The organism is Pseudomonas sp. LRP2-20, assembly GCF_024349685.1.
Classification (GTDB): domain Bacteria; phylum Pseudomonadota; class Gammaproteobacteria; order Pseudomonadales; family Pseudomonadaceae; genus Aquipseudomonas.
Genome location: NZ_AP025944.1, coordinates 2,704,657 through 2,817,004, shown reverse-complemented (window position 1 = coordinate 2,817,004; position 112,348 = coordinate 2,704,657). Strand labels below are relative to the sequence as shown.

The window sequence follows — 112,348 nt, the reverse complement described above, 5'->3', positions numbered from 1 at the left end:
ATCAGCTGCACGCTGGCGACCAGGCGCCCTTCCAACAACGTCAGTGCACTGCGCTCGTTACTCAGCGCGGTGGTCTGCACATTGACCACATCCAGGTAGCCGATCAGACCGGCGCGGTACTGGTTTTCAGTCAGGCGCAACGACTCGCGTGCCGCTTCCAGCGCTTCCTGGCGCACCACCGCCTCGTCGGCGTACACCTTCAACTGCACCAGAAAGTTCTCCACTTCCTTGAAGCCGTCGAGCACGGTCTGGCGGTACTGCGCCACAGTCTGGTCATACACCGCCCGGGTGCGGTCAACCTCGGCGCTGCGCTTGCCGGCGTCGAACAAGGTCAGCGCCAGTTGCGGCCCCACCGACCAGTAGCGGTTGGGCAGCTCGATCCAGTTGCTGAAGCTGCTGCTGGAGTAACCGCCACTCATGCTCAGGCTCAAGTCCGGGAAGTAAGCGGCACGCGCCACGCCGATGTTGGCGTTGGCGGCGATCACGTTGCGCTCGGCCGAGGCGATGTCCGGGCGCCGCTCGAGCAGTTGCGACGGCAACGCCACCGGGATTTGCGGTAGCGCCGGAATGCGCCCGCTGTCGGCCAGGGAAAACTCCGCCGGGGCCTTGCCCAGCAACACCGCGATGGCGTTCTCGAACTGCGCACGCTGCCAGATCAGGTCGATCAGGTCGGCCTGGGTGGACTTGAGCTGGGTACGCGCCTGGGCCACCGCATCCGGGCCGGCGACACCGGCGCGGTACTGGTTTTCGTTCATCCGCAGCGATCGCTCATAGGTCGCGACGGTCGCCTCCAGCAAGCGCTTCTGCTCGTCGATTACCCGCAGCTGCAGGTAGTTCTGCACAAGCTCCGACTGCTGGCTGAGGCGAATCGCGGCCAGGTCGGCGAAGCTGGCTTCGGCACTGGCTTCGTTGGCGTTCAGGGTCTCGCGCAGCTTGCCCCACAGGTCGACTTCCCAGCTGACGCCGAGCTGCGCGTTGTAGGTGTTGCGGATACCGCTGCTGTTGTTGGACAGGCTCGAACTGGAACTGCCGGTGCCTTGTGCCGAGCGGTTCTTGCTGGCGCTCAAGTCCAGGCTGGGGAACAGCGACGCCCGGCTGCTGCGTACCAAGGCCTGGGCCTGGCGGTACTGGGCTTCCGATTGCGCAACGGTCTGGTTGCTGCGGTTGAGTTCCTCGACCAGCGCATTCAACCCGGCATCGCCGTAGATTTCCCACCAGGCACCACGGGCGATGGCATCGGACGGGTTGGCCTGGGTCCAGCCCTCGGCCTGCTTGTACTGCGCCGGTGTACTCAGCGCCGGGCGGTGGTAGTCCGGGCTCAGGGTACAGGCACTGAGCATGGCCACGCACAGCCCGGCGCCGGCCAGGCGCGAGCCACGGCCACGGGTCAGCAGCTGCAAGGCACGGTGAAGCGGAGTCTGGGCGAAGTTCATAGCGGCGTGTCCAGGGCGGCGTCGGTGCGTACACCGCGCCAATGGTTGAATCGGTGGCGCAGGCGGTCCAGGTACAGGTACACCACCGGCGTCGTGTAAAGGGTCAGCAGCTGGCTGACGACCAGGCCGCCAATGATGGTCAGGCCCAGCGGCTGGCGCATTTCGGCACCTTCGGCGCGGCTGATCAGCAGCGGCAAGGCACCCAGGATGGCGGCCAGGGTGGTCATCAGGATCGGCCGCAGGCGCAGCAGGCAGGCGCGGCGGATCGACTCCTCCGGGCTCAGGCCCTGGTGGCGCTCCAGCTGCAGGGCCAGGTCGATCATCAGGATGGCGTTCTTCTTCACCACGCCGATCAGCAGGAACAGGCCCAGCAACGAGATCAGGCTGAACTCGCCGCCAGTGGCATACAACGCCAGCAAGGCGCCGACACCGGCCGAGGGCAAGGTCGACAGGATGGTCAGCGGGTGGATGTAGCTTTCGTAGAGGATGCCCAGCACCAGGTACACCAGCACCAGGGCACCGAGGATCATGAACGGCTGCCCTTCCTGGGTCTTGGCGAACGCACTGGCCGTACCACCGAGCTTGGCGATCACTTCCTCGGGCAGGCCAAGCTTGGCCACTTCCCGCTCGACCGCGGCCATGGCCTGGTCGGGGCTGTAGCCTTCGGCAACGTCGAAGGCGATGTCTTCGGAGGCGAACTGGCCTTCGTGGCTGACCCGGTCATTGGCCAGGCTGTTCTCATAGTGGGCGATGGTCGACAGCGGCACCCGCGCACCGTCACTGGTGATCACCTGCACCTGCTCCAGGGTGCTTGGGTCCCAGGCGTATTTCGGGTTGATCTCCAGCACCACCTGGTACTGGTTGAGGCTGTCGTAGATGGTCGAGATCTGCCGCTGGCTGTAGGCGTTGTTCAGCACGGCGGTGATCATGTCCATGTCGATGCCCAGGCGCTTGGCCTGGTCACGGTCGACCACCAGCGTCACCTGCTGGGTGCCGGAGCCGTCACGGGCGTCGATGGCCGTCAGCTCGGGGAGCGCGCGCAACGCCGCGACCACTTTGGGGAACCACTGGCGCAGGGCCGCCAGGTCACCACTTTGCAGGGTATACAGGTACTGCGAGGTGGTCTGGTCACGGCCACCGCCGCCCAGTTGCAGGTCCTGGTCGGCCATCAGGAACAGCCGCCCGCCCGGCACCTTGGGCATTTCCTTGCGCAGGCGCTCGATGACTTTCTGCGCATCGAGCTTGCGCTCGGCGATGGGCTTCAGGCGTACCAGCACAAAAGCGTTGTTGGTGCCGCTGTTGCCGCCGATGAAGCCGGCCACGCTCTCAACTGCCGGGTCGGCCAGCAGCGCGCGACGGTAGATTTCCATCTTTGGCTGCATGACGCTGAATGACAAGCCATCGTCGCCGCGGATGAAACCTTGCAACTGGCCGGTGTCCTGTTGCGGCATCAAGGTCTTGGGCACCACCACGTACAGGGCGATGTTCAGGCCGATGGTCGCCAGCAGGCTGATCAGCGTCAGGCGCTTGTGGCGCAGGGCCCAGCCAAGGCTGCGGTCGTAGGCATCGATCATGCGCTGGTGAGCCTTGTCGCTCCAGCGTTGCAGGCGTGTCTGCTCGGCGCGATGGGGCCTGAGCCAGCGCGCGCAGAGCATCGGCGTGAGGGTCAGCGACACCACCAGCGAGACGATGATCGCCGCCGCCAGGGTGATCGAGAACTCCTGGAACAGGTTGCGCACGATGCCGCCCATGAACAGAATCGAGACGAACACCGCCACCAGCGATACGTTCATCGACAGCAAGGTGAATCCGACCTCCTTGGCGCCGAGAAACGCCGCGCGCATCGGCGGCTGGCCGTCCTCGATGTGCCGCGAGATGTTCTCCAGCACCACGATGGCATCGTCCACCACCAGGCCGGTGGCCAGGATCAACGCCATCAGCGACAGGTTGTTCAGCGAGAAGCCGCACAGGTACATCACCGCGAAGGTGCCCACCAGCGACACCGGTACCGCCAGGCTGGGGATCAGCGAGGCGCGCAGGCTGCCGAGGAACAGGTAGACCACCAGGATCACCAGCACCACGGCGATCAGCAGGGTGTGTTCGGCCTCCTTGAGGGTGGCCTTGATCACCGGCGAGCGGTCCATGGCCACGTTCAGTTGCACGTTGGCCGGCAGCAGCGACTGCAGGGCCGGGAGCTGGGCCTTGATCTGGTCGACGGTCTGGATGATGTTGGCGCCGGTCTGGCGGTTGACCACCAGCAACACGGCGCTCTGGTCGTTGAAAAAGCCGCTGTTGTAGCGGTTTTCGACACCATCGGTGACGGTGGCCACGTCCGACAGGCGCAGGATCGTGCCGTTCGACTGGCGGATCACGATCGGCTCGTAGTCCTTGGCGGTTTCCAGCTGGTCGTTGGCGCGCACCTGCCAGTTGCGCTGGGCGTCCTCGACAAAGCCCATGGGGCGGCGCTGGTTGGCGTTGGCCACCGCCGTGCGCACCTCGTCCAGCGACAGGCTGTAGTGGTTGAGCAGCTGCGGCTCGACGGCGATGCGCACCGCCGGCAGCGAGCTGCCACCGATCTGCACTTCCCCTACCCCGCTGACCTGGGCCAGGCTCTGCGACAGGATGGTGTCGGCCAGGTCGTACAACTGGCCCTTCTGCAACACGCTGGACGTCAGCGAGAGCACCATGATCGGCGCCTGCGACGGGTTGATCTTCTTGTAGGTGGGCATGCTGCGCATGCCGCTGGGCAGCAGGTTACGCGTGGCGTTGATCGCCGCCTGCACCTCGCGCGCGGCGCCGTCGATGTCACGGCCCATCTCGAAGCCGATGATCACCCGCGTCGAGCCCTGGTTGGAGCTGCTGGTCAGGGTGGTGACACCGGCGATGCTGCCGAGCTTGCGCTCCAGCGGCGTGGCCACGGTAGCGGCCATGACCTCGGGGCTGGCCCCGGACAGGTTGGCTTGCACGACGATCACCGGGAAGTCCATCTGCGGCAACGGCGACACCGGCAGCAGGCCGAAGCTGACGCCGCCGAGCAGCATGATCGCCAGGCTCAGCAGCATGGTCGCCACGGGCCGGCGAATGAAAGGTCCGGACAGGTTCATGCCTCGGCCTGCTGCGCGTCAGCGGCCGGGCGCCAGCGGCGCGCCAGGCGGTCGAAGTACAGGTAGATGACCGGCGTGGTAAACAGCGTCAGCACCTGGCTGACCAGCAGGCCGCCGACCATCACCAGGCCCAGCGGCTGACGCAGCTCGGCACCGGAGCCGGTAGCCAGCATCAACGGCACGGCGCCGAACAGCGCGGCCAAGGTGGTCATCAGGATCGGCCGGAAGCGCAGCAGCGCTGCCTGGTAGATCGCATCCTGCGGGCTCATGCCCTGATTACGCTCGGCCTCGAGGGCGAAGTCGATCATCATGATCGCATTCTTCTTGACGATGCCGATCAGCAGGATGATGCCGATGATGGCGATCATGCCCAGGTCGTTGCCGCTGAGGATCAACGCCAGCAAGGCGCCGACCGCCGCCGACGGCAAGGTCGAGAGGATGGTCACCGGGTGGATGTAGCTCTCGTAGAGCACGCCCAGCACGATATACATGGTCACCACCGCCGCCAGGATCAGCAGCAAGGTGCTCGACAGCGAGGCCTGGAAGGCTTCGGCGGCGCCCTGGAAGCGGGTCTGCACGCCAAGCGGCATGCCGATGTCCTGCTGCACCTGCTCGATCACCTTGACCGCCTCGCCCAGCGACGCGCCATGGGCCAGGTTGAACGACAAGGTTACCGCCGGGAACTGACCGATGTGGGAAATGGCCAGCTGCGCCTGGCGCTGCTCGATGCGCGCCAGCGCCGACAGCCGCACCTGGCCGCCGTCGGTGGCCTTGACGTGGATCGACTCCAGCGCCTGCGGGCCGATCACTGCCGCGTCCTGCGACTGCAGCACCACGCGGTACTGGCTGGCTTGGGTGTAGATGGTGGAAATCTGCCGCTGGCCGAAGGCGTCGTACAGGGCGTTGGTGATCTGCGACACACTGATGCCCAGGCGGCTGGCCATGTCACGGTCGATCACCAGGTACACCTGCAGGCCCTTGTCCTGCAGGTCGCTGGCCACGTCCTGCAACTCCGGGCGCTGCTGCAGGGCATGCACCAGCTTGCCGCTCCACTGCGCCAGCAGGTCGGCATCGGGCGACGACAGGCTGAACTGGTATTGGGTGCGGCTGACCCGGTCCTCGATGCTCAGGTCCTGCACCGGCTGCATGAACAGGCGGATGCCGACCAGCTTGTCGAGTTGCGGCTGCAGGCGGCTGATCACCTCACCGGCGGTGACATCCCGCTCGCCATGGGGCTTGAGGTTGATCAGCAGGCGGCCGCTGTTGAGCGTGGCGTTGTCGCCATCGACACCGATGTAGGACGACAGGCTCTGCACCGCCGGGTCCTGCAGGATGACCTTGCTCAGGGCCTGCTGGCGCTCGCTCATGGCGGCGAACGAGGTGGACTGCGGCGCCTCGGAAATACCCTGGATCACCCCGGTGTCCTGCACCGGGAAGAAGCCCTTGGGCACCACCAGGTACAGCAGCACGGTGAGCGCCAGGGTGGCCACGGCCACCAGCAAGGTCAGCGGCTGGTGCTTGAGCACCCACTGCAGGCCGCGGCCGTAGTGCTCGATCATCCAGTCGATCCAGGCACCGCTGGCGCGGTAGAAGCGGCCCTGCTCGTCTTCCTTGGGCTCACGCTTGAGCAGGCGCGCGCACATCATCGGCGTCAGGGTCAGCGACACCACCAGGGAAATCAGGATCGCCACCGCCAGGGTGATGGCGAATTCGCGGAACAACCGGCCAACCACGTCGGCCATGAACAGCAACGGGATCAGTACGGCGATCAGCGAGAACGTCAGCGAGATCAGGGTGAAGCCGATCTGCTTGGCGCCCTTGAGTGCCGCCTGCAGCGGCGTCTCGCCTTCCTCGATGTGGCGCGAGATGTTCTCGAGCATGACGATGGCGTCGTCGACCACGAAGCCGGTGGCGATGGTCAGGGCCATCAGCGTCAGGTTGTTGACCGAGAAGCCGGCCAGGTACATCACGCCGAAGGTGCCGATCAGCGACAGCGGTACGGCGATCGAGGGGATGATGGTGGCGCTGAAGCGGCGCAGGAACACGAACGTGACCATCACCACCAGCACGATGGCGATCAGCAGCTCATGCTGCACGTCCTTGACCGCAGCGCGGATGGTCTGGGTGCGGTCGGTGAGCACCGACACATCGAGGCCAGCCGGCAGGTTGTCGGTGATCGATGGCAGCAACTGCTTGATGCGGTCGACCACCTCGATGACGTTGGCACCGGGCTGGCGCTGGATGTTCAGCAGCACGGCCTGGTTCTGGTTGGCCCAGGCGGCCAGGCGTTCGTTTTCGGCACCGTCGACGATTTCGGCGACGTCCTTCAGGCGTAGCGGCGCGCCATTGTTGTAGGCGAGGATGAGGTTGGCGTATTCCTCGGGCGAGCGCAGCTGGTCGTTGGCGTCGAGCATCGACACCCGGGTCGGGCCATCGAAGTTGCCCTTCGGCTGGTTGACGTTGGACGCGCCGATCAGGGTGCGCACGTCCTCCAGGTTGAGGCCGTTGGCGGCCAGCGCATCGACGTTGACCTTGATCCGCACTGCCTGGCGCTGGCCGCCGGCGATGCTGACCATGCCCACGCCGCTGATCTGCGCGAGCTTCTGCGCCACGCGGGTGTCGACCAGGTCGTTGAGCTTGGGCAGCGGCAGGGTCTTGCTGGAAATGGCCAGGGTCAGCACCGGGGTGTCGGCCGGGTTGACCTTGTTGTACACCGGCGGCGCCGGCAAGTCGCTGGGCAGCAGGTTGCTGGCGGCGTTGATCGCGGCCTGCACCTGTTGCTCGGCGACGTCCATGTTCATGTCCAGGCTGAAGCGCAGGGTCAGTACCGAGGCGCCGCCGGAGCTGGTCGAGGCCATCTGTTCCAGGCCCGGCATCTGGCCGAACTGGCGCTCCAGCGGGGCGGTCACCGCGCTGGTCATCACCTGCGGGCTGGCGCCTGGGTACAAGGTCATGACGCGGATGGTCGGGTAGTCGACCTGGGGCAAGGCCGACACCGGCAGCAGCTTGTAGGCGATCAGGCCGGCCAGAACGATGGCCAGCATGGTCAGCGTGGTAGCGACCGGGCGGAGGATGAACAGGCGCGACAGGTTCATGCGCCCGCCTTGGCTGCCGTTTTGCCGGAAGGCGCTTCATCGGCCTGGGCCGAACCCTTGGCGTCCTGGCCCTGCAGGTGCTGGCCTGGGGTGGTCGGCACTTGCGAGCTGTCTTCGACCACTTCGACCTTGGTGCCTTCGCGCAGGCGGTCGGTGCCTTCCAGCACCAGGCGTTCGCCTGCCTTGAGCCCGTCGAGGATGACGCTGTTCTGGCCATCGCTGGCGCCGACCTTGAGCTTGCGGATATTGACCGTGCTCTGCTCGTTGACCACATAGGCGAAGGTGCCGTCGTTCCCGAACTGCACGGCCGCTGCCGGAGCCATCACCACCTGCTTGAGGGTGTCGGCCAGCAGGCGCACGTTGACGAACTGGTTGGGGAACAGCGCCTGGTCCTTGTTCTCGAAGCGGCCCTTGAACTTGAGGGTGCCGGTGGTGGTGTCGATCTGGTTGTCGATGCTGCCCAGCACGCCGGTGGACTGCAGCTTGCTGTCGGTGCGGTCCCAGGCCTCGACGGGCAGGCTGGCGCCGCTGCGGTAACGGTCGAGCACGGTGTTCAGCTCGGTTTCGGGCAAGGTGAAGGCAACACTGATCGGCTCGGTCTGGGTGATCACCACCAGGGCGGTAGTGTCGTTGGCCGCCACCAGGTTACCCAGGTCGAGCTGGCGCAGGCCTACGCGGCCGCTGATCGGCGCACGGATCTGAGTGAAGTCGAGGTTCAGGCGGGCATCGTTGACCTGGGCCTGGTTGGTCTTGACCAGCCCCTGGAACTGCGCGACCTGGGCTTCTGCGGTGTCGAGGGTCTGTTTGGCGATGCTGTCCTGGGCGTACAGGCCCTTGTAACGCGCCAGGTCGACCTGGGCGTTCTTCAATTGCGCCTGGTTCTGCGCCAGGGTGCCTTCGGCCTGCTGCAGGGCGATCCGGTAAGGTCGTGGGTCGATTTCGGCGAGCAGGTCGCCGGCCTTGACCTGCTGGCCCTCCTTGAAGAGGATCTTCACCAGCTCGCCTGCCACACGGCTGCGCACATTCACCGTGTTGGTCGCAGTGACCGTGCCCAGCGCCTTGTAGTAGAGGGGGAAGTCACCCACGCGCACCGGCTCGACGCGTACCGGCACCGGGTCGGTGGAGCCGCCGAAACCAGGCCGGCCGCCCATCCCCATGCCCATGCCTTTGCCGCCACGCCCTCCACCGGCCGCTTTGTGGGCAGGCGTTGCCGCGGGCCACAGCCACCAGGCCAGCAGGGCCACCAGCAGCAGGATCAGCAGGCCGACGAGCCAGCGACGAGGGGATCGGGAATTGGACACTTGCATGGGTTGAACGAACCTTGTTCAGAAATGGCGGCTTGGGAGGTTGAACGATAAGCACTGGCATCGTTATAGCAAAGGCTCTTTACCAGAGGTTTACCTTTGCCTGACGTTGCCAAAAGGTTGAACTTTAAATGAAAACGGCCCGGAAAGCGTTCCGGGCCGTTACAGGGTGTTGCTTGGAGAGGAGCCAGGCAGAAGAGTTCCTTTACCTGCCCCGGACCTATCGTGGGTAAACCCGCTTCTACAGGAATATCACAGCTTTCAAGGGCTGCGCCGTACCTGTGGGAGCGGGTTTACCCGCGAAAGGGCCGGAACAGGCTGAAACAGCCGCCCCTGCCCCACGCAATCCTTACTTCAGTACAGCCAGGGCTGCATCGTAGTTCGGCTCGTCAGCGATTTCGCCAACCAGCTCGCTGTGCAGCACCTTGTCGTTCTCGTCCAGCACCACCACGGCACGGGCAGCCAGGCCGGCCAGCGGGCCGTCGGCGATGGCGACGCCGTAGTTCTCGAGGAACTCGCGGCCACGCAGGGTCGACAGGTTCTTCACGTTATCCAGGCCTTCGGCACCGCAGAAGCGCGCCTGGGCGAATGGCAGGTCGGCCGAGATGCACAGCACCACGGTGTTGGCCACGTCGTTGGCCTGGGCGTTGAACTTGCGCACGGACGTGGCGCAGGTCGGGGTGTCGACGCTTGGGAAGATGTTCAGCACCTTGCGCTTGCCGGCGTAGTCCTTCAGCGACTTGTCAGCCAGGCCTTCACCGACCAGGGAGAAAGCCGGAGCCTGGGCGCCGGCCTGTGGCAGGTTGCCTTTGACCTGAACCGGGTTGCCTTTGAGAGTCACTTGAGCCATGACGAAATCCTTATGCGGGGTTTTGAAAAGGACACTGAGTTAATCATGAAGGCGGCCGGGTGCCTATGGGTACATGCAAATTGTTCTATTGCCTGACAATTCCTGTGGACAAAAAAAAGCCCGGATGGAGACAAACGCTCCGGGCTTTTCCTGTTGCAGGCAATGAATCAGCCGATCAGGCCGTACACCACCGAGGTCAGCGCAACCAGGCCGATCACCACCACGAACACGTTCGACAGTGCACCGCTGTACTTGCGCATCGATGGCACGCGACGGATGGCGTACATCGGCATCAAGAACAGCAGCACGGCGAGGATCGGGCCACCGAGCGATTCGATCATGCCGAGGATGCTTGGGTTGAGGGTGGCGACGATCCAGCAGACCACCAGCATCAGTGCGGCGACCAGGCGGTCCAGGGCTTTGGCACCCGGGCGTGCGCCGGTCTTGGCAATGATGCCCTTGAGGCCTTCACTGGCGCCGATGTAGTGGCCGAGGAACGACTTGGCAATGGCGACGAAGGCGATCAGCGGCGCGGCAAAGGCAATGGTCGGGTTGCTGAAGTGGTTGGCCAGGTACGACAGGATCGACAGGTTCTGCGCCTTGGCTTCGGCCAGCTGGGCGCTGCTCAGGGTGAGCACGCAGCTGAACACGAAGAACAGCACCATCACCACCATCAACAGGTGGGCACGGCGCAGGATCTGGCCACTGCGCTCGTCGGCGTGCTCGCCATAGCTGCGCTTCTGGTCGACGGCGAAGGCAGAAATGATCGGCGAATGGTTGAACGAGAACACCATTACCGGGATGGCCAGCCACAGGGTGTGCAGGAAGGCCGTGCCCGACGGCACCTGTGTGGCGCTGTCGAGGATGCCACCGGTCCAGTGCGGGATCAGGTACAGGCCGAGCAGGCCCAAGGCAACGATGAACGGGTACACCAGCAAGCTCATGACCTTGACCGTGGCCTGCTCGCCGCAGCGCACGATCGCCAGCAGGCCGAGGATCAGCACGAACGACAGGATCGCGCGGGGTGGAGGCACCATGTGCAGCTGGTGCTCCATGAAGCTGCTGACGGTGTTGGTCAGGGCCACGCTATAGATAAGCAGGATCGGGAAGATCGCAAAGAAGTACAGCACGGTGATCAACGCACCGGCCTTGATGCCGAAATGCTCTTCGACCACTTCGGTGATGTCACCGCCACTGCGCCCGGACAGCACGAAGCGAGTCAGGCCACGGTGGGAGAAATAGGTCATCGGGAACGCCAGCGCGGCCAGGATCAGCAGCGGCCAGAAGCCGCCGAGGCCGGCGTTGATCGGCAGGAACAAGGTGCCTGCGCCGATGGCTGTGCCGAACAGGCCCAGCATCCAGGTAGTGTCGTTACGCGACCAGCTGCCGAGGGTGGCGGGGGTCGATTCTACAAAGCGTTGTTCAACGCTTGGGGCCTGCTCATTCATTCCGGGTGAAGCTCCACTCGCAAGACTGCAACAGGCTGAGAATGGCGAAATAGACGTTTCGCCCAACTCAACCGGGGAAGAGGGGCGCGATTGTGCACGGAAAGGTTGCACTTGCGAAGCCCCTTTCCGAGGAGCGGTTGCACTTGTCTTTACAAGCAGGTTGTGCCCAGGGGCGTTGCAGCCCATTGGCCGGCAAGCCGGCTCCCACACCCACTGAGCAGAACTTGAGGCGTGCGCTGTACCTGTGTGGGAGCCACGCTTGTCGTGGCGACGAACCGCGGCGATGGGCCGCAAAGCGGCCCCGTGCGGCCTTACTTCTGTACGGCAGCGAAGGCTTCGGCAACCCGTTGCAGGTTGGCCGGACGCAAGCCGGACATGCACACCCGGCCGCTGTCGATCAGGTACACGCCGAACTCGTCACGCAGGCGGCGGACCTGCTCGACGCTGAAACCGGTGTAGCTGAACATGCCGCGCTGGCGCAGGAAGAACTGGAAGTCCTGGCCTGGCAGCAGTACCGCCAATGCATCGACCAGCGCCTGGCGCATGTCGAGGATACGCTTGCGCATCACTTCCACTTCTGCCGCCCACTGGGCGTTGAGTTCGGCATCGCCGAGCACGCCAGCCACCAGCTGGGCCCCGAAGTTGGGTGGGCTGGAGTAGTTGCGACGCACGGTGGCCTTGAGCTGGCCGAGCACGCTCTGGGTGGTGGCTTCGTCGTCACAGACCACCGACAGGCCCCCTACCCGCTCGCCGTACAGCGAGAAGATCTTGGAGAACGAGTTGCTGACCAGGCACGGCACGCCGGCACGGGCCATTTCGCGGATGGCGTAGGCGTCTTCCACCAGGCCTTCGCCGAAGCCCTGGTAGGCGATGTCGAGGAACGGAATCAGTTGGCGTGCCTTGACCACTTCCACCACTTGTTGCCATTGGCCCTGCTCGAGGTCGGCACCGGTGGGGTTGTGGCAGCACGGGTGCAGCAGCACGATGCTGTTGGCTGGCAGGGCCTGCAGGGCCTGCAACATGCCGTCGAAGTCGACGCCACGGCTGGCCTGGTCGAAGTACGGGTAGGTGTGCACCTTGAACCCGGCACCTTCGAAGATGGCGCGGTGGTTGTCCCAGGTCGGGTTGCTGACCCAGACTTCCGACTGCGGGAAGTAGCGCTTGAGGAAGTCGGCGCCGACTTTCAGCGCACCGGAACCGCCAACGGTCTGCACGGTGGCCACGCGCTTGCCGGTCACGGCCGGGTGGTCGGCACCGAACAGCAGCGCCTGGATCGCCTGGCGGTAGCTGGCCAGGCCTTCCATCGGCAGGTACAGCGAGGCTTCATGGGCCTGGCCCGCGATGCGTTTTTCCACCGCATCGACCGCTGCCAGCTGCGGCACCACACCGGCCTCATCGTAATACAGGCCGATACTCAGGTTGACCTTGTCGGCGCGCGGGTCGGCCTTGAAGGTTTCCATCAACGAGAGGATCGGGTCGCCGGCATAGGCATCGACATGTTTGAACACAGCGTGCAGCTCCTTGGATCAGGACAGTTCGGAAAGACTGCCCTGAGGATACCCGGAGTCGGGCCCAAGGAACATCACATAAGTGCAAGGTTGTCTATGCAACTTTGCACAGGGAGGATTTGCACTGGATGCTTCGCGGGTAAACCCGCTCCCACAGGGACCGCACCCACCTTGAGCCCTGCGCTGCAGCTGTGGGAGCGGGTTTACCCGCGAAAGGGCCGGTTCAGCCGAGCAATGCCTTCAGGCCTTGCAACTCTTGTTCGGTCACCGCCACCCCTTCCCGCTCGGCCTGCTCCCGCTCGCGGTAGCGCCGCTCGCCCGGCATCCGCGATAGCCCTGCGCCTTGCATGTGCTCGACCAGCTCGCGGCTGCGCTGGGCAAACCGCTCACCCTCGGCCTTGCTCGGGTCAATGACGATGATCAATTGCCCGGTCCACGGCGTCTTCGCCCCTGGGTGCCCCGACCAGTCGAACTCCCAGGAGAAATGCCCGCCGGTCAGCGCCGCCGCCAGCAGCTCGACCATCATCGACAGCGCCGAGCCCTTGTGCCCGCCAAACGGCAACAGCGCGCCGCCTTCGAGAATGGCCTTTGGGTCGGTGGTCGGCTGGCCCTGGGCATCCACGCCCATGCCTTCGGGCAATGCCTGGCCGGCACGCGCAGCGATCTGCACGTCGCCGTGGGCCATGGCGCTGGTGGCCATGTCGAAGACGATCGGATCATGCCCCGCGCACGGCGCGGCGAAGGCGATCGGGTTGGTGCCGAACAACGGTTTGCGTGCACCGTGCGGCACCACGCAGGTCATGCTGTTGACCACGCTCAACGCCACCAGGCCTTCATCTGCAAACGGCTCGACATCGGGCCACAGTGCGGCGAAATGGTGCGAATTGTGGATCGCCAGCACGGCAATGCCGGCACTGCGGGCCTTTTCCACCAGCAACCCACGCGCCGCAGCCAGGGCAGGCTGGGCGAAGCCACCGGCGGCATCCACGCGCACGTAGCCGGGCGCTACATCGGTCACCTGCGGCGTGGCACGGCCATCGACCCAGCCGCTGGCCAGGGTCGAAACGTAACCGGGGATACGAAACACGCCGTGGCTGTGGGCGCCATCGCGCTGGGCACTGGTGCAGTTGTGGGCAAGCACGGCGGCCACTGCCTCGCTGCAGCCGTGGCGCTGGAAGATCGCTTGCAACAGCCCCTGCAGTTCGGCGAAGGGCACGCGCACGAGCGGGCTGGTGGAAGGTGCGGACATCTGTAGCTCCTTTCTTGGAATTGGAATGGCAACAGCGTGTGCAACGACAAAAACTTTCCGATAAGTGACAGCTATCTGTCAAATATTGACGAGATGACAGAAAACAGCCATTTTCTATTCCACGCCTCGCCTGGAGCAGCAGCATGAGCCAACCGATCAAGCAACGCCTGGAAAACAGCCTGCAAGGGGCCGCTGCCTCGGGCCGCAAGATCGCCAGCTACATGCTTGCCAACCTGCACGAACTGCCGTTCCAGACCTCGGCCAGCATTGCCGCCAAGCTGGGCGTCAGCGAATCCAGTGTCGGGCGCTTCTGCCGATCCCTCGGTTATGCCCATCTCAAGGCGCTCAAGCAAGACCTGCAGAGCGACCTCGGCGACGGGCCGTGGCTGATGGGGGATCGCCTGCAAGAATATCGCCAGAATGAGGACGTCAGCGACAACGCCGGCAGCCTGGAGCTGGAAATGGCAGCCCTGGTCCGCGTCCACGAATACCGCCAGAGCGACGCCTGGCACGCCGTGGCACAGCGCCTGGCAGAAAAGCCGCGGGTATGCATCGCCGGCTTCCAGACCGAGCGTGGCATCGCCATGTGCATGAGCCACCTGTTGCAATACCTGCGCGACGGCGTGCAACTGGTCGATGGCAGCGCCGGGCACTTCGGCGACGTGCTGCTCGGCCGCAGCGAGGCCACCACGCTGGTGGTGTTCGAGGCCCGCCGCTATTCGCGCCATGCCCTGCTGCTGTGCCAGAAGGCACGCGCCGCCGGCATCCCGGTCACGCTGGTGACCGATACCTTCTGCGACTGGGCCGATGCTCATGCCGACGAAGTGTTCCGCATCCCCACCGAATTCAATCTGTTCTGGGAATCCACCGCAACCATGCTGTCGTGGGTGCACCTGATGGTCAACGAGGTCTGCAAGAAGCTCGGGCCTGATGTTGAAAAACGCTTGGAAGCAACTGCCGCTCTACATAACGAGTTCGTCGGCTACACCTCGTGGCCGGCCAACAAACAACAATAGCAAGAGTGCAAGAGGTGCGAGATGAACAAGACCATGGCTTTGCTGGGTGCGTGTGCCCTGCTGCTGGCAGGTAACGCCAGTGCCGAGACCCTGCGCTTCGCCACCGAAGGTGCCTACCCGCCCTTCAATTATGTCGATGCCGATAACCAGCTGCACGGCTTCGACATCGACATCACCCACGCCCTGTGCGAACAGATGAAGGTCGAGTGCACCCTGGTCGCCCAGGACTGGGAGGGCATCATCCCGGCGCTGATGGCGCGCAAGTACGATGCCGTGGTGGCGTCGATGATCGACACCGAGGAACGGCGCAAGAAGATCGCCTTCACCGACCACTACTACCGCACCCCGCTGACTGTCGCGGTGGCCAAGGACAGCAAGATCAGCGACGCCCAGACCCGCTTCGACGGCTATACCGTCGGCGCCCAGTCGTCCTCGACCCAGGCCATCTATGCCGAAGACGTGTACGCCAAGGCTGGCGCCGACGTGAAGCTGTACCCGACCATGGACGAGGCCAACGCCGACCTCGCCGCCGGCCGCCTGGACGGGGTGATTGCCGACAAGTTCCCGCTGCATGAGTGGATGAACAAGAACGGTCAGGACTGCTGCAAGATCCTCGGTGACGTTGCCAACACCAAGGCCGACGCTGCCATTGCCGTGCGCAAGGACGACGATGCCCTGCGCCAGCGGCTGAACACCGCACTGGCCGAGATCGTTGCCAACGGCACCTACCAGAAGATCGCCAGCAAGTACTTTGCCTTCGATATCTACAACTGATCTTCGGAAAACTGCGCTATCGCTGTAGGAGCGGTCTCGCCGACACCTCGGCAAGGCCGCTCCTACACCGAGACCGCGCAGCCCATCCAAGGGGTTCGTCATGCTCGATCAATTGTCCTTGCTGTCCTTCGCCAGCGGAGGCTGGGGCCAGGCGTTGCTGGCCGGCGCGCTGGTTACCGTTTCCCTGGCCCTCGCCTGCCTGCCTGTCGGCCTGCCGTTGGGCCTGGCCGTGGCCCTGGCGGCGCGTTCGCGCAAACGCCTGCCACGGGCCTGGGCCACGACCTTCTCCACGGTGTTCCGCGGCCTGCCCGAGCTGCTGACCTTGCTGATCATCTATTACGGCTGCCAGATCGCCGCGCAGAAGCTGCTGGCGGCGATGGGTTATGAAGGCGAGTTCCTGATCAACACCTTCCTCGCCGCAATGATCGCCTTCAGCCTGGTATTCGCAGCGTTCTCCAGCGAAATCTGGCTGGCCGCGTTCAAGACCCTGCCCAAAGGGCAACTGGAGGCCTGCTCGGCACTGGGCCTGAGCAAGCGCACCGGGTTCTTCAAGGTGGTGTTGCCGCAACTGACCCGCATCGCCCTGCCGGGCCTGTCGAACAACTGGCTGTCCCTGCTCAAGGACACCTCGCTGGTGTCGACCATCTCGCTGGTCGACCTGATGCGCCAGACCAACCTGGCGGTCAGCGTGACCAAGGAGCCGATGTTCTTCTATGGCGTGGCCTGCCTGGGTTACCTGCTGTTCTCGGCCGCCTCGGGACGGGTATTCGCCTTTATCGAGCGGCGCAGCAACCGCCACCTGCAAGGAGCACGCGCATGAGTGCCGAACAACTGCTGGGCCTGGTGCTGGACCCGGACCTGCTGGAACGCTACGGCCCGCGTTTCGTCGATGGCCTGCTGGTGACCGCCAAGCTGGTGGCGATCTCCTTCAGCCTGGGCGCCGTGCTCGGCCTGCTGCTGGCCCTGGCGCGCATGTCGCGGCACCTGCTGCTGCAGCGTATGGCGGCGGGCTACATCTACTTCTTCCGCGGCTCGCCGCTGCTGGCACAGCTGTTTCTGCTGTATTACGGCCTGGGTTCGCTCAAGGGCTTCTGGCAGGACGTCGGCCTCTGGTGGTTCTTCCGCGAAGCCTGGTTCTGCACCTTGCTGGCGTTCACCCTGAACACCGCCGCCTACCAGGCCGAGATCTTCCGCGGCAGCCTGATGGCAGTGGCGCCAGGCCAGTACGAAGCGGCACACGCGCTGAACCTGAAGCGCTCGACCACCTTCTTCAAGGTGATCCTGCCGCAATCGTTGCTGGTGGCCATCGGCCCGCTGGGCAACGAGCTGATCCTGATGATCAAGGCCAGCGCCATCGCTTCGCTGGTGACCATCTACGACCTGATGGGCGTGACCAAACTGGCGTTCTCGCGCAGTTTCGACTTCCAGATCTACCTGTGGGCCGCAGTGCTCTACCTGGTGATCGTCGAACTGGTCCGGCGCTTGCTCAAACACCTGGAAGCCCGCCTGGGCCGCCACCTGAACTGACCGAAGGATACATCCATGCATTGCCAGACCCTTGTTCTCGGCGCCGGCATCGTCGGCGTCAGTACCGCACTGCACCTGCAGGCCCGAGGGCGCCAGGTGATCCTGATCGACCGTGACGACCCCGGCAACGGCACCAGCCATGGCAACGCCGGGCTGATCGAGCGCTCCAGCGTGATCCCCTATGCCTTCCCCCGGCAGCTTGGCGCCTTGCTGCGTTATGGCCTGAACCGCCAGCCAGACGTGCGCTACAGCCTGCTGCACCTGCCCAAGGCGGCACCGTGGCTGCTGCGCTACTGGCAGCAGTCGGCGCCTGGGCGCCTGGCCGGGGCGGCGGCCGACATGCTGCCGCTGGTGCAGCGCAGCGTCGAGGAACACGACGCGCTGATCCACGCAGCCGGCCTTGAAGGGCTGGTCCAGGCCAAAGGCTGGATCGAGGTCTATCGCGACCCGGCGCTGTTCGAACAGGCCAAGGCCGAGCTCAAGGGCCTGGCCCGCTATGGCCTGCAATACGAAATCCTCGAGCGTGGGCAACTGCAGGCACGCGAGCATCAGCTCGACAGTGCGGTGGTCGGCGGCATCCACTGGCTCGACCCGAAGACCGTCAACAACCCAGGCGCCCTCACCCGTGGCTACGCCGCGCTGTTCGTGCAGCGAGGCGGGCAGTTCCTGCATGGCGATGCGCGCAGCCTGCGCCAGGCTGGCAGCCAATGGCAGGTCGACAGCCAGCGTGGGCCGATTACCGCGGACGAAGTGGTGGCCTGCCTGGGCCCGCAGTCGGGCGACCTCTTCGAGCGCCTGGGCTACCGGATTCCGCTGGGCATCAAGCGTGGTTACCACATGCACTACGGCACCCGCGACGGCGCACAGCTGCAGCATTCGATCTGCGACACCCAGGGCGGCTATGTACTGGCGCCCATGGCCCGCGGCGTGCGCCTGACCACCGGCATCGAGTTTGCGGCCAGCGGCGCGCCGGGCAACGAAATCCAGCTCAAACGCTGCGAAGCCCTGGCCCGCAAGCTGTTCCCGGCCCTGGGCGAGCGCCTTGATGAGAAACCGTGGCTCGGCCGCCGCCCGTGCCTGCCCGACATGCGCCCGGTGATCGGCCCGGCGCCCCGGCACAAAGGCCTGTGGTTCAACTTCGGCCACGCCCACCACGGCCTCACCCTCGGCCCGGTCAGCGGCCGCCTGGTGGCCGAGATGCTCACCGGCGAACACCCTTTCACCGACCCTGCGCCCTACAGCGCGGCACGTTTCGACTGACATCCAGCGGGAGAACAACAACATGACCGCCCCCATGAGCGTTGCCAGCCTTGCCCCCGAACCTGACCCTCGCCCGGAGCTGATCCGCATCGAGGGCCTGAACAAGCACTATGGCGCCTTCCATGTGCTGCGCGACATCGACCTGCAGGTGCGCGAGGGCGAACGCATTGTCCTCTGCGGCCCGTCCGGCTCGGGCAAATCGACGCTGATCCGCTGCATCAACCGCCTGGAGATCGCCCAGCAAGGCAGCATCCGGGTCGCCGGCACCGACCTGGCCGCCAACACCCGCCAGGCAGCCCAGGTGCGCAGCGAGATCGGCATGGTGTTCCAGCACTTCAACCTGTTCCCGCACATGAGCGTGCTCGACAACTGCCTGCTCGCCCCCACCAGCGTGCGCGGCCTGTCGCGCAAGGACGCCGAGGAACGGGCGCGCCTGTACCTGAGCAAGGTCGGCATCGAGAGCCAGGCACACAAGTACCCCAGCCAGTTGTCCGGCGGCCAGCAGCAGCGCGTGGCGATCGCCCGGGCGCTGTGCATGAAGCCGCGCATCATGCTGTTCGACGAGCCGACCTCGGCGCTCGACCCGGAGATGGTCGCCGAAGTGCTGGACGTACTGGTGCAACTGGCCGGCACTGGCATGACCATGCTCTGTGTCACCCATGAGATGGGCTTTGCCCGGCAGGTGGCGGAACGGGTGCTGTTCCTCGAAGGCGGGCAGATCATCGAGGACAGCCCGCCCCAGGTGTTCTTCAACCAGCCGCGCACAGCGCGGGCCAAGGCCTTCCTGGCGCAGATACTGCACTGAGCGGTCGATCATTGCAGCGCTGCAATGATCCAACTGCGTCGTTAAATATAATTGACCTTACCCCCCGCCAAACCCTTGCCGGCTCAGGCTCGCAAGGGTTCAGGCCCCGTAATTCGGCGCCTTAACCGCCTTTTGCTCGTTTGACATATCGAACGGCTCTGGCAAGCTATCTACAAGCCCCGACCGGAATCGTCCAGTGATGAGCCGGCAGTGCTCGGGACTTCAGGTAGCACATCCAGGCCACGTGCCGTGCACCTGCACAACAACGACAGGCAGAGCCCTGTCATAAGGTGACATATGTCCAACAGCAACATTGGCAACAAGCAACCTTCCCTGCGCAAACCCGTCGTCCTGATGACCATGGGCAGCCAAGAGCGCAAAGGCCATGACTATCAGGTCATGACCCACAAATACATCACCCCGCTGGTCGACTTCGCCGATTGCGTTCCGGTACTGGTGCCTACCTGCTGTGGCATCGAAGACCTCGAGACCTATCTGGACATGGCCGACGGCGTGTACCTGACCGGTGCCGGCAGCAACATCGACCCGACCCTGTACGGCCAGGAAAACGAGACTCCCGGCAAGGGCCAGGACAAGAACCGCGACCTGTTCGACATCCCGCTGGTCAAGGCAGCGCTCAAGCGCGGCCTGCCGATCTTCGGCATTTGCCGTGGCATGCAGGAAATCAACGTTGCCCTGGGCGGCGACATCTACCAGAAGGTCTACGCCGAGCCTGGCTTCAACGACCACCGGGAAAACCCGGAAGATCCGGTCGATGTGCAGTACGCCCAGGTGCATGGCGTGAAGATCAAGCCAGGCAGCTGGCTGCGTGAAACCCTGGGCACCGACGAGATCCGTGTGAACTCGCTGCACGGCCAGGGCCTGCGCAACCTCGGCGCTGGCATCGAGCCGATCGCCCACGCCGAAGACGGCCTGGTCGAGGCGATCCACGCCCCAAGCATCTCGCCGTTCCTGTTTGCCGTGCAGTGGCACCCGGAATGGCAAGCGGCGAAGAACCCTGATTCGATCAAGATTTTCCAGGCCTTCGGCGATGCCTGCCGCGCCCAGGTGCGCAAAAGCCAGATCAAGCGCCAACAGGCCGCCTGACACTCGGTTTCAGCTTCGTTAGCTTTGATCGCGGGGCGGCGCAAGGCCGCCCCCGCTTCCCCGGTCACCCTCTGCTGGTCCCAGAACACTTCCCGTGGAAGCGGGCGGCGGGCTTGTGCCTGTCTCCGCGATCGTTTTTTTCCTCTTTCCTGTTAAGAGATACGATGACTGCCAAGTGGTTGTCGTAGGATCTTCTGCGCCTGTGAGATCGAGCGCCGCCCGCGCGGCGCATCGCGAGCTTTGCTCGCTCCTACGTTTGTTTCGGGCCAATCAGTCCTGGGGGATTGGCGCGCGAACGCCTTGGCGCATGGCGCGATATGGCGTCGTACCCACAAGGCGGTCGCGCGCGCCTGTCACAGACTTTACTGGCCCGAAACAGACGTAGGAGCGAGCAAAGCTCGCGATGCGCCGCGCGGGCGGCGCTGGGGGATTGGCGCGCGAACGCCTTGGCGCATGGCGCGATATCGCGTCGTACCCACAAGGCGGTCGCGCGCGCCTGTCACAGACTTTACTGGCCCGAAACAGACGTAGGAGCGAGCAAAGCTCGCGATGCGCCGCGCGGGCGGCGCTGGGGGATTGGCGCGCGAACGCCTTGGCGCATGGCGCGAAATCGCGTCGTACCCACAAGGCGGTCGCGCGCGCCTGTCACAGACTTTACTGGCCCGAAACAGACGTAGGAGCGAGCAAAGCTCGCGATGCGCCGCGCGGGCGGCGCTGGGGGATTGGCGCGCGAACGCCTTGGCGCATGGCGCGATATCGCGTCGTACCCACAAGGCGGTCGCGCGCGCCTGTCACAGACTTTACTGGCCCGAAACAGACGTAGGAGCGAGCAAAGCTCGCGATGCGCCGCGCGGGCGGCGCGATATGCGCACCCACACACATCCCGAACCGTACCCCATGGCATCCCGCAAAAATTTCTGCAAAGGGGACTAGTCATCGCACATGTTGTACGATAACTTACCTCCAACGCAGAACAACACCCTTCACCCAAGCGCCACAGGATGCCTACAACAATGACTCCACAAGAACTGAAATCCATCCTCTCCCACGGCCTGCTGTCTTTCCCGGTCACCGACTTCAACGCCCAGGGCGACTTCAACCAGGCTGGCTACATCAAGCGCCTGGAATGGCTCGCCCCCTACGGCGCCAGCGCCCTGTTCGCCGCCGGTGGCACCGGTGAATTCTTCTCCCTGGCCGCCAGCGAGTACAGCCAGGTGATCAAGACCGCAGTCGACACCTGCGCCAGGTCGGTGCCAATCCTTGCCGGCGTCGGTGGTTCCACCCGCCAGGCCATCGAATACGCACAAGAAGCCGAGCGCCTGGGTGCCAAGGGCCTGCTGCTGCTGCCCCACTACCTCACCGAAGCCAGCCAGGACGGCGTCGCCGCCCACGTCGAAGCCGTGTGCAAGTCGGTCAACATCGGTGTCGTGGTGTACAACCGCAACGTCTGCCGCCTGAACGCCAACCTGCTCGAGCAGCTGGCCGAGCGCTGCCCGAACCTGATCGGCTACAAGGACGGCCTGGGTGACATCGAGCTGATGGTGTCGATCCGTCGCCGCCTGGGTGACCGTTTCAGCTACCTGGGTGGCCTGCCGACCGCCGAGGTGTATGCTGCGGCCTACAAGGCACTGGGTGTACCGGTTTACTCGTCGGCGGTGTTCAACTTCATTCCGAAGACCGCGATGGACTTCTACCACGCCATCGCCCGTGACGATCACGCCACCGTGGCCAAGCTGATCGACGATTTCTTCCTGCCGTACCTGGACATCCGCAACCGCAAGGCCGGTTACGCCGTGAGTATCGTCAAGGCCGGCGCCAAGATCGCCGGTTACGACGCAGGCCCGGTGCGTACCCCGCTGACCGACCTGACCGCTGAAGAGTACGAAATGCTCGCAGCGCTGATGGACAAGATGGGTCCGCAATAAGCGCACTCCGCGGCCTGCCATTGCCGCATCCGGAGTGGGCCTGCCCACTCCGGCTACAACTCGTGAGCCCGCACAAAAATAACTAGTGGGAGTATTACCAGCATGCAAGCGACTAAAAAGACGCATGTGCGCTACCTGATCCTGTTCATGCTGTTTCTGGTGACCACGATCAACTACGCAGACCGAGCCACCATCGCCATCGCAGGCTCCAGCCTGCAGAAAGACCTCGGCATCGACGCCGTTACCCTTGGTTATATTTTCTCCGCCTTCGGATGGGCTTACGTGGCCGGGCAGATCCCCGGCGGCTGGCTGCTGGACCGCTTCGGTTCGAAGAATGTCTACGCCTTCAGCATCTTCACCTGGTCGCTGTTCACCCTGCTGCAGGGCTTTGTCGGCGGCCTGCCGGTGGCCTGGGCGGTGGTGACCTTGTTCACCCTGCGCTTCCTCGTCGGCTTCGCCGAAGCCCCGTCGTTCCCGGGCAACGCCCGTATCGTCGCAGCCTGGTTCCCGACCCAGGAACGCGGTACCGCCTCGGCGATCTTCAACTCGGCGCAGTACTTCGCCACCGCGCTGTTCGCCCCGATCATGGGCTGGATCGTGTTCAGCTTCGGCTGGGAGCATGTGTTCGTGGTCATGGGCGCACTGGGCATCGTGTTCTCCGTGGTGTGGCTCAAGACCATCTACAACCCGCGCCAGCACCCGCGCATCAGCCAGAGCGAGCTCGAACATATCGAGCAGAACGGCGGCCTGGTCGACATGGACCAGAAGCGTGGCAACGACGGCCCGAAATGGGGCTACATCAAGCAACTGCTGACCAGCCGCATGCTGCTGGGCGTGTACCTGGGCCAGTACTGCATCAACGCCATCACCTACTTCTTCCTCACCTGGTTCCCGGTGTACCTGGTGCAGGAACGGGGCATGACCATCCTCAAGGCCGGTTTCATCGCTTCGCTGCCGGCAGTGTGCGGCTTCATCGGTGGCGTGCTCGGTGGGGTGATCTCGGACTGGCTGCTGCGCCGCGGCAACTCGCTGACCTTCTCGCGCAAGCTGCCGATCGTCTGCGGCCTGTTGCTGTCGACCACCATGGTCTTCTGCAACTACGTGGATGCCGAGTGGATGGTGGTCGGTTTCATGACCCTGGCCTTCTTCGGCAAAGGCATCGGCGCGCTGGGCTGGGCCGTGGTGGCAGACACCTCGCCCAAGCAGATCGCCGGGCTGTCCGGTGGCCTGTTCAACACCTTCGGCAACATCGCCTCGATCACCACACCGATCGTCATCGGCTACATCATCAGCGCCACCGGCTCGTTCAAGTGGGCCCTGGTGTATGTGGGTGCCAACGCCTTGGTGGCGGTGTTCAGCTACCTGGTGATCGTCGGCCCGATCAAGCGTATCGAGCTGCGCGACGATGCCCCAAAGCCACAGCCTGAGCCAGCCGCCAATGGCGAACTGGCCAGCGCGCGGCACTGAGTGAACACGCCCGCGCCGGCCGCTGCCGACGCGGGCGGATGTACAAAAAGCCTGAGAACCTGACAAGTAGGGCCCAAACATGCAGTTGATCGAACATTCCGACTCGCCCCGCTACGTCCGCCTGCACGACGACGATAACGTCGTGGTGGTGGTCAACGACGGCGGCCTGGGCGAAGGCGCCCGCTTCGCCGACGGCCTGACCCTGGTCGAAGGCGTGCCACAGAGCCACAAGGTTGCCACCGTGCTGATAGCCAAGGGCGAGCCAGTGCGCCGCTACGGGCAGATCATCGGTTATGCGCTGGAAGACCTGCGCCAGGGCAGCTGGGTGCAGGAAAGCCAGCTGGCCATGCCGGCCGCCCCGGAACTGGACAGCCTGCCACGCTGCGACGCGGTACCGAATGCCCTGCCCCCGCTGGACGGCTTCACCTTCGAAGGTTACCGCAACGCCGACGGCACCGTCGGCACCCGCAACATCCTCGGCATCACCACCACCGTGCAATGCGTGACCGGCGTGCTGGAGCACGCGGTCAAGCGTATCCGCAGCGAACTGCTGCCCAAATACCCCAACGTCGATGACGTGGTCGCCCTCACCCACAGCTACGGCTGTGGCGTGGCCATCAACGCCCGCGACGCCTACATCCCGATCCGCACCGTGCGCAACCTGGCGCGCAACCCCAACCTTGGAGGCGAGGCACTGGTGATCAGCCTGGGTTGCGAAAAGCTCCAGGCCGGCCAGGTGATGCACGACAATGACCCGTCGGTGGACCTCAGCGAGCCTTGGCTGTATCGCCTGCAGGACGCCAGCCTCGGTTTTGCCGAAATGATCGAGCAGATCATGGGCCTGGCCGAAACCCGCCTGAAAAAGCTCGACCAGCGCCGCCGCGAGACCGTGCCAGCCAGCGAGCTGATCCTCGGCATGCAGTGCGGCGGCAGTGACGCGTTCTCCGGCATCACCGCCAACCCGGCGCTGGGTTATGCCGCCGACCTGCTGGTGCGCGCTGGCGCCACCGTGCTGTTCTCGGAAGTGACCGAAGTACGCGACGCCATCTACATGCTCACCTCGCGCGCCGAGAACCAGGAAGTCGCCGATGCCCTGGTGCGCGAGATGGACTGGTACGACCGTTACCTGCAGCAAGGCGCGGCAGACCGCAGCGCCAACACCACGCCGGGCAACAAGAAAGGCGGCCTGTCGAACATCGTCGAGAAGTCCCTCGGTTCGATCGTCAAGTCCGGCAGCGGCGCCATCCAGGGCGTGCTCGGCCCGGGCGAGCGGGTCAACCGCAAGGGCCTGATCTTCTGCGCCACCCCGGCCAGCGATTTCGTCTGCGGCACCCTGCAACTGGCCGCCGGCATGAACCTGCACGTGTTCACCACCGGCCGTGGCACGCCGTATGGCCTGGCCATGGCCCCGGTGGTCAAGGTCTGCACCCGTACCGAACTGGCCCAGCGCTGGCCCGACCTGATCGACATCGACGCCGGGCGCATCGCCAGCGGCCGCGCGACCATCGAAGAACTGGGCTGGGAGCTGTTCCACTACTACCTGGACGTGGCCAGCGGCCGCAAGCAGACCTGGGCCGAACAGCACCGCCTGCACAACGACATCACCCTGTTCAATCCGGCACCGATTACCTGATGAGTCGGGCTGGCTCGCTAGCCCATTTATCGCGGTCCTTGTGGGAGCGGGTTTACCCGCGAACACCGGCGAAGCCGGTGCCATGCACCGAGTCGCCTGATTCGCGGGTAAACCCGCTCCCACAGGGGCCAGTCCAGCCGGCCTGAATAGCATTCTTCCTTCAGCTACTCCTACAGGAGCACCCCATGCCTGAGATCCTCGGCCACAACTTCATCGCCGGCCAGCGCAGCGCCGCTGGCTCGCAACGCCTGCAGAGCCTGGACGCCACCACCGGCGAGGCCCTGCCCTACAGCTTCGTCCAGGCCACCGAAGCCGAAGTGGACCAGGCAGCCAAGGCTGCCGCCGCCGCCTTCGTCGAATTCCGCAACCTCAAACCGGCCCGCCGCGCCGAGTTCCTCGACGCCATCGCCGCCGAGCTGGACGAGCTGGATGACGCCTTCGTCGCCATCGTCTGCCGCGAGACCGCCCTGCCTGCCGCCCGCATCCAGGGTGAGCGTGGCCGCACCAGCGGCCAGATGCGCCTGTTCGCCCAGGTGCTGCGCCGTGGCGATTTCCTTGGTGCCCGCATCGACCTGGCCCTGCCTGAGCGTCAACCGCTGCCGCGGGTCGACCTGCGCCAGATGCGTATTGGCGTCGGCCCGGTCGCCGTGTTCGGTGCCAGCAACTTCCCGCTGGCCTTCTCCACCGCAGGTGGTGATACCGCAGCGGCCCTGGCTGCCGGTTGCCCGGTGGTGTTCAAGGCGCACAGCGGCCACATGGCCACTGCCGACCTGGTCGGCTGCGCCATCCAGCGCGCCGCCGAGCGCACTGGCATGCCCAAGGGCGTGTTCAACATGGTCTTCGGCGCTGGCGTCGGCGAACCGCTGGTCAAGCACCCAGCCATCCAGGCCGTCGGCTTCACCGGTTCGCTCAAGGGCGGCGACGCGCTGTGCCGCATGGCCGCCGAGCGCCCGCAACCGATCCCGGTGTTCGCCGAGATGTCCAGCATCAATCCGGTGATCATCCTGCCAGGTGCCCTGGCCAAGCGTGGCGAGGCCATCGCCCGCGAGCTGGCCGGTTCGGTGTGCATGGGGGCCGGGCAGTTCTGCACCAACCCGGGCCTGGTGATCGGCCTGCAATCGGCACACTACAGCCAGTTGCTCGCCGACCTCGGCCAGCACCTGGACCAGCAGGCCGGGCAGACCATGCTCAACGCCGGCGGCCTGCGCAGCTACGTCGGTGGCCTGGAGCACCTGCACGCCCATGCCGGTATCGAGCACCTGGCCGGCCAGGCCCAGGAAGGTAGCCAGGCCCGTGCCCAGCTGTTCAAGGCCGAGGCCCGCCTGCTGGTGGAGGCCGACCCGCTGCTGCAGGAAGAAGTGTTCGGCCCGACCACCGTGGCGGTCGAGGTCAAGGACAACGACCAACTGCGCGCCGCCCTGCTTGGCCTGCGTGGCCAGCTGACCGCGACGCTGATCGGTGAGCCGGAGGACTTCGAAGCCTTCGCCTGGCTGGTACCGCTGCTGGAGGAAAAAGTCGGCCGTATCCTGGTCAACGGCTACCCGACCGGCGTGGAAGTGTGCGAAGCAATGGTCCATGGCGGGCCATACCCGGCCACCTCCGATGCCCGTGGTACCTCGGTCGGTACCCTGGCCATCGACCGCTTCCTGCGCCCGGTGTGCTACCAGAACTACCCGCAGGCGCTGCTGCCGGAGGCACTGCGCGACAGCAACCCGCTGGGGCTGCGTCGCCTGGTGAACGGGCAATGGAGCGAAGGCGCGCTTTGAGTACGAAAAAGGCCCTGCTAGCAGGGCCTTTCTTTGCCTGTCTCGAGGCGAGCGTCGCCTGTGAAATCGAGCGCCGCCCGCGCGGCGCATCGCGAGCTCTGCTCGCTCCTACGTTTGTTTCGGGCCAATTATTCCAGGGGCATCGGCGCGCGAACGCTTTTGCGCATGCCACAATATAGCGTCGTACCAACAAGACGGTCGCGAGCGCCTGTCACAGGCGTTACTGGCCAGAAACAAACGTAGGAGCGAGCAGAGCTCGCGATGCGCCGCGCGGGCGGCGCTCGATTCATGCCCCACCGCAATAACCACGGCAAACGCCCCTCAGCCCAACCTCAGCCCCCCTGCGCCTCGGCTTCTTCATGGGCCTGGCGCAAGCGCTCGCGGCTGTTGCTCAGGTGCATGCGCATGGCCATCTTCGCCCCTTCGCTGTCACGCCGGGCGATGGCTTCATAAATGGCTTCATGTTCGTGCATCAGGCGACTCATGTAATGTGCCTGGTCATCATGGGCCAACCGCGCCGAATTCAACCGGGTACGTGGAATGATGCTGGTACCCAGGTGGTTGATGATATCGGCGAAGTAGTGGTTGCCGCTGGCCTGGGCGATACGCAGGTGGAACTGGAAGTCCGCCGACACCGCGTCAGTGGCGTGCGCAGCACCCTCGTTGAGCTCGTCCAGCGCCGCGCGCATGCCAGCCAGCTCTTCGTCGCTGCGCCGTTGCGCCGCCAGGCCCGCCGACTCGATTTCCAGGGCGATGCGCAGCTCCAGCACCGCCAGCACCTCGCGCAAGGTGACCACGGTCGCCGGGTCGATACGAAAGCCACCGGTAGCTGGCGCATCGAGCACGAAGGTGCCGATGCCATGGCGCGTCTCGACCTGCCCGGCCGCCTGCAGCCGGGAGATCGCCTCACGCACCACGGTGCGGCTGACGCCCTCCTCGGCCATGATCTGCGACTCGGTCGGCAGCTTGTCGCCGCGCTTGAGCTGGCCGCTGCGAATGCGCTCGGTCAGCACCGTGACCAGTTCCTGGGCCAGACTGCGCGGCTTGCGCCGGGTCCTTGCCTGTACCTGCTGCTCTGTCATGCCCTGTATTTCACCTTGAAAGACAGCCGTCATGATAGCGCAAGCAGTTGTACGATCACATACACCCGACGCGGTATTTAATCAAAGCGCTGCGGTCGCAGTACGCCTCAGGGTGAACGCACCCGCATACTGCGCCACCACGACCGTCCTCGCACTGTTGCCGATGGCGCTGACTTGCACTGATACACTGTCAACCGGTGGATTTGACGGGACTGATCGAAGGCATGAACGAAACGCGATACGCCGTGGTGGCCAAGGACTTGATGGCCGGCATCGCCAGCGGCCGTTACCCGGTGGGCAGCCTGCTGCCGACCGAATTCGAACTGTGTGACCTGTACGAGGTGAGCCGACACACGGTGCGGGCGGCGATCAACCAGCTGCTCAACCAGGGGCTGGTGTCACGCCGCAAGCGGGTCGGTACCCGGGTCGAGGCCAGCAGCCCGCGCGGTGGCTATTCGCAGTCGCTGGCGACGGTGGCCGACCTGGCGCACCTGGCTGAAACCCAGCAACGGGAAATCCAGCACGTGCGCCACTTCGTCGCCGACCTGAGCGAAGCGGCGCGCCTGGGGCTGGTGCCGGGGGAGCATTACTTCTGCGTGTCGAGCATCCGCGTCGATCGCCAGCACAATGCCGCGCCCCTGTGCTGGACCGATGTCTATGCCCAACGCGACTACGCCGCAGTCATCGAACTGGCCCACGAGCACCCAGACCAGCTGATTGCAGGGTTGATCGAGCAGCACTATGGCCGCTCGATCGCAGTCGTCGACCAGCAGGTACGCGCCGTGTTGCTGACGGCAGAGATGGCGCGTGAACTGAAGGCCGAGGCAGGCGCTCCGGGGTTGAAGATCATCCGCCATTACCGCGAGGAAAACGGCGACCTGATGGCGGTTTCCGAGACTGTACACCCGGATGATCGGTTCACCCTGGTGACCCAGATGCGCCGCGATAAGGCACCGGCCTGAACGTTGTGTCGCCACCGACGCTGAAGCCTGCGCAATACCCGCAATAAGGCCGGGACAGGCAGTACATTCTCCAACTGCTGTATGCGCTTTCCATGGAAGGAAGTCCCGCATGAAACCGCTCGACCGTGCCCTGCTCACCTGTGGCCTGCTGATCCCGTTATGGCTGCTGATCGGCGTCTGGCTCACCGCCCGGGCCTACCCCGGTTATGACCACCTGCAACAGGCCATGAGCCAGCTCGGCGCCCAAGGTTCCCCGACCCAGCACTGGTCGCCGCTGGCCAACAACTTCCCCCTCGCCCTGCTGTTCGCCCTGTTTGCCTGGGGCCTTGCCCGGCGCTGGCGTGCCTCGAAACTGGCGCTGCTCAGCGCGGCCCTGGTCCTGCTGCATGGCCTGGGAAGTCTGGGTACTGGCCTGTTTCCGTGTGATCAGGGCTGCGCACCCGCCGAGCCGTCCAGCTCGCAGCAACTGCACAACTTCTGCGGCTTGCTGATGTTTGTCTCATTGACCATGGCCAGTGCGCTATGGGTCCGGCTTGGCAAGCGCCTCGCCGGTTCAAGGGCCTTGGGCTGGTTTTCGCTGGCGTGCCTGGTTGCAGCGCTGGTCACCGTTGTACTCATGGCCCAGGCCGCCCGGAGCGGCCAGTGGTTCGGGCTGTACCAACGGCTGAACTATGGCCTGTCGGTGGTATGGATCGCCGGCCTGGCGCTGAGCAGCCTAAGCTCGGCACTGGCAAATCGCTTTCGCATCGCCACTACCTGATTCGAAAATACTGGCCCCCAGGCATCTGAAGCGAAGGCAAACTCCTTTCATCTTCAGATGCTTAGGACAGCAACATGCGAACAATTCTAGCAACGATGGCCGGCTGCCTGCTGGCCGCTGCCGCCTTCGGCGCCCAAGCCAAAGCGCTTAGCCAGAATGACCGCCAAACCTGTGGATGGGGCTCGCAGATCGCCGCCGAAGCGCAGCAGGCCAAGCTTTCCGGCGTTACCCTGTACGCCACCCGCAAGAAGCTGCAGGTGCGCCGGTTCGCCAAACCCTGGATGCGCATGACCGCCATGGGCATTACCGAACAGACTTACAACAGCCGTTCACGGCTCAAGCCATCGGCGATCAAGCAGACTTACTATGAGCAGTGTGTTCAACACTCGCTCGCGAGGCGATAATCAATTAAATCAATAAGTTATCAAACAGACTTAATCTGATTTATTTAAGAGTTCAGCTGAGATAGACCGGCTCGCAACGCACCTCGGTCTTCACCGAATTGGCGATGAAGCATTCCTCGTGGGCGAGATGGTGCAAGTGCTCAAGCTGCTCTGCCGTGGGCTGGCGCTCGCCGGAGAACTCGACCCGTGGTCGCAGGGTAACCACGGTCATGGCCATGCGCCCTGCCTCATTGCGCGCCATCACCCCCTCTGCGTCGTCGGCATAGTGCTCGACGCAAAAGCGCTGCTTGGCCGCCAGCGACAGGAACCACAGCATGTGGCAGCTCGACAGCGCGGCGATGAAGGCCTCTTCAGGGTCCACCGCCGAGGCATCGGACATCGGCAGAGGCACCACATGGGGCGACGACGACCCCGGCACCTCGATGCCACCGTCGAAGCGCCACAGGTGACGGCGGCTGTACTGGTTGCCGAGAAAATCCTGGCCTTCGCGTGCCCAGGCCACGTGGGCGGTGTATTGCGCCATGCGAACCTCCTTGTTCAATTGATCGGGTGATATCAGCAGCCGCTGAGCGCCACCGGGCGGCGTTCGCCTGCAAAGAACAGCGGGCGCAGGCGCACACCGATCAGGTTGCCGGTGTAGGCCGCGATCAGCCACAGCCAGCCGTGCACGCTACCTGAAGCGATGCCGCTGAAGTAGGCGCCGATATTACAGCCATACGCCAGGCGCGAACCATAGCCCAGCAGCAGGCCACCGATCACCGCAGCAATCAGCGACGGCAGCGGGATCTTCAGGCTGGGCGCGAAGCGGCCCGCCAGGCCTGCCGCCAACAGCGCACCGAGCACGATGCCGATGTCCATCACCGTGGTGATGTCCTGCCACAGCGGCGCGGCCAGTGCCTTGGCATTGGCCGGGGCCTGCCAGAACACCCAGCTGCCGACGTCGACTCCGAAGCTGGACAAGGTTTTCGCGCCCCACAGGGCGAACGCCGAGGTGATTCCCCACGGGCGGCCGGCCAGGGCCAGGGTGGCGTAATTGAGCAAGGCCAGGGCAATCGCCCCCCACAGCAACGGCCACGGGCCACGCAGGAAGCGGCGCAGGCCCTGGTGCTCGCTGCTCACAGGGGCTTCCAGGTCCCCATGTCGACGTCTTTCCAGCACCACCGTGGCCCAGGCGATCAGTGCGAACACCGCAACACTGGCCAGCAGCGCTGGTGCCACGCCCCAGGCCTGGACGATCGAGGTGGCCGGGAACGCAGGCAGCGCGAACCACCAGTCGGCATGGTGGGTAGCGGTGACCGAGCCGATGATGAAGAACAGCAGGGTCACCAGCATCCGCGCATTGCCGCCGCCCACGGTGAACAGTGTGCCCGAGGCGCAGCCGCCGCCCAGTTGCATGCCGATGCCGAAGATGAACGCACCGAATACCACCGACACGCCCGCCGGCGCGACCAGGCCGGTGACCGGGGTGCCAAACAGGCTACCGGCAGACAACGCCGGGAAGAACAGCAGCACGGCCAGGGTCAGCATGACCATCTGCGCACGCAGGCCGGCGCCGCGGCGCTCGTTGATGAACACCCGCCAGGCCGAGGTGAAGCCGAAAGCGGCGTGATAGAGCGTCAGGCCCAGGGCAGCGCCGACCAACAGCAGCAGCACCTGCTTGAAGCCGGCGTTGAGGTTGAGGAACCAGGCGCCGGCCAGCAGCAGGGCCAGGGCGATCAAGGGCGCACCGAGGCGGCGCGGTTCGGGTGTGGCGGTTGCGGAAAGACCCATCGGAATACTCGGATTACAGTGAAACGGGGGGCGAGTATAACCCCCAAAGCTGGAATGTGTTGCCTGAGCCGGCCTCTTCGCGGGTAAACCCGCTCCCACAGGATTACCTTTTCCTCAGGGCCTATGGGGTACCTGCGGGAGCGGGTTCACCCGCGAAGAGGTCGGCACATCTGTTAGGCTGATAATCACCTGCCAAAACCAACCGAAGCATTCGCTCCATGGATGAACTGCGCAAGATCGACCTCAACCTGCTGCTCGCCCTGCATGCGCTGCTCAGCGAAAAGCACGTGACCCGCGCCGCCCTGCGCCTGCACCGCAGCCAACCTGCCGTCAGTCATGCCCTGGCGCAGCTACGTGCACACTTCGACGACCCGTTGCTGATCCGCCAACACGGCCAGATGAACCTGACTGCCCGCGCCCAATCCCTGGCCAAACCGCTGCAAGACGCCCTAGGCAGCCTCAACGGTTTGCTGGCCGCGCCCCAGTTCGACCCTGCCCACGCCCAGCGCCGCTTCAGGCTGTCGCTGTCCGACTATTCCTCGCGGATCATCTTGCCGCCACTGGTCCGCCACCTGCGCCAGGTCGCCCCCGGCGTCGACCTGGCCATCAGCCAGGCCAGCCGCGAAACCATGCTCGCGCAGTTGCTCGATGGCGAACTCGACCTGGCCTTGGGCATTTTCCCGGAACTGCCCGCCGACATCACCACCCAGACCTTGTTCGAAGACAGCTTCATCAGCGTCGCCGATCGGCAGGTGCTGCCAGCCAAGGGCGGGCTCACCCTGGAAGACTGGCTGACGCGCCCCCACGTGCTGATGGCCATGCACCCCGATGCCCACGACGAGATCGAGCGCGCCTTGGCTGCACAAGGCCTGCGCCGGCATATCGCGCTGGCGCTGCCGCACTGGAGCGCGGCTGTCGAGGTACTCGCGGGCACCGACCTGATCCTCACCGTGGCCAGACGCGCGGTAGGCCCGATGCGCCAGCACCCGTCACTGCGCCAGTTCAGCCCACCGCTGGCAATCCCCGCCCTCGCCTATCAGCAGGCCTGGCACGCGCGCAAGGGCAGCGACCCTGGCCATCGCTGGCTGCGTGAAGCGGTCTGGGCGTGCAGCCAGCCCGGGCATTGATCAGCGCTCGATCGCAGCCTGGCCGGAAGACGGCGTCGAGGTCCAGCCGCCCTGGACCAGCAACACCCCGCCAAGGATCAACAGCACGCCGGCAACCCTGGCCAGGTTCACCGGTTTGCTGGCAACGCCCATCAGCCCGAAGTGATCGACGATCACTGAGGTCAGGATCTGCCCGGCCACCACCAGCACCAGGAAACCCGCCGTGCCCAACTTGGGTGTCAACGCCGCAGCACCTGCCACATAGAGGGCGCCCAGCACGCCACCGATCCACAGCCACCAGGGGCCTTGCAGCGCCTTGCCCAGGTCGGGCATGGGTACCCGCAGGATCAGCAACGCCGCGATCACCACCACCGAACTCACCGTCAATGAGGTGAAGGCACCCCACAACCAGTGCCCCAGCGCACGGCCGACGGCAGCGTTGCTGGCAGCCTGATAAGGCAACACGAAACCCGCAACCAGGGCCATCGCCACGGGAAGGCATGCGAGCAGAAGGGTCTTGTAGGGCATGGCGGCACTCATCTGAAGACTGGATGAGCCCATGATGGGTAGATCGACGGTGTTTATGGAAATCGAAAAGGTGCACGCAAGGTATTCGTCACATGCATGATGAAGAATGGCCTGTGCTGGCCATTTCGCGGCCAAGGCCGCTCCCACAGGCAGCGGTGGGAACGGCTTCAGGCGCGAACAGGCCAGTGCCGACAACCTGGCCTGCTAGCCAGCATCAGCGCCAGGTATCGACCCGCAGCACTTCGGTATAGATCGCATCGACGGTCTGGCCGACCTTGAGGTTCTTCATGCGCTTCTGCAGGTCCGGGTTCTCGACCTTGACCACCTGCACCTTGCCCTCTGGCGGCAGCAGGGTGACTTCATGTTTCTTCAAGTCGATCTTCTTGATCTGCGAGGTCACGCGGACCTGGCGGAAGGCTTCGCCGCCCGGGTTGGGGTTGTCCTTGGTGGCGCGGATCTCGCCGGATTCTTCAGTGGCCTTTGGCGCCCCACCCACGTCGCTGTTGAGCACATAGGCGATGGCCCGGGTGACATAGATATCAACATTGTCACCAACCTTCAGATTAGGCAGCGCCTTGGCCTTTTCCGTCAGTTGCAGGGTCACATCCTTGTCGTTCGGCCCCTTTACCGTGACTTGGCGGTTGGCCAGGTCGATGGCGGTGACCTGGGTCTTGACATGACTTTCCAGTGCCTGGCTGCCAATCGGAATCTCGGCAGCCTGCACCGCGAAGGTGGCAGCCGACATCAGGGTGGCGAGGGCAACAGCGCGAGCGAGGGTGCAAATAGGATTCATAGGCCTGCTTCCATGTGATCGAGACCGGTTATGTGCGTGAACGGTTTACACGCAAGCAAGCATAGCCATTGCCCGCCACTCTGCAGGAAAACGCCACGCTGGCGTGCTGTCTGGTCGCGGATTTTCTGGTGAACGTGCGCGGCCCCCTGCAGGAGCAAGTGTCTTGTTCAAAATCCAAAGGCCAGCCCAGTCCCTGTGGGAGCGGGCTTGACCCGCGAACACGGGCGTAGCCCGTGCCAGGCAGCGGGGTACCTTCTTCGCGGGTGAACCCGCTCCCACAGGCGTTGCGCAAGATGTCAGATTTCGAGCAAGGCTGTTATTCCCACAAGCTGCAGCGCTGCGACGATCAGTTACGCGTCACCCGCCACACTGTGTTGGCCAGGTCATCGGCAATGATCAACGCGCCGCGCGGGTCGACCGTCACCCCCACCGGCCGGCCTCGGGTCTTGCCGTCTTCGCCGCGGAACCCGGTGGCAAAGTCGATCGGTTCCCCGGCCGGTTTGCCTTCCTTGAACGGCACGAAGATCACCTTGTAGCCCACCGGATTGGGGCGGTTCCAGCTACCGTGCTCACCCACGAACACCCCGTCGGCAAAGCGTTCGCCCATGGCTGAAGTGGAGAAGTCCACCCCCAGCGCGGCAACGTGGGAACCCAGGCTGTAATCCGGCTTGAGCGCGGCGGCCACCTTGTCGGGGTTCTGCGGCTTGACCCGCTCATCGACGTTCTGCCCCCAGTAGCTGTAGGGCCAGCCATAGAAGCCGCCCTCACGCACCGAGGTGAGGTAGTCCGGCACCAGGTCCGGCCCCAGTTCGTCACGCTCGTTCACCACCGTCCACAGCTGCCCGGTGTCCGGTTGAATGGTCAGTGCCGTCGGGTTGCGCAAGCCGGTGGCGTAAGGCCTGTGCGCGCCGGTCACGGCATCGATCTGCCAGACCATGGCGCGGTCGATCTCGACCTCCATGCCGCGCTCGGTGATGTTGCTGTTCGAGCCGATGCCTACATACAGGTAGCGGCCATCGGGGCTGATGGTGAGCGCCTTGGTCCAGTGGTGGTTGATCTCGGCCGGCAGGTCAGTGACCTTGGTCGGCGGGCCACCCGCCTTGGTCTGACCGTCCTGGTAATCGAAACGCACCAGCGCATCCTGGTTGGCCACGTACAGCTTGCCGTCGGCGAAGGCCAGGCCGTAGGGCGCGTTAAGGCCTTCGGCGAACACCGTCTGCACCTCATAGGTGCCATCGCCATCGGCATCGCGCAGCAGGGTCAGGCGGTTGCCGCCCTTGACCTGGGTGTTGCGCTTGGCCTTGATCTGGCTGGCGATCACGTCCTTGGGCTTGAGCTTGGCGGCACTGCCGCCCCGCCCTTCGGCGACCAGGATATCGCCATTGGGCAGTACCAGGCTCTGGCGCGGAATCTTCAGGTCAGTGGCAATTGCCGTGATGCTATAGCCCTCGGGTACGGTGGGCTTCTGTTCGCCCCATTGCGCCGGTTGGGCGATCTTCATGCTCGGCAACAGCCCACGCTCCGGGGCCGGCAGTTTCGGGTCAGGGCCCAGAGCCTGGTTCGGCTCGCCTTCGCCGCCACACGCGGCCAGCAGCAGCGCCACGCTCAACAACGACCATCCATGCAACGGCTTCATGCCTCACCTCCCGAACGCAGGTTGCTCATGCCCAGCCATGCGGCCACGCAGGCCAGCACGGTGACGACCACAGACAGCACGAGGCCCGCCGGCATCACCGCCCAGGCGTCCTTGGCATGTTCGAAGGCGTTGATCAGCCCCAGCACCCAGGTCACCAGCAACAGCAGGAAGTACAGGGTCGGCCGCCCGCCCTTGCGCGGGGCGCGGATCAGGTTGGCCAGGGCGAACAACAACGCCAGCCCGCAAAACAGCAAGCCACCGGCAATCAGCCAGGCGGCGAAGTTGCTCCACTGGATCTGGTAGCTCTTGAAGTAGGCAATGTCGCTCAGCAACGCGCCGAGAAACAGCGGGACGGTGCCGGCCAGCAGGATCGCGTGCAGCGGGCTGGGCGTGCATCGGTAGAGGGTGTGCTCTGTAGCGCTCACGGCGCCTCCTTATCAGTCGGTGACCCGGGGCTGACAGACGGGCGCGGGGCCTGTTCCGTCAGGCATGCGCAGGGTGCGCTCAAGTAGGGATCACCTTGACGTTCGGATAGTTCACCGCTTGGCTTGATAGAAATATCCTGAAAGACTTTGCGCGTCGCTACGAGGGATACCATGAACACCAACCGCACACGACCTTATGCGTACTGGACCGCGCATGCCTTTCTGGCCATCAGCCTGGTACTCAATGCCGGCTGTTCGAGCAAAACCAGCAAGGCGCGCCACTACGCCGCCGCGCCGGGCTCCAATTGTTACGCCAAGGCGCTGCCGAGCACCGGCGAAGGCGGCCTGGCCTGGGGCAACACCCTGGGCATTGCCAAGCAGAAGTCGCTGAACAATTGCATCCGCTATGCCGGCCGCTCCGGTGGCACACCAGACACCTGCCAGGTGGTGCTGGCCAAGTGCAAGAACTGACCGTTACATCGGGTCGGCGCTGTTGAGCAGCGCGTCAAGAACGCCTTCGAGCTCCACCAGCTCGACTTCCACCCGCGAGCCCGCTTGCGCGTGGCGCTGGTCACAGTCGATGACTACCTGCAGGCTGCGACGTGGCTGGTTTCCCGGGTATTTGCGCAACGTCAGCTCGACTTGCCCGGCACTGAGCCAGGTGCTGCTGTCCGCCGACCAGCGACTGTCATCGAATGCCAGCAGGCAGGTCCCCTGCCCTGTATCGATAATTTGCGGCCGGTAGACCCAGTGCGTGTTACCTGCCTCCCAAGGGGTGACCAGCAGCCGGTAGCGGTCATCTGCCGAGCGCGATTGAATCTCCCTCTCGTCTGCGGGCAGGCCGTTGGCGGCAACGTAGCGTTCGAACGCCTCGACCTGGGCACCGACGCGCCCCATCCCCCGGTAGTAATCGACATGTTTTCTGTACCCCGCGAATGCCGCAGACTGCGGGCCGTCGGCATGCAGCGAGACAATGGCCGCACACTGCACCAGCCAGTAGATTTCATCGGACAGTTCGTGGGCCATGCTACTGCCCAGGTCGGTTGCCTTTGACAGCAGTTCACTGGCCAGTTGCTGGCCGAGCTCACGCAACCCTGCCTCATTCACCGGCAGCCGTGTTTTTACAGCCTGTACGATAAATGCTGCATAGCGTTGTTGCAGTGATTCGCTGGCCAGCCCCAGCACCGGGCACTGCGGCGGTGGCAGGTCAAGTGGTTCGGTCGTCCTGTTTCGCGGCAAGTGGGAAATGTTGATCACCGAAGACTTCCTTGTGGGGGATGGCCGCCCGCCATGCTACCTCAAGCGCCGCGCCCCTCAGTAACGGATGATCACCACTTTGCCGGTACTCGCTGGGCACTATGGCACGCCGCGAATGGGGCGCGACGCGCCCCCGAGGATCGGTCAGGCAAACTTGGCCCGCGCCGCATGCAGCTTCTTGTAGCTCTCGATCAGGCGCAGATGACGATCCAGCCCTTCGAGCTTCATGCTGGTCGGGGTCAGCCCGTAGAAGCGCACGCTACCGTCCACCGAACCCAGCACCGCGTCCATTCGCGGGTTGCCGAACATGCGGCGGAAGTTGGCCTCGTAGTCGGCCATTTCCAGCTCGTCATCCAGCTGCACTTCCAGCACCACGTTCAGTGCCTGGTAGAACAGGCCACGTTCGACCGTGTTGTCGTTGAACTGCAGGAACGCCTCGACCAGTTCCTTGGCATCCTCGAAGCGCTTGAGCGCCAGGCAGATCAGCAGTTTCAGCTCAAGAATGGTCAGCTGGCCCCACACCGTGTTCTCGTCGAACTCGACGCCGATCAACGTGGTGATGGTGGTGTAGTCATCCACCTCGCAGTTGTCCAGGCGCCGGCGCAGCGCGCGCAGGGCGCGGTCGTCGAGGCTGTGCAGGTTGAGGATGTCGGAACGGAAGCCCAAGGCGCGGTTGGTGTTGTCCCAGATCAGGTCCTCGACCGGGTAGATCTCGGAATAACCCGGCACCAGGATGCGGCAGGCGGTGGCGCCGAGGTTGTCGTACACGGCCATGTACACCTCTTTGCCAAGGTCTTCGAGAATGCCGAACAGGGTCGCGGCTTCCTGAGTGTTGGAGTCCTCGCCATGGCCGGAGAAGTCCCACTCGACGAACTCGAAATCGGCCTTGGCACTGAAGAAGCGCCACGACACCACACCGCTGGAGTCGATGAAGTGCTCGACGAAGTTGTTCGGCTCGGTCAGCGCATGGCTTTCGAAGGTCGGCTGCGGCAGGTCGTTGAGGCCCTCAAAGCTGCGGCCTTGCAGCAGTTCGGTGAGGCTGCGCTCCAGCGCCACTTCAAAGCTTGGGTGGGCGCCGAACGAGGCGAACACGCCGCCGGTGCGCGGGTTCATCAAGGTCACGCACATCACCGGGAACTCACCGCCCAGCGAGGCGTCCTTGACCAGCACCGGGAAGCCCTGCTCTTCCAGGCCCTGGATGCCGGCGAGGATGCCCGGGTACTTGGCCAGCACGTCCTGCGGGACATCCGGCAGGGCCAGTTCGCCCTCGAGGATTTCACGCTTGACCGCGCGCTCGAAGATTTCCGACAGGCACTGCACCTGGGCTTCGGCCAGGGTGTTGCCGGCGCTCATGCCGTTGCTGAGGAACAGGTTTTCGATCAGGTTGGACGGGAAGTACACCACGTGTTGGTCGGACTGGCGCACGAACGGCAGCGAGCAGATGCCGCGCTCGGTGTTGCCGGAGTTGGTGTCGTACAGGTGCGAACCGCGCAGCTCGCCGTCCGCGTTGTAGATCTGCAGGCAGTAATCGTCGAGGATCTCTGCCGGCAGCGCGTCCTTCGGGCCTGGCTTGAACCACTGCTCGTTCGGGTAATGCACGAACGGCGCGTTGGCGATGTCCTCGCCCCAGAACTGGTCGTTGTAGAAGAAGTTGCAGTTCAGCCGCTCGATGAACTCACCCAGCGCCGACGCCAGTGCCGCCTCCTTGGTCGAACCCTTGCCGTTGGTGAAGCACATAGGCGACTGCGCGTCGCGCACGTGCAGCGACCAGACGTTGGGCACGATGTTGCGCCACGAGGCGATCTCGATCTTCATGCCAAGGCCGGCGAGGATGCCGGACATGTTGGCGATGGTCTGCTCCAGCGGCAGGTCCTTGCCGGGGATGTAGGTGGTGGTGTCGGCCACCGGCATCAGCAGGCCCTGGGCGTCGGCGTCGAGGTTGTCGACTTCTTCGATGATGAACTCGGGGCCGGTCTGCACCACCTTTTTCACGGTGCAACGGTCGATGGAACGCAGGATGCCCTGGCGGTCCTTCTCGGAAATGTCCTCGGGCAGCTCGACCTGGATCTTGAAGATCTGGTTGTAGCGGTTCTCCGGGTCGACGATGTTGTTCTGCGACAGGCGGATATTCTCGGTGGGGATATCGCGGGTCTGGCAGTACAGCTTGACGAAATACGCCGCACACAGGGCCGACGAGGCCAGGAAATAGTCGAACGGGCCAGGCGCCGAACCATCGCCTTTGTAGCGGATCGGTTGGTCGGCGATCACCGTGAAGTCGTCGAACTTGGCTTCAAGACGAAGGTTGTCGAGAAAATTGACCTTGATTTCCATGCGGGGATTACCGTGATTTAAGCGTGCAAAACGAAATTGGCCGGCATTATCCGGGTTTTCGCCGCGGAAGTCCTGTTTGCTTCTCTGTGTGCGGGTTCACCCGCGAAGAAGACACCTTGCTCGATGGCACGGGCTTCGCCCGTGTTCGCGGGCAAGCCCGCTCCCACAAGGGGGGCGCCAACTTTTTGAAAGTTGAGCAAGACCATTACAGTCGCTTGCGCATTTCACCGAATTGCTTGCCTGATCCTCTGAACCTGCGCACTCCACTAGACCAGTGGTCGTACCCCTGTGCTAGCGTTTCTGGATTGGGGAACAACGTATTCCCCAGCAGAGCGTAATCGCCATCAACCGATGATCAGCAGGTGAACCATGGAACTTCGTATCAACCAGCAGACCTATCAGGTCGACGCCGATGCCGACACACCTCTGCTGTGGGTGCTGCGTGACGACCTGGGCATGACCGGTACCAAGTACGGCTGCGGCCTGGCCCAGTGCGGCGCCTGCTCGGTGCTGGTGGATGGCAACGTCGTGCGTGCCTGTGTCACCCCCGTGGCCGGCGTGGTCGGGCGCGAGGTAACCACCATCGAAGCGGTCGAGGCCGACGCGGTGGGCAAGCGCGTGGTGGCGGCCTGGGTCGAGCATCAGGTGGCGCAGTGCGGCTACTGCCAGTCCGGTCAGGTGATGGCGGCCACGGCGCTGCTCAAGCACACCCCCAAACCCAGCGATGAGCAGATCAGCGCAGCGATGGTCAACCTCTGCCGCTGCGGCACCTACAACGCCATCCATGCCGCCGTGCATGCACTCGCCCAAGGGGAGCAGGCCTGATGAACACCCCCGTCGATACCCCCGCAGAACTGCTCAGGCTGCAGCTGGGCGAAACCGTCAACCTGTCGCGCCGGCGCTTCCTGGCCAGCACCGCAGTGGGCGCCCTGGTGCTGGGTTTCGGCCTGCCGATGGGCTCGGCCCGTGTGCAGGCCGCCGCGCCAGCCACCGCGGAGCGCGGCACCCAGGTGCCGGCGTTCCTGGAAATCCGCCCGGACGGCAAGGTACGCCTGCTCAGCCCGTTCATGGAAGGTGGCCAAGGCCCGTTCACCGCCATGGCCCAGATCGTGGGTGAAGAACTGGATGTCGACCCGGCCAACTTCCTGGTCGACAGCGCGCCGCCTGGTGAAGCCTACGTGGTGATGGAAAACGGCATGCGCATTACCGGTGGCAGCATGTCGGTGCGCATGAGCTACCCGACCATGCGCCGCCTCGGCGCCCTGGCCCGGGCCATGTTGCTGCAAGCGGCTGCCGAGCAATGGAAGGTACCCGTCAGCGAGCTGTCCACCGAGCCGGGCAAAGTCATTCACACCGCCTCTGGCCGTTCACTGGCCTACGGCGAACTGGCCGGCCGTGCCATGGACCTGCCGGTGCCGGACCCTGCCAGCGTCAAGCTGCGCGACCCCAGCCAGTTCCGCTGGATCGGCAAGCCGGTGCGGCGCCTGGACGCCTACGACAAATCCACCGGCAAGGCCCAGTACTGCATCGACATCAAGGTCGACGGCATGCTCCACGCCGCCGTGCAGCACGCGCCACGCCTGGGCATGACCGTGGGCAGCCTGCGCAACGAGGAGCAGGTCAAGGCCATGAAGGGGGTGCATTCGGTACATCAGTTGCCGGGCGCGGTGGCCGTGGTCGCCGAACGCTGGTGGCACGCCAAGCGCGCGGTCGAGGCGATCCAGGTGGACTGGAAAGAACCAGACGCCGACAGCAAGGTGCGGCCGATGCCGGCGGATTTTTCCAGCGACGGCTGGCGCGAGCACCTGGCAAGCGTTGAAGGGCCGGCCCGCGACGAGGAGAACGAGGGCGATATTGCCGGCGCCCTGGCCGGTGCCAAGACCAAGGTCGAGGCCAGCTACCACAACCAGTACCTCAACCATGCCCAGCTGGAGCCGCCGTCTGCCCTCGCCCGCTTCAACCCGGATGGCACCCTGGATGTCTGGCTGCCCAACCAGGCGCCGGACATGTTTCGCGACGACATCGCCAAACGCACCGGCCTGAATGCCGCGCAGATCACCTTGCACTCGCCGCTGCTCGGTGGTTTCTTCGGCCGCCACTTCCTGTATGACTCGGCCAATCCATACCCGCAAGCCATCGCCCTGGCCAAGGCCGTCGGGCGCCCGGTCAAGCTGATCTGGAGCCGTGAGGAAGAGTTCCTGCGCGACGTGCTGCGCCCGGTCGCCGTGGTCAAGTTCCGCGCCGGGCTGGATGCCGACGGGCTGCCGGTGGCCATCGAAGCAGTAAGCGCCACCGAGGGCCCGACTGAAGCCCTCGCCGGCAAGCAAGGCGACAAGATCGACCCCACCGCCCTCGAAGGGCTGTCGGGCAAGTCCTACGCCATTGCCAACAAACGCATCGCCCAGATCTACGTCAAAGGCCCGGCCATGCTTGGCTACTGGCGCTCGGTGGGCAACTCGCTGAACGACTTTTTCTACGAATCGTTCCTTGACGAGCTGGCCGACAAGGGCGGCAAGGACCCTTACGAACTGCGCCTGCACCTGCTGCGCGACAATCAGCGCCTGACCAACCTGCTGCACGCGGTGGCCGAGTTGTCCGGTGGCTGGAAGCGCGGGCCGTTCACGGCAGAAGACGGCAGCAAGCGCGCCCGGGGCATCGCCATGGCTTCGCCGTTTGGATCCGAAGCTGCGGCAATCGCCGAGGTGTCGATCGAAAACGGCCAGGTCAAGGTTCACGACATCTGGCAGGCGATCGACCCCGGCAGCATCGTCAACCCGGCGATCATCGAGCACCAGGTCAACGGTGCGGTGGCCCTGGGCCTGTCGCAGACGCTGGTGGAAGAAGCGGTGTTCATCGACGGCAAGCCGCGCGCGCGCAACTACGACCTGTACCCGATCCTGCCGCCCTCGCGCATGGCCCGGGTGCATGTGCGCATCGTCGAGAGCGGCGCCAAGATGGGTGGTATCGGCGAGCCGCCGTTGCCGGCGGTGGCGCCTGCCGTGGCCAATGCCGTGGCGCAGCTCACCGGCCAGCGGGTGCGCAGCCTGCCCCTGAGCCGCCACACCTTCAGCTGACCGGACAAGGACTGCCCCATGACTCAACGTCGTTTCGCCAGAGCCGCTGGCTGGCTGGCAGTGCCGTGCCTGGTCGCGGCCGGCCTGCTGGCCTGGTATGTAACCCGCGAGCCCGCCTCGCCATTCGCGGCCGAACCCGCCACGAGCGTCGACCCCGCGCTGGCCAGCCGGGGCGAATATGTCGCCCGCCTCAGCGACTGCGTGGCCTGCCACAGCCTGCCCGACGGCAAGCCATTTGCAGGTGGCCTGGCAATGGCCACGCCACTGGGTACGATCCACGCCACCAACGTCACGCCCGACCGCGAGACCGGCATCGGCAGTTACAGCCTGGCCGATTTCGACCGTGCGGTGCGCCATGGCGTCGCGCCGGGTGGCCGGCGGTTGTACCCGGCCATGCCCTACCCGTCGTACGCCAAGCTCAGCGATGACGATGTAAAGGCGCTGTACGCCTTCTTCATGAAGGGCGTGCAGCCGGCGCAACAGGCCAACGTGCCCAGTGATATCCCCTGGCCGTTGAACCTGCGCTGGCCTATCGCCTTGTGGAATGGTCTGTTCGCCGCCAATGCCCCTTACGCCACGAAGGCTGGGCAGGACGCGCTGTGGAACCGCGGCGCCTATATCGTCCAGGGGCCTGGCCACTGCGGCAGCTGCCATACGCCACGGGGCCTGGCCTTCAACGAGAAAGCCCTGGATGAAGCCGGTACGCCGTTCCTCGCCGGCGCCCTGCTCGATGGCTGGTACGCACCCAGCCTGCGCAGCGACCCCAACACCGGGCTCGGCCGCTGGAGCGAGGCCGAGATCGTGCAGTTCCTCAAGACCGGGCGCAACCAGCATGCCGTGGTGTACGGGTCGATGACCGAAGCGTTCAACAACTCCACGCAGTTCATGAGCGATGACGACCTGGGCGCAATCGCCCGCTACCTCAAGTCGCTGCCCGGTGACCCACAGCGTGACGGTACGCCCTGGCAATACCAGGCGGTTTCCGCAGCCACGCGCCTGGACAGCCCTGGCGCCCACACCTACGTCACACGCTGCGCCAGCTGCCACGGCCTGGACGGCAAGGGCCAGGCCGAGTGGATGCCACCGCTGGCCGGTGCCACCTCGGCATTGGCCCGGGAAAACGCCTCGGCGATCAACATCACCCTCAATGGCTCACAGCGTATCGTCGCCGCGGGCCTGCCGGATGCCTACCGCATGCCGGCGTTCCGCGAACAGCTGTCGGACCAGGAAATCGCCGCAGTGCTGAGCTTCGTGCGCAGCACCTGGGGCAACTCAGGCGGCGCAGTGGATGCACAGGCGGTGGCCAAGCTGCGCGGGCACACCGACCCGGCCAGCAGCAGCCCGATCATCTTGCACATGCGGTGAAGACTTTGCCTGTGCCGGCCTCTTCGCGGGTGAACCCGCTCCCACAAGGACGGCGCAACGCCTGTGGGAACGGGTTAACCCGCGAGAGGCCGGCACATTTACACAATCAAGCAAAAGACTATGGGAGGCCCCATGGAAAGCATCGACCTGTTGGTCTTGCGCACCGCCCATGACTGGCTGCAGGCCGGCGAGCGCGTGCTGTTGGCCACCGTCGCCCGCACCTGGGGTTCATCGCCGCGGCCTGTGGGCTCGATGATGGCCCTGCGCGGCGATGGCCGCGTGGTTGGCAGCGTCTCCGGCGGCTGTATCGAGGATGACCTCATCCATCGCTATACCACGGCCTATCGGGGCGACGGCATGCCGCACGGTCTGCCGCACGTGGTGCGCTATGGCGTCAGCGCCGATGAAGCGCAGCGCTTCGGCTTGCCCTGCGGTGGCACCCTCGAGCTGATCCTCGAGTTCGACCCGGCACTGGCAAGCCTGGTGCAACTGCTGCCGCTGCTCGACAGCGGCAACCTGGTGCGCCGGGAGCTGGCCCTGGACAGCGGCCAGGTTCACCTGACCACCACCCACGCACCGGAGCAGTTCCGCTTCGATGGCCGGCACATGCTCAATACCTTGGGCCCCGGTTATCGCATGCTGCTGATCGGTGCCGGGGTGCTGGCCGAATACCTGGCGACCATGGCCCTGTTCAATGGCTTCAAGGTGGCCGTCTGCGACCCGCGCCCTGAGTACATGGATGGCTGGAACGTTGCGGGCGTGGAGAAGATCGTCGGCATGCCGGATGACGTGGTGCGTGCGTTCGCCCCCGACCTGCGCAGTTGCATCGTCGGCCTCAGCCACGACCCCAAGCTGGACGACCTGGCCCTGCTCGAAGCCTTGCACAGCCCGGCGTTCTACATTGGCGTGATCGGTTCGCGTCGCAATAACCAGTCGCGCCGCGAACGCCTGATCGAGCACTTTGGCGAAAGCGAGGCCTCGTTGCAGCGTTTGCACGGGCCGATTGGCATCTACATCGGCAGCAAGACACCGGCAGAGATTGCGGTCAGTGTCATGGCCGAGATCCTGGCGACCAAGAACGGTGTTGCGTTGCCTGGGGCGGTCAATGTGAGTGAGGCCAAGCGGGCGCTGGAGGTTGAGGGGTAGGCTGATGGGTGTTCGCCTCGCGATTGTTGCCGCCAGTGCGATCGAGCGCCGCCCGCGCGGCGCATCGCGAGCTGCGCTCGCTCCTACGTTTGTTTCGGGCCAATTATTCCTGAGGGATTTGCGCGCGAACGCCTTGGCGTATGGCACGATATCGTGTCGTACAAACCAGGCGGTCGCGCGCGCCTGCCACAGGCGATACTGGCCCGAAACAAACGTAGGAGCGAGCGCAGCTCGCGATGCGCCGCGCGGGCGGCGCTCGATCTCACCGGCGCTAAAAAACCCATGACGAACACCTTCAAGGCTGCCCCCCTGCCTGCTGCTGCCGCCACAACTCCAGATTCTTCTCGACCAACTGCTCCGGCACCGGCCCGGCCACCATCTCGTTCATTATCCGCGCAAGCCTCTCACGCAGTTCTGCCCGGTTGCACTTCGATTGATGCGAAACCGCCAGGTACAACCCTTCACTGGACACCGGCGGTTCAAGCACCTTCAATTGCGCCTCCCACCCCTGCGCGCGCACCAGGGCCATGCCAGGGTACTGCTCATAGATCAGGTAGTCGTTGCGCTTGTGCAGCAACTTCTCGAATGCCTGCATGGCACCGGGCACCGCTTCGAGCTGGAGATTGGCCCGGGCATAGTCATCGAACTGCTGGCCGTGGCTGTTGCTGACCAGCGTTCCGCCATTGCGGCCTTTGAGGTCCGCCCACTCACGATAAGCAAAGGCATCGTCCTGGCGGACCCAGACAACGCTGCGGATACGCAGGAACGGCGGGTTGATGAAGTCCATCTGCTGCTGGCGCTCGTGGGTCAGGAAGTACCCCGCCATCAGGTCGATACGCCCGCTACGCACCTCTTCCTGTGCCCTCGACCATGGCCCGCCGTATACCACCTTCACGTCCAGGCCAAGCGCGTTGCCCACTGCCTTGAGCAGGTCGGCATTGGCCCCGATCAGTTGCTCAGGGTTGTTCGGGTCACGCCAGAGATACGGAGGGTACTCAGGATTGCCGGTAGCGGTCAGCTGGCCGCACAAACCCTCTGCCATCGCCAGTTCGGGCAGAAGAAGCAAGCAGAGCGACAGCAGCAAAGACCGGCAACGACAATGCTCGATCATCTACACCCCCCGGAAGCTGTGGCATTCAGCGGCCAGGCGTGGTCGCGAAAGCCGCCACATCCCGTGGGCCACGGCGGCGTCGATGGCCGCGTGCTTCAAACAGTCTGGCTCAGGATTGGCCATGCGCCAGCCATTCCTGCGCCGTTTGCGCGCTACCCGGCACTCAGTCGCTGTGCTGGAAAACCCATACCTGCCCGCGCCGGCGTTTGGCTTCGTACATCGCCTGATCGGCTGCCCGGACCAGTGCATCCACCTCGCTGGCATGAGCAGGCGCGAGGGCAAGGCCGATGCTTGGGGTGACGAAGTCGATGCTCAGCCCCCTGACACTGACCGGCTCGCCCAGCACCTTGAGCAAGCGCTGGGCCAGCGCATTGGCGGCCTGGAGATCGGTCATCGGGACGATCACGGTGAACTCGTCGCCCCCCAGGCGATAGGCCTTGTCCGGTTGACGCAGGGCATTGCACAGGCGCTCGGCCATGCACACCAGCAAGGCATCACCGACATCGTGGCCGAAGCGGTCGTTGACCTGCTTGAAGCGGTCCAGGTCGAGAAAGATCAGCGCCAGCGGCAAGGCACCGCCGTGCAGGTGCCGGGCGAGGTCCTCATGGAACGCCTTGCGATTGCCCAATCCGGTCAGGGCATCCTGATGAGCCAGGTCGAACAGCTGGCGCTGATGCAGCACATGCTCGCTGACGTCATGCAGAATGCCGCGATAGCCGATCAAACGGCCGCCGGCATTATGCCGCCTGGAGATCTGGGTCTCGAAGTGACCGATGCTGCCGTCGGCGCGCCGCAGGCGTGCCGAGAGTGGTGCGCCGGGTTCGGTTTCCGCGATCACCGGATCTGTCGTGGTGCCGGGCGCTGGTTCTTCCTGCAACGAGGCAAAGGTGCGCCCGAGCACCTGGCCGGCCGGGTAACCGAGCAGCCTGCAGAAAGCCGGGTTGACCGACTCGATCCTGGCCAGCTCGTCGAGTTCGAAGTAGCCGTCCTCCATGGCATCGAGAATCGCCCGGTCGCGCGCTTCGCTCTGTTCCAGGCGGTCCAGCGCACGGTTGGCTTCACGCGCCAGCTTGCCCAGTTCATCGCGGCCGTCGTCGGTCAGGCGTCGCCCCGCCGCAGCTGGGCCAATGGCCAGAAGCTCGTGATGCAAGCGGGCAATACGCCGCAGCAAGGTGACGTCCAGGGCGAGGTAGATCAGCAGCCAGGCCAGGCCGATGAGCCCTCCCGTCACGCCGAGGAACACATTGAGCTGCTGCTCGCCTTCCAGGTACAGATGGCGCTCGCGGGTCAGCTGCAGGCGCAGCTGAGGCTCGCCCAGGCTGTCCTGGAACAGCAGGTCGATACTCTGATGGCGGGCATCGACCACCTGGCGATTGCCGATGCTCATGAGTTCGGCCTGCAGCACCGGCCGCTCCTGCTCGGTGGCCGACGGCAGCCAGGTGAGCTCACCGCCCAGCTGCTGTTGCAGCATGGCGATACGCTTGCTGTCGAGAAACGTTCCCGCCAGCAGTACACCGCTGGCGCGCTCACCGCTGCGTGCGGTATCCACCGCCACCAGGATCAGCGGCACCCTGAGCACCGCCAGCAATTGCGCAGGGGGCGCCACATCCTGAGGCTGCAGCAGGCGCGCCAATTGTTCCGCGACGCCGTCATGCAGTGCCTGCAGGCTCAGTGCCGGTGCACCGGCCGGGCGTTCCAGCGACGCCAGGTCCAGCGGCCGCCAGCTCACCCGCTGCTCACCATTGGCGAAGTACAGAATGAAGTCGAAACCACTGCGGCCCAGCGTGGCGGCATCGAGCGGGAACGCCGACGGCACCGCTCCCGGCATCGCCTGCGCCCATTGCCGCAGGCGGTTGGCGTCACGCTCGAAGCTGTTACCCAGCAAAGCGCGCAGGCGCTCGGCTTCGGCGACCAGCAGGCGCTCGTCCTGCTTGTCCAGGCGGGCCAGCAGCATGCCTTGGGCCGCGAAGTAGACAAGCATCAACACCAGCAGCAGCGGTGGTACGAACAGCCAGAGCAATCTCGTGCGTAACTTCATGCGGGCTCCCCGTACCCTGGTTCACCCGCATCATGTGGTTGGGCAGGGCCTGCCTGGCGCCGCCGTTGCCCGCACGGCCTCGGCCAGCTTGCGCAGGTTGGCCTGGTGGGCGTTTACCAGGTTGTTGATGCTGTTGTCAGCAGCCGTCTGGACCGAGGTCCGGCAGGTGATTTCGGCTTCGCCTGGCCGTTTCAGGCGCCACAGGGTATCAAGCGAGGCGTACTGGCCAGGCACGCTGTCGAAGCGCTGTACATCGACCCGCAATACACTGCTGGGGCCGGCCACGGGGCCGCCCAGCATGTCCTGCAGGGCACTGCGGAACTCATCCACCAGGTTGGCGCCCCACCACTCCGTTTCCAGAATGGCCAGCCCGCTACTGCCCTGGCGCACCACCAGTTGCGGGCGGTCCACCTGCGGTGGCAGGCTGACCCGGCTCACCTGCACGTGCTGGTTACCGCCTTGCACCGGCTGGGCCGGGACCAGGGTGTGGTAATTGTTCGGGGTGCTGCTGCAGCCGCTCAGCCAGATCAACAGGCTGGCCCCACACAGGTTGCGCACTCGATGCATCAGCTGACACTCCTTTGGCCTGTCACTTTCAAGGTCTCAAGTCTTGCGCCCCGGCCGCCTTCGGCCGGCCTTGAATCAGCGACTCGGGGTGGCGCCCGAGGTAGTCGGTCAGGTCGCGCAGCGAGCGCGACATGCGTTCCAGTTCGTCCAGCGTTTCACCCAGCCGTTCGCGCTCAGGCGAATTGTCGGCGATGGTCGCGTTGGCCGTCTTCAAGGTCTTCTGCATGTCGTCGAGGGTGGCTTTCACCCCAGGCAGCGTCTGGCTGTTGAACGTCTTGAGGTTGGCACGCAGGTCACGCAGGGTGCCATCGAGGTTGCTGGCAATGCTCTCCAGCGGCAACTTGCCGATGCGCTCGACAAAATGCTGCAGCTGCTCCTGCAGCATCTCGAGGCTGCCAGGCAAGGTGGGAATCACGATGGGTTCGGCAGTTCTGTCGAACACCACCTTGGGCGCCTCCGGGTGGAAGTCCAGGGAAATGAACATCTGCCCGGTGATCAGATTGCCACTGCGCGCCTGCGCCCGCAGGCCATGCTCGACGAATGTGCCGATCAATTCGCGCGCACCGTTCAGGTCACCCTCGGTGTGCTTGAACACTGCCAGCATCTTCTGATGCACCGGGCCGAGACGCTGCGGGTAGATCACCGCATCCACCACCACCGGAAAAATCTGCTTCACCGGGTCATAGTCCAGCTTGACCGAGGTGACCTTGCCGAACTCCACGCCCTTGAACTCCACTGGCGCCCCCACCGACAGGCCTCGCATGGACTGGTCGAAACGCAGTTGCAGGTACTGCCCCTGGCCGTTGGGTGGTGAAAGCGCGCTTTCCCGATCGGCAAACAGCTGGAAGTGCGCCTGGTCATCGGCGGCCTGGGCATCCGGGGCAAAATCGGGCGAGCCGAACGCCAACCCGCCAACCAGGATCGACGACAGCGACTCGGTATTGACCGTCAAGCCATTAGCGCCAATCTGCATGTCGACACCACTGGCATTCCAGAACCGCGTATCACGGGTAACAAAGGCGTCGTAGGGCGACTGCACGAAAATGCCAATGTCCACCCCCTTGCCATCGTCCTGCAAGGCATAGGACACCACTTCACCCACCGGGATCTTGCGGTAGTAGATGGAAGCACCGATATCCAGGGAGCCGAGGTCGTTGGCACTCAGGACGAAACGCTTGCCCTTCTCGCCATAGGTGATCGCTGGCGGCAGCTCCAGGCCAGTAAAGTTCTTTTCCGAGGCTTTCGACTCGCCGGCATCGGCGCCGATGAAACTGCCGGAGAGCAAGGTGTCGACACCAGACACCCCGCCCGCACCGATCCGTGGGCGCACCACCCAGTAGCGCGCGCCCTCGGTGGCGAACGAACGCGCATCATTGGCCAGCTGCACCTTGACGACGACGCTTTCGTGGTCTGGGGCCAGTTCCACGGTGGTCACTTCGCCAATCACCACGCTGCGGTACTTGACCTGGGTCTTGTGCGCCACCAGTCCTTCGCCGGAACGAAAGGAAATGGAAATCACCGGCCCCTGCTGCATCCAGTTGCGCACCACCAGTGAGGCCCCGACCAGGATCGCCAGGATCGGCACGATCCACACCAGTGAAACATTCCAGCGCCGGGTGCGTACCTCTGCCTGCCCGGCCCCATTTCGCGCGTCACTCGCTTGCGCCATCGGTGCGGCCTCCATCATTGCCAGGGTGATCCCAGATCAAGCGTGGGTCGAAGCTCATTGCCGAAAACATGGTCAGCACCACGACCATGCCGAAAAACAGGATGCCCGGGCGCGGCTCGATGGTGCCCAGGCCACGCAGCTGCACCAATGCGGCCACCAGCGCCACGACGATCACATCGAGCATCGACCAGTAACCGATCAACTCGACGCCGCGATACAGCTGCGAGCGCTGCCGGCGTGCCCAGCTCGAACGGCGTTGTGCGGTGAACAGCAGCAAGCCCAGGGAAAAGAACTTGATTGCCGGCACGCCCATGCTGGCGATGAAGATGATCAAGGCGATGTCCCAGGCGCCGTGCTCCCAGAATTCCACCACGCCGCCACCGATGGTGCTGTCGCTGCCACTGCCGAGCATTTCGGTGTGCATCACCGGCAGCAGGTTGGCAGGTACATAGAACACCAGCGCGGCCACCAGGAACGCCCAGCCACGGGCGATGGCGTTGGTCTTGCGCCGGTGCAGGGGCGCGCCGCAGCGTTCGCACACATGCGCGTGGCGGCCCAGCTCGCAGGCATGCCCACAACCGTGGCACAGGCACAGGCCCAGCTCGTCTGCCAGCGCGGGCGTACTCATACCTGCTCCCAAAGGTCGCGGATATCGCGCCCGGCAATGTAGATGATCAGCATGCTCAGTGCGGCCAGGGCGACCAGGCCAATGCCTGGGATCACCTCGAGCAGGCCCGCCAGCTTGATCACCGCCACCAATGCGCCTAGCAAGCCGACTTCCAGCATGCTCCACGGCCGCAGGCCTTCCAGGCAGCGCATGCTCATGGCAAACCCCGGCGCCCGGCGCCCGGCCAGGGCGAAGCTGAGTACCCAGCAGAGCAAGGCAATCTGCAGCACAGGGGCAAAGATGATGGCCAGGGCCATGACCAGGGCAATGAAGGTGATACTGCCGCTGCTCAGGATCAGCACCGAATCCCATAACGTCGCCGAGTTGCTCAGCCCCTGCATGCCAATGGTCATGACCGGATAGGCATTGGCAAAGATCAGCAATACCGCGCCAGTGACGCTCAGGGCCAGGCGCTGCTGGACCGTCAGGCTCTTATGGCGATACAACACCCCGCCACACCGGACGCACCGTGCCTGTTGATGTTTTTGCACTGGCCTACGCTGATACACCGCGTCGCAGTACTCACAGATGATCAGTGCCTGGCTCTGGCTCATGGTCTCCCCCAAGGACCGCATCACTCCAAGCCACTACTCAATGCGCTCGGTACGTGAAGATTGGCATCAGCGCCTGTCAGTAAAGTCGAGAAACGGCCAATGTGCTCGTCAACACGGGGCGGGACAAGAAAGTTCCGAACGGTCGGGCAGATTACCGACGGGTTGGGTTACCAGCGCAGCCGCGCGGGTTCGACCTGCCAACGCAGGCTTATCGTAGGGATTCGAGGTGGTGGCAGATTGCCGCTATCCATTGCGAACAGCGGCAAGTTCAACACGCTTACCTGCACATGCGCTTGATCGCGCGCTCCGCGGCGGCCTGAAACACCCGGCGCAGTGCTTCAAGGTGCTCCTGCGAGAGTGCCTTGGCGCAGGTCAGCCCCTGCAGAAAGCCGATCCCCCAGCCTTTGGTCTCAGCCAGCTCGCGACGGTTCTCGGCGTCGGCGATATCACCCAGGTGCAGGGCGGCGGGGTGTTCGTAACGGTCTTCCAGTGCCAGCTTGCGCAGCTCCTCCAGAGCCACCTTGAACTCGGCAGCGGCAACATCGTCCAGGCCCAGGTGCTCGTACTGCAGCAGGCTCAGACGGTCGGTGGCGGTCATCTTCGAATCTCCGTTTCACAGTAAAAGGAGCAGGTGCAAGGAATTCACCAGCCAGCCGCGACGCATCCGAGTGCCTGCGAAGGTGGTGTCGATTAACGAGTTGTATACCACAACTGGGGGCGCTTCCCCTAGCGGCGTGCGCCATCCGGGCGCAGTACAGCGACGCCTTCTGTCGCCCACCAGGTTCGATCGTTAAATTTAAATTGAATTTAATTTATAACGGAGTCACGCTGCCTCTCATCACACCGGCTCAAGAGCAGTCCATCATGGCCACCACACCGCGCGAACCGCGCAAAGACGGCGAAGCCACCCGCACGCGAATCCTCCAGGCCGCTGGCGAGCTGTTTGCCGCCGTGGGGTATGCCGAAGCCAGCAACAAAGCCGTCGCGGCCAAGGCCGAGGTCGACCTGGCCTCGATCAATTACCACTTCGGTAGCCGCAATGGCCTGTACCTGGCCGTGCTCGACGAAGCGCGGCGGCGCTTTCTGGACATCAGCGACCTGCAACGGATCACCCTCGGCGAGCAACCGGCGGCGGACAAACTGCGGGCGCTGGTCGAACTGGTGGTGCGCAAGGCCACGCAGCGTCGCGACAACTGGCACCTGCGCGTGCTGGCCGCAGAAATCCTCGCGCCCAGCCCGCACGGCCAGGCCCACCTGCAGGCCGAAGCACCGCTGAAGCTGTCGCTGCTCAGGGGCCTGTTCAGCGAGATCACCGCCATCCCGCGGGACGACCCGGCACTGACCCGCTGCATCCTCTGTGTCACCGCTCCCTGGGCGATGCTGTTGATTGGCCCGCGCGGGTCCACCGGGACCCTGCATGAAATCCTCGGCATGCCGGCAGAAGAGGTGTCTGCCCAGCTGTTCAGCTTTGCCCTCGCCGGCCTGCAGGAAGCGGGCCGCCAGCACGCCCTGGGCGACGGCCGCTGACCGCACATGGACGCTCAATCGCAACCACAGGCTCAAGGCAACCCCATGCAACCGACTGCTGCTGACGCAACCGCCTCGGTCAAGGCCGAACCGGGTCAGACCTCCATCCCACTGTTGCTCGGCGCGTTGATGCTGGTCATGTTCCTCGCGGCACTGGACCAGACCATCGTTTCCACCGCATTGCCGACCATCGTCAGCGACCTCGGGGGGTTGCGCTGGCTGTCCTGGGTCGTCACCGCCTACTTGCTGGCCTCTACCGTGGTCGTGCCGCTGTACGGCAAGTTCGGCGACCTCTACGGACGCAAGCGCGTGCTGCAGATCGCCATCGCCTTGTTCCTGCTTGGCTCGGCGCTGTGCGGGCTGGCCCAGGACATGACCCAGCTGATCCTGTTCCGCACGTTACAAGGCCTGGGCGGCGGCGGCCTGATGGTGGTCGCCATGGCGGCCATCGGTGACGTCATACCGCCCGCCGAACGCGGCCGCTACCAGGGCCTGTTCGGTGGCGTGTTTGGCCTGGCCACCGTGGTGGGCCCGTTGATCGGCGGGTTTCTGGTCGAACACCTGTCCTGGCACTGGATCTTCTTCATCAACCTGCCGCTAGGCCTGCTGGCCGTCGTGGTGATCGGCAGTGTGTTCCGCCCGCACGTGGCACCGGTCAAGCATGTGGTCGACTACATCGGCGCGTTCTTCCTGACCATCACCCTGGGCGCGCTGGTACTGATCACCAGCCTGGGCGGCAGCCTGCTGCCCTGGGCCTCGCTGGACATCCTGTGCCTGGCGCTGTTCGCCGTGATCGGCCTGGTCGGCTTCGTCTTCGAGCAGCGCCGCGCGGCCGAACCGATCATGCCGCTGCACCTGTTCCGTCACCGCACCTTCGTGCTCGCCGGTTTGATCGGGCTGATTGTCGGCGTGTCGCTGTTCGGCTCGGTGACGTTCCTGCCGCTGTACATGCAAGTGGTGAAGGACGCCTCGCCCACCAGTGCCGGCCTGCAGATGCTGCCGTTGATGGGAGGGTTGCTGGTGGTGTCGGCGACTACCGGGCGGCTGATCAGCCGCTGGGGGCGCTACCGGGTGTTCCCGATCCTTGGCACGCTGCTGCAAGTGTTCGCCCTGGGGCTGCTCAGCCGCCTGGAGCTGGGCACGCCGATGTGGCAGATGAACCTGTACATGGGGCTGCTTGGCGCAGGCCTGGGCATGGTCATGCAGGTATTGATCCTGGCCGTACAGAACAGCGTCGATCGGCGACACATGGGGGTGGCGACTTCCGGAGCCACGCTGTTCCGTTCTATTGGCGGTTCGGTGGGGGTTTCGGTGTTCGGCGCGTTGTTTTCCCATGCGTTGCTCGATGGCTTGCCGAGTGATTTCGCGGCTGCCAGCGGCGGTGCTGCAAGCCTGTCGCCGACGGCGGTGCATGCCTTGGCGGTGCCGCAGCAACAGGCCTATCTGGAGGCGTTCTCCGGGGCCATGCATGGGGTGTTTCTGGTGGCGGCGGTCATTACCAGTGTGGCCTTTGCCTTGTCTTGGTTGTTGCGAGAAGTGCCCTTGCGTAGCGCCCATTGAGCCTTGTATTGCCTGTACCGGACTCTTCGCGGGGCAAGCCCGCTCCCACAAGGTTCATCACAGTCTCAAGGCTGCACGGTTCCTGTGGGAGCGGGCTTGCCCCGCGAAGAGGCCGGTACAGGTAAAGGCTACTTGATGAACCGCACCTGGCTGTTGATCTTTTCGATCACCGCACCCTTGCGCTCGTTGAAGCGGGCCTTGTTCTGCTCGAACAGGTTGTTGCCCTTGGTATCGATGGAGATGATCAACGGCCCGAACTCACGCACGCGGTTGACCCACAAGGTCTCCGGCATGCCCAGGTCCTGCCATTCGGCACGCTCGATCTCCTCGACCTGAGTGGCCGCCAGTACCGCGCAGCCGCCAGGGAACACCGCGTGCACCGCCTTGTTCTCCAGGCAGCCGGTGGTGGTTTCCGGCCCCATGCCACCCTTGCCGACGATCAGCTTCACACCGGTCTGCTCGATGAACTGCTTCTCGAACTTTTCCATGCGCATGCTGGTGGTCGGGCCGATGGATACCATCTCGAAACTGCCATCTTCTTTCTTCTTGACGATCGGGCCGGCATGGAAGATCGCGCCGCCGCGCAGATCAACCGGCAGCTCGCGCCCCAGCTCGATGAGCCGGCGGTGGGCCACGTCGCGGCAGGTCACCAGCTGGCCGGTGAGGTAGACGACATCGCCGACGTTGAGGTTGGCCAGGTCTTCGTCGCTGATGGGGGTACTGATGATCTTTTTCACAGGACTGTTCACAGGATCACACCTTCGTGGGAAAGGATGTCGTAAGAGAGGTCGGCATTGATGCGGATCTTGCCGCGGCGGTGTGCCCAGCAGCCGGTCGATACGGCGACACCAATGGTCGAAGGGTGGCGCGCCGAGGACTCGATGTTCACCCCCATCACGCTGCTGTTGCCGGTCAGGCCCTGGGGACCGATGCCGATTTCATTGAGGCCCTCTTCCAGCAGCTTCTCCATCATCGCCGCGCTTTCGTTGGGGTGGCTGGAATCGACTTCGCGCAGGATGGCCTTCTTCGACAGGCGTGCCGCGGTCTCCACCGAGGTCGATACCCCAACCCCCACCAGCAACGGCGGGCAGGCGTTGACGCCACGCGAGGTGATGACATCGAAGACGAACTCGGTCACCCCTTCGTAGCCCTGCCCAGGCATCAGTACCTTGGCCGAACCCGGCAAGGTGCAGCCGCCACCGGCCATGTACACGTCGACGATGGCGTAGTCGGCATCGGGGATGATTTCCCAGTCCAGCCACGGGATCTTCGAGCCGGTGTTGGTGCCGGTGTTCTTCTCGATGAAGGTTTCCACCGCGTTGTGGCGCAATGGCCCGTGGACGGTGGCTTGCTTGGTGGCATTTTCCAGGATGCCTTCCATCTCGCCCAACAACGGGAAGCGCGCACCGGCCGAGATGAAGTACTGGATCACCCCGGTGTCCTGGCAGCTGGGGCGGTTCAGCTTGTCGGCATATTCCTGGTTGTCGGCCATCGAGTCGTAGACGGCGATGGCCAGCGGATTGGTTTCCGCCGCGCGCAGTTTGGCAGTCTTTGCCTTCACATCCTTGGGCAGGCGCTTGCCGATATAGGCAGTGAACTTGGCCAACGTGTCGGTCAGCGATGAGACGGCATTGTCTTTTGCTACGGTATCCACGGTTATCTCCTCAGTGCATCACAAGGCTTTTCTTATCGGTACAGCTGGCCGGCTCTACGGCCGGGTTGGCGCTGGCAGGCGGTTCGGGCTGCGTCACTGGCTGGCCATCGAGCACCTGGTTCATCCGTGCGCTGTCCAGGGCACCGACCCACTTGGCGATGGCCATGGTGCCGACGGCATTGCCGATGGTGTTGGTGATGGCGCGGGCTTCGGACATGAAGCGGTCGACACCCAGCAGCAGGACCATGCCGGCCACCGGGATGTTGTCCATGGTCGCCAGGGTCGCGGCCAGGGTGATGAAGCCCGAGCCGGTCACGCCCGCCGAGCCCTTGGAGGTGAGCAGCAGCACGCCGAGCACGATCAGCTGGTCCATCAGGGTCAGCGGGGTGTTGGTGGCCTGGGCGATGAAGATCGCCGCCATGGTGTAATAGATGCACTGGCCATCGGGGTTGAAGGTCAGCCCCGAAGGGATCACCAGGCCAACCACCGGCTTGGACACGCCGACCTTTTCCAGCTTGTTCATCAATTGCGGCACCACCGACTCGGAGGAGCTGGTACCCAGCACGGTGAACAGCTCTTCGCGCAGGTACTTGAGGAACTTCCACAGGCTGAAGCCCGACATCCGCGCAATGCTGCCAAGCACCAGCACCACGAACAGGAAACAGGTCAGGTACATGGTCGCCATCAGCTTGCCCAGCGACACGATCGAACCCAGGCCGTACTTGCCGACGGTGAAGGCCATGGCGCCACAGGCCGCCAGCGGCGCGACCCGCATGACCAGGCCAACGATGTAGAACATGCCGTGGGAAAACGCTTCAAGCACATCGACCATCGGCTTGCCGCGCTCGCCGAGGTTGGCCAGGGCAATGCCCAGCAAGGTCGAGAACAACAGGATCTGCAGGATTTCGTTCCTGACGAAGGCGTCGGCCACGCTGCCGGGAATCACATGCAGGAGAAAATCGGTGAAACCACCCGAGCCGCTGGCAGCTGCGGCGGTGTAGGTGGAAATGGCCTGGGTATCAAGGGTGGCGGGGTCGACATTCATGCCCTGCCCCGGCTGCACCAGGTTGACCACGACCAAGCCGAGCACCAGGGCGAAGGTCGACAGCACCTCGAAGTAGATCAGCGCCCGGGCGCCGACCCGGCCGAGCTCTTTCATGTTTTCCATCTTGGCGATGCCCAGCACCACCGTGGCGAAGATGATCGGTGCGAAGACCATCTTGATCAGCTTGATGAAGGCGTCACCGAGGGGCTTCATGTCGGTGCCGACTGCAGGCCAGAACACCCCCAGCACAATGCCCAGGGACACGCCTATCAACACTTGTACGTACAGCTTGCCTATCAATCGCTTGGCCATTGCCGTCTCCGAATTATTGTTGTGAGTCGGATGAATGTGGCGGCTGGGCCAGCGGGTGCGTACAGGCAGGACGCGCTTGGGCCCAGAGTGCGTGTGGTTATCACGTGGGCTAAAGGTAAGGGCTTTTCCAGATTGCAGTAATACAATGAAATTCAACTCATTGTTTACCTGTGGTTATCAATAGCGGCTCGCACAGCGGGCGGGTTTCTTTACAGCGAGCAAGCACTTGTCGCCCCGGGTCTGCGATCAATGGCCTGCCGGCGCGCCCTTCGCAGTGCTGCACCCAGCTATCCTGTGAGATGCAGTTCCCTTCCAGTGGAGGTGTGCGATGCGTGCGTTCACGTGGAGTTACCTGCTGATGCTGCTGTGTGCGGCGTCAGCGGCCCAGGCCCAGTCGGTGGTACCGCTCAAGGGCCAGAGCAGCCAGCAGATGCAGCTGGACATCAACGACTGCAACACCGTGGCGACCAACGCCGCCAACAGCGCCAGCAGCAGTACGTCTGGCAGCCACGTCGGCGGCAGGGTCAAGGGCGCTGCCGCCGGTGCCGCAGCGGGTGCGGTGGGCGCCCAGGTGCGTGGCAATCAGCACGACGAGGTCTATGACCGGGTCGGCGACAATGCCAAGCAAGAGTACCGGCAGAACCGTGCAGGCCAGGGGGCAGCCGCCGGTGCAGCGGTCGGTGCCTCGCGGCAACGCCAGGAGCGCCGCGAAGACCGGCGCAACCAGGGCCAGGCGCAAAGCTCGGCGCATGCCAGCGCCTACAGCGGGTGCCTGCAAGGGCGTGGCTACCAGGTCAACCCTTGATGATGTCGACCGAGATTTCCACCGCAGTCACTGTGCCGCGATTTTCCAGCCAGTGCGTGGTGTTGTGGTCTTCGGGCCAGCCGACACCAGGGCCGTAGTCGGTGGCCCGACCATTGCGGTGGTCGGTGATGGTGCCTTGCAGGATGAACACCGTGCCGGGCCGGTCCTTGTGATCATGGACCGGCCCGAACACCCCACCTGGGGCGATGGTCACCTTGCGCATGCGCAACTGGCGGCCGGCCATGCCTTCGATTTCCGGCCCCAGATCGACCGTTGCCAGTAACTCCACCGTCACGCCACGGGTTTCGGGTGCTGCCTGTTCGTTGTTCATGGGGGGTACTCAGCGGGCTGTCCTCTATTCAGTTAAGCCAACGTCTGGCCTAGCTGCGCGGGGAGGCGCTGGAGGCATTGCATCGGGCTCGGGTGATATGACCGTTGGGGCCGCTTGCCAGCGATGGGCTGCAGGCAGCCCCAGGGTTCAAGCCGAAGCCAACATGGATCGGGTAGCTTCATAGGCAGCTTTCAGACACAGCTCAGGCGCAAACAGCGCCGAGGGCGTTTCAACGCTAACTTGCACGTCAGCCGGCAATGCACTCAACAGTGCCTCCAACGGCAACTGGCCGCGCCCCGGCATCAAACGCCCTTCCCGTGCCTCCTGAATGATCAACGTCTCCTCCGGCGCCTGCAGCGGCGCATCGCACACCTGCACAGCCCGCAGATAAAGGGGGTCGACCTGAGCGACTGCGTTCTCATCTCCACCAGAGCGATACAGGTGCAGCGCATCCAGCAGCACACCCGCATTGCCCTGCCCGGCCGCCGTCACCACGGCTACCGCCTGCTGCAGCGTTGCCACCGGCCGCCAGCGCATGAATTCCAGGTCCACACGCATCCCGTAGCCGCCGGCCAGTTCGCACAAGGCCGCGAAATTGTGCACGAGACGCGCATGATCCAGATCATCCCCGGAAACCGTGAGACTGCTGGCGCCGAGGTCCGCACCTGCGGCAAGCAAGCCTTCGTAGTCGGTAAGCTGAAACTCCGGTTTCAACGAAACGAATTCGATATCGCTGACTCGCACGCCCTCGCCCGCGATCACCGCCTTCAACTCACGTGCCGCCAAGCTGCCAGACTTCAGCGGGTAGGCTCTGGCGCCCGGCATCACCGGGTGCAGGCGCAACCCTACAGCCTCGAAGCCGGCCCGCGCCGCCTCACGCACCAGCTCGACCGGCGCCAGGTTCAGCGCCGTCAGGTGGGCAACTCCAAGCGGCCTCAATAGGTCGCCCTCCCGCCACTGAGGTCGAACACGAAACCGGTGGTGAAGCTGCATTCCGGCCCCGCGATCCAGGCCACCATGTTGGCAATCTCCTCCGCCTTGAGGAAACGCCCCATGGGGATCTTGGCCTTGCTGGCGGCGATGTGTTCCGGGGTCATTTCTGCCATCAGTGGGGTCTCGACCATGGCGGGGGCGATGCAGTTGAGTAGCACGCCGTCCTGGGCCAACTCCTTGGCCGCCGCCTTGGTGAAGGCGATGACGCCGGCCTTGGCCGCCGAATAGGCCGAGATGTACTGCACGCCGTCCTTGCCAGCCATCGAGGCGACGTTGACGATGCGCCCGTAACCACGCTCACGCATGTGCGGGATGGCGGTGCGGCAGCAGTAGAAAACACCATTGAGGTCGATGGCGATGACTTTGTCCCAGGCTTCTGGCGGGTATTCCCACGAGGCGACTACGGGGCCGTTGATACCGGCATTGTTGACCAGGATCTCGACCTGCCCTACATGGGCCAGCGCCGCAGCGAACGCAGCCTCCACCGACGCCAGCGAGGCCACGTCCACGGCCTGGCGCAGCACCGGCTCGAAGCCGTTTTCAGCACTGTTCCAGCCATCGACCGCGAGGTCCCAGATCACCACCTGGGCGCCGGCCTGGTGCAGGCGCTGGGCGATCGCCAGGCCGATGCCGCGCATGCCGCCGGTAACGATTGCTGTTTGCCCGTGCAGGGGTTGGCTCATTGTCTTGCTCCATTTTCGACAGAAGGAATATCCGGCAGGCGACGCAGGTCGCGCACCATGAACAGGTAACACAGCGCACCCAGTGCGGTGATCGACGAGACGAAGGCCAGCGCCCAGACGAACGAGCCGGTGGCGCTGACGATCAGGCCGATGGTCAGCGGAGTGACGATGCCGGCGGCGTTGGCGAACAGGTTGAACAGCCCGCCACTGAGGCCCAGCAGGCCTTTGGGCGCGATGTCGGAGACGATCATCCAGGCCAGGGCCGACATGCCCTGGGCGAAGTAGGCGACGCAGAGAATGGTGATCACCAGCGCATCGGACTCGACATAGTTGGCCAGCACGATGATCGATGCCGTCAGCAACCCGGCAATCACCGGCAACTTGCGCGCCAGGTTCAGCGAGTAGCCGCGGCGCAGCAGCGCATCGGATATCCAGCCGCCAACCAACGTGCCCAGCGACGCGGCAATGAACGGCAGCACCGCCACCCAACCTACCTTGAGCCAGGGCATGTGCCGCTCGGTGACCAGGTAGGTGGGGAACCAGGTGAGGAAGAACACGTTGGTCGAGTTGCAGGCGAACTGCCCCAGGCAGATGCCGAGCATGTTGCGGTGCTTGAGCAGCGCCGGGATCTGCGACCAGCGGAACTGAGTGGCCTTCTGCCCGCCATCCACCACGCCGCCGCCGGCAGCGATGTAGTCGAGCTCTGCCTGGTTGGCCGAAGTCGACTGGTGCGGCTCGTGGTATTTGCGCCACCACACCAGGCCATAGAGGATGCCCAGCAGGCCCACCGCCATCAGCAGGAAGCGCCAGCCATAGGCATGCAGCACCCAGAACAGCAAGGGGGTCAGGAACGCAAGCCCGGTGTACTCGGCAAAGGTGTAGATGCCGGTCGCCCGCGCCCGCTCGCTTTGCGGGAACCAGGTCGCCACCACACGGCTGTTGGTGGGGAAGCAAGGGGCTTCGGTCACGCCGACCAGAAAACGCATGCCCAGCAGCGACAGAAAGCCCTGGGCCAGGCCCTGCAGGCCGGTGAACAGCGACCACAGGGTCAGCGCCAGCCAATAGGTGAGCTTGGTGCCGAGGCGGTCGATAAGGATACCGCCGGGGATCTGCGCGGCGGCGTAGGTCCAGGAAAACGCCGAGAAGATCACCCCCATCATCGCCGCGTTCAGGCCCAGGTCGGCACTGATGCTCGGGGCGGCGATACCCATCACGCTGCGGTCCAGGTAGTTGATCATGGTGCCACCGGAAATCAGCGCCAGGATCATGAAACGGGTACGGGTGCGTTGTTGCGCGCGTGCGGGGTTATCGAGGGTATCGAACACCCCGACGCCAATTGTCTGCTTAGTGCTCATGGCGATTGCTCTCTTGTTATTGGAATGGCAAGTGCTGTGAATCAGGCAAAACCGAACAGCCGTCGCGGGGTGTCCCACATGACCTTGCGACGCAGGCGGGCGTCGGGCATCAGGCGTTCGGCCAGTTTCAGCAGCGGGCCGTAGTCGACACGCGAATGCTGGCGGATGAATGGCCAGTCCGAGCCCCATACGCAGGCATCGGGGCCGAACGCATCGAGCAGCATCCGTACATAGCCATGGCTTTGCTCATACAGGCCCTCGGCATCAGCGAACTTCTGCATGCCCGACAGCTTCACGCAGGCCCGCCCGCTGCGAGCGAGCTGCAACAGGGCCTGAAAGCCGGCCTGCTGCAGGCCTGCAGCGGCATCCGGGCGGCCGCAGTGGTCGATCAGCAGGCGCGCCGAGCTGTGCGCGATCAGCCACTGCAAGTCCAGCAACTGGTCCTCGCAGACTTGCACCTGGGCGAACATGCCCAGCTCGGCGAGCTTGCCGAACAGCGGCTCGGCATCACGCATGCTCGGCACGCCATACAGCGCCGGATTGAAGGCCACACCGACCACGCCCCGCTCCTTCAGTGCAGCCAAGGCGTCCAGGCCAATCTGCCGTTCGACCACTGCAATCCCTTTGAAGCGCCCCTGGCCAGCAGCGAGTGCGTGCAGCAACAGGGTATTGTCGGTGTGGTAGCCACTGTTGGGGCCCACCAGCAAGGCATGGCGCACGCCATAGGCATCCATCACCTGGTTGAACTGGGCCAGGGTGGCGACCTCCTGGCCAGACGGCGCATAGGGGGCGTCGGCGTGGTAAGCGAAGCGTGCGGGGTCAAACAGATGGTTATGGCAGTCGATCTTGGGTTCGTCGTAGATGTTCAAGTGCGGTTCCTTCAAGCGCCACTGCGCTTGCCTGCAGATCTTGTTATTGTTCGCCGCCAGGGCGATTTGCCTGGGCTCACGATACTGCGGGCGGCTGCACAGCGCTCATACACAGATGACGAAGACCATAACCGAAGGTAATACTCATGCAGGCTGGTCAGGAAAGTGCAGAGGGCAGTGCCATGGTGTTCAAGCTGCGGCACATGGAGGTGTTCCGGGCTGTCATGCTCACCGGCTCGATCAGTGCTGCCGCGAAGCTGCTGTATGTCTCGCAGCCGGCGGTGAGCAAGCTGATCGGCTACATCGAAGGGCGCCTGGCCTACCGATTGTTCGAGCGCATCAACAACCGACTGGTACCCACCGCCGAAGCGCAGATCCTTTATCGTGAGGTCGAACGGGTGTATCAGGCCGCGCTACAGGTCAACGAATGCGCGCTGTCACTGGCTGCGGGAGGCCAGCGCAAGCTGCGCATTTCCTGCAGCGCCTCGCTGTCGACGGTGGTGATCCCCACGGCACTGGCCCAGCTCAAGCGTGAATCGCCGTCACTGCAGATCGAATGGCAGACCTCGCTGATGCACGAGATGCCCAACCAGATCCTGTCGAAGAAGGTCGACCTGTCGATTGCCGCGTTGCCGGTAGTGCACGACCACCTGCATTCGCAGGCATTCATGCGCGGGCGCATGGTGGTGGTGATGCCGGCCGGGCATGCCTTGGCGCAGCAGCCTTCATTGACCCTGCAACAGCTGCAGGGCCATGCGTTGCTGCTGTTCCGCCCGGACATGCCGTTCGGCCAGCTGTTGGCGGGGCATATCGAGCAGCGCGGTTTGCAGCTTGATTCGCTGCTGTCGTTCACCAATGCCAACGAGGCGGTGGCGTTGGTCAAGCAGGGCATGGGCATCAGCGTGATCGACGAGTTCGTTGCCCAGGACAGCGGTTTGCATGTGGTGCCGCTGGTTGACGAGATACATTTCGATATCAGCTTCGTTTACTCGCGCTTCGAGCCGCCGTCGCAGTCGGCGCTGCATCTGATGCGGGTGTTGCATGGCCAGGCGCTGGCGCTTGGGCGGGGTATCGAGGGGTTCAGGTTGGGCTCGGGGTGAATGGATTGATGGCTTCAAGGTGTACGGCGGGGCATTTTCAGCGCCTGGGAGATCGAGCGCCGCCCGCGCGGCGCATCGCGAGCTGCGCTCGCTCCTACGTTTGTTTTGGGCCAGTAACGCCTGTGACAGACGCGCGCGACCGCCTGGTTTATACGACGGGATATCGCGCCATGCGCCAAGGCGTTCGCGCGCAAATCCCCCAGAAATAATTGGCCCGAAACAAACGTAGGAGCGAGCGCAGCTCGCGATGCGCCGCGCGGGCGGCGCTCGATTCATGCCACCCCAAAATACTCAAGACCGGCACAATCACCCCGACCGCGGCAACCTGATCGCCACGCTCAAGCCCCCCGCCTCGCCCGCCTTCGCGCTGATACTGCCCTGGTGCAGCCCGATGGCGCGGCGGGCGATGGCCAGGCCCAGGCCGAAACCATCGGCGCCGCTTTGCCCGCCTCGATCGAACGGCTCGAAGATGCTTTGCAGGCGAGCCGGTTCCACGCCCGGCCCCTGGTCGACGATATGCACCTGCAACTGCTCCCCGCCGCCCACCAGCACCGCCTCGACACGCACCTCGCTGCCCGGCGCGGTATAGCGCACTGCATTGCGGATCACGTTTTCGAAGGCGCGGTACAGCAACTCCTCATGGCCACGGGTGACGAAGGTGCCAGCGCCCTGCAAGCTGACCTGCGCCTGCTTCATGCCCGCCTCGAAACGGGCATCCTCGACGATCTGCGCCAGCACCTCGACGGCATCCAGCTCCCCCTGCTCGCTTTGGCCTTGCTGCGACTGTACCCGCGCCAGGGTCAGCAATTGCTCGATCAGGTCATCCATGCGCCGGGATTCGCGCTCGATACGCCCGAGCATCTCTTCCCGTTCGGGCTGCTGACGCAGCAGCCCGATGGCCACATGCAGACGGGTCAGCGGCGAGCGCAATTCGTGGGAGATGTCGTGCAGCAACTGCTGCTGTGCTTCGACCAGCGCCTTGAGCTGCCCGGCCATGCGGTCGCAGTCTTCGGCCAGCTCGACGATTTCGTCGCGCCGACGCCCCAGGCGCGGGCGCACACGCACGTCGAAGCGGCCCTGGGCAACCTGGCCCATGGCCTCGCGAAGCCAGGTCAGTGGCCGGGTCAGGTACAGGCTGCAGAGCAAGGCGAACACTGCACTCATCAGCGTACCGGTCAGCAACGGGCCCATGCCCCGTGGGGGCGGCGCTTCATCCAGACGGGTGGCCACTGAAGCCCGCAGCACCAGGGCCTGGCCACCCTCGTCGAGCAGCGCCCGCTCGAAGCGCGGCGTGTCCACTGCGCGCCCGGCCAGCAAGTGGCCGGTGCCGTCATACAGGCCAACTTGCACATCTGGCGGCTGCGGCGATACCTGCAGGTACTGACGACCGGCCTGCTCGCCATAGCGGTGCAGCAGGTTCAGTTCCGTTGCCAGCATCGACCGCAACCCAGGGGTGTCCCCGCGCAGGTCGTTAAGCATGAAGGCCCCGGCACCGACCAGGAAGGTCAGGCTGTTGGCCAGCCAGAAAGCCAGGAACAGCTTCCAGAACAGGCGCCGGCGCATCATTCGACGATCAGCATGTAACCCATGCCCCGCACACTCTGGATCCAGCTGCTGCCATCATCGCGCGGGCCAAGCTTCTGGCGAATGCTGCTGATGTGCACATCGATGCGCCGGTCATAACGGGTCAATGGCCGGCCCAGGGCGTTCAACGACAGGTCTTGCTTGCTGACCAGCTGGCCAGCCTGGCGGGCCAGGGCTTCGAGCAGGCTGAACTCGGTACCGGTCAGGTCCAGCGGTATCGGCCCCCACTGCGCCTTGCGCCGCCCAGGCCACAGGGTCAGCGCACCGCGGCCGATGGACTCGGCGCCCTGGCTTTCGGCCAGCATCTGCGGATGCACCCGGCGCAGGATCGCCCGCAGGCGCGCCACCAGCTCACCCGGTGAGCTGGGCTTGGGGACATAGTCGTCGGCGCCCAGTTCCAGGCCGGCGATACGGTCGACGTTGTCACCCCGTGCGGTCAACAGCAGCACCGGCACCTGGCTGCGCGCACGAATGCGCCGCAACACTTCGATGCCCGAGATGCCTGGCAGCATCACGTCCAGCACCACCAGGCGGTAAAGCCCGCTCAAGGCGCGGGCCTCGCCCTCCTCGCCGGTGGCCACGGCAGTGGCCTGGAAACCCTCGCGGGCCAGGTACAGGGCGAGCATTTCGGTCAGTTCGCGGTCGTCGTCGACCAGCAGTACGGGGATCATGATGGATAACGTGCCAGGTTCTGCAAAAACGCCATGATCGCCCCGTCCTAACGCAGCGTGGGCGAACTTTACACATCTTTACCCTCGGTTAACCGCGCCGAACACAGCCCGCCCGTATGCTCAACGCCCGCTTCCCGGCAGCCCCGTGCTGCTCTTCTACGCCCGCCTGGAACCCTCGATGAACTACCCGCGACTGTTGCTCTCCATCCTGCTGCTCAATGCCTCCATGGCCCAGGCCGCGTCGTTCAGGATCGCCGACATCCGCGTCAACGGCCTGCAGCGGGTATCCGCCGGCAGCGTGTTCGGCGCCTTGCCGCTCAACGTTGGCGACCAGGCTGACGACCGCCGCCTGGTGGAGTCGACCCGTTCGCTGTTCAAGACCGGCTTCTTCCAGGACATCCAGCTCAACCGCGATGGCAACGTCCTGATCATCAACGTGGTCGAGCGCCCGTCGGTGTCGAGCATCGAGATCGAGGGCAACAAGGCGATCAGCACCGATGACCTGATGAAAGGCCTGAAACAGTCTGGCCTGGCCGAAGGCGAGATCTTCCAGCGTGCCACCCTCGAAGGCGTGCGCAACGAGCTGCAGCGCCAGTACGTGGCCCAGGGCCGCTACTCGGCCGAGGTCGACGCCGAGGTGGTGCCTCAGCCGCGCAACCGCGTTGCCCTGAAGATCAAGATCAACGAAGGCACCGTCGCCGCCATCCAGCACATCAACATCGTTGGCAACACCGTGTTCAGCGATGAAGAGCTGCAGCAGCTGTTCGAGCTGAAGACCACCAACTGGCTGTCGTTCTTCAAGAACGATGACAAGTACGCCCGCGAAAAACTCTCCGGTGACCTGGAGCGCCTGCGTTCCTACTACCTGGACCGCGGCTACATCAATATGGACATCGCCTCCACCCAGGTGTCGATCACCCCGGACAAGAAGCACGTCTACATCACCGTCAACGTCAACGAAGGCGAGAAATACACCGTTCGCGACGTGAAGCTGTCGGGTGACCTGAAGGTGCCGGAAGACCAGGTCAAGTCGCTGCTGCTGGTGCAGCCGGGCCAGGTGTTCTCGCGCAAGGTGATGACCACCACCTCCGAGCTGATCACCCGTCGCCTGGGCAACGAAGGCTACACCTTCGCCAACGTCAACGGTGTACCGCAGCCGAACGACCAGGATCACACCGTCGACATCATGTTCGTGGTCGACCCGGGCAAGCGTGCCTACGTCAACCGCATCAACTACCGCGGCAACACCAAGACCGAAGACGAAGTGCTGCGCCGTGAAATGCGCCAGATGGAAGGTGGCTGGGCGTCGACCTACCTGATCGACCAGTCCAAGACCCGTCTGGAGCGCCTGGGCTTCTTCAAGGAAGTCAACGTCGAAACCCCGGCAGTGCCAGGCACCGACGACCAGGTCGACGTCAACTACAGCGTTGAGGAACAGGCCTCCGGCTCGATCACCGCCAGCGTCGGCTTCGCCCAGAGCGCCGGTCTGATCCTGGGCGGTTCGATCAGCCAGAGCAACTTCCTCGGTACCGGCAACAAGGTGTCCATCGGCCTGACCCGCTCGGAATACCAGACCAAATACAACTTCGGCTTCGTCAACCCCTACTTCACCGAAGACGGCGTGAGCCTGGGTTACAACCTGTTCTACAGCAGCACCGACTACAGCGACTACTACGATAACGGAGTGTCCTACTACGCCATCAACAGCTATGGCGCAGGTGTCAGCTTCGGCTACCCGATCAACGAGACATCGCGCCTGACTTACGGCCTGACCCTGCAGCACGACGACATCAACCCGGGCACCTACAGCGCCGACGAGATCTACGACTTCATCCAGCGCGAAGGCAAGAGCTTCAACAACCTCAAGGCCTCGATCGGCTGGTCCGAGTCGACCCTGAACAAAGGGGTACTGGCGACCCGCGGTCACTCCCAGGCCCTGACCCTGATGGCCACCACCCCGGGCAGCGACCTGTCGTTCTACAAACTCGACTACAACGGCCAGACCTTCCTGCCCGTAAGCAAGGACACCACCCTGCGCCTGCACACCACGCTGGGCTACGGCAACGGCTACGGCGCCACCGACGGCCTGCCCTTCTACGAGAGCTACACCGCGGGTGGCCAGGGCTCGGTACGCGGTTTCAAGGACGGCACCCTCGGCCCGCGCAGCACCCCGGCCACCGGTACCTACGCGAGCGCCGGCCAGGCTTATTACTCCGACCGCGACACCGACGTGCTCGGCGGCAACATCCTGGTCACCGGCGGCGCCGAGTACATCTTCCCGATGCCGTTCATCAAGAACCAGAGCCAACTGCGCAGCTCGGTGTTCGTCGACGCCGGCAACGTCTATGCCGACACGTGCTACCTGTCCACCACCCAGGGCTGCGGCAACGTCGACCTGAACCAGCTGGCGGTATCGCTGGGCGTGGGAGTGACCTGGTACAGCCCGATGGGGCCACTGAGTTTCAGCCTGGCGGCGCCGCTGAAGAAACCGGACAACGCCGAGACGCAGATCTTCCAGTTCTCCCTTGGGCAGACCTTCTGAGTCAGCGCGCACAAATTACCGGTTTTTACCCTCGCTTAACCCAAGTTGACAGTCACCTTGCCTAAGCTGAGATCTATATGAACATGCCTTGCAGGTAACCCCATGCCTCCCTTCGCCCCCACCGCCCTGGCCTCGGCATTGCACGATGACGTTCGCACCTCGCTGCTCGACCTGGTGCAACGGCGCCTGGCTGCACTGCTCGGCCCGCGCTACACCGTCATTCTCGCCGCCAGTGGTAACGCGCCCAGCCTTTACCACCTGGCCATCCAGCACAACCAGAGCGGTGTGTCGCTGGAAGACAGCGGCAACATCGACCCGGGCTTCGCCGAACGGTTGCTGGCGCTGGGCACCCAAGCCAAAGCCATGCTCGAGTCGGAAGCCTTCGCACGTATGGGCAGCGACGACCCGAAACGCCCGCTGGTCTGGTTGCGCGAGCACAGCTTTTGACTGCAAGTGACCGTCCATCGACCTTGTGTAAATGACTAAACCGCTGACTGATCAGAACTTTTCCCCATTAACTTGTCTATTGGGACATGCACACGCGTGCACCGGGCGCGAGCCGGAAGTGCCGCACCGGTGCATGTCCCTATGTCAACCTGGGGTTGTCCTGGCACATGAACATCAAACTCCCGAGACTGCTGCTTACCAGCCTGTTTGCCCTCGCCGCCATCGGCTCGGCGCAGGCGAATACGATGCACCACTCGAACCCTGCACTGGCCCATGAAACAGCGGCCCAGGCACCAGCACGCGCAGCCGAAAACCCATGGCCGAGCCTGGCCAGCGTGACCAATCCACAACCCGCCACGATGCTAGCCCATGACGACCGCTACTGGCGCGATGGCCGCTGGCATTACCACAGCGAAGACCGCCGCCGTGAGGAATGGCGCCGGGCCCAGTGGCGCCGCGAGCAGGCCCGCCGCGAAGCCGAGCGCCGTCACGAGTGGGAGCGCCGTCACGATCACGACCGCGCCCACCATTACGATGACCGCCGCTACTATCGCCGTTGAGGCCCTGGCCGTCACAACCGATCGCACATGACCAACAGGCCGAAGCCGGCCTGGTCGCAGCGGGTGCCGAGCACCACGCCCTGGGCTTTGAGGCTGAGCAACAGCGCAAGGCCCTGGGCCTCGATGGCGCTGGGTGCGACGCCGGCAGCCTCGGCCAGCGCCGCCAGGTGCTCGCGCCCGCTCAGCGGCTGGTCCTGCAACGCCACCAACAGGGCATAGGCCAGCGGCGCAAGGCGCGAAAAGGTCACCTGGTGGCCTGCACCTCGGTGGGCCAACAGCAAGGTCGGCTCGGCGGGTGCCTCATCCGCCAGATGCTCCGGCCCGATATGGCTGACCGGCCAGGCATAGGCCAACGGCACGGCGAGGCTGGACAGCACAGGGACGCCATCGAGCAGATCACCTTCAGGGTCATGCTCAGGTTGGTCGGCATCGCTCAGCAGCAATGCGGTCTCGATCCATTCGTAATGGGCAAGTTCGGCGATCCAGCCGGGCTGATCGGTTCGCCCCTGCAGGTACTCGACCCATTCGCCGCCCACTTCGGTGAACAGCGGCGTCTGGCAGCGATGGTTGGCATAGAAATCTTCGCTCAACCCCTGCCAGTGCTCGGCGGCCAGGCTGGCATGCAGCACCGGGAAGCTGCCGGCCAGCAGCGACTGCAGGTTACCGAAGAACAGTTGCCGGTACACCGCCAGGCGCCGCGCGTCGATGCCAGGTGGCGGTGGATTGGCCAGCGGATCGCGGATATGGCCGGCCATGCGCAGTTGTTGTTCGCGCAGCGACTCAGCCATGGCGCACCGCCTGGGCCTGCGCCGTGGGTTGCAGGCTGCGGATGTGCTCCACCTCGGTCAGCAGTTCGGCCAGCGGTGGCAGGTTGAAGTCGCGCTCGAGCAAGGTCGGCACCGGCCCCAGGTGCTGGTAGGCGCTGGCCAGCAGGCCCCAGACATCGGCCTTGACGCTGGCGCCGTGGGTATCGATCTTCAAGTCTGGCGCTTCGTCGTAGTGCCCGGCAACATGCAAGCAGACCACCCGCTCGGCCGGCACCTGGGCCAGGAATTGCGCGGCGTCGTAGCGATGGTTGCAGGCATTGACCACGATGTTGTTGATGTCCAGCAGCAGGTCGCAGTCAGCCTCGCTCAACACCGCCTGAAGAAACTCGATCTCGCTCATCGCCTGATACGGCGCGGCGTAATACGAGATGTTCTCCACCGCAATGCGCCGGCCAAGGGCATCCTGGGCCTCGGCAATCCGCCGGGCAGTATGGCGCACGGCTTCGTCGGTGAAAGGCAGCGGAACAAGGTCGTACAGATGGCCGTCATCGGCGCAGTAGCTCAGGTGCTCACTGAACAGCGGTACCTGATGACGGTCGAGAAATGCGCGGATCTGGCGCAGGAAGCCATGGTCCAGCGGTGCCGGGCCACCCAGCGACAGCGACAGGCCATGGCAGGCCAGTGGATAGCGCTCGGCCAGTTGCGCCAGGCCTTCGCCGAAGGCGCCACCCACACCGATCCAGTTGTCCGGGGCGCATTCGAGAAAGTCCACGGCGCTGGCGTCCATGTTCAGCAGTTCAGGCAACAGCGCGCGGCGCAAGCCCAAGCCCGCGCCCTGCAGGGAAGAAGAAGGGGTCATCGGCATGCTCCTTGTGGTGCAGCGCCCTCCCCGGCCCGCGCCAGGGGAGGATGCCACCGTGGGTCAGTTCTTCGCCTGGCTCAGCTTGCTGTACAGGTCTGTCGGGAATGGATTGCCGTTGGCGTCGAACTGGTGCTTGCGGAACTGGTAGACCTCGGCCTCGGAAAGGTAGCCGTCGTGGTTGGCGTCGATCGCATCGAACTCGGCGCCGGCGCCCGGGGCGACCGCCAGCAGTTCGGCGCGGGACACCCGCCCGTCATGGTCGGCGTCGGTACGGGCGAACGAAGCGTCGCCACACTTGCCTTCACCGCATTTACCTTCGGCCTGGGTGGCCTTGGCCTTGGCACCGCTGGCGCCGCACTTGCCCTCGCCGCACTTGCCTTCGGCCTGGGTGACTTTGGCCTTGGCGCCGCTGGCGCCGCACTTGCCTTCACCACATTTGCCTTCCCCGGCCTTTTCCGCAGCCGCCAGTTGGTAGCCTTGTGGCAGTGCTTCGACGGCAAAGGCCGAGGAAGCCAGGTTGATCCCGCCCACCAGGGCGATGCCGAGCAGGCCGAGACGGGTCTTGTTGGGGAACTGGATACGGGACATGGTGTTTCTCCTGATAGTCATACGGTGATGTCACATGGGCGAAAGAGCCAGGGAACGCAGGCCGTAGGGCGTGTTCGTTCGGGCTGGCTCATTTGGCCCCAGGCATGTATCCCGGGCGTATCAGGAGAGCGAAGGATTTGTAAGCGAGTAGCGGTGGCAGGCGCATTGATACAAAGCGATACACGCGCCTGCCTGGCGTGCAGATGTCAGCGGCGGCCCAGCAACCTGGCCAGGGCGAAAGTGGCGACCACGGCCAGTACCACGGCACCGGCAATGGCCGGCACGCTGCCCCACTGCTCGATGAAGCTGTTCACCGTCAGATAGAAACCCAACACGCCTACGCCGCCAATGGCATTGCCGCGCACGATTGCGCCCAGCTCATGGTGCCCACCCTGAACATGGGCGAACACCGCCAGCGGCCAGGCAATCACCGGGATCGGCGCCAGCAGGCCGCTGGCCACCGGCCCCAGCCACTCGGCGCTGGCGGTGATCGCCACCAGCAGCGCAGTGGCCGTGAGCATGCGCATCGGGATCACCCAGCGCGGCAGTTGCACCACCTTGGCGTTGCCGCTGGGTGCCGGTTGCGAGGTGACGACGATGATCAGGCTCAGCAGCGCCAGCGTCACCACCACCGACAACGCCAGCCAGCCCAGATGGCTCATCAGTGCCGCCGTGGCGGCATACACCGCCAGCGCGGCGATGCAGCCAGGCAAGGCGCCGATCCGCCGCGTCACCAGGTAGTAGAACAAGTAGGTTGCCTGGACCGCCGCCAGGCCGGCCAATGCCCCAGGCACTGCCTGCAGGGCAAAGCCCGGGCCCTGTTCGAGGCTGAGAAACAGCACGACCAAGGCTGATGTGACCGGCAGCCCGGAGAGCAGGCCGCCGATTTGCGTACCCCAGCGCTTGGCTGCCAGCGAGATGGCCAGCATGAGCGTGGGGGTGATGAGAAACTTGAGGTAGAAGGCAGTCATGGGGAGCTAGCGCGTTTCGATAAGAAGGGAGGCCAGGTGCATCGGCGCCCCCATGCTAAACGATGCGCACTGGCTTTTCGCGGTTTTCTCAGCGGCCCGACTGCGCGATCTCGGCCATCACCTCGGCCCGCGTGGTCACGTTGCCGAAGTGATGCTTCCAGAGGTCGATACCCAACTTGCCCGAGCGATCCAGCGATGAGCCGACGGTCAGGTCGGTCACCAGCGTCGGGCACAGCCCGGCATCGAACAGCGCAAAGCCTGCTGCCAGCACGCAGGTTTCGGTCTGCATGCCGCACACCAGCACGCGCTCCACGCCCAGTTGCCTGATGTGGGCGAGGGTCTCGGCGGTCTGGCCATAGCCATGCTTGATGAACACCTGGTCCACTTCGACCAGGCACTCGTCTTCGGCGGCCGGGTGCCAGCCGAGCTGGCGCTGGAACGGCGTCACCTGCTCATCGTGCAACTCGACCGAGGCGATCGACGGAATCCTCGCTGACAACAGACGAATCCCGTCCACCAGCCACTCGGGGGGGCTGAAGGTGGACTGGACATCAACGATGAGCAGAACCTGCTGCATTAACGACTCCTGAATGCTCAAAACGGCCGCGGAGTATATCTGCTTCACAGGCCGCTGGTGGAACCTGCCCGGCACTGTGTATGCTGGCCACGCCCGAGCCCGATGCACCGGACGCCCCTATGCCCGTTGACCTGCAAGCACTTTACCCCAAGCTGATCCAGCTGATGCTGGACACCGTGTTCGTGGTCGACCGGGACAACACCATCGTGTTCGTCAGCAATGCCTGCGAGGCGTTGCTCGGTTATCGCGCCGACGAGCTGATCGGCACCCCGATCACTCACTATATGCACCCCGAAGACCTGGAAACCACCCGGGCCTCGATCATCCGGGTGATGAACGGCCAGCCGCACTGTGACTTCCGCAACCGCTACCTGCGCAAGGACGGTGGCGTGGTGCACATCCTCTGGTCGGCCTTCTGGTCCGAAGAAGTCGGCGCGCGCATCGGCGTGGCGCGCAACGTCACGGCGCTCACCCAGGCCGAGCAGGAGTTGCGCTTCCTGGCCCATCATGACCCGCTGACCCGGCTGTGCAACCGCTCGCTGTTCAACGAGCGGCTGGCCAGCGCCCTGCGCCACGGGCGGCCGTTTGCCTTGCTGTTTCTCGATATCAATGACTTCAAGGGCATCAACGATGTGCACGGGCATGCCATCGGTGACCAGGTGCTGTGCGCCGTGGCAAGGCGCCTTGAGGGTTGTGTCGGCCAGCAGGACACAGTGGCGCGCATCGGCGGCGACGAGTTCACCGTGCTACTGACCGAATTGAACTCGGCAGGCGCGGTTGCCGAAAAGATGGCCCAGATCCTCGCCGCCATGGCCGCGCCACTGGCCAGCGCGCAGCGTGCGCTGCCCATGCCGTCCTGCAGCATCGGCGTGGCCTGCTACCCGGCCGACGGCGCAGACATCGACACACTGCTCAACTGCGCCGACGATGACATGTACCGCAAGAAGCGGCGCCGCTCCGTGGCCGGATAAGCCACCGCCGGTAATGGCTGCCGCTGAGGTACCCGCTGTGGCATGCTTTGCGCCCCGCACCACAGGCCCACACAGGTACCCCGCCATGACCCAAGCCACCGACCAGGCATTCTACGACCGCGCCGATGCGCATATCGACCTGGCCAACCAACAGCTCGATACACTCGCCGACATCGGCAAGGTCAGCGCCTCGATGACCTTTGCCGCCAGCCGCTTCAGTGCCTGGCTCAGCGCCCGCAACTTCAAGTCGGGCGCCGAAATGGCCGCCGCGCGCGAAGAAATCCTGAAGTACTTCAGCGAACAGTACCGGATGATGCTGGAGGACAACGTCGACGAATACATCGAGCAATTCGACCGCTACGTGCTGGGCAAGGAAAGCTGAGCCTCAGACCCTGAACCGCCCCACCAGCGCCGTCATCTCCCCGACCAGCCCGGACAACGCCTGGCTGGCCTCGCTGGTTTGCTGCGCCCCCGCCGCCGAATAGCTCGACAGCTCACGGATGTTCAGCAGGTTGCGGTCCACCTCGCGCGCCACCTGCGCCTGTTCTTCAGCTGCGCTGGCGATCACCAGGTTGCGCTCGTTGATCTCGCCGATGGCGCTGTAGATACCTTCCAGCACCTGGCCCGAGGCCAGGGTGACGTCGAGGGTCGACTGGGCGCGGCTGGTGCTGGCCTGCATCGAGGCAACCGCCGCTTCAGTGCCCTGCTGCACACGGCCGATCATCTGCTCGATTTCCTGGGTCGAGGCCTGGGTCCGGTACGCGAGCGTGCGCACTTCATCGGCCACCACGGCAAAGCCGCGCCCGGCATCGCCGGCGCGCGCCGCCTCGATGGCGGCGTTGAGCGCCAGCAGGTTGGTCTGCTCGGACACCGAACGGATCACCTCCAGCACCTTGCCGATATCCCGGACCTGGCCGACCAACTGCTCCAGGTGGGCGCTGCTGGCCTGGATCTCTTGGGTCATGGCCTGTGTGCCATCGATGTTGTCGCTGACTTGCCGACGGCTCTTTTCCGCCAGCTGATTGGATTCTTGGGTGGCCTGGGAGGTGCTGACGGCATTGCGCGCCACCTCCTCCACCGCCGTGGTCATCTCGGTGACGGCGGTAGCCGCCTGCTCCAGTTCCTGGCCCTGCTGGCGCAAGTTGCTGGCGCTTTCTTCGGTAACCGTATTCAGTGCGCCCGCCGCGTCGGCAAGTTGCCGGGTGCAGTCACTGATCTTGCCCAAGGTATCGCGCTGGCTCTGCTGCATGCGCTGCAGCTCATGGAACAGCTGGCCGATCTCGTTGCGCCGATGCACCTCGACCGGCACGCTCAAGTCGCCACCGGCAATCCGCTGAAAGTGCCGGCCGGCCTCGCGCAGCGGGTGCAGCACACGTTGCGCGATGAACGCCCAGCAAAGGCCAGCGAGCAGCACGGTCACCGTCAGCAGTGCCAGGCTCAGCAGTTGTGCGCGCTCCAGGCGGCGGTCGGATTCCAGCATGATCTGCTGGCTGCGCTCGCTCAAGGCAGCAACCAGTTGCTGGCGCAGCGCCTGCAGCTGGCCCATGGCGTTGCCAGCGTCGATGTTGACCTTGAAGTACTGCTCCAGCGAGCGTTGGCGCGTGGCTTCGCGCTGCCCTTGCACCGCCTTGGCATACTCGCCGAAGGTGGCTTGCAGCGCTTGGGCCACCGCATGCAAGCCAGGCTCCTGCACGTTCTCGACAAATTCATCGACCAGCTTCTGGCTCTTGTCGTTGAGCTCGACAGACATCGCCATGCGCTTGTTCGCGCTCTCGTCATGGCCGCCAAGCTGCTCGATGAAACCCGAAGACACGTTGGCACTGGAACGGATCGCCATCAGCAGTGCGTTGTTCAGCCGGTCGGACTGGTGTGCGGTCTGGTCCAGTTCGCTGATCTGCTCGTCGCTGCCCAGTGCTGCCCGCCAGGCACTGATGGTGGAAAACAGCAAGGTCAGGCTGAACAACAACAGCACCCAGAACATTCCGGTACGTATCTTCAGGTCGGCAAACATGCGGGCAGAGCTCCTCTCGTGCGTGTTGGCGCCACCTGTGGTCGAGGTTTCGACGGTGGCTGAGCAGCTATCGGAGTTGCCGTTGCAGGCTTGAGGGCGCAAAGGCGACTTGTGTTCGGTAATCGAACGGATGTTGCTTGCGACTCAGGGCTGCAACGCCGGTGCCGCATTGCTCTGCCCTAGCCGCTCGTCATAACGCAACAGGCGCCCGGCATTGGTCAGCACCCACAGCGTGCTGAGGTTGTGCAGCAGCGCGGCGACCATGGCGCCCGCCGCGCCCAGCAGGCCGAAGGCGGCTGCGACGACGATCGCCAAGGTCCAGCCCAGGCCAATCAGCACATTGACCTGGAGTGTGCGTCGGCACTGGCGGCTGAGGCGAATGCAGGTGGCCAGGCGCCGCAGGTCGCCGTTGATCAGCACGATATCCGCTGCGGCCAGTGCGATGTCGGCACCGTTGGCGCCCATGGCCACCCCCACTACGCCGGCCTTCAGGGCCAGTGAGTCGTTGATGCCGTCACCCACCACCAACGGGCGGAAACCCAGCTGCAGCTCCTGGTTGACGTGGTGCATCTTGTCTTCCGGCAGGGCTTCAGCCACCACGCGGGTCATGCCGACCTGTGCGGCAATGGCTTCGGCGACACGGCTGCGGTCACCGGTCAACAGCAACTGACGCTGCAGGCCAAGCTCGCGCAGCTGCTGCATGGCCTCTGCCGACTCTGCACGCACGTTGTCGGCCAGCAGCAGCCAGGCGAGGAATTGCCCGTTCAGCGCCAGGCCGGCAATCGGGCCGTCATGCTCGGGCACTGGCGGCACCTGCATGCCTAACTGGCGGAACAGCTCCGGGCGCCCCAGGGCTGCTTCACCCTCGGCGGTGTGCGCGACCACGCCAAAGCCCTGGCGCTCGTGAATGTCCAGCAGCGCCAGGTGTTGCTCATGCGGCACCAGCGCCGCGAGGGCCCGGCTGACCGGATGGCTGCTGGCGGCGCCGAGGCTGGCCGCGAGGTTGACGATATCGGCCTGGGGCATTGCCGCCGCGGTGCCGACCACGCTGCGCAGGCGCAGGTCGCCGTAAGTCAGCGTGCCGGTCTTGTCGATCACCAGCGACGACAGGTCGGCCAGTTCCTCAAGAAACGCCGAACCACGAATCAGGATGCCGTGCCGGGCAGCCACGGCAATCCCCGCCACCGCCGTCGCCGGCGCCGACAGCACCAGCGCGCACGGGCAGGCCGCCACCAGCACGGCCAGCATGGCCTGGGCATCGCGGGTGACGAACCAGGTCACTGCGGCAATCAGCAAGACCAGTACCAGGTAGCGCCCTGCGTGGCGTTCGAGCAGCCGGGTGATGGGCGGCTTGGCTTGCTCGGCGCGCTGCATCAGGGCGATGACCTTGCCCAAGGTCGAGTCATCGCCCACCCGGGTAACCTCTACCCGCAGCAAACCGTCGAGGTTGATCGAGCCACCATGGATATCCATGCCACTGACCACTTCCAGCGGCACCGCCTCGCCGGTGATGGGCGCGGTATCGAGGCTGGCCTGCCCCTGCAGGACACGGCCGTCGGCCGGCACACGGTCACCGGCGCGCACCTCGACCTGGTCGCCTGGCTTGAGGCTGGCGTTATCGACCTCGCGCACCTGGCCATCGGCATCGATCAGCCGCGCATGGCTGCGGGTCAATTGCCCCAGCGCGGCAATGGCTTCTTGCGAACCCAGCACGCTGCGTTCTTCGAGCATGTGGCCGAAGATCATGATGATCGGCAGCAGTGCCGCGGTGGCCAGGTCGCCGGTTGCCCAGGCACCCAACATGGCCAGGGCGATCAGCTGATCGGTGAGGCCATGCAGGCTGGGATGCAGCAGGCTGTACCAGGCCGAGCGCAGCACCGGGACGGCCACCAGCAACGAAGCGCCGCCCAGCAGCAGCTGGCTGACGCCCTCTTGCGTGGGCGCCAGCCAGCGCCAGACCAGCCCCAGCCCCAGCAGGCCCAGGGCCAGCATCGCCAGGCTCAGTTGGCGCGCGGCAGTGCGCTGCTCGGCCTGCGACAGCAGGCCGGAGGTGAGGTGGGTATGGGCATGGTGATGATGCCCGTGACCATGACAAGCGTGAGTACTCATCGCGAGCAGCTCCAGAAAGGGGAATAAGGCGTGGTACTCATTGCGCGGGGCCCTGCAGGATCATGCGCCCGGCGTCATCTTTGTTGACGGTGGTGACCGCCCCGGCCCGCGCCAGTATCGCCGGCACCCGCTCGCGGTACAGGCGCAGCAGCAACTGCGGATCCTGCTGCTGGCTCAAGCCAACGATCGTCGCGGTAGCGGCCTGGGCACGGGACAGCCGTTCGCTGGCTTCAGCCTCAGCTACCTGCACGGTGCGGTCGGCGGCCTGGGTGGCCTGCTGCAGTTGCCGAGCAGCCTCATTACGGGCCTTGGCCACGGCCTGTTCGGCCTGCTGGCTGGCGGTGAGCACTGCGTTGAAGGCGCTGACGGCCGACCATGGCAACGACGACTGGATGTCGACCCGCACCACCTCGATGCCCAGGCTGGCACCCGCCTCACGCAACCGCGCCAGGCTGCCATTGATGCCCTGCTGCAGGTCACCGCGCAGGCGCTCGCGCTGATCGGCCAGACGGGCGTCGCCGCCGACCAGTTCCGGTCGCGCGACCAGGATGGCGTCCATGTCGCGCGAGGCGCAGATCTGCACGGCGTTACGCTCCACCAGGCGATCCAGCGCCGGCTGCACATGCTGCCCCTGGCGCGCGTAGGCGTAAGGGTCACTCACCGTATAGAACACCCGCACGTCCAGCTGCACGGCCCCGGCATCGCCGGTCAGCAGATAGCCAGAGCCTGCCGTGGCATCGCTGGCCAGCGTGCCGTCCTTGTCTGATTTCTGCGCAAGCTCCGAGCGCAGCAACAACTCGACCCGGCGTTCGGTCACCCGCGCTGCCGAAGGCAACATCACCACCTGCTCGAACGGCTCAGGCCAGGCCAGCAGCAAGCCTGCGTTCTGGATGCGCTGCTCGGCACCCAGGCGCAGGACCACCGCACGGTTTTCCGGCCCGACCTGACGCACGTTGCCGAACAGCCAGCCCACTGCCGCCAACAGCGCCACCACATACAGCGCCAGAAAGCCGATGCGCCCCGATTGCAACCAGGGCCCCGTCGGCAGCCTGGCCGCCAACTGCTCAGTGCTGGCCATGGTCAGCCCCCGCAGGCAGCACCGGCCCCTCGACCAAGGCGCGGAACGGCGCCGCGTCGGTACGCAACACCAGTCGCGTGCCAGGGTTGATGACCGTGCCGAGGGTGTCGAGCGAACGCAGCAAGGTGTAAAGCTGCGGCGCACTGGCATAGGCCTTGCCGTAAATGTCCGCCGCCTGCACCTGCGATTGCGCCTGGATCTGCGCGGCCTTCACGCTCGCATCGGCCTGCAGGATGCGGGCATCACGCTCGGCGGCCGACTGGATCTCGGCCGCCTTGCGCTTGCCTTCGGCAGTGCGTTCGGTCGCGATGGTCTCGCGTTCGGCACGCATGCGGTCCACCGTGGCTTCAAGGGTGACCTTGGGCAGGGTCAGGCGCTCGATGCCCACTTGCACGACGTGCACCCCATAGCTGTTGATCAGTTGCTGCTCGATCTGCTCGCGCAGGCGTTGCTCGAAGCCATCGATGCGCACCTTGCTGGCATCGACATTGACCAGGTCAGCCAGTTCGAAACCGCTGGCCGTGGTTTCCAGGGCCGAGCCCACCAGGGTGCGGATCTGCCGCGCGGCCTCGTCGGGCTGGTTCTGCACCGCGCGCATGAACAACTGAATGCTCTGCGGATCTGCCCCCACCTGCCAGGCGACATAGGCCTGGACGATGATGCGCAGGCCATCCCGCGTGCCGACATCCTGCAGCCCGCTCGACGTGGTGCGCAGGCGCAGATCGACCGGCACGGCGGCTTCGAACGGCACTGGCCAACGCCAGTTGAGCCCCGGCTCGATCAGTACCCGCGACGGGTTGCCGAAGCGCGTGATGACGGTTGCTTCGCCGACACGAACCTGCACGAAACAGGCCGTCGCGGCCATGATCAGCACCAGCAGCAACGCGATCCCGACACGCAGCCAGGCGGGACGGGCTGGCTCATGAGTATCGGCATGGTCATGGTCATGATCGTGGTCGTGGTCGTGGTCATGACCATGGGCGGTATGGGAATTCACGGGTTACGCTCCTGGGTACGGCCGGATGCGGGTTTCTGCTGCGAAGGGTCGATGGGCGCTGCATAGCTGCGCAGGTCCAGGGTCGGCGCCTGGTTCGCCGCCAGGCGGTGATCGATGATCAGGCTGCTTGCGTGCGCCATGCCTTGGGACAGCCGCTGCAGGTACTGTTCGAGGATGAATGCCTGGCCGGCGTGCAGCCAGGCGGTGTGCTCGGCATCGAAGCGCAAGGCGGCGGTGTCGGCGCTGGTCTGCGTTTCATGGGCTTCGGCGGTGGCCTTGTCGGTCAAGGTCGTGGCGCCCTGCCGGGCTTCGTCAAGCTTCTGCGCGGCCTGCCCTCGGTCACGGGCGACCAGTGCCTGGGCGGTGATCTGCGCCGCCTGTACGGCATGGTAGGCATTGGCTGCACCGGCTGGCGGGTGGATCGCCTCCACCGAGGTCGCCAGCAGCTCTACGCCGGTGTCCATGCGGTCGAGGTCGGCCTGCACCGCTTGGCCGATGTCACGGCCGAGCGCGGCACGTTCGGCCCCCAACAGACCATCCAGCGAACGAACGGCAAAATCGTGGACCAGCACGCGGTTGGCCACGCTGCGCAGCAGTTGCTCGACGTCAGCCGTGTGATAGGCCGCCGCCAGGGCGGCCGCGTCGCTCAGGCCGATACGGTAGATGAAGCGCACATCCATGTTGACGATCTGAAACCCCTGGCGCCCGCCATCGGCACCGGCGATCACCTGGGAGTTTTCGCTCAGGTGAGTGGCGTCCCACAGCCGGTTGGCCGTTGCCGGCGGTGCACCGTCGGCAGCCGCCTGGGGTTCGCTGACACCCTCGGCCGTTGTGGTCGCCAATTCATGGATGATGCTGTTGTCCACCCACAGCACCTTGCCAAATGGCCAGGGCAAGCCGACATGCAAGCCCGGGGGATACACTGCCACGGGGTTGCCAAAGCGTTCGTAGACCCCGCGATTGTTGGTCGGCACTTCGACGATGCCGGTCAGCAACCAACCGACCAGCGCCACCAGTGCCGCCACCGGCAGGAACGCCCGGCGCATGAAGGCGAACGCCCATACCTGACGCAGGTCGATGCCCAGGCGCTGGTGCAGTTCATCCTGCAGCACGGCCAATGGCCGCGGTGGCCATTGCAGGAAGTCACCCGCCAGGCTGCGTGCCACCAGCGCCGGCTCTTCGCCCGGGCGCGAGGGGCGGAACATCGCCAGCACGGCACGTATCAGCATTTCGAGCGCTGCCAGGCCAGGCAGCACACCGATCAACACCGCCAGGCGGGCCGGCCAGAGCCGCTCACCGTCGACACAGACCAGGCAGGCAATGGTCAGCACCTGCACGGCAATGACCAGCCGCAACGTCGCGGCAAGCGCCTCGGCCTCGGGCCAGGTCGCCTCGCTTTCAGCCATCAGGTGGCGCTCGAGCACCACCAGGCTGAACGCGACAACGGCCAGCAGGCCGATGGCAACCCAGGTCACTTGCCCAGCTACCGCCGGGGTCGGCAGGTCAAAGCGCCAAGCCCCTCTCACCAGCAGCAGTGCCAGACCCGCCAGGCCAACGAGCCAGGGTGTTTCTGCGCCCAGCCTGTGCCATTGCCGACGGCAGGCGTCGCCGACCTGCCGGCACCAGCGATCGAAACGGCTGAGCGACTCAGGCTCCACGGTTTCGCCTGCGGCGCGCCAGAACATCAACGGGACAGGCACCTGGCCCATGGCCGTCGCACGCCAGCTGGCCACCCGCCAGGCCGACTGCGCTGCGCCCGCCAGCAGCAACAGCATGGCGCCATTGACCGCGAGCAGGACCAACCAGTGCGAGTCAGGGCTGAACAGCCCGATCAGCCCCTGCATGACCGCCAGCAGCGCTACGCCCGCCAACGCCAGGTACATCAGCAACATCAACTGGCGCGCATGAACCCTTGCACGCTGAAATCGCGGTAAACCATCGAGGTCGGCGGCCTCGGTGTCTAGATCGACTCTCATTAGGACTCCAGGAAATACCAGGCTTCGCAAGTCATGAGCCGAACGAGCTGACGGCAACCGACGACGAGCGCCGTAACGTTATAACGACAAACGTAAAAAAATTGTCGCAAAACGTAAAATTGGCATCTGGGCCTTCAGGTGCCTGTCACAAGATCTTCAGCGCCTATGAAATCGAGCGCCGCGCGGGCGGCGCTCGATCTCGAAAGCGCTGAAAACATCGTGCCGAACCCCTATTGCTCCCCCAAAGAACCTGATCAGACGCTGCGCGTCACGCCACCGTCGACCTTGATGTTTTGCCCGGTGATGTAGGCAGCACCGTCGCTGGCGAGGAAGGCGATGGTGGCGGCAATCTCTTCACTGGTGCCATAGCGCTTGAGCGGTACGCTGTCGCGGCGCTGCTCAGTGGCCGGCAGGCTGTCGATCCAGCCTGGCAGCACGTTGTTGATGCGCACGTTATCGCCGGCGAAGTTATCGGCGAAGATCTTGGTGAAGGCGGCCAGGCCCGAGCGGAACACAGCCGAGGTGGGGAACAGGTCAACAGGCTCGAACGCCCAGGCGGTGGAGATGTTGATGATCACCCCACCCTTCTGCTTTTGCATGTAAGGCGTCACCAGCCGTGTCGGGCGGATGACATTGAGCAGGTAGGTGTCCATGCCCTTGTGCCAGTCCTCGTCGCTGATCTCCAGGATTGGCGCGCGCGGGCCGTGGCCAGCGCTGTTGACCAGCACGTCGATACGCCCCCACTTCTCGACCACGGCATCCACCAGCCGCTGCAGGTCTTCGACCGACTGGTTGCTGCCGGTGATGCCGATGCCACCGAGTTCGGCCGCCAGCGCCTCACCCTTGCCCGAAGAGGACAGGATGCCGACCTTGTAACCATCAGCCGCCAGCCGACGTGCCGCGGCCGCGCCCATGCCGCTGCCACCGGCGGTGATGATTGCCACTTTCTCTACAGACATGTTGCCTCCTTCGTTGATGAAACTGCGCTGTTGCAAGTGTCATCACACTAGCAGCGATCCGCTGAACGAGAGAGGCAGGTAAAGTTCGTCTAGCCAGTAGATTATCTTTCGTCTACCTGACCTTTGAGCCATGCCCTGACAAGGCCCAGCGCTGGCGCCTCCTGTGCCTTGCGTGGCCACACCAGGTAGAACGCCTTGTCCAGCCGCAGCTGCTCGGGGAACACCTGCTGCAGCCTGCCAGCGGCGATGTCGTCCTTGACGAAGGCATAGCTGGCGAGGGTAATGCCCTGCCCGCCAATGGCGGCGTCGATGGCCAGCGATGCCTGGTTGAAGCGCACGGTCTTCGACATCGGCTTCGGATGATCAGGAAAAAAGGCAGCCGTGAACTGCGGCCAGAAGTTATGCCCATCGTGCAAGGCAACATAACCCTGCAAGGCGGCAAAGCTCTCTGGCTTGCCCATTGCAGCCAGCAATGCCGGGCTGGCCACGGCGACGATGCGTTGCTCCATCAGCAGCTCGACGTTCAGCCCGCCACCGAACGGCGGTTGCCCGTAGCGCACAGCGATGTCGACGCCATCGGTATGGAAGTGCGAGAGACGGTCGCTGGCCAGCAGGCGCAGATCGATGTCGGGATGGGCCTCGGCGAAGTGGCCGAGCCTTGGAATCAGCCATTTCGACGCAAAGGTCGGGGTCACGCTGACGGTGAGCTGGGACGGCGCCGGGCGTAGCAGCCGGGTGGCTTCATCGATCATCACCAGGGCGCTGCGGATGCTCGCCGCATAGCCACGCCCGGCATCGGTCAGGCCAACGCCCCGCGGCAGGCGCTCGAACAGGCGCACCTGCAGGCTGGCTTCCAGCCCGCGCACCTGCTGGGCGACAGCGGCCTGGGTCACGCCCAGCTCCTCGGCGGCGAGGCGAAAGTTCAGCTGACGCGCGACCACTTCGAATACTCGCAGCGCATTGAGTGACGGCAACCCGGGGAAACCTGCAGGCATGGGAATGGAATTTCTATCGGCCAAGGTCTCCCGAGGCTACCGCCATCACCGTGGGTTTGGAAGCGCTGCCGCTCGCCGATCCATCGCAAAGGCCCCGACTAGGGGTATCCTGCCCCCGAGGCTGGGTTTCAGGGTTTGCAACGCCAATACAGGGTGACCGCCACCCCATCCACGGCCAGCACAGTCGCGACAACGAAGTACATGAAGTAGTGGTCGTGCATGAGCATTGGCCAATCCCCTGCCAGGTCAGGTTTACAGCATTGCGAGCAATTCCTGTTCCAATGGTGCACAAGGAGCAACGAATGTTTTCATCTGAACGGCTGAAGGGGCTCGACGTGTTCGTCGCCGTCGCAGACCTGGGCAGTTTCACTGCAGCAGCCGAACGGTTGAACCTCACCGGGTCTGCGGTGAGCAAGAGCGTGGCGCGCCTCGAGCAACGCCTGGGAGCACGACTGTTCAACCGTACTACCCGCACCCTGGCGCTGACCGATGCGGGTGTCACCTTCTACCGTACCTGCACGTCGGTACTGGCCGACCTGGAACAGGTAGAACATGCGCTCAGCGCCGAGGGCGATGCGCCTCACGGCAAGGTACGAATAGACCTGCCGGCCTCCTACGGCCGGTTGCATGTGCTGCCGCTGATCCTGGATTTCATTCACCAGCATCCGCTGCTGCAACCGCACATCTCGTTTACCGACCGTTTCATCGACCCGGTACACGAAGGCATCGACATCGTCGTGCGCATCGGCGGCCCGGATGCCTGGCCAGCCGGCCTGGGCCACCAGTATTTCGGTGCGCAACGCCTGATCTTCTGCGCCGCACCCAGCTACCTTGCACAGCACGGTACCCCGCAAAGCGCGCGTGATCTCGATCAGCATGATTGTGTCGGCTATGGGCACGGCGACGGCCAGGTCAGCCCCTGGTTCTTCAAGGGCCGCCAGCCGGGGGAGATGGAGCGGCGCACGCTGCAGGCGCGTATCGCCGTCGGTGATGGCGAGGGCGAGGTAGCCGCGGTGCTCGCCGGGCATGGTATCGGCCAGCTGCCGACCTGGCTGACCCAGCGGCACCTCGACCAGGGCACGCTGGTCGAGGTGTTGCCCGAGCTGGCAACGGACGGCCTGCCCATGAACCTGGTATGGCTGAAAAGCCGCGAGAACCAGCCCAAGGTGCGCGCACTGCTGGACTACCTGCTGCCAAGGCTGACACCCCATGGCAGCCAGCCCGCCGATGGCAGCAGGCCCTAGCGCTCAGGCGCGAGGTTGCGAACGGCCAGCGCCAGCAGCAGCGCGAGCAGCGCTACGGCAGCGGCCATGTAACCAAGGTAGCCGATACCCAGTTTCGACAGGGTCATGCCGCCGAGGATGGCTCCCACGCCAATGCCGGCATTGGCCGCCGAGACGTTGGTGGTGCCCGCCAGCGCCTGTGCGTGGCTGACCGAACGCATGACCCGCACCTGGCTGATCGGGTAAAGCGCGGTATTGGCGATGCCCCACAGCCCGAGCGCAACACAGAACAGCCAGCCGCCCTGGGCCAGCGCAGCCGTCGCGGCCATGCCCAAGGCCAGCAGCACGAGGAAGCCAACGGTGGCGTTGATCGGCGAATGGTCGACGACCCTGCCGCCAATCCAGTTACCGACCAGGCCAATGGCGCCAAAGCCCATCATCCACCAACCAACATCGGCCGGGGCCACGCCTGCGGCACGCTCGAGGATGTCGCCCAGGTAGGTGTAGGCAATGAACATGGCACTGAACACCAGCACAGAGAGCAGCACGTTGGCCAGGAAACAGGGTTCCTTGAAGATCCGCGCCTGCTTGAGGAATTCCACCTTGGCCGTGCGCGCTACGCTCGGCATGCACACCCACATGGCCGCCGCCATGATCAATGAAAGCCCGGCGAGCAGCCAGAACGCCCCGCGCCAGCCGATCGCACTGGCCGCCACGGTACCCAGCGGAATGCCCAGCAGCATGGCTGCCGAGATCCCCAGGTAAACCCTTGAAATGGCTTGCCCCGCTCGCTGCGGCCCGGCCAGTTGCGCGGCGGTCTCACTGGCTGTGCCCCAGAACACCGGCAAGGCCAAGGCAGGCAGCACACGGGCAACGGCCAGTACCCAGAAGCTGCTTGAGGCGGCGGCAACGGCGTTGGCTGCGGCGAACAGCAGCAGGATCGCGATGAACAGTTTTTTCCGTTCCAGGTGCGACAGCGCCGCTGTCAGGGGTGGACCGAAAAGCATTACGGTGAAGGCGAACAGCGTGACCAGTTGCCCGGCAACGGCAATCGAAATGTCCAAGTCCCTGGCCAGCGCGGGGAGCAGACCGACGATCAGAAACTCGGTGGTGACGATGAGAAAGGCGGAAAAGGCCAGGATCGCGATACTGATTCCTGCGCCTTTGGAGGTGGAAGCAACCGGTACGGTTGTTTCGTAGGCAGACATTGGGAAGCTCCGATTAATGGCCTGCCAGTTTATTCATTCCCAAATACCGAATTATTGGCGAATTGTCATTTATCAGTGGAATTCAATTCACCAATGTCCCGGTCATCGAGAGACAGGCACCCAGCCAGAACCACGGGCCTTTTGCGCAGCCTCGATTAGCTGATAGTTGCGATTGCGCAGCGCAGTGTTGCTGCCAACTCGCTGGTTGGAGCGTACCGCCAGCACTTCAGCCTGGTCGTACTGCCCCTGTTCCAGGCGCAGCACGCCCAGGTAGTGCAACGTGGCTGGGTTGCCCGGCTGGATCTGCAGCGCACGTTCCAGCGTGGCGGCGGCCTGGTCCAGCTTGCCCTGTTCATACTGGCGCGAGGCGGCCTCGATCAGCTGGGTCGAGGCTTTGTTGCTGCGCGCCGGTGCCGCGTAGGAACCCGCCTGCACGCCTTGGCAGGCGACGGCGCTGAACAACAGGAACAGTGCTGACAGCAGGCGCTGGGTCGGCATGGGGGAGGCACTCAAGAGGACAAGGAAGCGTCAGACGGATTCGGCGAGACGCTACAGACCAGGCCCGCAGCATGAAGTTCCCGAGGTACAATGCGCGACCTACGCTGCACACCAGAGATGGACAATGAACCGCCAGAAGAAACTCAAACAGTTGCTCAAGGCCCACCAGAAAAAGGCCAATGCCAAGCTGGCGCCCAAGAGCAACAAGCCCAAGTACATCAGCAAGGCCGACCGGCTGAAACTTGAAACCGAGGCCAAGGCTGCTGGCACCGATAACCCGACCGAGCCAAGCCCGACGGCCTAGCCGTTTGCCCGTGCGTCGGCTTGAGCCTGGGCACTGGCAACGGCCTGAAGCCTGGTCTGCTCACTGCGCCATGCCAAGCTCGGCATCATCCATCAGGGCCTTGGCCATCGCGCTCAGGTAGTGCGAAGCCCAGATCAACATCGGCTTCTCGTCCATCAAACCGAGGATAGTCAGTTCGCGCACATAGCCCATCAGTTCCGAGGCTTGCTCGCGGGCATCGCGGCAAGGGATGCCGGGTTCGATGCGAAACAGCGGGTGGGTCTGGTTTTCACCTTGGTAGAAGGTGGTCTTGCCGACCGTGCATTGGGTGTCGTCTGTGGTCATTGTTGATCTCCCTGAAATTTCCATCGCCTGGTCGGGCCCTTTCGCGGGCAAGCCCGCTCCCACAGAAAACACCACAGGCTTCAGGATTTGCGCTGTACCTGTGGGAGCGGGCTTGCCCGCGAAGAGGCCAGACCAGTCAGCCAATTACTTGAGCCTTAGTGCAAAGTCCGAGGCCCACCGGGCATCTGCACCTGGATAAGCGCTGACTCGAGCAAAGCCCGCAGCGCTTCCATTTCATGCATCGAGGCCATCATCAGGATCGACGCCGGTGACTTGGGCTGCAGCAGCAATGCCTGATGCACCACAGTCGTCGCGCACAGGGCGTAGTCCGTGGCCTGGATCAGGGTGTCTTCAAGGGAATGAATATCGTGGGGTGGATCGGGGACAATCTTCAACATCGCATAGTACCTTTTGTGGGCTTCCCCCTCGAATGCTGTCAAACACTCGGGTGGCAGCTGTACATGGGTTGACAGACCGGCGGACTATGCAAGTTCCGGCGCACGCAAGCGTGCCCCACGTACAGCCGCCATATCAGGCGAGCCACATGCATAATACCGTTACGGCCTGTCAAAGCCGTGTCGCTGATGAGCAGCGACACGCCGAGACTAGAGCCCTGCCAGAGCGGCCGCAACGGAAAATGCGGGGGAAGAGTATCTTTGGGAAATGGACTACAAGAAAGGGGAAAAATCTGATCATTTCCAAACGGTTTGTACACACCCGCGTGGCATACCACTCAGCCTTCGACTATGCCCCCGAACCTCAGGCCCCTTGGGTCAGCTTGGCGTGAATGTTCAGCTCTTCGGCGATGAACGCCGAGATCATGGCCCGGTACACCTGTTCCACAACCGCTGCCGAAGCACCCACCTCCTCGGCCATGTCACGCACCTTGGCAATGACTTGCTCGACCCGCGCAGGCGCGCGCACGTCATCTGTGGTTTTCTTGAAACGCGCGGCCTGCGTCACAAGCTTGCCACGCTGGGCGAGCAGTGAAACCAGGCTCCGGTCGATGACATCGATGCGCTGCCGAACTTCATCCAGAGAGGTGCAAAGTACATCCATTTTCTTGAATTCCTTTTCATGAGACGGAGATGGATCGTATCCGCAGTCGGGCAAAACAGCCAGTTGCGCGAACCCTGTGGGAGGCGCGCTTGTCGTAGCGACGAACCACGGCGATGGACCGCGAAGCGGCCACACTAGCCAGCGACTGATATACAGGCTCTAGAACACGAATGGCTGCATCGACCCATAGCGGACGACGCATGCCTAAGGTTTGCGTGGTGTCTGGCGCTACATACCCCACGGCGAAAACATCCGAGTCCTCACCAGCCCCAAATCAGGTACGTCGCCAGCACCATGCAGGATTGAGACTCCAAGCGTCCGTGAGACCGTTATTCCATGCGGGATAGAACTTTTAACCCTACCTCGCTCATCTGGTATGGCATCCATTTCGCCTCTGGTCGACCGCCATGCTGCCGATAGAACGCTTCAGCGCTGTGATTCCCGGCCAACACGTCCCACTTCAACCTCCCCGCTCCCTGCTCCAGCGACCAGGCAGCAACCTGGCTCAGCAATGCTGCTCCGAACCCTTTTCCCCGGTCACTGGGCGCCACGAACAGTTCCTTGAGCACTACGGTCGGTCGCAAGTCATAAGTGAAAGGGATAATCAACCCGACGGCATAGCCAGCGATACCTTCTGCGCCCTGGACGACAAAAACATTACACTCGGGGCTCTCGCCAAACGCACGTGCAAGCAGCGCGTTTTCATCCACTGCGAATTCATCGAGGTACCCCTCGAATTCCGCCAACGCCCGCATGAGCCCAATCAGCGCGGGTACATCCCCGCGCAGTGCCGGCCGAACGCAGCCCTCTCTACTCAACATGCGCAGGAAACGCCGTTGCCGAGGGCAGAGACATTCTCGCCAACCAGCGAGAAGCCTTCATCGAGCCAACCGGTGACCCCTCCGATCATTTCCTTGACTGGATAGCCCAGTTCAGCCAAGCGCACCGCCGCCCGATGTACGCCATTGCAATGAGGGCCAGCGCAATAGACAACGAACAGCGTCTGACAAGCATATTCGGCCATCCGCTGTGCGCTGATCATGCGGCTCGGGATGTTGATAGCACCCGGCACATGCCCAAGTGCAAAGGCCTCGCTGCTCCTGACGTCGACCAGTACATAGTCGACTTCACCCGACTGCTGGCTGCGCTGAACGTCCGAACAGTCGGTTTCAAATGCCAGGCGCCGCCTGAAGTGCAGCGAGGCATCGGAGGGGTTTGCGGCAGGGTATTCGCTGACCACGCTAGGCATGGGTATCACTCCTCGATTGAAAGTGCGCCCATTGTAGGAAGCCGACCGATACCGCTACAGTGGCGCACTCGACAGTGACCGGTAGTTTTCCGCCAATGCTCAACGACCCAGGTTTGGTTGCCGTGCTGGCCTATGACGGGCTGTGTACGTTCGAATTCGGTATTGCCGTGGAGATTTTCGCTCTGCCACGCCCGGAATTCGAGTTTGCCTGGTACCGCCATCGCATCGTCGCCATCGACCCCGCGCCGATGCGGGCGGCAGGTGGCATGCAGGTGCTGGCCGAATTCGGGATGGAGTCGCTCATCGATGCCCAGACCATCATCATCCCCGGTTGGCGCAGCCGTGATGAACGCCCGCCACAAGCGCTGCTGGACGCCTTGATCGCCGCCCATCAGCGGGGCGCCCGGTTGCTCTCGATCTGTTCAGGGGTATTTGTACTCGCGGCCGCAGGCCTTCTGGACGGCAAGCGCGCCACCACCCATTGGCGGTATACGGATGAACTCGCGCAACGCTACCCCTGTATCGAAGTGGATCCGGGTGTGCTGTACGTGGACAGCGGCCAGCTGATTACCTCGGCAGGTAGCGCTGCCGGGATCGACGCCTGCCTGCACCTGGTGAGCCGGGACTTTGGCACCCATGTCGCCAACGCGGTTGCGCGGCGCCTGGTCATGGCGCCGCAGCGCGCGGGGGGGCAAATGCAGTTCATTCCAGCACCGGTTGCCCAGAAGCCTCGCGATGATCTGGCATCGGTACTGGAATGGGCGACCCGTCATGTGGATAGCCTTCTGACGGTGAAGCAAATGGCGGCCAAGGCACTGATGAGCGAACGCACCTTCCTGCGACGGTTCAGCGAAGCGACCGGCATGGCACCAAAAGCCTGGCTGCTTCAGGTTCGCATGAATCTGGCGCGCGACCTGCTGGAAAGCAGCCCGTTGAGCAATGAGCAAATCGCTGGACGTTGCGGGTTCGCCTCGGCGGAAAGTTTTCGTGCAGCCTTTCGCAAGGCCGTCGGGCTGGCACCCATGGCCTACCGTGCGCAATTTGGAAGGCACTGACCCAATCAATCCTTCCCCGTGATGAAGCGAGCCACTGCTATCGATCTCGAATCAGATCCAGACGTCATTCAGCGCTGTTCGCTCCCCGCCTTCATGACCGGTATTCAACACCCCTCGCGGCTCGATCATCATGAGTCTTGTTTCCGTCTCAGCCGCTGTTCTGTGCTCCGGCTCCCACAGGTATAGTGCAGGCCTGCAGGCCGGTGATATCCCTGTAAGAGCCGGCTTGCCAGCGAGGGGTTACTGCCGGCGCATGGTGAGAATCGCCGCACCAAAGCCAATGAACGTGGTGCCGACCACCCGGCTCACCCAGCGCGACAGCGCCGGCCGGGTCAGCACACCTTTGGCCCGCGCGGCCAGCGCGGCATAGAGGCTCAGCGACGTCAGCGACAAGGCCACGAAAATCCCGGTCAGGGTCAGGAACTGCGGCAGCAGCGGCGCGCCCTGGTCGATGAACTGCGGGAACAGTGCAGTGAAGAACAGGGTCGCCTTGGGGTTGGTGACGGCGGTCAGGAACGCCGACTGGTACAACTTCATCGGGGTCGGCCTGCTGACCTTGGCCGCCGACTGATCCATCAGCATCGGGCCTTTCTTGAGCAATTGACGGGCACCGAGGTAGAACAGGTAGCCGGCACCGATCAGCTTGACTGCGTTGAACAACATCTCTGAACTGGCCAACAAGGCCCCCAGCCCGAGCATGGCGGCCGCCGACAGGCAAAACAGCCCCGTGCCATTGCCCAGCGACGACCACAGCGTGCTGCGCTGGCCATGGTTGAGGCTGTTGTTGATGGCCATCAAGGTGGCCGGCCCCGGGCTTGCGATGGCGATTGCAGCGACCAGGGTAAAGGCGAGAAGCGAGTGGGTATCCATACGGCAGGCTCAAGAACAGTGCGGAGCCAGCATCTTACACAAGCGCAGCGGCTTCAGTCGCTGCCCTGGCGCTTGGCGTTCTTTTTGCTGATGGCCTTCATCCGCGTGGCCGCGCGTTGCACGGTGGCCATCTTCTCCGGGCGCTTCATGCCGCGCCACTTGCGGATTTCCTCACGGGTGCGGCCGCAGCTCACGCACAGCTCGCTGTTGAGCTGGCAAAGCGAGACGCAGGGGTTTTCGATGTCTTTGGCCATGGCGGGCTCCGATTGCGGGCGCGCATCATACCCTGTATGAAACCGCGCCCACAGATTCGCCAGCTCAAGCTGCCGCAGCACGCCCACCCTCACTGCTGACCTCGAACTGCCCCACCAGCTTCTGCAACTTGCTGGCATTGGCCTTCACCGTCTCGGCACTGCTCTGCAACACCACCGCTGTCTGGCGCATATCACTGGAGGACTGGTTGACCTGGTCGATGGTCTTTCCGTACTCCATGCTGCGCCGGTTGAGCTGCTGGATGATTGCGAACATCGCCTCCACCGCCTGATGCAGCTGGACGTTCTCCGACGAGGCATCCTCCGCCAGGCGCAGGCTGTCATCGACATCCTGCACGCCCTCCTCCATGAAGTTCACGGCTTGCTGGGTTTCGTTCTGCAGGCCTTCGACCATGTGCCGGATGTCGTCGGCAGCACGCGAGGTACGCGCAGCCAGGCTGCGCACCTCGTCGGCCACCACCGCGAAACCACGGCCATGCTCCCCGGCCCGCGCGGCCTCGATGGCGGCATTGAGGGCCAGCAGGTTGGTCTGGTTGGTGATGTCGCTGATCAGCCCGGTGATGTTGCCGATCTGGCCCATGCGGCTGTCGAGCAACTGCACGCTCGACGAGGAACGCGCCACCACATCGCGAATCGACTGGGTGCCGGCCTGCACGGCCAGAAACTGTTCGCGGGCGCGGCTGACCACCTCGTCCATGGCCTGTTTCATCTGCTCAGCGCTGACCGATGCCTGCTGCAGCTCGCCCAGCTGTTCTTCCATGATGATCATCATCTGGTGAACCGCGTCGGCCACATCGGTGGAAGTCACGCTCGCCGCCTGGCTGCGGCCCAGCATCATCTGGTTGGTGGCGCCCACCGTGCGACTGGCCTTGACCACCTGCCCGACCACCGCGTCCAGGCGGTCGATGAAGCTGTTGATCCAGCGCGCCATGTCGCCACTTTCGTCATTGGCCATGGCGCTGGTGTCCAGGCGCTGGCGCAAGTTGCCTTCGCCTTCGGCGATGGTGCGCAGCACGCCGCTCATGCCGTTCAGGCGTGCAGCCAGCCGCTTCGGCCCGAGCACACTGAACAGCAGCGTGGCGGCAACCATGCACAGCGCCTCGATGGCGTCGTTCAGCCCCTGTGGCAAGCCGGCGTAGTGCTGCACCAGGTAGTTGCAGCCGAACAGCCCGGCCATGGTCGCCACGTAGGGCTTCATCAGCCCGTAGCTGAGCGAACGGCGGCGGTAGACTTCTTCCAGGTCGGCTTCACACATCATCCCCCAACGGTCTGGCGAGCCCGGCAACTGGAACGTGACGCCCTTGCCCACCACCGGCACATGGCGATAGTCCGAATAGCCTGGGTAGGTCACGAACAGGTTGGCCCCGTGACGGATGGTTTCCCGTACACCGGGGTGCAGTTCACGGGTGGAGGGGTCGGTGAAGCGCAGTTCCAGCTCGGTGTGGCGCTGGATCTGCACCGTGGTCCAGGGCGTGTGCACGCCGCTCTTGAGGTTCTCGCCGTGGGTGAAGGTGCCGTCCTCGAAACGCGAACGGGACAAGGCAGTGCCTGGCTCGATGGTGCGGTCGAAGTGCGACTGCGCCATGAACAGGTAGTTGTCGCCGGATTCGGCAAAAATGTGCCCGGCTTCACGCTGGATCAGGTCACCGAGCACATCGTTGGGCACCCGGCCACACAGGCAGCCGACGGTTTTGCCTTCGCGCTTGAGCGGCTGGTAGAACATCAGCGTCACTTCATCATGGAAGCGCGACGACGACGGGCCGATCTGCAACGTCAGCGGGTCGCTGTAGGGGCCGTGGAGGAACGGCGCCTTCAGGCCCTGGGCCAATGCCTGCATCTGGTCGATCCGTGAGTTGCCGCGCTTTGCCCAGGTAGAGACGGTGACATTGCCAGCGGTGTCGATCACGCACAGCTCGGAAAAATCTTTAGCCTGGGCCAGCTTGTCGAGCAACACCGAACGGTCGATCTCAGCGCCGCCTGGCGCCATCTGCTCCGCCAGCTCGGCCAGGTGCTCCCACTGCTCGCGGGCCCAGTTCTGCAGCAACTGCACGCGGGTCTGGGCGATGGCTTCGAAGGTCTGCTCGACCACCGGGTAGTGCGCGCGGTTGAGGTGGCAGGCCCAGCCCATGCTGAACTTGCCGGTCTTGCCGAACCACGGCAGCCAGCCCTTCTCGCTCGATGACAACTGCATGGAGCTACTTGAAAGCGACATTATCTTCACCATAAGCGACATCAGATGGCAAAGTGATAGCAAGTTGCACGCCAACTCGTGTGCAAGCTAACTATCGCGCTTTCCAGCGGTCCACGCACCCTGCAAGCGCACTGGCAGGGTGCACCCGTTCAAACGCGCCCCATCACGGGGCGATTGTTCTGGCGATGAATCCGAGGAAGAACCGCAGACTCACGACGATTGGCCCTGCAAGATTGCCTGCATTAAGCTCATGCAGACTTCCGGAGACCCTACTTTGCATTTACCTCTAATCCTTCGCAGAGCCGAGCCCGTTGACGTCGAGGCCATCACCGGGCTGGTCCAGGCGGCCTACTCGCCCTATATCGCGCGCATCGGCAAACCGCCCGCTCCGATGCTGGATGACTACCGCCAGGTTATCGCAGACGCAGAGGTGCATGTAGCACTGCAAGGAAAGCGCGTTGCCGGCGTGCTGGTACTGGAGCCTGAGAGTGACGAGATGCTGCTGGTCAATGTCGCCGTGTTGCCCGAGTGCAAGGGCCAAGGGATTGGCAAGGTGCTGATGCAGCTGTGCGAAACCCGGTCACGGCAGGTTGGGTGCAGCGCGGTGCGGCTGTATACCCACGAGCGGATGACCGAGAACATCGAGCTCTATAAGAAACTGGGTTATGTCGAGACTCACCGGGCCGAAGAGCAAGGGTTTTCTCGTGTGTTCATGCGCAAGGCCCTGTAATCCTGCTCTGGCCCCTTCGCGGGTACAAACCCGAGACATCGCTTACATTGCAGACCGATAACAACCAGACCCGTAACAACCTGTCGCTGGCGCGGAACAAGCAAGGCTCGGACAGCTTCCTCAATATGCTCGACGCCCAGCGCCCGCTCTATTGCGCGCAGCAGGCGCTGATCAGCCTGCAACTGGCCGAGCAGGTCAACCGGGTGACCTTGTACAAGACGCTCGGCGGCGGCTGGCAGGGATAAGACAATTTTCACATCTGCTTCACTCCAGGGCCACAAACCCGAGGATAAGGTGCTGCCAGCCTTGTCCTCGGAGTGGCAGCATGCTGGAAAATGTTATTGCGACGCACCCGCGCCTTCTGCGCCCGAAACGCCGGAAACTGCCTGCAGTCTGGCTGTTGGCCGTATTGCTGGCCATCATGGCGTTCGGCCTCTGGCACGTGCTTCGTCCGCATGTCACCAACTTGGGCAGCCCGCAACTGATGAGCGAAAATGGCGTCTACAGCGCCTGGAACAGCGGCAAGGTGATTGTCCTGGTCCGCCATGCCGAACGCTGCGACCGCTCCAACCATGCCTGCCTTGGCGACCCTGCCGGCATCACCGTTGACGGCAGCCAGGCCGCTGCCGCCGTCGGCGACGGCATCCGCCGCCTGGGCCTGGCCAATGCCGATATCCTCAGCAGCCCGGAAGTCCGCACCCAGCAGACCGCGTCGTTCGTCTTCGGCAAGGGTATCGAAACCCAGGAATGGCTGGCGCGCTGTGACAGCACCTTTGCCAACGCCGCCCTGGCGCACAAGCGCGAGGGCCACAACCTGGTGCTGGTCACCCACAGTGGCTGCATCGATCACCTCGAACGGCAACTGCGCGTAGCAGGCGGCGAACGCGTTGCCGGCTATGCCAGCACCCTGTTCATCAGCAAAGACAGCAACGGCAAGGCCCACTTGCTCGGGCAACTCAACGCCAACCAATGGCAGACACTCAACAGCAGCACAGGGAAGTAAGCATGCCCGTTTCTTCACGCACCACGTTCTACGCCAACAACCTGCTCTTGCCACTGCTGCTGGCAGCGATCGTGTTCCTGCTGTTCGACCTTACCGAACTGGACCGCTGGATCAGCAACCTGCTGCTCGACCCGGTCACCGGGCAATTCCCGCTGCTGGAAAACAGGCTGTTCGAGAAAGTGACCCACAAATGGCCACGCATCCTGCCGGACTGGACCGGTGAGGCGGCGGTTATCGGTTCGCTGCTGTCGTTCATCTGGCCACGCCTGGCCAACCACCCCGACGCCCTGATCACCCGCGGCCTGAATGCCGCTCGAATCAGCCCGGTCCTGCGCTTCACCAGCCGTCATCGCCGTGACTTTCTGTTCGTGGTGGTGGCATTTGCCTTGTGCACCACCGTCATCCATTACCTGAAAAGCCACACCAGCGTGTACTGCCCGGTGGAAACCACCCTCTACGGCGGCCACGAAGCACGCGTGGAGTGGTACGAGAACTTCAGCTGGTTCAGCAAGGCTGGCGAAGGCCGTTGCTGGCCGGGCGGCCACGCTTCCAGCGGCTTCACCCTGCTGGCGCTGTACTTCGTGGCACTGCGCCACCGCTGGCAGCATGCGCGCAAGCTGCTGGTTGCCATTCTGCTGATCGGCTTCATCTACGGCACGACCCGCGTGCTGCAAGGTTGGCACTACATGTCGCACACCTTCTGGGCCGGGATCTTCGTGTGGCTGACCACCTGGGCCACTGCCCTGGGCTTCTACGGCCGCGAGGCGCTGCAGGCACCGGCGCAGGCGAGCGCAGACAAGGCACCGGTAGATGCCTATGCTTGAGCAGGCCCTCTGCTCAGGAACACGACCATGCCCAACCCCGAAGACGCCCTGCTGCACAGCTGGCAGCTCAACGCCCGGGCCTGGATAGACGCAGTGCGTGGCGGCGCCATCGAGAGCCGCCTGCAGGTGACCGACCAGGCAATCCTGCTGGCGATCCTCGGTCGCCAGCCTGAGCGGGTGCTGGACCTCGGCTGCGGCGAGGGCTGGTTGCTGCGGGCGCTGGCTGATCGCGGCATCGAGGTGGCCGGTGTGGATGGCGACGCCGCGCTGGTGGAGGCTGCCCGGGCCGCAGGCTCAGCGCAGGTGCACCAGGCCAGTTATGCGCAGCTGGCCGAAGGTGCGGTGGACATTGGCAGTGGCTATGACCTGATCTGCGCCAATTTCGCCCTGCTGCATCAAGACATCATCCCCTTGCTGGCGGCCATGAAAGCCCTGCTCGCACCCGCTGGCGCGCTGGTGATCCAGACCTTGCACCCCTGGAGCGTGGCGGGCGGTGATTATCAGGACGGCTGGCGCGAGGAGTCGTTTACCGGGTTTGCTGGCGACTGGCGACCGATGCCGTGGTATTTCCGGACTTTGGCCAGCTGGCTGAATGCGCTGGACATGGCGGGTTTCAGATTGCTGAGCCTGCAAGAACCGCAGCATCCACAAAGCCCCGTGCCACAGTCGTTGCTGATGATTGCGGGTTAGCCGGTTCCGGCCTCTTCGCGGGCAAGCCCGCTCCCACAGGGATCGCGCCAGATTCTGGAAATTGAGCAAGACAGGTACTCCACAGAACCTGAGGTTTGTGCGAAACCTGTGGGAGCGGGCTTGCCCGCGAAAGCGCCGGAACAGGCAGCATCGATCTTGAAATTCCATTCAACAACCCGCTAGCCTGCGTGCCTCCTGCCTGGACGGACCCTGCCCCATGCAACCCCGCGATATCGCCGCCTGCCCAGTTAACGCTGGGCGGTGGCCTCGTCGGCGGGCGGGGTCAGCTGCAGCACGCGATTGCGCCCGCCTTCCGCGAGCAGGTAGCCACCCTTGCCGTCCGCAACGATCGACTGCGGTGCCTTGAGGAAGGTCAGTACCACGTGCTGGGTGCCATCGGCATCCACGCGCAGCAGGCGCGCGCGGTGGGTGTTGTCTTCGCTGATCCACAGGCCACGCTGGTCGCACATCAGGAAGGTGGGATGGCGCAGGCCCTCGACCACCACCGGGTCTTTACCGTCATCGGACAACGCACGAACGATACCGGTGCCTTTTTCGGTGTACAGCAGGCGGCCGTCGGCGCAACGGGCCAGGCCCTCGGTTTCGGTCAACCCCGAACGCAGCACGTCGAGCTGGCCGCTGGCCCAGTCATAGCGCATCAGGCGCCCATTGCCCTTGCGGTCTTCGATGGCATACAGGTGATCGCCGTCGTTCCACAGCCCCTGCACGCTATCACCGTTGAACAGGTGGGTGACCTGGCCATCGCGGGACAGGCTGACCGGCGCGTGGCCGCCTTCCTGGCTGAACACCCAGCCACCTTGTGCCGCGACCATGCCGTCGGGCTTGGACAGGTTGTCGATCAGCACCACGCGGTCGCCGCTGGCGGTGATCTTGAGAATGCTGCCTTTGCCGTCATCCAGCTCGCGGCTGACCAGCAGGCTGCCGTCGGCCTGGGGCAGCAGCGAGGCGGCCTTGGCCACGTCGCGGTGCAGCACCTGAACACGCCAGCCACTGGCGGCCTGCACCGGGTAGAACGATTGCCAGGCGAAAAAGCCGAGAGTCGCGGCCACCAGGCCGGTGGTGGCAATCAGGGCGATACGGGTGCTGCGCCGGCGCAGGATGGACATGAACGGGGGCTCCTCGATTTTGGCCCGAATGCTAGCAAGCGCATGAGAAATTGTCGTCATCAGATGACGCAAACACAAAATGATATAAAAAGAACAAAACATTCTAACAAAATGGAATTAAAAAATTGAAAGCCAGAGGCCTCCTCCTTAGGCTGGGTGCACCCTTTCCCACCTGCTCAAGGAGCGACGTCAATGCCCTTCTCCCCCCTGCGCCGCCTGCTGCTAGGCGGCATTCTGGCGACTGTCGCCAGCAGCCTGCTGCCTTGGTCCAGCGCCTTCGCCGAAGACACCAAGACCCTGCGCATCGGCTATCAGAAATTCAACAGCATCAACATCCTCAAAGGCAGCGGCGCGCTGGAAAAGGCCCTGGCGCCCCAAGGCGTGAAGGTCAGCTGGCACGAATTCGCCGCCGGGCCGCAACTGCTCGAGGCGCTTAGCACCGGTGCCATCGACCTGGGCCACGCTGCAGACGCGCCATCGGTGTTCGCCCAGGCCGCCGGCAAGCCGGTGGTCTACCTGGCCGCCGAACAACCCTACCCGCGCGGCATCGGCTTGGTGGTGCGCGAGCAGGATCACCTCACCGCGGTGCAGGACCTCAAAGGCAAGCGCGTGGCCACCGGCCGCGGCTGGAATGCCCAATACCTGCTGGCGGTGGCTCTGGAGCAGGCCGGCCTGAGCTACAAGGACATCACCCCGGCCTATGTCAACAACGCCGCCGATGCTGTTGCCGCCCTGCAATCAGGCAGCGTGCAGGCTGTGACCCTGTGGGACCCGTTCCTCGCCGCAGCCGAAAGCCAGCCGGGCCTGAAGAACCTGCGCGATGGCAGCGGCCTGTCCAACAACCGCACCTTCTACCTGTCCACCGCCGCCTTCGCCGACCAGCACCGCGACCTGCTGAAAACCTTCTTCAGCGAGCTGGGCAAGGTCAGCCAGTGGGCCAACGCCAAGCCCGCCGAAGTCGCCGCGCTGCTGGCACCACAACTGGGCATCAGCGCCAACGTGCTGGAGGTGGCCAGCGAGCGGCGCAACTACAACGCCGTGGCCATCACCCCTGAGATCGTCGCCGAGCAGCAGAAACTGGCCGATACCTTCCATGGCCTGGGCCTGATCCCGCGCAAGCTGCAGGTGGCCGATGCGATCTACCCGGCGTCTGTATTGCCGTGACCAGGGAGTGAACGCCATGCCCCGCCACATCCGTTTCAACGCCTTCAGCATGAACGCCGCCAGCCACCAGTCCCCGGGGCTGTGGCGCCACCCGCGCAACACCAGCGTGGCGTTCAACCGCCTGGACTACTGGACCGACCTCGCGCGCCTGCTGGAGCGCGGGCTGTTCGATGCGCTGTTCATCGCCGACGTGCTGGGTATCTACGATGTCTACCAGGGTGGACCGCAAGCTGCCTTGCGCGGTGGCGTGCAGGTGCCGGTCAACGACCCTCTGCTGCTGGTGCCGGCCATGGCCGGGGTCACCGAGCACCTGGGGTTCGGCGTGACCTTCTCGCTGACCTACGAGCACCCCTATCCGTTTGCCCGGCGCATGTCGACGCTCGATCACCTGAGCAATGGCCGGGTTGGCTGGAACATCGTCACCGGCTACCTCGACAGCGCCGCGCGCAACCTGGGCCTGGCCCGCCAGCTGGGCCATGACCAGCGCTATGACCTGGCCGAGGAGTACCTGGAGGTGCTGTACAAACTCTGGGAAAAAAGCTGGGAGGACGATGCCGTGCCACTGGAACGCGAAACCGGCCGCTACATCGAACCGTCGAAAGTGCACGCCATCCAGCACGCGGGCGAACACTTCCAGGTGCCCGGCATGCACCTGTGCCAGCCTTCGCCCCAGCGCACACCGGTACTGTTCCAGGCCGGTGCCTCGGCGCGCGGCCAGCAGTTCGCCGCCCGGCATGCCGAATGCGTGTTCATCAGCGGCCCGACCCCCACCGTGCTGCGCCGCTACGCCGACGGTATTCGCCAGGCCAGCGAGGTGGCCGGGCGTGGCCGCGACGAGGTGCTGATCTATGCCCAGGCGCTGCTGATCGTCGCGCCAACCACACAAGAGGCCCAGGCGCGCTTTGCCGAATACCGCCGTTACGTCGACCTGGATGCGGCCCTCGCCCTGCTTTCGGGCTGGACCGGCATCGACTTCGCCGGCCTCGAGCCGGATGCGCCCATCGAATATGTCGAGAATGATGCTGGCCGCGCCGCCCTGGCGGCGTTCACTGCCGCCGACCCGAACCGCCGCTGGACCGTGCGGGAAGCCGCGGAATTCGTCGGCCTGGGCGGACGTGGCCCGGTACTGGTCGGTTCGCCAGGCGAGATTGCCGACCAGCTGGAGCACTGGCTCGAGCTGACCGGCATCGACGGTTTCAACCTCACCTATGCCGTACAACCGGACGACCTGGCCAACGTCGTCGAACTGCTGGTACCGGAGCTTCAGCGCCGTGGTCGCTACCCACTGGGCTACGCCGACGGCACCTTGCGCCACAAGCTTTTCGGCCACGGCGACCGCCTGCCGGAGGCCCACGCGGGGCGCCAGGTTCGCATTCAGTAACTGAATGTCGAGTATTTCAACATTTAATTTGTGGATGATGCGGGCTGCCCCCTATGCTGTCCGCACATCCCCTGCACGCACCGGCCGGTGTGGTCCAAGGCACGGGGAGAGAACAACAAGTCGAGACCGCTCATGTCGAACCACTCCTACTTCGCCCCCCACGGTGGGCACCCAGCTCAGACCGAGCTGCTGACTGACCGTGCCATGTTCACCGAAGCCTATGCCGTCATCCCCAAAGGCGTGATGCGTGACATCGTCACCAGCCACCTGCCGTTCTGGGACAAGATGCGCATGTGGGTCATCGCTCGCCCGCTGACCGGTTTTGCCGAAACCTTCTCGCAGTACATCGTCGAAGTGGCTCCGGAAGGCGGCAGCGAGCGCCCTGAGCTGGACCCGAACGCCGAAGCGGTAGTGTTCATCGTCGAAGGCGAGCTGGACATCACCGTCGAAGGCAAGCACCACACCCTGACCCCAGGCGGCTATGCCTTCCTGGCCCCGGGCGCCGAGTGGAGCCTGCGCAACAACAGCAAGGCCAACGTCACCTTCCACTGGCTGCGCAAGCACTACCAGAAGGTCGAAGGCCTGGCCGTGCCTGAGTCGTTCGTCACCCACCGCGACAACGCCACCGTCATCGAAATGCCAGGTACCGAAGGCCGCTGGGTCACCACCCGCTTCGTCGACATGGCCGACATGCGTCACGACATGCACGTCAACATCGTCACCTTCCAGCCGGGCGGCGTGATTCCGTTCGCTGAAACCCACGTCATGGAACATGGGCTTTATGTGCTGGAAGGCAAGGCGGTGTACCGCCTGAACCAGGACTGGGTCGAAGTGGAAGCCGGCGACTTCATGTGGCTGCGCGCCTTCTGCCCGCAGGCCTGCTACGCTGGCGGCCCAGGCAAGTTCAGCTACCTGCTGTACAAGGACGTCAACCGTCATGTGCACTTGACGTTGAATCCTCAGCGCTGACGGGAGGACGGGGCACACTGCGTGCCCCGTCTTTCGCTTTGCTACACATGATAGCCAGCGTTATTTTGCTTACCCTTCAAGCCCCTGCATCCAAGACTTATAACTTGAACCTGATTTCGGCACTCAACACTTGATACGGCCCTTCGGCTCTCCGCCCTTCATACGCTTGTTCGGCACGACACGCATAGTTAATCTTAAAACCCTTATCTTGGTCGTAAGTAGTTGTGAGCGAGCCTTCCCAATCACTTACAATTGTAGAAAGAGCCGCTCCCAGCGTGACGTGACCGGAGTGCTGACGGTCTCTTTTAATGACATATACCGTCTCCTCACGGTCAAGTTGCGACACGTCAAAGTCAAATTCCAGGGCCATTACTGCAAATGGATTATCCGACACAGCGGTCAGTGTTTTACCCTCGATGGAAAGCCACATTTTATAAACTACAGTTTCTTTATTAGGATATTTAATCCTCACCTCACTACTTTGATCGGCGCGCAACGCTTTCTTGGGCACAGCATCAATGCCGAGCAGCTTAAATTTACTCAAATTATCCATTATCTTGCTCTCCAAAAAAAGTAACGGCTTCAGATTTGCCGCACCCGCAAGATAAGTCCGGCCCACGTTCTCTACAACTAGCAAAAATGCTAGGTAGGGATGCGCCAATCAGATATTTGGCAGGTAATCGGATGCCGCCCATAATGGGGGTTCCTCAGCACAAGGGAGCCTCACCTACAAGCGCGGAGGTATCCGCGTGTACCAGAGTGGCGTGGTCGGTTAGCCCTAGCAGAGCAGTTTCGCTGCATCAGCACCATGAAGGCCAGCGTGCGCAGGATGATGCGCGAAAGCCCGCCACCTGGCGGGCTTTCTATTTGCCGCTCATACTGAAATGCCCTGCCCCGTCGCGCGGTACTCGCCATGAACCGCTGCCTGATACTTGCCGTACTGCTAGTTTCCACCACCAGCCTGGCCGCTGACGACTGGAAGATTGCCTACGACCGCGAAGGTATCCGCGTGTACCTCAGTGGCGTGGCCGATTCGCCCTACCAGCAGTTCCGCGGCGTCAGCACCATGAGGGCCAGCGTGCGCACCCTCACCGACCTGCAGGAAAACCTGCGGGTAGCCTGCAAATGGCTGTACGCCTGCGAGCAGATGCGCTTGCTGGACGTGGATGGCGACAGCACCTGGGTCTACCTGACTACCAACCTGCCGTGGCCGACCCTGCCACGCGACATCATTCTCAAGGTCCGCACCGAGCGCCTGGATGACGGCACCCTGGTGCGGCACCTGAGCGCCGAACCGAACCGCTTGCCAGAAGAACCAGGGTTGATCCGCGTGCAGCACCTATCGGGGGAGTGGATCATGAAGCCGCTCGGCGAGCGGCAAACCGAGGTGACCTACCAGTTGCAGGCAGATCCTGCCGGGGACGTGCCAGGCTGGCTGGCCAACCGTTTCGTCGTTGACGCGCCGGTGGTGACGCTGCGGACCTTGCGCGCGGTAGCCGAGCGCCAGCCGTGAGAGCCTGACGCTCCTTGCAGAATATATGCAATTCAAATCCACGACCGTATGCTATCACACCGGCGCGTATTAACTACTTCCTATAACTATTGAACTCCATGCTCGCCATCTTAACTTCATATCCGATGTCACTGACTGCACTGAACGTTGCCGTAAATTTTTCTTTTCGCTCAAATTTCACTTGCCCGCGCCAGTCACTCAACAGACCTCCGTCCAAAGTGGCTCCTAATACGACGCCTTCCTTCCCCTCCCACGAGTCGCAGAACGTGATGATATCATGTGTGCCATCTTTATAATCCTCAGGAATATTAAGCACCAACCGTGAATCATTTGGCATCATACCGTAAAGTTGAATATGGCCCTTATGGAATTCGTAATCAATCCACGCTTCTCAGCCCTCATGGGGTCTCATAGTCCTCATCCGGCCGCCTCCATTCAACACTGAACCATTGCTCTGCTGTTGATCGCTCTTGCTTTGCTCCGGATCGCCCTTGCCCTCTGGCATTCTCAATAAACTCTAAGCCTGCAAACTTATCAAAAGACATTTTAAATCTCCCACTTAGCTCATAACCAGTCTTCAACCGCAGATTCAAAAATGAATGAGCAAGCAGCACCGCACAACTGACAAAAACACCAGTTGACTTTTTGCTTGTTTCATGCTTTTGCTGGAATGCTCGAAAATACCAAAAGACTCAATCAATACCGCCTACTCGGTTAGCATCAAAAGGGGGTAATCGTACGACGCGAGGCCCTGTGCATTGAGCGCACCTGGGGTGTTCGCCCTCGGCGGCAACCCGCCCACCATACACAGACATGGCGTGGCGCTGGGCTGGGGGCCGCATGGACGAGATAGCAAGGCAACGGTGCTGAGGTTGGTGGATTGGTTAAGCAGTTGACCTTGCGGTGACTGTTGCGGCTTCTACAGAATCATCTCCAACTCCCAGGCATGCGCTGTACTTTTAGGAGCCGCGCTTGCCGTGGCGTCGACAGCAATCGCTTTCGAAGGCTGATTTCGACTCATGACAAACACCAGTGTATTGGGGCCGCTTCGCCGCGGTTCGTCGCCACGACAAGCGCGGCTCCTACAAGGAACGCGCCAGCTTTAGGAGATTACAATGGCAGTTGAACATCGCGTTTACTGAACCACGCCACAGGCCACACGGGCACCACCACCGCCGAGCTTCTCCGGGTGATCGCTGTGGTTGTCGCCACCGGCATGCACCATCAAAGCATGGCCTTTGAAGTCCGAGGCTTTCAGACGTGGCGCCAATACCGGGTAGGTGGCCTTGCCGTCGGCGCCGACATACAGCGCCGGCAGGTCGCCACGGTGACCGCTGTCGTCATACGGGCCCTTGTGCGCGTTGCTGGAGTCCGGATCCCAGTGGCCGCCCGCCGCGCCCGCCGGCACCGGCTTGCCGTTTTCCTCTGCTGCTGCGCAGGAACCTTTCTGGTGCAGGTGGAAGCCATGCACACCCGGCGGCAGGTCCTTGAGGTCGGGGGTGAGCACGGTGCCGTACTTGTTCTGTTCAATGCTGATGGTACCGATCGACTTGCCCGGACCATCCGCCCCGGCCAGCTTCAGTTCCACCGTCTGTGCGGCCTGGGCGAGACCGGCCGAGGCCAGCAATGCGCTGAAGACTACTGCTTTCATGTCGTTTCTCCATGGCTTGGGATAGGCGGGCTTCGTACCCACATGACATTTGAGACTGCGCAGCTTGCCAGGCATTCCGTCCAGCCACAGACTGAAACACTTCCCTTGCCGCCCGGAGCCCGTTCGCGTGTCCCTCAAAGCCCTGCGCACCCTGGTGACCATCGCCCGCCACGGCACGTTCGCCCGTGCCGCCGACCTACTGAGCCTCACCCCTTCGGCCGTGAGCCTGCACATCAAGACCCTCGAGGACGAGCTCAAGGTCGCGCTGTTCGACCGCAGCCGCCGCCAGGTGGTGCTGACCGAGGCTGGGCAACTGGCTGTGGCGCGGGCCGAGCACATACTCGGCGCCTACGACGAACTGGCCGATGCCCTGGCCAGCGGCCCGAGCCTGCGTGGCCGGCTGCGTCTGGGGGCGATTCACACGGTCCTGGCCCGACGCCTGCCCAAGGCCCTGGTGTGGATCAAGGCGCACCACCCGGAACTGCACATCAGCGTCAATTCGGGGATGTCGGCGGAGCTGGCACGGCGTGTCGAAGATGGCGAGCTGGATGCGGCGATCACCACCGAGCCGATCAGCCCCTACCCGCAAAGCCTGGATTTCACGCCCCTGTTCGAAGACCGCTTCTGGGCCATCGCCCACCCCGACCTGGCTGGCCAGAGCCTGCCACAGCTGCTCGCCAGCCAGCCGTTCCTGCGCTTCGACAAGCGCGCCTGGGCCGGACGTCAGATTGAGCAGGAGCTGCGCCGCCAGCATTTGCAGGTCAGCGAACAGATGGAGCTGGACAGCCAGGAAGCGCTGTCGCGCATGGCGGTGATGGGGCTGGGTGTGGCAATCATTCCCATGGCCGATGACGACCTGCAGCGCCTGCCGCCCGCCACCTGCCTGCCGTTTGGCGAGCCCCAGCTGGTGCGGCGGGTGGTGCTGCTGGAACACGAAAAGAGTCAGCGCCGGCACCTGAGCGCCGTCCTGAAGACCGCCATGGACGCCTGAAGGTACAGTTTTTCTCAACAGTCGCTGCAGAAATCAACGTTTTTCCCGATCGGTCAGCCACGCTAACCTGTGCCCGTACCCGACCACGGAATCACACCCATGCTCCACCTGCTGCTGACCACCCTGGTACCCATCATTCTGCTGATCGCCTTGGGCACCTTTCTGCGGCTCCGTGGCTTTCTCGCCGAGTCGTTCTGGCCTGGTGCCGAACGCCTGAGCTACTACGTGCTACTGCCCTCACTGTTCCTGCATGGCCTGGCCACGGCCAATCTCGACGGCGTACCGGTGCTGGGCATGGTCGGCGTGCTGATGCTTTCGACCTTGCTGGGTGCCGTGCTGCTGGTGCTTTACCAGGGTGCAGTGAACCACGAAGGCGCCGACTTTACCTCGGTGTTCCAGGGCGGCGTGCGCTTCAACAACTACATCGGCGCCACCCTCGCCGCCGGCATCTACGGCAGCGCCGGGATTGCCCTGGCAGCGGTGGCCAACGCTGCCATCGTGCCCTTGGTCAACCTGCTCTGCGTGCTGGTGTTCGCCCGCTTCAGCGCGCGCCACAGTTCGCCAGCGACGGTGCTGCGGGCCATCTTCGCCAACCCGCTGATCGTCGGTTGCGCCGGGGGGCTGTTGCTGCGGGTCACCGGCCTGGGCCTGCCAGCTGGCCTGGAGCCAACGGTCAAGGCGCTGGGCCAGGCCGCCCTGCCCCTGGGCCTGCTGTGCGTGGGTGCCGCGCTCGGCGGAGCCAGCCTCGGCCAGCAAGTGCGCCCACTGCTGGCGGCATCGGCGTTCAAGTTCCTGGTCATGCCGCTGACCACCTGGGGCCTGTGCCGCCTGCTTGGGCTGAGCGGCCAGGCGGCGGTCGTGGCGGTGCTGTTCCAGGCCTTGCCAACCGCCTCGTCGTCTTACGTGATGGCGCGCCAGATGGGCGGCAACGCGCCATTGATGGCGACCATCATCGCCCTGCAGACCGTGGTCGCAGCCGTGACGTTGCCCTTGGTGCTGATGCTTGCACTGAAGTGAATCCGCTTGGCTAGACTGTGAATCACCCCACCGTTGGAAACTCGACCATGCGCCTCTCGTGGATGGTGATCTGCTTGACCTCGGCCCTGCTCGCAGGCCCCTTGCATGCCGCCGAAAGTGCCAAGGCCGCCGTGGCCGAAGACAAGGCCGAAAAGCTTGAGAAAAAGGTGGTGGAGGATGCCCCACCGCCGAAAAAAGCAGAAACCATCACCCCAGTCGAGGTGCAGGCGGTGGACCCGGCAGGCCAGGCGCCAATGGACGACAGCATCACCTGCCTGGCCCGCACCATCTATTGGGAAGCCAAAGGCGCCGATGCCCAGGACATGAGCGCGGTGGCCAGCGTGGTGCTCAACCGGTTGGGCCATGAAGGCTTCCCCGATACCATCTGCGGCGTGGTCAAGCAGGGCGTTGAAACCAAAGCCTGCCAGTTTTCCTGGTGGTGTGACGGGCGCTCCGACCAGGTCGAGGAAGCACAACGCTACGACGTGGCCAAGGAAATCGCGCGCAAGGCGCTGAACCAGCAGTTGAAGGACCCGACCGGGGGCGCCTTGTATTTCCATGACCGCAACGTGCACCCGGACTGGGCCAAGGCCTATCGCAAAACCGCCGAGACCCGGCACTTTCTGTTCTACAAGCCGAACCAGGCGCTGGCGCGTTGACAGGCCATCGCACTTTTCTGGCGTTCACCGGTCTACTCCCTCTTTTGCCGCCCGCAAGTCATTGCTGGCGTTTTCATTGCTTTGCACGAGAGTGGGCCAAACGCCTTGCGCTTGTGTAGGATGAGCAGCGCATACCAAGACGCTGCCAGTCACAGGGAGATCCACATGCGCGTCCTGTCATCCGTTGCCGCCTTGTCGCTGGGCCTGGTCTTGTCGACCGGAGCCCTGGCCGTCACCGGCGAAGAGGCGCAGCTGATCGATTCGATCAATACCTACCGCAGCCAGGCCCAGCGCTGCGGTGACCAGGTGTCGGTGGAACTGCCGCCGCTCAACAGCGACACGCGCCTGGCCCTGTCGCCGGAAGGCACTCGCGACCTGCAGCAGGCCATGAGCCGCGCAGCCTACCCCATGGTCAACGTCCAGGCCATCAGCCTCTCTGGCCCACGTGATGCGAATGCGGCCATGAACGCCATCAAAGAGAGCTTCTGCCAGGTGGTGCTCGACCCGCAGTTCGTCGACATCGGCGTCAGCCAGGAAGGCCGCGACTGGCGCATCGTGCTTGCCCGGCCCTTGCTCAGCGGGCGCCTGGGCGATTGGCAGGCCGAAGGGCAGAAGCTGCTGCAGGCCATCAACAGTGCGCGCAAGGCGCCACACCAGTGCGGTGGCCAGCCCTTCCCCGCAGCGCCAGCGTTGAGCTGGAATGCAGCACTGGCGGGCGTGGCGGCCAATCATACGCGGGCCATGGCCAACCAGAACTTCTTCGACCATATCGACAAGGACGGGCGCACGCCGGGCGACCGGGCCGAGCTGGCCGGATATCTGTATCGGCAGATTGGCGAAAACATCGCCGCCGGCCGCGACACGGCGCAGAAGGTGGTGGATGGCTGGCTGGACAGCCCAGGCCACTGCGCCACCCTGATGAACGCGGACTTCCGCGAAATGGGCGCGGCCTATGCAGTGGACCCGAAGAGCGATGCGGGCATCTACTGGACCGGTTTGTTCGGCACACCGCAGTGACCCTCTAGGAGCGGCCCTTTCGCGACACAAGGCCGCTCCTACACGGTGCGTGTAGCACGTGTGCGCAGCGTCAATGCTGTGCAGCCAAACCGCCGCTTCACGCATTTGCCCAGGTAACTGGCATCCCCCAAACCGACCTCATCGGCGATCTGCGCCAGGCTGTGGCTGGCGTTGAGCAATCGCCAGCGCGCCTGCTGCAAGCGCATTTCCAGCCACCAGGCCTTGGCGCTCATGCCGTGGCTGGCCTGGAATTGCCGGTCCAGTTGCCGGCGGCTGATGCCCAGCTCACCCGCCAGCTGTTCGATCGACCAACGCGCCGCCAAGTGATGACGCATCAGCGCCAGCGCGCGCTGCACCTGGCGACCCTGCCCCGCAACGGTTTCCAGCGAACGCAGGGCATGGCGACTGTCACGCGACTCGTCGACCAGCATATCGGCCAGCCCCTTGAGCGCCCGGGCGCGTCCGCAGGCGCCCGCCAGCAGTTCCACCGCCAGGTCGATGGCTGCCGTTCCGCCGGCACAGGTGATGCGTGCGCCATCCATGCAGTACAACTGCTCGCGCAACAGCTGCAGATGCGGGAAGGATGCCCGGAACTCCGCCTCATGGCGCCAGTGCACCACGACTTTGTGCCCGTCCAGCAGGCCGCAAGCGGCCAGCAGGAAGGCGGCGTTGTCGATGGCGACCAGTTTCACCCCCGCCTTGGCCGCACGCTTGAGCAGGCGCTGGTAATGGGGTGCCAATGCGGCAGTGGCCTCGGCATTGCGGCTGCCGAACAGCACCAGGTAGTCGTAGTCATCCCACTGCAACTGCTCGGCAATGGCCTGCACCTGCATCACCGCGCCACTGCTCGACGGTACTGGCTCACCCGTGAGGCTGGCCAGGGTCCAGCTGCAGTAGCGCTGCTGGCTGTAGTCCTCGTCGTCGGCGCTGAAGCGCAGTTTGTCGAGAAACCCACCGAATGGCAGCAAGGCGAAATCTGGCAACGGCAGGATCAGCAGGCGGATATCAGGCGTCATGCAACACATGTCCGGAAAACACCATGAAATGTCTAGATCATACCCTGCACTTGCAGCGCCGTCGCATAGACTGGCCGCTCGTGAATACCAAAGGCACCTATCATGGCTCTGGATACCTGGCTCATCTACCTGCTGGCGAGCATCGGCCTGTCGCTGACCCCTGGCCCGAACAGCCTGCTCGCCCTGACCCACGGCGCGCTGTACGGCGCGCGCCGCACGCTGTTCACCATTCTCGGCGGGGTGTTCGGCTTCAGTGCGCTGATTGCCCTGGCGATGTTCGGGCTGACGGCGTTGCTGCAGACTTCGGCGTCGGTGCTGAGCGTGCTCAAGTGGGTGGGTGGTGCCTACCTGGTGTGGCTGGGCATCCAGCTCTGGCGCAGCCCTGCCCTGCAGCTTGAGGTGACCGAGCGGGCAGCCCGCCTGAGCAACCTGGGGATGTTCCGCCAAGGCCTGCTGTCTGCGATCGCCAACCCCAAGGTGCTGTTGTTCTACGGTGCCTTCCTGCCGCAGTTCATCGACCCGCAGCGTGGGCTGTTGCTGCAGTTCGTGACCATGGCAGCGACCTTTGCCAGCGTGGAGTGCGTGGTCGAATACGTGCTGGCGCGCCTGGCGTTTCGTATCCGGCCATGGCTGGCCAAGGGTGGCAAGGGATTCAATCGCTGCTGCGCGAGCCTGTTCGCGTTGATTGGCGTGGCCTTGCCGCTGGGCCGGTAATATCGCTGGCTGCCGCGCTCCTGTGGCAGCCGGCTTGCCGGCGAAAGGGGCGCCAGGCGCGCCCTCTCAAGCGCGCCGCGAAACCAACAGGAAGAACACCAGCGCCATGCCCGGCAATGCCGCCCCCACCAGTGCCACACCGTGCCACCCCTGTTGGGCAAACACCGCACTGGCCACCGCCGAGCCCGCTGCCCCGCCAAGGAAAATGCTGGTC

The 112,348-nt window shown here is 64.1% G+C and carries 106 protein-coding genes and 2 pseudogenes (2 of these 108 running past the window's edge); 46 read left to right on the top strand and 62 right to left on the bottom strand.

Features of this window, described 5'->3' with window-relative positions; translation table 11 throughout:
- From OCX61_RS12475 to OCX61_RS12440, 8 genes are all read right to left on the bottom strand, one after another.
- Positions 1–1,433, bottom strand: the 5' portion of a protein-coding gene (locus tag OCX61_RS12475; protein ID WP_261944084.1) for an efflux transporter outer membrane subunit. Its footprint begins 55 nt before the window's first position; 1,433 of the gene's 1,488 nt are visible here — the first part of the coding sequence; it begins with the start codon at positions 1,431–1,433; its stop codon lies beyond the left edge, outside the window.
- A complete protein-coding gene (locus tag OCX61_RS12470; protein ID WP_261944083.1) occupies positions 1,430–4,537 on the bottom strand; it encodes an efflux RND transporter permease subunit in 3,108 nt (1,035 codons plus the stop codon). The genes OCX61_RS12475 and OCX61_RS12470 overlap by 4 nt, the downstream gene beginning before the upstream one ends.
- Positions 4,534–7,632 carry an MdtB/MuxB family multidrug efflux RND transporter permease subunit gene (locus tag OCX61_RS12465; RefSeq protein ID WP_261944082.1) on the bottom strand — a complete coding sequence of 1,033 codons (3,099 nt, stop codon included), beginning with the start codon at positions 7,630–7,632 and terminating at the stop codon, positions 4,534–4,536. The genes OCX61_RS12470 and OCX61_RS12465 overlap by 4 nt, the downstream gene beginning before the upstream one ends.
- Complete coding sequence (locus OCX61_RS12460; protein ID WP_261944081.1) at positions 7,629–8,939, bottom strand: MdtA/MuxA family multidrug efflux RND transporter periplasmic adaptor subunit; 1,311 nt, start codon at positions 8,937–8,939, stop codon at positions 7,629–7,631. The genes OCX61_RS12465 and OCX61_RS12460 overlap by 4 nt, the downstream gene beginning before the upstream one ends.
- 346 nt (positions 8,940–9,285) lie before the next feature.
- Positions 9,286–9,786 carry a thiol peroxidase gene (tpx, locus tag OCX61_RS12455; protein ID WP_261944080.1) on the bottom strand — a complete coding sequence of 167 codons (501 nt, stop codon included), beginning with the start codon at positions 9,784–9,786 and terminating at the stop codon, positions 9,286–9,288.
- A 167-nt stretch (positions 9,787–9,953) separates the two neighbouring features.
- Positions 9,954–11,234, bottom strand: coding sequence for a serine/threonine transporter (locus tag OCX61_RS12450; protein WP_261944079.1), 1,281 nt, complete (start codon positions 11,232–11,234; stop codon positions 9,954–9,956).
- A 311-nt stretch (positions 11,235–11,545) separates the two neighbouring features.
- Entirely contained in the window at positions 11,546–12,742 is a 1,197-nt protein-coding gene (locus tag OCX61_RS12445; protein ID WP_261944078.1) for an amino acid aminotransferase, read from the bottom strand.
- A gap of 223 nt (positions 12,743–12,965) precedes the next feature.
- The gene (locus tag OCX61_RS12440; RefSeq protein WP_261944077.1) at positions 12,966–13,991 is read right to left on the bottom strand and encodes an Ldh family oxidoreductase; all 1,026 of its coding nucleotides are present in this window, start codon (positions 13,989–13,991) and stop codon (positions 12,966–12,968) included.
- Positions 13,992–14,134: 143 nt separating this feature from the next.
- Here OCX61_RS12440 and OCX61_RS12435 point away from each other — a divergent pair, with 143 nt between their 5' ends.
- From OCX61_RS12435 to OCX61_RS12385, 11 genes are all read left to right on the top strand, one after another.
- Positions 14,135–15,007 (top strand): MurR/RpiR family transcriptional regulator, encoded by an 873-nt coding sequence (locus OCX61_RS12435; RefSeq protein WP_085678850.1) that lies wholly within the window; start codon positions 14,135–14,137, stop codon positions 15,005–15,007.
- Positions 15,008–15,028: 21 nt separating this feature from the next.
- Positions 15,029–15,781: a transporter substrate-binding domain-containing protein gene (locus OCX61_RS12430; protein WP_261944076.1), complete on the top strand. Its 753-nt coding sequence runs from the start codon at positions 15,029–15,031 to the stop codon at positions 15,779–15,781.
- Between the two features lie 100 nt (positions 15,782–15,881).
- On the top strand, positions 15,882–16,601 hold the full coding sequence (locus tag OCX61_RS12425; RefSeq protein ID WP_261944075.1) for an ABC transporter permease: 720 nt from the start codon (positions 15,882–15,884) through the stop codon (positions 16,599–16,601).
- Entirely contained in the window at positions 16,598–17,308 is a 711-nt protein-coding gene (locus OCX61_RS12420) for an ABC transporter permease (RefSeq protein WP_261944074.1), read from the top strand. The genes OCX61_RS12425 and OCX61_RS12420 overlap by 4 nt, the downstream gene beginning before the upstream one ends.
- 15 nt (positions 17,309–17,323) lie before the next feature.
- Positions 17,324–18,568, top strand: coding sequence for an NAD(P)/FAD-dependent oxidoreductase (locus tag OCX61_RS12415; RefSeq protein ID WP_261944073.1), 1,245 nt, complete (start codon positions 17,324–17,326; stop codon positions 18,566–18,568).
- A 22-nt stretch (positions 18,569–18,590) separates the two neighbouring features.
- A complete protein-coding gene (locus OCX61_RS12410; RefSeq protein ID WP_315973276.1) occupies positions 18,591–19,373 on the top strand; it encodes an amino acid ABC transporter ATP-binding protein in 783 nt (260 codons plus the stop codon).
- A 297-nt stretch (positions 19,374–19,670) separates the two neighbouring features.
- On the top strand, positions 19,671–20,480 hold the full coding sequence (locus tag OCX61_RS12405) for a gamma-glutamyl-gamma-aminobutyrate hydrolase family protein (protein ID WP_110638090.1): 810 nt from the start codon (positions 19,671–19,673) through the stop codon (positions 20,478–20,480).
- Positions 20,481–21,493: 1,013 nt separating this feature from the next.
- On the top strand, positions 21,494–22,405 hold the full coding sequence (gene kdgD, locus OCX61_RS12400; protein WP_261944072.1) for a 5-dehydro-4-deoxyglucarate dehydratase: 912 nt from the start codon (positions 21,494–21,496) through the stop codon (positions 22,403–22,405).
- 102 nt (positions 22,406–22,507) lie between these two features.
- Positions 22,508–23,872, top strand: a complete 1,365-nt coding sequence (locus OCX61_RS12395; protein ID WP_261944071.1) for an MFS transporter — start codon at positions 22,508–22,510, stop codon at positions 23,870–23,872.
- Between the two features lie 79 nt (positions 23,873–23,951).
- Positions 23,952–25,505: a galactarate dehydratase gene (garD, locus tag OCX61_RS12390; RefSeq protein WP_261944070.1), complete on the top strand. Its 1,554-nt coding sequence runs from the start codon at positions 23,952–23,954 to the stop codon at positions 25,503–25,505.
- Positions 25,506–25,690: 185 nt separating this feature from the next.
- A complete protein-coding gene (locus OCX61_RS12385; protein ID WP_261944069.1) occupies positions 25,691–27,271 on the top strand; it encodes an aldehyde dehydrogenase (NADP(+)) in 1,581 nt (526 codons plus the stop codon).
- Positions 27,272–27,603: 332 nt separating this feature from the next.
- On the opposite strand, the gene OCX61_RS12380 is transcribed toward OCX61_RS12385, so the two are convergent.
- Positions 27,604–28,353: a FadR/GntR family transcriptional regulator gene (locus OCX61_RS12380; protein ID WP_103447521.1), complete on the bottom strand. Its 750-nt coding sequence runs from the start codon at positions 28,351–28,353 to the stop codon at positions 27,604–27,606.
- 224 nt (positions 28,354–28,577) lie between these two features.
- Here OCX61_RS12380 and OCX61_RS12375 point away from each other — a divergent pair, with 224 nt between their 5' ends.
- The 3 genes from OCX61_RS12375 to OCX61_RS12365 all read left to right on the top strand — a co-directional run bounded on the left by OCX61_RS12375 (position 28,578) and on the right by OCX61_RS12365 (position 30,479).
- Complete coding sequence (locus OCX61_RS12375) at positions 28,578–29,315, top strand: GntR family transcriptional regulator (protein ID WP_261944068.1); 738 nt, start codon at positions 28,578–28,580, stop codon at positions 29,313–29,315.
- Between the two features lie 109 nt (positions 29,316–29,424).
- Positions 29,425–30,075, top strand: a complete 651-nt coding sequence (locus OCX61_RS12370; RefSeq protein WP_261944067.1) for a DUF998 domain-containing protein — start codon at positions 29,425–29,427, stop codon at positions 30,073–30,075.
- A 74-nt stretch (positions 30,076–30,149) separates the two neighbouring features.
- Positions 30,150–30,479, top strand: coding sequence for a hypothetical protein (locus OCX61_RS12365; protein ID WP_261944066.1), 330 nt, complete (start codon positions 30,150–30,152; stop codon positions 30,477–30,479).
- A 52-nt stretch (positions 30,480–30,531) separates the two neighbouring features.
- Here OCX61_RS12365 and OCX61_RS12360 read toward each other — a convergent pair whose 3' ends face one another.
- Positions 30,532–31,002 carry an OsmC family protein gene (locus OCX61_RS12360; RefSeq protein ID WP_176506629.1) on the bottom strand — a complete coding sequence of 157 codons (471 nt, stop codon included), beginning with the start codon at positions 31,000–31,002 and terminating at the stop codon, positions 30,532–30,534.
- Between the two features lie 32 nt (positions 31,003–31,034).
- A complete protein-coding gene (locus OCX61_RS12355; protein ID WP_261944065.1) occupies positions 31,035–32,249 on the bottom strand; it encodes a YeeE/YedE family protein in 1,215 nt (404 codons plus the stop codon).
- A gap of 218 nt (positions 32,250–32,467) precedes the next feature.
- Between OCX61_RS12355 and OCX61_RS12350 the strand changes: the two genes are divergently transcribed.
- Positions 32,468–33,376 carry a LysR family transcriptional regulator gene (locus OCX61_RS12350; protein WP_261944064.1) on the top strand — a complete coding sequence of 303 codons (909 nt, stop codon included), beginning with the start codon at positions 32,468–32,470 and terminating at the stop codon, positions 33,374–33,376.
- On the opposite strand, the gene OCX61_RS12345 is transcribed toward OCX61_RS12350, so the two are convergent.
- From OCX61_RS12345 to OCX61_RS12330, 4 genes are all read right to left on the bottom strand, one after another.
- A complete protein-coding gene (locus tag OCX61_RS12345) occupies positions 33,377–33,883 on the bottom strand; it encodes a DMT family transporter (RefSeq protein WP_261944063.1) in 507 nt (168 codons plus the stop codon). It abuts the gene before it with no gap.
- A gap of 214 nt (positions 33,884–34,097) precedes the next feature.
- Positions 34,098–34,676: a hypothetical protein gene (locus OCX61_RS12340; RefSeq protein ID WP_261944062.1), complete on the bottom strand. Its 579-nt coding sequence runs from the start codon at positions 34,674–34,676 to the stop codon at positions 34,098–34,100.
- Positions 34,677–35,022: 346 nt separating this feature from the next.
- Positions 35,023–36,312 (bottom strand): PQQ-dependent sugar dehydrogenase, encoded by a 1,290-nt coding sequence (locus OCX61_RS12335; protein ID WP_261944061.1) that lies wholly within the window; start codon positions 36,310–36,312, stop codon positions 35,023–35,025.
- Positions 36,309–36,737, bottom strand: coding sequence for a DUF2231 domain-containing protein (locus OCX61_RS12330; protein WP_261944060.1), 429 nt, complete (start codon positions 36,735–36,737; stop codon positions 36,309–36,311). The genes OCX61_RS12335 and OCX61_RS12330 overlap by 4 nt, the downstream gene beginning before the upstream one ends.
- 171 nt (positions 36,738–36,908) lie before the next feature.
- Here OCX61_RS12330 and OCX61_RS12325 point away from each other — a divergent pair, with 171 nt between their 5' ends.
- Positions 36,909–37,208: a hypothetical protein gene (locus OCX61_RS12325; RefSeq protein ID WP_261944059.1), complete on the top strand. Its 300-nt coding sequence runs from the start codon at positions 36,909–36,911 to the stop codon at positions 37,206–37,208.
- 3 nt (positions 37,209–37,211) lie between these two features.
- Here OCX61_RS12325 and OCX61_RS12320 read toward each other — a convergent pair whose 3' ends face one another.
- Both OCX61_RS12320 and OCX61_RS12315 read right to left on the bottom strand, forming a co-directional pair.
- Positions 37,212–37,994 (bottom strand): hypothetical protein, encoded by a 783-nt coding sequence (locus OCX61_RS12320; protein ID WP_261944058.1) that lies wholly within the window; start codon positions 37,992–37,994, stop codon positions 37,212–37,214.
- 144 nt (positions 37,995–38,138) lie between these two features.
- Positions 38,139–40,325, bottom strand: a complete 2,187-nt coding sequence (locus OCX61_RS12315; protein WP_261944057.1) for an OsmC domain/YcaO domain-containing protein — start codon at positions 40,323–40,325, stop codon at positions 38,139–38,141.
- Between the two features lie 369 nt (positions 40,326–40,694).
- Here OCX61_RS12315 and OCX61_RS12310 point away from each other — a divergent pair, with 369 nt between their 5' ends.
- The 4 genes from OCX61_RS12310 (at position 40,695) to OCX61_RS12295 (ending at position 45,910) form a co-directional block, all read left to right on the top strand.
- Positions 40,695–41,150, top strand: a complete 456-nt coding sequence (locus OCX61_RS12310) for a (2Fe-2S)-binding protein (RefSeq protein ID WP_261944056.1) — start codon at positions 40,695–40,697, stop codon at positions 41,148–41,150.
- Positions 41,150–43,399 carry a xanthine dehydrogenase family protein molybdopterin-binding subunit gene (locus OCX61_RS12305; protein ID WP_261944055.1) on the top strand — a complete coding sequence of 750 codons (2,250 nt, stop codon included), beginning with the start codon at positions 41,150–41,152 and terminating at the stop codon, positions 43,397–43,399. Before OCX61_RS12310 ends, OCX61_RS12305 begins: the two co-directional genes overlap by 1 nt.
- A gap of 18 nt (positions 43,400–43,417) precedes the next feature.
- Positions 43,418–44,764 (top strand): c-type cytochrome, encoded by a 1,347-nt coding sequence (locus OCX61_RS12300; protein WP_261944054.1) that lies wholly within the window; start codon positions 43,418–43,420, stop codon positions 44,762–44,764.
- Between the two features lie 132 nt (positions 44,765–44,896).
- Positions 44,897–45,910 carry an XdhC family protein gene (locus tag OCX61_RS12295; RefSeq protein ID WP_261944053.1) on the top strand — a complete coding sequence of 338 codons (1,014 nt, stop codon included), beginning with the start codon at positions 44,897–44,899 and terminating at the stop codon, positions 45,908–45,910.
- Positions 45,911–46,205: 295 nt separating this feature from the next.
- On the opposite strand, the gene OCX61_RS12290 is transcribed toward OCX61_RS12295, so the two are convergent.
- From OCX61_RS12290 to OCX61_RS12260, 7 genes are all read right to left on the bottom strand, one after another.
- Positions 46,206–47,021: a substrate-binding periplasmic protein gene (locus tag OCX61_RS12290; RefSeq protein WP_261944052.1), complete on the bottom strand. Its 816-nt coding sequence runs from the start codon at positions 47,019–47,021 to the stop codon at positions 46,206–46,208.
- Positions 47,022–47,184: 163 nt separating this feature from the next.
- Positions 47,185–49,059 carry a diguanylate cyclase domain-containing protein gene (locus tag OCX61_RS12285; protein WP_261944051.1) on the bottom strand — a complete coding sequence of 625 codons (1,875 nt, stop codon included), beginning with the start codon at positions 49,057–49,059 and terminating at the stop codon, positions 47,185–47,187.
- Between the two features lie 30 nt (positions 49,060–49,089).
- Positions 49,090–49,626, bottom strand: coding sequence for a PqiC family protein (locus OCX61_RS12280; RefSeq protein ID WP_261944050.1), 537 nt, complete (start codon positions 49,624–49,626; stop codon positions 49,090–49,092).
- Between the two features lie 28 nt (positions 49,627–49,654).
- On the bottom strand, positions 49,655–51,295 hold the full coding sequence (locus OCX61_RS12275) for a PqiB family protein (RefSeq protein ID WP_261944049.1): 1,641 nt from the start codon (positions 51,293–51,295) through the stop codon (positions 49,655–49,657).
- Complete coding sequence (locus tag OCX61_RS12270; protein ID WP_261944048.1) at positions 51,279–51,923, bottom strand: paraquat-inducible protein A; 645 nt, start codon at positions 51,921–51,923, stop codon at positions 51,279–51,281. The genes OCX61_RS12275 and OCX61_RS12270 overlap by 17 nt, the downstream gene beginning before the upstream one ends.
- Positions 51,920–52,516: a paraquat-inducible protein A gene (locus OCX61_RS12265; RefSeq protein WP_261944047.1), complete on the bottom strand. Its 597-nt coding sequence runs from the start codon at positions 52,514–52,516 to the stop codon at positions 51,920–51,922. Before OCX61_RS12265 ends, OCX61_RS12270 begins: the two co-directional genes overlap by 4 nt.
- A 277-nt stretch (positions 52,517–52,793) precedes the next feature.
- Positions 52,794–53,114, bottom strand: coding sequence for a hypothetical protein (locus OCX61_RS12260; protein WP_261944046.1), 321 nt, complete (start codon positions 53,112–53,114; stop codon positions 52,794–52,796).
- A gap of 266 nt (positions 53,115–53,380) precedes the next feature.
- Between OCX61_RS12260 and OCX61_RS12255 the strand changes: the two genes are divergently transcribed.
- Together OCX61_RS12255 and OCX61_RS12250 are read left to right on the top strand one after the other, a co-directional pair.
- Positions 53,381–54,043 (top strand): TetR/AcrR family transcriptional regulator, encoded by a 663-nt coding sequence (locus tag OCX61_RS12255; protein WP_261944045.1) that lies wholly within the window; start codon positions 53,381–53,383, stop codon positions 54,041–54,043.
- Between the two features lie 45 nt (positions 54,044–54,088).
- On the top strand, positions 54,089–55,603 hold the full coding sequence (locus tag OCX61_RS12250; protein WP_261944044.1) for an MDR family MFS transporter: 1,515 nt from the start codon (positions 54,089–54,091) through the stop codon (positions 55,601–55,603).
- Between the two features lie 128 nt (positions 55,604–55,731).
- On the opposite strand, the gene ttdB is transcribed toward OCX61_RS12250, so the two are convergent.
- Genes ttdB through OCX61_RS12235 form a run of 3 tightly spaced genes read right to left on the bottom strand, consistent with a single transcriptional unit; the run spans position 55,732 to position 58,614 of the window.
- Positions 55,732–56,340, bottom strand: coding sequence for a L(+)-tartrate dehydratase subunit beta (gene ttdB, locus OCX61_RS12245; RefSeq protein WP_261944306.1), 609 nt, complete (start codon positions 56,338–56,340; stop codon positions 55,732–55,734).
- 8 nt (positions 56,341–56,348) lie between these two features.
- Positions 56,349–57,257 (bottom strand): L(+)-tartrate dehydratase subunit alpha, encoded by a 909-nt coding sequence (gene ttdA, locus OCX61_RS12240; protein ID WP_261944043.1) that lies wholly within the window; start codon positions 57,255–57,257, stop codon positions 56,349–56,351.
- A gap of 10 nt (positions 57,258–57,267) precedes the next feature.
- Positions 57,268–58,614, bottom strand: coding sequence for a dicarboxylate/amino acid:cation symporter (locus tag OCX61_RS12235; protein ID WP_261944042.1), 1,347 nt, complete (start codon positions 58,612–58,614; stop codon positions 57,268–57,270).
- Between the two features lie 328 nt (positions 58,615–58,942).
- Here OCX61_RS12235 and OCX61_RS12230 point away from each other — a divergent pair, with 328 nt between their 5' ends.
- Positions 58,943–59,419, top strand: coding sequence for a YMGG-like glycine zipper-containing protein (locus OCX61_RS12230; protein ID WP_261944041.1), 477 nt, complete (start codon positions 58,943–58,945; stop codon positions 59,417–59,419).
- Here OCX61_RS12230 and OCX61_RS12225 read toward each other — a convergent pair.
- From OCX61_RS12225 to OCX61_RS12205, 5 genes are all read right to left on the bottom strand, one after another.
- Positions 59,409–59,750: a cupin domain-containing protein gene (locus OCX61_RS12225; RefSeq protein ID WP_261944040.1), complete on the bottom strand. Its 342-nt coding sequence runs from the start codon at positions 59,748–59,750 to the stop codon at positions 59,409–59,411. The genes OCX61_RS12230 and OCX61_RS12225 overlap by 11 nt on opposite strands.
- Positions 59,751–59,897: 147 nt before the next feature.
- Positions 59,898–60,689: a sugar phosphate isomerase/epimerase family protein gene (locus OCX61_RS12220; protein WP_261944305.1), complete on the bottom strand. Its 792-nt coding sequence runs from the start codon at positions 60,687–60,689 to the stop codon at positions 59,898–59,900.
- Positions 60,686–61,426: an SDR family NAD(P)-dependent oxidoreductase gene (locus OCX61_RS12215; protein ID WP_261944039.1), complete on the bottom strand. Its 741-nt coding sequence runs from the start codon at positions 61,424–61,426 to the stop codon at positions 60,686–60,688. The genes OCX61_RS12220 and OCX61_RS12215 overlap by 4 nt, the downstream gene beginning before the upstream one ends.
- Positions 61,423–62,781 (bottom strand): MFS transporter, encoded by a 1,359-nt coding sequence (locus OCX61_RS12210; RefSeq protein WP_261944038.1) that lies wholly within the window; start codon positions 62,779–62,781, stop codon positions 61,423–61,425. The genes OCX61_RS12215 and OCX61_RS12210 overlap by 4 nt, the downstream gene beginning before the upstream one ends.
- 41 nt (positions 62,782–62,822) lie before the next feature.
- Positions 62,823–63,650, bottom strand: coding sequence for an amidohydrolase family protein (locus OCX61_RS12205; protein ID WP_261944037.1), 828 nt, complete (start codon positions 63,648–63,650; stop codon positions 62,823–62,825).
- 146 nt (positions 63,651–63,796) lie between these two features.
- On the opposite strand from OCX61_RS12205, the gene OCX61_RS12200 reads away from it, so the two are divergent.
- Positions 63,797–64,750 (top strand): LysR family transcriptional regulator, encoded by a 954-nt coding sequence (locus tag OCX61_RS12200; protein WP_261944036.1) that lies wholly within the window; start codon positions 63,797–63,799, stop codon positions 64,748–64,750.
- A 306-nt stretch (positions 64,751–65,056) separates the two neighbouring features.
- On the opposite strand, the gene OCX61_RS12195 is transcribed toward OCX61_RS12200, so the two are convergent.
- Together OCX61_RS12195 and OCX61_RS12190 are read right to left on the bottom strand one after the other, a co-directional pair.
- Positions 65,057–66,316, bottom strand: coding sequence for a HAMP domain-containing sensor histidine kinase (locus OCX61_RS12195; RefSeq protein WP_261944035.1), 1,260 nt, complete (start codon positions 66,314–66,316; stop codon positions 65,057–65,059).
- Positions 66,313–67,005 carry a response regulator transcription factor gene (locus OCX61_RS12190; protein ID WP_261944034.1) on the bottom strand — a complete coding sequence of 231 codons (693 nt, stop codon included), beginning with the start codon at positions 67,003–67,005 and terminating at the stop codon, positions 66,313–66,315. Before OCX61_RS12190 ends, OCX61_RS12195 begins: the two co-directional genes overlap by 4 nt.
- A gap of 178 nt (positions 67,006–67,183) precedes the next feature.
- Between OCX61_RS12190 and bamA the strand changes: the two genes are divergently transcribed.
- The 3 genes from bamA to OCX61_RS12175 all read left to right on the top strand — a co-directional run bounded on the left by bamA (position 67,184) and on the right by OCX61_RS12175 (position 70,554).
- Positions 67,184–69,547, top strand: a complete 2,364-nt coding sequence (bamA, locus tag OCX61_RS12185) for an outer membrane protein assembly factor BamA (protein ID WP_261944033.1) — start codon at positions 67,184–67,186, stop codon at positions 69,545–69,547.
- A gap of 102 nt (positions 69,548–69,649) precedes the next feature.
- On the top strand, positions 69,650–69,994 hold the full coding sequence (locus tag OCX61_RS12180; RefSeq protein ID WP_261944032.1) for a hypothetical protein: 345 nt from the start codon (positions 69,650–69,652) through the stop codon (positions 69,992–69,994).
- 167 nt (positions 69,995–70,161) lie between these two features.
- Positions 70,162–70,554 (top strand): hypothetical protein, encoded by a 393-nt coding sequence (locus OCX61_RS12175; RefSeq protein ID WP_261944031.1) that lies wholly within the window; start codon positions 70,162–70,164, stop codon positions 70,552–70,554.
- An 11-nt stretch (positions 70,555–70,565) separates the two neighbouring features.
- Here the strand turns inward: OCX61_RS12175 and OCX61_RS12170 are convergent, their stop codons facing one another.
- The 5 genes from OCX61_RS12170 to OCX61_RS12150 all read right to left on the bottom strand — a co-directional run bounded on the left by OCX61_RS12170 (position 70,566) and on the right by OCX61_RS12150 (position 74,319).
- Complete coding sequence (locus OCX61_RS12170; RefSeq protein ID WP_261944030.1) at positions 70,566–71,342, bottom strand: HvfC family RiPP maturation protein; 777 nt, start codon at positions 71,340–71,342, stop codon at positions 70,566–70,568.
- Positions 71,335–72,180 (bottom strand): HvfB family MNIO-type RiPP peptide maturase, encoded by an 846-nt coding sequence (locus OCX61_RS12165; RefSeq protein WP_261944029.1) that lies wholly within the window; start codon positions 72,178–72,180, stop codon positions 71,335–71,337. The genes OCX61_RS12170 and OCX61_RS12165 overlap by 8 nt, the downstream gene beginning before the upstream one ends.
- Positions 72,181–72,243: 63 nt before the next feature.
- Positions 72,244–72,771, bottom strand: a complete 528-nt coding sequence (locus tag OCX61_RS12160; protein WP_261944028.1) for an HvfA family oxazolone/thioamide-modified RiPP metallophore — start codon at positions 72,769–72,771, stop codon at positions 72,244–72,246.
- A 206-nt stretch (positions 72,772–72,977) separates the two neighbouring features.
- Positions 72,978–73,742 (bottom strand): hypothetical protein, encoded by a 765-nt coding sequence (locus OCX61_RS12155; RefSeq protein WP_261944027.1) that lies wholly within the window; start codon positions 73,740–73,742, stop codon positions 72,978–72,980.
- Positions 73,743–73,830: 88 nt separating this feature from the next.
- A complete protein-coding gene (locus OCX61_RS12150; protein WP_261944026.1) occupies positions 73,831–74,319 on the bottom strand; it encodes an isochorismatase family protein in 489 nt (162 codons plus the stop codon).
- A 119-nt stretch (positions 74,320–74,438) separates the two neighbouring features.
- Here OCX61_RS12150 and OCX61_RS12145 point away from each other — a divergent pair, with 119 nt between their 5' ends.
- A complete protein-coding gene (locus OCX61_RS12145) occupies positions 74,439–75,290 on the top strand; it encodes a sensor domain-containing diguanylate cyclase (RefSeq protein WP_261944025.1) in 852 nt (283 codons plus the stop codon).
- An 85-nt stretch (positions 75,291–75,375) separates the two neighbouring features.
- Positions 75,376–75,672, top strand: a complete 297-nt coding sequence (locus tag OCX61_RS12140; RefSeq protein ID WP_261944024.1) for a DUF3144 domain-containing protein — start codon at positions 75,376–75,378, stop codon at positions 75,670–75,672.
- 3 nt (positions 75,673–75,675) lie between these two features.
- On the opposite strand, the gene pcaY is transcribed toward OCX61_RS12140, so the two are convergent.
- From pcaY to OCX61_RS12105, 7 genes are all read right to left on the bottom strand, one after another.
- On the bottom strand, positions 75,676–77,301 hold the full coding sequence (gene pcaY, locus OCX61_RS12135) for a methyl-accepting chemotaxis protein PcaY (protein ID WP_261944023.1): 1,626 nt from the start codon (positions 77,299–77,301) through the stop codon (positions 75,676–75,678).
- A 144-nt stretch (positions 77,302–77,445) separates the two neighbouring features.
- Positions 77,446–79,410, bottom strand: a complete 1,965-nt coding sequence (locus OCX61_RS12130) for a heavy metal translocating P-type ATPase (protein WP_261944022.1) — start codon at positions 79,408–79,410, stop codon at positions 77,446–77,448.
- A gap of 37 nt (positions 79,411–79,447) precedes the next feature.
- Positions 79,448–80,488: a protease modulator HflK gene (gene hflK / locus OCX61_RS12125; RefSeq protein ID WP_261944021.1), complete on the bottom strand. Its 1,041-nt coding sequence runs from the start codon at positions 80,486–80,488 to the stop codon at positions 79,448–79,450.
- Entirely contained in the window at positions 80,475–81,485 is a 1,011-nt protein-coding gene (gene hflC / locus OCX61_RS12120) for a protease modulator HflC (protein ID WP_261944020.1), read from the bottom strand. Before hflC ends, hflK (OCX61_RS12125) begins: the two co-directional genes overlap by 14 nt.
- On the bottom strand, positions 81,482–83,461 hold the full coding sequence (hflK, locus tag OCX61_RS12115) for a protease modulator HflK (protein WP_261944019.1): 1,980 nt from the start codon (positions 83,459–83,461) through the stop codon (positions 81,482–81,484). The genes hflC and hflK (OCX61_RS12115) overlap by 4 nt, the downstream gene beginning before the upstream one ends.
- Positions 83,462–83,715: 254 nt before the next feature.
- Positions 83,716–84,420 carry an SDR family oxidoreductase gene (locus OCX61_RS12110; RefSeq protein WP_261944018.1) on the bottom strand — a complete coding sequence of 235 codons (705 nt, stop codon included), beginning with the start codon at positions 84,418–84,420 and terminating at the stop codon, positions 83,716–83,718.
- Positions 84,421–84,521: 101 nt separating this feature from the next.
- On the bottom strand, positions 84,522–85,415 hold the full coding sequence (locus OCX61_RS12105) for a LysR substrate-binding domain-containing protein (protein ID WP_261944017.1): 894 nt from the start codon (positions 85,413–85,415) through the stop codon (positions 84,522–84,524).
- A 302-nt stretch (positions 85,416–85,717) separates the two neighbouring features.
- On the opposite strand from OCX61_RS12105, the gene OCX61_RS12100 reads away from it, so the two are divergent.
- Positions 85,718–86,659, top strand: a complete 942-nt coding sequence (locus OCX61_RS12100; protein ID WP_261944016.1) for a LysR family transcriptional regulator — start codon at positions 85,718–85,720, stop codon at positions 86,657–86,659.
- Here OCX61_RS12100 and OCX61_RS12095 read toward each other — a convergent pair.
- Together OCX61_RS12095 and OCX61_RS12090 are read right to left on the bottom strand one after the other, a co-directional pair.
- The gene (locus OCX61_RS12095) at positions 86,656–87,846 is read right to left on the bottom strand and encodes an MFS transporter (RefSeq protein WP_261944015.1); all 1,191 of its coding nucleotides are present in this window, start codon (positions 87,844–87,846) and stop codon (positions 86,656–86,658) included. The genes OCX61_RS12100 and OCX61_RS12095 overlap by 4 nt on opposite strands.
- Before the next feature lie 102 nt (positions 87,847–87,948).
- Positions 87,949–88,344, bottom strand: coding sequence for a tetratricopeptide repeat protein (locus tag OCX61_RS12090; protein WP_261944014.1), 396 nt, complete (start codon positions 88,342–88,344; stop codon positions 87,949–87,951).
- A gap of 124 nt (positions 88,345–88,468) precedes the next feature.
- Between OCX61_RS12090 and OCX61_RS12085 the strand changes: the two genes are divergently transcribed.
- Positions 88,469–88,648, top strand: coding sequence for a DUF2986 domain-containing protein (locus OCX61_RS12085; protein WP_261944013.1), 180 nt, complete (start codon positions 88,469–88,471; stop codon positions 88,646–88,648).
- Positions 88,649–88,708: 60 nt separating this feature from the next.
- Here the strand turns inward: OCX61_RS12085 and OCX61_RS12080 are convergent, their stop codons facing one another.
- The 5 genes from OCX61_RS12080 to OCX61_RS12060 form a co-directional block, all read right to left on the bottom strand.
- Entirely contained in the window at positions 88,709–88,972 is a 264-nt protein-coding gene (locus OCX61_RS12080; protein ID WP_261944012.1) for a DUF3077 domain-containing protein, read from the bottom strand.
- 155 nt (positions 88,973–89,127) lie between these two features.
- Positions 89,128–89,370, bottom strand: coding sequence for a hypothetical protein (locus OCX61_RS12075; protein ID WP_261944011.1), 243 nt, complete (start codon positions 89,368–89,370; stop codon positions 89,128–89,130).
- Positions 89,371–89,731: 361 nt separating this feature from the next.
- Positions 89,732–90,031, bottom strand: coding sequence for a chorismate mutase (locus OCX61_RS12070; protein WP_261944010.1), 300 nt, complete (start codon positions 90,029–90,031; stop codon positions 89,732–89,734).
- Positions 90,032–90,360: 329 nt separating this feature from the next.
- The gene (locus OCX61_RS12065) at positions 90,361–90,852 is read right to left on the bottom strand and encodes a GNAT family N-acetyltransferase (RefSeq protein ID WP_261944009.1); all 492 of its coding nucleotides are present in this window, start codon (positions 90,850–90,852) and stop codon (positions 90,361–90,363) included.
- Positions 90,846–91,280, bottom strand: coding sequence for a rhodanese-like domain-containing protein (locus tag OCX61_RS12060; RefSeq protein ID WP_261944008.1), 435 nt, complete (start codon positions 91,278–91,280; stop codon positions 90,846–90,848). Before OCX61_RS12060 ends, OCX61_RS12065 begins: the two co-directional genes overlap by 7 nt.
- A 95-nt stretch (positions 91,281–91,375) precedes the next feature.
- Here OCX61_RS12060 and ftrA point away from each other — a divergent pair, with 95 nt between their 5' ends.
- A complete protein-coding gene (gene ftrA, locus OCX61_RS12055) occupies positions 91,376–92,335 on the top strand; it encodes a transcriptional regulator FtrA (protein ID WP_261944304.1) in 960 nt (319 codons plus the stop codon).
- Positions 92,336–92,386: 51 nt separating this feature from the next.
- Here the strand turns inward: ftrA and OCX61_RS12050 are convergent.
- From OCX61_RS12050 to OCX61_RS12035, 4 genes and pseudogenes are all read right to left on the bottom strand, one after another.
- A pseudogene (locus OCX61_RS12050) lies at positions 92,387–92,503 on the bottom strand (cupin domain-containing protein); the annotation flags it as partial.
- A 72-nt stretch (positions 92,504–92,575) separates the two neighbouring features.
- Positions 92,576–93,205, bottom strand: a complete 630-nt coding sequence (locus OCX61_RS12045) for a LysE family translocator (protein ID WP_261944007.1) — start codon at positions 93,203–93,205, stop codon at positions 92,576–92,578.
- Positions 93,206–93,258: 53 nt separating this feature from the next.
- Entirely contained in the window at positions 93,259–93,459 is a 201-nt protein-coding gene (locus tag OCX61_RS12040) for a DUF1289 domain-containing protein (protein WP_085677616.1), read from the bottom strand.
- A 64-nt stretch (positions 93,460–93,523) separates the two neighbouring features.
- Positions 93,524–95,689 carry a methyl-accepting chemotaxis protein gene (locus OCX61_RS12035; protein WP_261944006.1) on the bottom strand — a complete coding sequence of 722 codons (2,166 nt, stop codon included), beginning with the start codon at positions 95,687–95,689 and terminating at the stop codon, positions 93,524–93,526.
- Between the two features lie 229 nt (positions 95,690–95,918).
- On the opposite strand from OCX61_RS12035, the gene OCX61_RS12030 reads away from it, so the two are divergent.
- From OCX61_RS12030 to OCX61_RS12010, 5 genes and pseudogenes are all read left to right on the top strand, one after another.
- A complete protein-coding gene (locus OCX61_RS12030) occupies positions 95,919–96,398 on the top strand; it encodes a GNAT family N-acetyltransferase (RefSeq protein WP_261944005.1) in 480 nt (159 codons plus the stop codon).
- A 104-nt stretch (positions 96,399–96,502) separates the two neighbouring features.
- Positions 96,503–96,643 (top strand): annotated as a pseudogene (locus tag OCX61_RS12025) (transporter); the annotation flags it as partial.
- An 80-nt stretch (positions 96,644–96,723) separates the two neighbouring features.
- On the top strand, positions 96,724–97,401 hold the full coding sequence (gene pmrG / locus OCX61_RS12020; RefSeq protein ID WP_261944004.1) for a lipopolysaccharide core heptose(II)-phosphate phosphatase PmrG: 678 nt from the start codon (positions 96,724–96,726) through the stop codon (positions 97,399–97,401).
- 2 nt (positions 97,402–97,403) lie between these two features.
- Complete coding sequence (locus OCX61_RS12015) at positions 97,404–98,225, top strand: phosphatase PAP2 family protein (RefSeq protein WP_261944003.1); 822 nt, start codon at positions 97,404–97,406, stop codon at positions 98,223–98,225.
- A gap of 27 nt (positions 98,226–98,252) precedes the next feature.
- Entirely contained in the window at positions 98,253–98,915 is a 663-nt protein-coding gene (locus OCX61_RS12010) for a class I SAM-dependent methyltransferase (protein WP_261944002.1), read from the top strand.
- Between the two features lie 248 nt (positions 98,916–99,163).
- On the opposite strand, the gene OCX61_RS12005 is transcribed toward OCX61_RS12010, so the two are convergent.
- Positions 99,164–100,042 carry an SMP-30/gluconolactonase/LRE family protein gene (locus tag OCX61_RS12005; RefSeq protein ID WP_261944001.1) on the bottom strand — a complete coding sequence of 293 codons (879 nt, stop codon included), beginning with the start codon at positions 100,040–100,042 and terminating at the stop codon, positions 99,164–99,166.
- 192 nt (positions 100,043–100,234) lie between these two features.
- On the opposite strand from OCX61_RS12005, the gene OCX61_RS12000 reads away from it, so the two are divergent.
- The 3 genes from OCX61_RS12000 to OCX61_RS11990 all read left to right on the top strand — a co-directional run bounded on the left by OCX61_RS12000 (position 100,235) and on the right by OCX61_RS11990 (position 103,556).
- A complete protein-coding gene (locus OCX61_RS12000) occupies positions 100,235–101,206 on the top strand; it encodes an aliphatic sulfonate ABC transporter substrate-binding protein (protein ID WP_261944000.1) in 972 nt (323 codons plus the stop codon).
- Positions 101,207–101,222: 16 nt separating this feature from the next.
- Entirely contained in the window at positions 101,223–102,587 is a 1,365-nt protein-coding gene (locus OCX61_RS11995; protein WP_261943999.1) for an LLM class flavin-dependent oxidoreductase, read from the top strand.
- Between the two features lie 132 nt (positions 102,588–102,719).
- The gene (locus OCX61_RS11990; RefSeq protein WP_027918838.1) at positions 102,720–103,556 is read left to right on the top strand and encodes a bifunctional allantoicase/(S)-ureidoglycine aminohydrolase; all 837 of its coding nucleotides are present in this window, start codon (positions 102,720–102,722) and stop codon (positions 103,554–103,556) included.
- Positions 103,557–103,653: 97 nt separating this feature from the next.
- On the opposite strand, the gene OCX61_RS11985 is transcribed toward OCX61_RS11990, so the two are convergent.
- Positions 103,654–104,109 (bottom strand): hypothetical protein, encoded by a 456-nt coding sequence (locus OCX61_RS11985; protein WP_261943998.1) that lies wholly within the window; start codon positions 104,107–104,109, stop codon positions 103,654–103,656.
- Positions 104,110–104,469: 360 nt separating this feature from the next.
- Here OCX61_RS11985 and OCX61_RS11980 point away from each other — a divergent pair, with 360 nt between their 5' ends.
- The gene (locus tag OCX61_RS11980; RefSeq protein ID WP_261943997.1) at positions 104,470–105,069 is read left to right on the top strand and encodes an START domain-containing protein; all 600 of its coding nucleotides are present in this window, start codon (positions 104,470–104,472) and stop codon (positions 105,067–105,069) included.
- Positions 105,070–106,204: 1,135 nt separating this feature from the next.
- On the opposite strand, the gene sodC is transcribed toward OCX61_RS11980, so the two are convergent.
- Positions 106,205–106,720, bottom strand: a complete 516-nt coding sequence (gene sodC / locus OCX61_RS11975; protein WP_261943996.1) for a superoxide dismutase [Cu-Zn] SodC — start codon at positions 106,718–106,720, stop codon at positions 106,205–106,207.
- A 127-nt stretch (positions 106,721–106,847) separates the two neighbouring features.
- Here sodC and OCX61_RS11970 point away from each other — a divergent pair, with 127 nt between their 5' ends.
- The 4 genes from OCX61_RS11970 to OCX61_RS11955 all read left to right on the top strand — a co-directional run bounded on the left by OCX61_RS11970 (position 106,848) and on the right by OCX61_RS11955 (position 110,404).
- Entirely contained in the window at positions 106,848–107,711 is an 864-nt protein-coding gene (locus OCX61_RS11970) for a LysR family transcriptional regulator (RefSeq protein WP_261943995.1), read from the top strand.
- A gap of 99 nt (positions 107,712–107,810) precedes the next feature.
- Positions 107,811–108,728, top strand: coding sequence for an AEC family transporter (locus tag OCX61_RS11965; protein ID WP_261943994.1), 918 nt, complete (start codon positions 107,811–107,813; stop codon positions 108,726–108,728).
- A gap of 47 nt (positions 108,729–108,775) precedes the next feature.
- Positions 108,776–109,387 (top strand): cell wall hydrolase, encoded by a 612-nt coding sequence (locus OCX61_RS11960; RefSeq protein WP_261943993.1) that lies wholly within the window; start codon positions 108,776–108,778, stop codon positions 109,385–109,387.
- Positions 109,388–109,552: 165 nt separating this feature from the next.
- Entirely contained in the window at positions 109,553–110,404 is an 852-nt protein-coding gene (locus OCX61_RS11955; protein ID WP_261943992.1) for a CAP domain-containing protein, read from the top strand.
- Positions 110,405–110,442: 38 nt separating this feature from the next.
- Here the strand turns inward: OCX61_RS11955 and OCX61_RS11950 are convergent, their stop codons facing one another.
- Positions 110,443–111,420, bottom strand: a complete 978-nt coding sequence (locus tag OCX61_RS11950) for a GlxA family transcriptional regulator (RefSeq protein WP_261943991.1) — start codon at positions 111,418–111,420, stop codon at positions 110,443–110,445.
- Between the two features lie 102 nt (positions 111,421–111,522).
- On the opposite strand from OCX61_RS11950, the gene OCX61_RS11945 reads away from it, so the two are divergent.
- Positions 111,523–112,134, top strand: a complete 612-nt coding sequence (locus OCX61_RS11945; protein WP_261943990.1) for a LysE family translocator — start codon at positions 111,523–111,525, stop codon at positions 112,132–112,134.
- Positions 112,135–112,200: 66 nt separating this feature from the next.
- Here OCX61_RS11945 and OCX61_RS11940 read toward each other — a convergent pair whose 3' ends face one another.
- Positions 112,201–112,348: the final stretch of an MFS transporter gene (locus OCX61_RS11940; protein WP_261943989.1), read on the bottom strand. Its footprint extends 1,052 nt past the window's final position; 148 of the gene's 1,200 nt are visible here — the last part of the coding sequence; its start codon lies beyond the right edge, outside the window — the gene reads right to left on this strand; its stop codon occupies positions 112,201–112,203.

Excerpts from the sequence above, each read along its gene's own strand:
- OCX61_RS11985 (WP_261943998.1), bottom strand. The coding sequence starts at position 104,109 with ATGGATAATTTGAGTAAATTTAAGCTGCTCGGCATTGATGCTGTGCCC.
- OCX61_RS11995 (WP_261943999.1), top strand. The coding sequence starts at position 101,223 with ATGCCCCGCCACATCCGTTTCAACGCCTTCAGCATGAACGCCGCCAGC.
- OCX61_RS12075 (WP_261944011.1), bottom strand. The coding sequence starts at position 89,370 with ATGTTGAAGATTGTCCCCGATCCACCCCACGATATTCATTCCCTTGAA.
- OCX61_RS12315 (WP_261944057.1), bottom strand. The coding sequence starts at position 40,325 with ATGGAAATCAAGGTCAATTTTCTCGACAACCTTCGTCTTGAAGCCAAG.
- OCX61_RS12200 (WP_261944036.1), top strand. The coding sequence starts at position 63,797 with ATGCAGGCTGGTCAGGAAAGTGCAGAGGGCAGTGCCATGGTGTTCAAG.
- OCX61_RS12275 (WP_261944049.1), bottom strand. The coding sequence starts at position 51,295 with ATGGCGCAAGCGAGTGACGCGCGAAATGGGGCCGGGCAGGCAGAGGTA.
- OCX61_RS12265 (WP_261944047.1), bottom strand. The coding sequence starts at position 52,516 with ATGAGCCAGAGCCAGGCACTGATCATCTGTGAGTACTGCGACGCGGTG.
- OCX61_RS12070 (WP_261944010.1), bottom strand. The coding sequence starts at position 90,031 with ATGGATGTACTTTGCACCTCTCTGGATGAAGTTCGGCAGCGCATCGAT.
- OCX61_RS12110 (WP_261944018.1), bottom strand. The coding sequence starts at position 84,420 with ATGTCTGTAGAGAAAGTGGCAATCATCACCGCCGGTGGCAGCGGCATG.
- OCX61_RS12060 (WP_261944008.1), bottom strand. The coding sequence starts at position 91,280 with ATGCCTAGCGTGGTCAGCGAATACCCTGCCGCAAACCCCTCCGATGCC.
- OCX61_RS12170 (WP_261944030.1), bottom strand. The coding sequence starts at position 71,342 with ATGGCTGAGTCGCTGCGCGAACAACAACTGCGCATGGCCGGCCATATC.
- OCX61_RS12085 (WP_261944013.1), top strand. The coding sequence starts at position 88,469 with ATGAACCGCCAGAAGAAACTCAAACAGTTGCTCAAGGCCCACCAGAAA.
- OCX61_RS12080 (WP_261944012.1), bottom strand. The coding sequence starts at position 88,972 with ATGACCACAGACGACACCCAATGCACGGTCGGCAAGACCACCTTCTAC.
- pcaY (WP_261944023.1), bottom strand. The coding sequence starts at position 77,301 with ATGTTTGCCGACCTGAAGATACGTACCGGAATGTTCTGGGTGCTGTTG.
- OCX61_RS12160 (WP_261944028.1), bottom strand. The coding sequence starts at position 72,771 with ATGTCCCGTATCCAGTTCCCCAACAAGACCCGTCTCGGCCTGCTCGGC.
- OCX61_RS12405 (WP_110638090.1), top strand. The coding sequence starts at position 19,671 with ATGTCCAACAGCAACATTGGCAACAAGCAACCTTCCCTGCGCAAACCC.
- OCX61_RS12250 (WP_261944044.1), top strand. The coding sequence starts at position 54,089 with ATGCAACCGACTGCTGCTGACGCAACCGCCTCGGTCAAGGCCGAACCG.
- OCX61_RS12425 (WP_261944075.1), top strand. The coding sequence starts at position 15,882 with ATGCTCGATCAATTGTCCTTGCTGTCCTTCGCCAGCGGAGGCTGGGGC.
- OCX61_RS12440 (WP_261944077.1), bottom strand. The coding sequence starts at position 13,991 with ATGTCCGCACCTTCCACCAGCCCGCTCGTGCGCGTGCCCTTCGCCGAA.
- OCX61_RS12355 (WP_261944065.1), bottom strand. The coding sequence starts at position 32,249 with ATGGGTCTTTCCGCAACCGCCACACCCGAACCGCGCCGCCTCGGTGCG.
- OCX61_RS12065 (WP_261944009.1), bottom strand. The coding sequence starts at position 90,852 with ATGTTGAGTAGAGAGGGCTGCGTTCGGCCGGCACTGCGCGGGGATGTA.
- OCX61_RS12175 (WP_261944031.1), top strand. The coding sequence starts at position 70,162 with ATGAACATCAAACTCCCGAGACTGCTGCTTACCAGCCTGTTTGCCCTC.
- tpx (WP_261944080.1), bottom strand. The coding sequence starts at position 9,786 with ATGGCTCAAGTGACTCTCAAAGGCAACCCGGTTCAGGTCAAAGGCAAC.
- OCX61_RS12365 (WP_261944066.1), top strand. The coding sequence starts at position 30,150 with ATGCGAACAATTCTAGCAACGATGGCCGGCTGCCTGCTGGCCGCTGCC.
- OCX61_RS12145 (WP_261944025.1), top strand. The coding sequence starts at position 74,439 with ATGCCCGTTGACCTGCAAGCACTTTACCCCAAGCTGATCCAGCTGATG.
- OCX61_RS12195 (WP_261944035.1), bottom strand. The coding sequence starts at position 66,316 with ATGATGCGCCGGCGCCTGTTCTGGAAGCTGTTCCTGGCTTTCTGGCTG.
- OCX61_RS11990 (WP_027918838.1), top strand. The coding sequence starts at position 102,720 with ATGTCGAACCACTCCTACTTCGCCCCCCACGGTGGGCACCCAGCTCAG.
- OCX61_RS12180 (WP_261944032.1), top strand. The coding sequence starts at position 69,650 with ATGCCTCCCTTCGCCCCCACCGCCCTGGCCTCGGCATTGCACGATGAC.
- OCX61_RS11950 (WP_261943991.1), bottom strand. The coding sequence starts at position 111,420 with ATGACGCCTGATATCCGCCTGCTGATCCTGCCGTTGCCAGATTTCGCC.
- OCX61_RS12450 (WP_261944079.1), bottom strand. The coding sequence starts at position 11,234 with ATGAATGAGCAGGCCCCAAGCGTTGAACAACGCTTTGTAGAATCGACC.
- OCX61_RS12460 (WP_261944081.1), bottom strand. The coding sequence starts at position 8,939 with ATGCAAGTGTCCAATTCCCGATCCCCTCGTCGCTGGCTCGTCGGCCTG.
- OCX61_RS12345 (WP_261944063.1), bottom strand. The coding sequence starts at position 33,883 with ATGCCCTACAAGACCCTTCTGCTCGCATGCCTTCCCGTGGCGATGGCC.
- OCX61_RS12395 (WP_261944071.1), top strand. The coding sequence starts at position 22,508 with ATGCAAGCGACTAAAAAGACGCATGTGCGCTACCTGATCCTGTTCATG.
- pmrG (WP_261944004.1), top strand. The coding sequence starts at position 96,724 with ATGCTGGAAAATGTTATTGCGACGCACCCGCGCCTTCTGCGCCCGAAA.
- OCX61_RS12255 (WP_261944045.1), top strand. The coding sequence starts at position 53,381 with ATGGCCACCACACCGCGCGAACCGCGCAAAGACGGCGAAGCCACCCGC.
- kdgD (WP_261944072.1), top strand. The coding sequence starts at position 21,494 with ATGACTCCACAAGAACTGAAATCCATCCTCTCCCACGGCCTGCTGTCT.
- OCX61_RS12340 (WP_261944062.1), bottom strand. The coding sequence starts at position 34,676 with ATGAATCCTATTTGCACCCTCGCTCGCGCTGTTGCCCTCGCCACCCTG.
- OCX61_RS12155 (WP_261944027.1), bottom strand. The coding sequence starts at position 73,742 with ATGACTGCCTTCTACCTCAAGTTTCTCATCACCCCCACGCTCATGCTG.
- OCX61_RS12000 (WP_261944000.1), top strand. The coding sequence starts at position 100,235 with ATGCCCTTCTCCCCCCTGCGCCGCCTGCTGCTAGGCGGCATTCTGGCG.
- OCX61_RS12410 (WP_315973276.1), top strand. The coding sequence starts at position 18,591 with ATGACCGCCCCCATGAGCGTTGCCAGCCTTGCCCCCGAACCTGACCCT.
- hflK (WP_261944021.1), bottom strand. The coding sequence starts at position 80,488 with ATGGCCAGCACTGAGCAGTTGGCGGCCAGGCTGCCGACGGGGCCCTGG.
- OCX61_RS12335 (WP_261944061.1), bottom strand. The coding sequence starts at position 36,312 with ATGAAGCCGTTGCATGGATGGTCGTTGTTGAGCGTGGCGCTGCTGCTG.
- OCX61_RS11960 (WP_261943993.1), top strand. The coding sequence starts at position 108,776 with ATGCGCCTCTCGTGGATGGTGATCTGCTTGACCTCGGCCCTGCTCGCA.
- OCX61_RS12015 (WP_261944003.1), top strand. The coding sequence starts at position 97,404 with ATGCCCGTTTCTTCACGCACCACGTTCTACGCCAACAACCTGCTCTTG.
- OCX61_RS12100 (WP_261944016.1), top strand. The coding sequence starts at position 85,718 with ATGTTTTCATCTGAACGGCTGAAGGGGCTCGACGTGTTCGTCGCCGTC.
- OCX61_RS11965 (WP_261943994.1), top strand. The coding sequence starts at position 107,811 with ATGCTCCACCTGCTGCTGACCACCCTGGTACCCATCATTCTGCTGATC.
- OCX61_RS12005 (WP_261944001.1), bottom strand. The coding sequence starts at position 100,042 with ATGTCCATCCTGCGCCGGCGCAGCACCCGTATCGCCCTGATTGCCACC.
- bamA (WP_261944033.1), top strand. The coding sequence starts at position 67,184 with ATGAACTACCCGCGACTGTTGCTCTCCATCCTGCTGCTCAATGCCTCC.
- OCX61_RS12280 (WP_261944050.1), bottom strand. The coding sequence starts at position 49,626 with ATGCATCGAGTGCGCAACCTGTGTGGGGCCAGCCTGTTGATCTGGCTG.
- OCX61_RS12010 (WP_261944002.1), top strand. The coding sequence starts at position 98,253 with ATGCCCAACCCCGAAGACGCCCTGCTGCACAGCTGGCAGCTCAACGCC.
- OCX61_RS12225 (WP_261944040.1), bottom strand. The coding sequence starts at position 59,750 with ATGAACAACGAACAGGCAGCACCCGAAACCCGTGGCGTGACGGTGGAG.
- OCX61_RS12370 (WP_261944067.1), top strand. The coding sequence starts at position 29,425 with ATGAAACCGCTCGACCGTGCCCTGCTCACCTGTGGCCTGCTGATCCCG.
- OCX61_RS12295 (WP_261944053.1), top strand. The coding sequence starts at position 44,897 with ATGGAAAGCATCGACCTGTTGGTCTTGCGCACCGCCCATGACTGGCTG.
- OCX61_RS12165 (WP_261944029.1), bottom strand. The coding sequence starts at position 72,180 with ATGACCCCTTCTTCTTCCCTGCAGGGCGCGGGCTTGGGCTTGCGCCGC.
- OCX61_RS12300 (WP_261944054.1), top strand. The coding sequence starts at position 43,418 with ATGACTCAACGTCGTTTCGCCAGAGCCGCTGGCTGGCTGGCAGTGCCG.
- OCX61_RS12090 (WP_261944014.1), bottom strand. The coding sequence starts at position 88,344 with ATGCCGACCCAGCGCCTGCTGTCAGCACTGTTCCTGTTGTTCAGCGCC.
- OCX61_RS12350 (WP_261944064.1), top strand. The coding sequence starts at position 32,468 with ATGGATGAACTGCGCAAGATCGACCTCAACCTGCTGCTCGCCCTGCAT.
- ftrA (WP_261944304.1), top strand. The coding sequence starts at position 91,376 with ATGCTCAACGACCCAGGTTTGGTTGCCGTGCTGGCCTATGACGGGCTG.
- OCX61_RS12035 (WP_261944006.1), bottom strand. The coding sequence starts at position 95,689 with ATGTCGCTTTCAAGTAGCTCCATGCAGTTGTCATCGAGCGAGAAGGGC.
- OCX61_RS12270 (WP_261944048.1), bottom strand. The coding sequence starts at position 51,923 with ATGAGTACGCCCGCGCTGGCAGACGAGCTGGGCCTGTGCCTGTGCCAC.
- OCX61_RS12210 (WP_261944038.1), bottom strand. The coding sequence starts at position 62,781 with ATGAGCACTAAGCAGACAATTGGCGTCGGGGTGTTCGATACCCTCGAT.
- OCX61_RS12150 (WP_261944026.1), bottom strand. The coding sequence starts at position 74,319 with ATGCAGCAGGTTCTGCTCATCGTTGATGTCCAGTCCACCTTCAGCCCC.
- OCX61_RS12435 (WP_085678850.1), top strand. The coding sequence starts at position 14,135 with ATGAGCCAACCGATCAAGCAACGCCTGGAAAACAGCCTGCAAGGGGCC.
- OCX61_RS12095 (WP_261944015.1), bottom strand. The coding sequence starts at position 87,846 with ATGTCTGCCTACGAAACAACCGTACCGGTTGCTTCCACCTCCAAAGGC.
- OCX61_RS12190 (WP_261944034.1), bottom strand. The coding sequence starts at position 67,005 with ATGATCCCCGTACTGCTGGTCGACGACGACCGCGAACTGACCGAAATG.
- OCX61_RS12285 (WP_261944051.1), bottom strand. The coding sequence starts at position 49,059 with ATGAAGTTACGCACGAGATTGCTCTGGCTGTTCGTACCACCGCTGCTG.
- OCX61_RS12465 (WP_261944082.1), bottom strand. The coding sequence starts at position 7,632 with ATGAACCTGTCGCGCCTGTTCATCCTCCGCCCGGTCGCTACCACGCTG.
- OCX61_RS12310 (WP_261944056.1), top strand. The coding sequence starts at position 40,695 with ATGGAACTTCGTATCAACCAGCAGACCTATCAGGTCGACGCCGATGCC.
- OCX61_RS11945 (WP_261943990.1), top strand. The coding sequence starts at position 111,523 with ATGGCTCTGGATACCTGGCTCATCTACCTGCTGGCGAGCATCGGCCTG.
- OCX61_RS12030 (WP_261944005.1), top strand. The coding sequence starts at position 95,919 with ATGCAGACTTCCGGAGACCCTACTTTGCATTTACCTCTAATCCTTCGC.
- OCX61_RS12140 (WP_261944024.1), top strand. The coding sequence starts at position 75,376 with ATGACCCAAGCCACCGACCAGGCATTCTACGACCGCGCCGATGCGCAT.
- OCX61_RS12415 (WP_261944073.1), top strand. The coding sequence starts at position 17,324 with ATGCATTGCCAGACCCTTGTTCTCGGCGCCGGCATCGTCGGCGTCAGT.
- OCX61_RS12235 (WP_261944042.1), bottom strand. The coding sequence starts at position 58,614 with ATGGCCAAGCGATTGATAGGCAAGCTGTACGTACAAGTGTTGATAGGC.
- OCX61_RS12325 (WP_261944059.1), top strand. The coding sequence starts at position 36,909 with ATGAACACCAACCGCACACGACCTTATGCGTACTGGACCGCGCATGCC.
- OCX61_RS12230 (WP_261944041.1), top strand. The coding sequence starts at position 58,943 with ATGCGTGCGTTCACGTGGAGTTACCTGCTGATGCTGCTGTGTGCGGCG.
- OCX61_RS12380 (WP_103447521.1), bottom strand. The coding sequence starts at position 28,353 with ATGACAGAGCAGCAGGTACAGGCAAGGACCCGGCGCAAGCCGCGCAGT.
- OCX61_RS12385 (WP_261944069.1), top strand. The coding sequence starts at position 25,691 with ATGCCTGAGATCCTCGGCCACAACTTCATCGCCGGCCAGCGCAGCGCC.
- OCX61_RS12040 (WP_085677616.1), bottom strand. The coding sequence starts at position 93,459 with ATGGCCAAAGACATCGAAAACCCCTGCGTCTCGCTTTGCCAGCTCAAC.
- OCX61_RS12470 (WP_261944083.1), bottom strand. The coding sequence starts at position 4,537 with ATGAACCTGTCCGGACCTTTCATTCGCCGGCCCGTGGCGACCATGCTG.
- OCX61_RS12215 (WP_261944039.1), bottom strand. The coding sequence starts at position 61,426 with ATGAGCCAACCCCTGCACGGGCAAACAGCAATCGTTACCGGCGGCATG.
- OCX61_RS12290 (WP_261944052.1), bottom strand. The coding sequence starts at position 47,021 with ATGATCGAGCATTGTCGTTGCCGGTCTTTGCTGCTGTCGCTCTGCTTG.
- OCX61_RS12360 (WP_176506629.1), bottom strand. The coding sequence starts at position 31,002 with ATGGCGCAATACACCGCCCACGTGGCCTGGGCACGCGAAGGCCAGGAT.
- OCX61_RS12430 (WP_261944076.1), top strand. The coding sequence starts at position 15,029 with ATGAACAAGACCATGGCTTTGCTGGGTGCGTGTGCCCTGCTGCTGGCA.
- OCX61_RS12105 (WP_261944017.1), bottom strand. The coding sequence starts at position 85,415 with ATGCCTGCAGGTTTCCCCGGGTTGCCGTCACTCAATGCGCTGCGAGTA.
- OCX61_RS12375 (WP_261944068.1), top strand. The coding sequence starts at position 28,578 with ATGAACGAAACGCGATACGCCGTGGTGGCCAAGGACTTGATGGCCGGC.
- OCX61_RS12045 (WP_261944007.1), bottom strand. The coding sequence starts at position 93,205 with ATGGATACCCACTCGCTTCTCGCCTTTACCCTGGTCGCTGCAATCGCC.
- OCX61_RS12305 (WP_261944055.1), top strand. The coding sequence starts at position 41,150 with ATGAACACCCCCGTCGATACCCCCGCAGAACTGCTCAGGCTGCAGCTG.
- garD (WP_261944070.1), top strand. The coding sequence starts at position 23,952 with ATGCAGTTGATCGAACATTCCGACTCGCCCCGCTACGTCCGCCTGCAC.
- OCX61_RS12260 (WP_261944046.1), bottom strand. The coding sequence starts at position 53,114 with ATGACCGCCACCGACCGTCTGAGCCTGCTGCAGTACGAGCACCTGGGC.
- OCX61_RS11955 (WP_261943992.1), top strand. The coding sequence starts at position 109,553 with ATGCGCGTCCTGTCATCCGTTGCCGCCTTGTCGCTGGGCCTGGTCTTG.
- OCX61_RS12420 (WP_261944074.1), top strand. The coding sequence starts at position 16,598 with ATGAGTGCCGAACAACTGCTGGGCCTGGTGCTGGACCCGGACCTGCTG.
- sodC (WP_261943996.1), bottom strand. The coding sequence starts at position 106,720 with ATGAAAGCAGTAGTCTTCAGCGCATTGCTGGCCTCGGCCGGTCTCGCC.
- OCX61_RS11980 (WP_261943997.1), top strand. The coding sequence starts at position 104,470 with ATGAACCGCTGCCTGATACTTGCCGTACTGCTAGTTTCCACCACCAGC.
- OCX61_RS12130 (WP_261944022.1), bottom strand. The coding sequence starts at position 79,410 with ATGAGTACTCACGCTTGTCATGGTCACGGGCATCATCACCATGCCCAT.
- hflK (WP_261944019.1), bottom strand. The coding sequence starts at position 83,461 with ATGAGAGTCGATCTAGACACCGAGGCCGCCGACCTCGATGGTTTACCG.